This is a genomic window from Acuticoccus sediminis (genome assembly GCF_003258595.1).
Taxonomy (GTDB): Bacteria; Pseudomonadota; Alphaproteobacteria; order Rhizobiales; family Amorphaceae; genus Acuticoccus; species Acuticoccus sediminis.
The window spans coordinates 977,983-1,092,256 of sequence record NZ_QHHQ01000002.1 but is presented as its reverse complement, the minus strand read 5'-3'; the positions used below and the strand labels follow the sequence as shown (position 1 = coordinate 1,092,256).

The 114,274-nt window shown below is 70.4% G+C and carries 98 protein-coding genes (1 of these 98 cut by a window edge); 54 read left to right on the top strand and 44 right to left on the bottom strand.

The genetic code is table 11. The features are described from left to right. The 4 genes from DLJ53_RS12850 to DLJ53_RS12835 all read right to left on the bottom strand — a co-directional run. Positions 1-267: the 5' portion of an ABC transporter substrate-binding protein gene (locus DLJ53_RS12850; RefSeq protein ID WP_111345688.1), read on the bottom strand. It extends 741 nt beyond the left edge of the window; 267 of the gene's 1,008 nt are visible here — the first part of the coding sequence; its start codon is at positions 265-267; its stop codon lies beyond the left edge, outside the window. After that, positions 264-1,334 carry a LacI family DNA-binding transcriptional regulator gene (locus DLJ53_RS12845; RefSeq protein WP_111345686.1) on the bottom strand — a complete coding sequence of 357 codons (1,071 nt, stop codon included), beginning with the start codon at positions 1,332-1,334 and terminating at the stop codon, positions 264-266. The genes DLJ53_RS12850 and DLJ53_RS12845 overlap by 4 nt, the downstream gene beginning before the upstream one ends. A gap of 118 nt (positions 1,335-1,452) precedes the next feature. Beyond that, positions 1,453-2,703, bottom strand: coding sequence for a threonine/serine exporter family protein (locus DLJ53_RS12840; protein WP_146619943.1), 1,251 nt, complete (start codon positions 2,701-2,703; stop codon positions 1,453-1,455). Between the two features lie 344 nt (positions 2,704-3,047). Next, positions 3,048-3,953 carry a sulfotransferase domain-containing protein gene (locus DLJ53_RS12835; protein WP_111345682.1) on the bottom strand — a complete coding sequence of 302 codons (906 nt, stop codon included), beginning with the start codon at positions 3,951-3,953 and terminating at the stop codon, positions 3,048-3,050. Between the two features lie 263 nt (positions 3,954-4,216). Between DLJ53_RS12835 and DLJ53_RS12830 the strand changes: the two genes are divergently transcribed. The 5 genes from DLJ53_RS12830 (at position 4,217) to DLJ53_RS12810 (ending at position 11,929) form a co-directional block, all read left to right on the top strand. Beyond that, positions 4,217-5,968, top strand: coding sequence for a sensor histidine kinase (locus DLJ53_RS12830; RefSeq protein WP_162409170.1), 1,752 nt, complete (start codon positions 4,217-4,219; stop codon positions 5,966-5,968). Then, the gene (locus tag DLJ53_RS12825) at positions 5,965-6,735 is read left to right on the top strand and encodes a response regulator (RefSeq protein WP_111345678.1); all 771 of its coding nucleotides are present in this window, start codon (positions 5,965-5,967) and stop codon (positions 6,733-6,735) included. Before DLJ53_RS12830 ends, DLJ53_RS12825 begins: the two co-directional genes overlap by 4 nt. A gap of 389 nt (positions 6,736-7,124) precedes the next feature. Beyond that, positions 7,125-9,440 carry a sensor histidine kinase gene (locus tag DLJ53_RS12820; RefSeq protein WP_146619942.1) on the top strand — a complete coding sequence of 772 codons (2,316 nt, stop codon included), beginning with the start codon at positions 7,125-7,127 and terminating at the stop codon, positions 9,438-9,440. A 5-nt stretch (positions 9,441-9,445) separates the two neighbouring features. Then, positions 9,446-11,047 (top strand): ABC transporter substrate-binding protein, encoded by a 1,602-nt coding sequence (locus DLJ53_RS12815; RefSeq protein ID WP_111345674.1) that lies wholly within the window; start codon positions 9,446-9,448, stop codon positions 11,045-11,047. Positions 11,048-11,200: 153 nt separating this feature from the next. Next, positions 11,201-11,929: an adenylate/guanylate cyclase domain-containing protein gene (locus DLJ53_RS12810; RefSeq protein ID WP_162409169.1), complete on the top strand. Its 729-nt coding sequence runs from the start codon at positions 11,201-11,203 to the stop codon at positions 11,927-11,929. 53 nt (positions 11,930-11,982) lie between these two features. On the opposite strand, the gene DLJ53_RS12805 is transcribed toward DLJ53_RS12810, so the two are convergent. Together DLJ53_RS12805 and DLJ53_RS12800 are read right to left on the bottom strand one after the other, a co-directional pair. Continuing rightward, positions 11,983-13,269, bottom strand: coding sequence for a hemolysin family protein (locus DLJ53_RS12805; RefSeq protein ID WP_111346301.1), 1,287 nt, complete (start codon positions 13,267-13,269; stop codon positions 11,983-11,985). Further along, positions 13,259-14,284 carry a TerC family protein gene (locus DLJ53_RS12800; RefSeq protein WP_111345670.1) on the bottom strand — a complete coding sequence of 342 codons (1,026 nt, stop codon included), beginning with the start codon at positions 14,282-14,284 and terminating at the stop codon, positions 13,259-13,261. Before DLJ53_RS12800 ends, DLJ53_RS12805 begins: the two co-directional genes overlap by 11 nt. A gap of 530 nt (positions 14,285-14,814) precedes the next feature. Here DLJ53_RS12800 and DLJ53_RS12795 point away from each other — a divergent pair. Continuing rightward, entirely contained in the window at positions 14,815-16,050 is a 1,236-nt protein-coding gene (locus tag DLJ53_RS12795; RefSeq protein ID WP_202913121.1) for an AI-2E family transporter, read from the top strand. Between the two features lie 76 nt (positions 16,051-16,126). Here DLJ53_RS12795 and DLJ53_RS12790 read toward each other — a convergent pair whose 3' ends face one another. Then, the gene (locus tag DLJ53_RS12790) at positions 16,127-17,113 is read right to left on the bottom strand and encodes a GlxA family transcriptional regulator (RefSeq protein ID WP_244935061.1); all 987 of its coding nucleotides are present in this window, start codon (positions 17,111-17,113) and stop codon (positions 16,127-16,129) included. A gap of 116 nt (positions 17,114-17,229) precedes the next feature. On the opposite strand from DLJ53_RS12790, the gene DLJ53_RS12785 reads away from it, so the two are divergent. Both DLJ53_RS12785 and DLJ53_RS12780 read left to right on the top strand, forming a co-directional pair. Then, a complete protein-coding gene (locus DLJ53_RS12785; protein WP_111345666.1) occupies positions 17,230-17,877 on the top strand; it encodes a dihydrofolate reductase family protein in 648 nt (215 codons plus the stop codon). A 6-nt stretch (positions 17,878-17,883) separates the two neighbouring features. Then, positions 17,884-18,327: an SRPBCC family protein gene (locus DLJ53_RS12780; RefSeq protein WP_111345664.1), complete on the top strand. Its 444-nt coding sequence runs from the start codon at positions 17,884-17,886 to the stop codon at positions 18,325-18,327. Between the two features lie 62 nt (positions 18,328-18,389). Here the strand turns inward: DLJ53_RS12780 and DLJ53_RS12775 are convergent, their stop codons facing one another. Genes DLJ53_RS12775 through DLJ53_RS36380 form a run of 3 tightly spaced genes read right to left on the bottom strand, consistent with a single transcriptional unit; the run spans position 18,390 to position 19,764 of the window. Continuing rightward, positions 18,390-19,103 carry a nitrile hydratase subunit alpha gene (locus tag DLJ53_RS12775; RefSeq protein WP_111345662.1) on the bottom strand — a complete coding sequence of 238 codons (714 nt, stop codon included), beginning with the start codon at positions 19,101-19,103 and terminating at the stop codon, positions 18,390-18,392. Positions 19,104-19,106: 3 nt separating this feature from the next. Further along, positions 19,107-19,418 (bottom strand): SH3-like domain-containing protein, encoded by a 312-nt coding sequence (locus tag DLJ53_RS36385; RefSeq protein WP_111345660.1) that lies wholly within the window; start codon positions 19,416-19,418, stop codon positions 19,107-19,109. Continuing rightward, positions 19,411-19,764: an SH3-like domain-containing protein gene (locus DLJ53_RS36380; RefSeq protein WP_162409168.1), complete on the bottom strand. Its 354-nt coding sequence runs from the start codon at positions 19,762-19,764 to the stop codon at positions 19,411-19,413. The genes DLJ53_RS36385 and DLJ53_RS36380 overlap by 8 nt, the downstream gene beginning before the upstream one ends. 491 nt (positions 19,765-20,255) lie before the next feature. On the opposite strand from DLJ53_RS36380, the gene DLJ53_RS12760 reads away from it, so the two are divergent. Further along, positions 20,256-21,974 (top strand): hypothetical protein, encoded by a 1,719-nt coding sequence (locus DLJ53_RS12760; protein ID WP_111345656.1) that lies wholly within the window; start codon positions 20,256-20,258, stop codon positions 21,972-21,974. Positions 21,975-22,040: 66 nt separating this feature from the next. On the opposite strand, the gene DLJ53_RS12755 is transcribed toward DLJ53_RS12760, so the two are convergent. From DLJ53_RS12755 to acnA, 4 genes are read right to left on the bottom strand one after another with little or no spacing between them, the layout of a single operon-like run. Continuing rightward, positions 22,041-22,754, bottom strand: a complete 714-nt coding sequence (locus DLJ53_RS12755) for an isochorismatase family protein (RefSeq protein ID WP_111345654.1) — start codon at positions 22,752-22,754, stop codon at positions 22,041-22,043. Between the two features lie 29 nt (positions 22,755-22,783). Next, positions 22,784-24,148 carry a dihydroorotase gene (locus DLJ53_RS12750; protein ID WP_111345652.1) on the bottom strand — a complete coding sequence of 455 codons (1,365 nt, stop codon included), beginning with the start codon at positions 24,146-24,148 and terminating at the stop codon, positions 22,784-22,786. Beyond that, complete coding sequence (locus DLJ53_RS12745) at positions 24,145-24,549, bottom strand: nuclear transport factor 2-like protein (RefSeq protein WP_111345650.1); 405 nt, start codon at positions 24,547-24,549, stop codon at positions 24,145-24,147. The genes DLJ53_RS12750 and DLJ53_RS12745 overlap by 4 nt, the downstream gene beginning before the upstream one ends. Then, positions 24,546-27,281 carry an aconitate hydratase AcnA gene (gene acnA, locus DLJ53_RS12740; RefSeq protein ID WP_111345648.1) on the bottom strand — a complete coding sequence of 912 codons (2,736 nt, stop codon included), beginning with the start codon at positions 27,279-27,281 and terminating at the stop codon, positions 24,546-24,548. Before acnA ends, DLJ53_RS12745 begins: the two co-directional genes overlap by 4 nt. Positions 27,282-27,415: 134 nt before the next feature. Here acnA and DLJ53_RS12735 point away from each other — a divergent pair, with 134 nt between their 5' ends. Then, the gene (locus DLJ53_RS12735) at positions 27,416-28,096 is read left to right on the top strand and encodes a GntR family transcriptional regulator (RefSeq protein ID WP_111345646.1); all 681 of its coding nucleotides are present in this window, start codon (positions 27,416-27,418) and stop codon (positions 28,094-28,096) included. Next, complete coding sequence (locus tag DLJ53_RS12730) at positions 28,093-29,007, top strand: isocitrate lyase/PEP mutase family protein (protein WP_111345644.1); 915 nt, start codon at positions 28,093-28,095, stop codon at positions 29,005-29,007. The genes DLJ53_RS12735 and DLJ53_RS12730 overlap by 4 nt, the downstream gene beginning before the upstream one ends. Before the next feature lie 165 nt (positions 29,008-29,172). Here DLJ53_RS12730 and DLJ53_RS12725 read toward each other — a convergent pair whose 3' ends face one another. Both DLJ53_RS12725 and DLJ53_RS12720 read right to left on the bottom strand, forming a co-directional pair. Next, entirely contained in the window at positions 29,173-30,126 is a 954-nt protein-coding gene (locus DLJ53_RS12725; protein WP_111345642.1) for a tripartite tricarboxylate transporter substrate binding protein, read from the bottom strand. A gap of 28 nt (positions 30,127-30,154) precedes the next feature. Continuing rightward, positions 30,155-31,561: an FAD-dependent oxidoreductase gene (locus tag DLJ53_RS12720; protein WP_111345640.1), complete on the bottom strand. Its 1,407-nt coding sequence runs from the start codon at positions 31,559-31,561 to the stop codon at positions 30,155-30,157. 524 nt (positions 31,562-32,085) lie between these two features. Between DLJ53_RS12720 and DLJ53_RS12715 the strand changes: the two genes are divergently transcribed. Next, positions 32,086-32,529, top strand: coding sequence for a tripartite tricarboxylate transporter TctB family protein (locus tag DLJ53_RS12715; protein ID WP_111345638.1), 444 nt, complete (start codon positions 32,086-32,088; stop codon positions 32,527-32,529). Between the two features lie 3 nt (positions 32,530-32,532). Beyond that, positions 32,533-34,035: a tripartite tricarboxylate transporter permease gene (locus tag DLJ53_RS12710; RefSeq protein WP_111345636.1), complete on the top strand. Its 1,503-nt coding sequence runs from the start codon at positions 32,533-32,535 to the stop codon at positions 34,033-34,035. A 55-nt stretch (positions 34,036-34,090) separates the two neighbouring features. Here DLJ53_RS12710 and DLJ53_RS12705 read toward each other — a convergent pair whose 3' ends face one another. Then, positions 34,091-34,615, bottom strand: coding sequence for a hypothetical protein (locus DLJ53_RS12705; protein ID WP_111345634.1), 525 nt, complete (start codon positions 34,613-34,615; stop codon positions 34,091-34,093). A 195-nt stretch (positions 34,616-34,810) separates the two neighbouring features. After that, positions 34,811-35,908 carry a branched-chain amino acid aminotransferase gene (locus tag DLJ53_RS12700; RefSeq protein WP_111345632.1) on the bottom strand — a complete coding sequence of 366 codons (1,098 nt, stop codon included), beginning with the start codon at positions 35,906-35,908 and terminating at the stop codon, positions 34,811-34,813. A 159-nt stretch (positions 35,909-36,067) separates the two neighbouring features. Here DLJ53_RS12700 and DLJ53_RS12695 point away from each other — a divergent pair, with 159 nt between their 5' ends. Next, positions 36,068-36,529 (top strand): Lrp/AsnC family transcriptional regulator, encoded by a 462-nt coding sequence (locus tag DLJ53_RS12695; protein WP_111345630.1) that lies wholly within the window; start codon positions 36,068-36,070, stop codon positions 36,527-36,529. A 21-nt stretch (positions 36,530-36,550) separates the two neighbouring features. On the opposite strand, the gene DLJ53_RS12690 is transcribed toward DLJ53_RS12695, so the two are convergent. Then, complete coding sequence (locus tag DLJ53_RS12690) at positions 36,551-37,168, bottom strand: helix-turn-helix domain-containing protein (protein WP_162409167.1); 618 nt, start codon at positions 37,166-37,168, stop codon at positions 36,551-36,553. A gap of 226 nt (positions 37,169-37,394) precedes the next feature. Between DLJ53_RS12690 and DLJ53_RS12685 the strand changes: the two genes are divergently transcribed. Genes DLJ53_RS12685 through DLJ53_RS12660 form a run of 6 tightly spaced genes read left to right on the top strand, consistent with a single transcriptional unit; the run spans position 37,395 to position 45,404 of the window. Then, positions 37,395-39,410: a hydantoinase/oxoprolinase family protein gene (locus DLJ53_RS12685; RefSeq protein ID WP_111345626.1), complete on the top strand. Its 2,016-nt coding sequence runs from the start codon at positions 37,395-37,397 to the stop codon at positions 39,408-39,410. Continuing rightward, the gene (locus tag DLJ53_RS12680) at positions 39,410-41,080 is read left to right on the top strand and encodes a hydantoinase B/oxoprolinase family protein (protein WP_111345624.1); all 1,671 of its coding nucleotides are present in this window, start codon (positions 39,410-39,412) and stop codon (positions 41,078-41,080) included. The genes DLJ53_RS12685 and DLJ53_RS12680 overlap by 1 nt, the downstream gene beginning before the upstream one ends. After that, on the top strand, positions 41,080-42,360 hold the full coding sequence (locus DLJ53_RS12675; RefSeq protein ID WP_111345622.1) for an NAD(P)/FAD-dependent oxidoreductase: 1,281 nt from the start codon (positions 41,080-41,082) through the stop codon (positions 42,358-42,360). Before DLJ53_RS12680 ends, DLJ53_RS12675 begins: the two co-directional genes overlap by 1 nt. Positions 42,361-42,407: 47 nt before the next feature. Beyond that, positions 42,408-43,532 carry a C4-dicarboxylate TRAP transporter substrate-binding protein gene (locus DLJ53_RS12670; protein WP_111345620.1) on the top strand — a complete coding sequence of 375 codons (1,125 nt, stop codon included), beginning with the start codon at positions 42,408-42,410 and terminating at the stop codon, positions 43,530-43,532. 34 nt (positions 43,533-43,566) lie between these two features. Then, entirely contained in the window at positions 43,567-44,088 is a 522-nt protein-coding gene (locus DLJ53_RS12665) for a TRAP transporter small permease subunit (protein WP_111345618.1), read from the top strand. Between the two features lie 5 nt (positions 44,089-44,093). Continuing rightward, positions 44,094-45,404 carry a TRAP transporter large permease gene (locus tag DLJ53_RS12660; protein WP_111345616.1) on the top strand — a complete coding sequence of 437 codons (1,311 nt, stop codon included), beginning with the start codon at positions 44,094-44,096 and terminating at the stop codon, positions 45,402-45,404. A 300-nt stretch (positions 45,405-45,704) separates the two neighbouring features. Here the strand turns inward: DLJ53_RS12660 and DLJ53_RS12655 are convergent, their stop codons facing one another. Both DLJ53_RS12655 and DLJ53_RS12650 read right to left on the bottom strand, forming a co-directional pair. After that, a complete protein-coding gene (locus tag DLJ53_RS12655; protein ID WP_111345614.1) occupies positions 45,705-47,030 on the bottom strand; it encodes an LLM class flavin-dependent oxidoreductase in 1,326 nt (441 codons plus the stop codon). Next, the gene (locus DLJ53_RS12650) at positions 47,027-47,803 is read right to left on the bottom strand and encodes a class II aldolase/adducin family protein (RefSeq protein ID WP_111345612.1); all 777 of its coding nucleotides are present in this window, start codon (positions 47,801-47,803) and stop codon (positions 47,027-47,029) included. Before DLJ53_RS12650 ends, DLJ53_RS12655 begins: the two co-directional genes overlap by 4 nt. 276 nt (positions 47,804-48,079) lie before the next feature. Between DLJ53_RS12650 and DLJ53_RS12645 the strand changes: the two genes are divergently transcribed. Genes DLJ53_RS12645 through DLJ53_RS12625 form a run of 5 tightly spaced genes read left to right on the top strand, consistent with a single transcriptional unit; the run spans position 48,080 to position 53,087 of the window. After that, complete coding sequence (locus DLJ53_RS12645) at positions 48,080-48,856, top strand: SDR family oxidoreductase (protein ID WP_111345611.1); 777 nt, start codon at positions 48,080-48,082, stop codon at positions 48,854-48,856. Next, positions 48,856-49,986 carry a pyridoxal phosphate-dependent aminotransferase gene (locus DLJ53_RS12640; RefSeq protein WP_111345609.1) on the top strand — a complete coding sequence of 377 codons (1,131 nt, stop codon included), beginning with the start codon at positions 48,856-48,858 and terminating at the stop codon, positions 49,984-49,986. Before DLJ53_RS12645 ends, DLJ53_RS12640 begins: the two co-directional genes overlap by 1 nt. Positions 49,987-50,002: 16 nt before the next feature. Then, positions 50,003-50,878: an alpha/beta fold hydrolase gene (locus DLJ53_RS12635; RefSeq protein WP_111345608.1), complete on the top strand. Its 876-nt coding sequence runs from the start codon at positions 50,003-50,005 to the stop codon at positions 50,876-50,878. 35 nt (positions 50,879-50,913) lie between these two features. Next, positions 50,914-52,149: a hydantoinase/carbamoylase family amidase gene (locus DLJ53_RS12630; protein ID WP_111345606.1), complete on the top strand. Its 1,236-nt coding sequence runs from the start codon at positions 50,914-50,916 to the stop codon at positions 52,147-52,149. A gap of 11 nt (positions 52,150-52,160) precedes the next feature. Further along, positions 52,161-53,087, top strand: a complete 927-nt coding sequence (locus DLJ53_RS12625; protein ID WP_111345604.1) for a cupin domain-containing protein — start codon at positions 52,161-52,163, stop codon at positions 53,085-53,087. 350 nt (positions 53,088-53,437) lie between these two features. Here the strand turns inward: DLJ53_RS12625 and DLJ53_RS12620 are convergent, their stop codons facing one another. From DLJ53_RS12620 to DLJ53_RS12605, 4 genes are read right to left on the bottom strand one after another with little or no spacing between them, the layout of a single operon-like run. Continuing rightward, the gene (locus DLJ53_RS12620) at positions 53,438-54,235 is read right to left on the bottom strand and encodes an ABC transporter permease (RefSeq protein ID WP_111345602.1); all 798 of its coding nucleotides are present in this window, start codon (positions 54,233-54,235) and stop codon (positions 53,438-53,440) included. Positions 54,236-54,237: 2 nt separating this feature from the next. Continuing rightward, positions 54,238-55,032 carry an ABC transporter permease gene (locus DLJ53_RS12615; RefSeq protein ID WP_111345601.1) on the bottom strand — a complete coding sequence of 265 codons (795 nt, stop codon included), beginning with the start codon at positions 55,030-55,032 and terminating at the stop codon, positions 54,238-54,240. 5 nt (positions 55,033-55,037) lie between these two features. After that, positions 55,038-56,048, bottom strand: a complete 1,011-nt coding sequence (locus DLJ53_RS12610) for an ABC transporter substrate-binding protein (RefSeq protein ID WP_111345599.1) — start codon at positions 56,046-56,048, stop codon at positions 55,038-55,040. Between the two features lie 34 nt (positions 56,049-56,082). Next, on the bottom strand, positions 56,083-56,976 hold the full coding sequence (locus DLJ53_RS12605; protein WP_202913120.1) for an ABC transporter ATP-binding protein: 894 nt from the start codon (positions 56,974-56,976) through the stop codon (positions 56,083-56,085). Positions 56,977-57,272: 296 nt separating this feature from the next. On the opposite strand from DLJ53_RS12605, the gene DLJ53_RS12600 reads away from it, so the two are divergent. Then, positions 57,273-57,992 carry a GntR family transcriptional regulator gene (locus DLJ53_RS12600; protein ID WP_202913119.1) on the top strand — a complete coding sequence of 240 codons (720 nt, stop codon included), beginning with the start codon at positions 57,273-57,275 and terminating at the stop codon, positions 57,990-57,992. A gap of 37 nt (positions 57,993-58,029) precedes the next feature. On the opposite strand, the gene DLJ53_RS12595 is transcribed toward DLJ53_RS12600, so the two are convergent. Then, entirely contained in the window at positions 58,030-59,400 is a 1,371-nt protein-coding gene (locus DLJ53_RS12595) for an amidase (RefSeq protein WP_111345596.1), read from the bottom strand. A 580-nt stretch (positions 59,401-59,980) separates the two neighbouring features. On the opposite strand from DLJ53_RS12595, the gene dctP (DLJ53_RS35180) reads away from it, so the two are divergent. From dctP (DLJ53_RS35180) to DLJ53_RS12580, 3 genes are read left to right on the top strand one after another with little or no spacing between them, the layout of a single operon-like run. Next, positions 59,981-61,018, top strand: coding sequence for a TRAP transporter substrate-binding protein DctP (gene dctP, locus DLJ53_RS35180; RefSeq protein ID WP_162409166.1), 1,038 nt, complete (start codon positions 59,981-59,983; stop codon positions 61,016-61,018). Between the two features lie 55 nt (positions 61,019-61,073). Next, positions 61,074-61,598 (top strand): TRAP transporter small permease subunit, encoded by a 525-nt coding sequence (locus DLJ53_RS12585; protein WP_111345593.1) that lies wholly within the window; start codon positions 61,074-61,076, stop codon positions 61,596-61,598. Next, positions 61,595-62,905, top strand: a complete 1,311-nt coding sequence (locus DLJ53_RS12580) for a TRAP transporter large permease (RefSeq protein ID WP_111345591.1) — start codon at positions 61,595-61,597, stop codon at positions 62,903-62,905. Before DLJ53_RS12585 ends, DLJ53_RS12580 begins: the two co-directional genes overlap by 4 nt. On the opposite strand, the gene DLJ53_RS12575 is transcribed toward DLJ53_RS12580, so the two are convergent. Beyond that, positions 62,902-63,720 (bottom strand): IclR family transcriptional regulator, encoded by an 819-nt coding sequence (locus tag DLJ53_RS12575; protein ID WP_111345590.1) that lies wholly within the window; start codon positions 63,718-63,720, stop codon positions 62,902-62,904. The two genes, DLJ53_RS12580 and DLJ53_RS12575, sit on opposite strands and share 4 nt — an antisense overlap. Before the next feature lie 152 nt (positions 63,721-63,872). Between DLJ53_RS12575 and DLJ53_RS12570 the strand changes: the two genes are divergently transcribed. From DLJ53_RS12570 to DLJ53_RS12555, 4 genes are read left to right on the top strand one after another with little or no spacing between them, the layout of a single operon-like run. Beyond that, entirely contained in the window at positions 63,873-65,894 is a 2,022-nt protein-coding gene (locus DLJ53_RS12570) for a hydantoinase/oxoprolinase family protein (RefSeq protein WP_111346295.1), read from the top strand. 9 nt (positions 65,895-65,903) lie between these two features. Next, complete coding sequence (locus DLJ53_RS12565) at positions 65,904-67,568, top strand: hydantoinase B/oxoprolinase family protein (RefSeq protein ID WP_111345588.1); 1,665 nt, start codon at positions 65,904-65,906, stop codon at positions 67,566-67,568. Next, positions 67,565-68,902: an aspartate aminotransferase family protein gene (locus DLJ53_RS12560; RefSeq protein WP_111345586.1), complete on the top strand. Its 1,338-nt coding sequence runs from the start codon at positions 67,565-67,567 to the stop codon at positions 68,900-68,902. The genes DLJ53_RS12565 and DLJ53_RS12560 overlap by 4 nt, the downstream gene beginning before the upstream one ends. Then, entirely contained in the window at positions 68,899-70,206 is a 1,308-nt protein-coding gene (locus DLJ53_RS12555; protein ID WP_111345585.1) for an aspartate aminotransferase family protein, read from the top strand. Before DLJ53_RS12560 ends, DLJ53_RS12555 begins: the two co-directional genes overlap by 4 nt. 31 nt (positions 70,207-70,237) lie before the next feature. On the opposite strand, the gene DLJ53_RS12550 is transcribed toward DLJ53_RS12555, so the two are convergent. The 4 genes from DLJ53_RS12550 to DLJ53_RS12535 are packed head-to-tail and all read right to left on the bottom strand — an operon-like array spanning position 70,238 to position 74,185. Next, a complete protein-coding gene (locus tag DLJ53_RS12550) occupies positions 70,238-71,101 on the bottom strand; it encodes a TauD/TfdA dioxygenase family protein (RefSeq protein ID WP_111345583.1) in 864 nt (287 codons plus the stop codon). An 11-nt stretch (positions 71,102-71,112) separates the two neighbouring features. Next, the gene (locus DLJ53_RS12545) at positions 71,113-72,606 is read right to left on the bottom strand and encodes a tripartite tricarboxylate transporter permease (RefSeq protein WP_111345582.1); all 1,494 of its coding nucleotides are present in this window, start codon (positions 72,604-72,606) and stop codon (positions 71,113-71,115) included. A gap of 15 nt (positions 72,607-72,621) precedes the next feature. Further along, complete coding sequence (locus tag DLJ53_RS12540; RefSeq protein WP_111345580.1) at positions 72,622-73,173, bottom strand: tripartite tricarboxylate transporter TctB family protein; 552 nt, start codon at positions 73,171-73,173, stop codon at positions 72,622-72,624. A 19-nt stretch (positions 73,174-73,192) separates the two neighbouring features. Further along, positions 73,193-74,185 (bottom strand): Bug family tripartite tricarboxylate transporter substrate binding protein, encoded by a 993-nt coding sequence (locus tag DLJ53_RS12535; protein ID WP_111345578.1) that lies wholly within the window; start codon positions 74,183-74,185, stop codon positions 73,193-73,195. 172 nt (positions 74,186-74,357) lie between these two features. Between DLJ53_RS12535 and DLJ53_RS12530 the strand changes: the two genes are divergently transcribed. Beyond that, positions 74,358-75,743, top strand: coding sequence for an FAD/NAD(P)-binding protein (locus DLJ53_RS12530; RefSeq protein ID WP_162409164.1), 1,386 nt, complete (start codon positions 74,358-74,360; stop codon positions 75,741-75,743). Positions 75,744-75,752: 9 nt separating this feature from the next. Here DLJ53_RS12530 and DLJ53_RS12525 read toward each other — a convergent pair whose 3' ends face one another. After that, the gene (locus DLJ53_RS12525) at positions 75,753-76,958 is read right to left on the bottom strand and encodes an SMP-30/gluconolactonase/LRE family protein (protein ID WP_111345575.1); all 1,206 of its coding nucleotides are present in this window, start codon (positions 76,956-76,958) and stop codon (positions 75,753-75,755) included. A gap of 146 nt (positions 76,959-77,104) precedes the next feature. Beyond that, on the bottom strand, positions 77,105-78,136 hold the full coding sequence (locus tag DLJ53_RS12520) for a LacI family DNA-binding transcriptional regulator (protein WP_111345573.1): 1,032 nt from the start codon (positions 78,134-78,136) through the stop codon (positions 77,105-77,107). A gap of 173 nt (positions 78,137-78,309) precedes the next feature. Between DLJ53_RS12520 and DLJ53_RS12515 the strand changes: the two genes are divergently transcribed. The 5 genes from DLJ53_RS12515 (at position 78,310) to DLJ53_RS12495 (ending at position 82,953) form a co-directional block, all read left to right on the top strand. Continuing rightward, positions 78,310-79,689, top strand: coding sequence for an MFS transporter (locus DLJ53_RS12515; protein WP_162409162.1), 1,380 nt, complete (start codon positions 78,310-78,312; stop codon positions 79,687-79,689). A 113-nt stretch (positions 79,690-79,802) separates the two neighbouring features. Then, entirely contained in the window at positions 79,803-80,852 is a 1,050-nt protein-coding gene (locus tag DLJ53_RS12510) for an ABC transporter substrate-binding protein (protein WP_111345570.1), read from the top strand. A gap of 18 nt (positions 80,853-80,870) precedes the next feature. Further along, positions 80,871-81,680, top strand: coding sequence for an ABC transporter ATP-binding protein (locus tag DLJ53_RS12505; protein WP_111345568.1), 810 nt, complete (start codon positions 80,871-80,873; stop codon positions 81,678-81,680). Further along, positions 81,677-82,495, top strand: a complete 819-nt coding sequence (locus DLJ53_RS12500; RefSeq protein ID WP_111345567.1) for an ABC transporter permease — start codon at positions 81,677-81,679, stop codon at positions 82,493-82,495. The genes DLJ53_RS12505 and DLJ53_RS12500 overlap by 4 nt, the downstream gene beginning before the upstream one ends. A gap of 23 nt (positions 82,496-82,518) precedes the next feature. After that, a complete protein-coding gene (locus tag DLJ53_RS12495; protein ID WP_111345565.1) occupies positions 82,519-82,953 on the top strand; it encodes a RidA family protein in 435 nt (144 codons plus the stop codon). Between the two features lie 16 nt (positions 82,954-82,969). Here the strand turns inward: DLJ53_RS12495 and DLJ53_RS12490 are convergent, their stop codons facing one another. Beyond that, the gene (locus DLJ53_RS12490; protein ID WP_111345564.1) at positions 82,970-83,845 is read right to left on the bottom strand and encodes a DMT family transporter; all 876 of its coding nucleotides are present in this window, start codon (positions 83,843-83,845) and stop codon (positions 82,970-82,972) included. A gap of 154 nt (positions 83,846-83,999) precedes the next feature. On the opposite strand from DLJ53_RS12490, the gene DLJ53_RS12485 reads away from it, so the two are divergent. The 11 genes from DLJ53_RS12485 (at position 84,000) to DLJ53_RS12435 (ending at position 95,781) form a co-directional block, all read left to right on the top strand. Beyond that, the gene (locus DLJ53_RS12485) at positions 84,000-85,376 is read left to right on the top strand and encodes an aminotransferase-like domain-containing protein (RefSeq protein ID WP_111345562.1); all 1,377 of its coding nucleotides are present in this window, start codon (positions 84,000-84,002) and stop codon (positions 85,374-85,376) included. A gap of 110 nt (positions 85,377-85,486) precedes the next feature. Next, positions 85,487-86,515 (top strand): Bug family tripartite tricarboxylate transporter substrate binding protein, encoded by a 1,029-nt coding sequence (locus tag DLJ53_RS12480; protein ID WP_111345560.1) that lies wholly within the window; start codon positions 85,487-85,489, stop codon positions 86,513-86,515. A gap of 79 nt (positions 86,516-86,594) precedes the next feature. After that, entirely contained in the window at positions 86,595-88,121 is a 1,527-nt protein-coding gene (locus DLJ53_RS12475; protein ID WP_111345559.1) for a tripartite tricarboxylate transporter permease, read from the top strand. Then, the gene (locus tag DLJ53_RS12470) at positions 88,114-89,151 is read left to right on the top strand and encodes a Gfo/Idh/MocA family protein (protein ID WP_111345557.1); all 1,038 of its coding nucleotides are present in this window, start codon (positions 88,114-88,116) and stop codon (positions 89,149-89,151) included. Before DLJ53_RS12475 ends, DLJ53_RS12470 begins: the two co-directional genes overlap by 8 nt. Continuing rightward, complete coding sequence (locus DLJ53_RS12465; protein WP_162409160.1) at positions 89,148-89,663, top strand: tripartite tricarboxylate transporter TctB family protein; 516 nt, start codon at positions 89,148-89,150, stop codon at positions 89,661-89,663. Before DLJ53_RS12470 ends, DLJ53_RS12465 begins: the two co-directional genes overlap by 4 nt. Beyond that, the gene (locus DLJ53_RS12460) at positions 89,663-90,502 is read left to right on the top strand and encodes a sugar phosphate isomerase/epimerase family protein (RefSeq protein WP_111345554.1); all 840 of its coding nucleotides are present in this window, start codon (positions 89,663-89,665) and stop codon (positions 90,500-90,502) included. Before DLJ53_RS12465 ends, DLJ53_RS12460 begins: the two co-directional genes overlap by 1 nt. Beyond that, positions 90,499-91,977: an enolase-like domain-containing protein gene (locus DLJ53_RS12455; RefSeq protein WP_111345552.1), complete on the top strand. Its 1,479-nt coding sequence runs from the start codon at positions 90,499-90,501 to the stop codon at positions 91,975-91,977. The genes DLJ53_RS12460 and DLJ53_RS12455 overlap by 4 nt, the downstream gene beginning before the upstream one ends. Continuing rightward, positions 91,977-93,005, top strand: coding sequence for an NAD-dependent epimerase/dehydratase family protein (locus DLJ53_RS12450; RefSeq protein ID WP_111345550.1), 1,029 nt, complete (start codon positions 91,977-91,979; stop codon positions 93,003-93,005). The genes DLJ53_RS12455 and DLJ53_RS12450 overlap by 1 nt, the downstream gene beginning before the upstream one ends. Further along, complete coding sequence (locus DLJ53_RS12445) at positions 92,992-93,750, top strand: TetR/AcrR family transcriptional regulator (RefSeq protein ID WP_111345548.1); 759 nt, start codon at positions 92,992-92,994, stop codon at positions 93,748-93,750. The genes DLJ53_RS12450 and DLJ53_RS12445 overlap by 14 nt, the downstream gene beginning before the upstream one ends. Continuing rightward, positions 93,747-94,793: a dihydrodipicolinate synthase family protein gene (locus DLJ53_RS12440; RefSeq protein ID WP_111345546.1), complete on the top strand. Its 1,047-nt coding sequence runs from the start codon at positions 93,747-93,749 to the stop codon at positions 94,791-94,793. The genes DLJ53_RS12445 and DLJ53_RS12440 overlap by 4 nt, the downstream gene beginning before the upstream one ends. A 118-nt stretch (positions 94,794-94,911) precedes the next feature. Then, complete coding sequence (locus tag DLJ53_RS12435) at positions 94,912-95,781, top strand: alpha/beta hydrolase family protein (protein ID WP_404801150.1); 870 nt, start codon at positions 94,912-94,914, stop codon at positions 95,779-95,781. A gap of 6 nt (positions 95,782-95,787) precedes the next feature. On the opposite strand, the gene DLJ53_RS12430 is transcribed toward DLJ53_RS12435, so the two are convergent. Next, entirely contained in the window at positions 95,788-96,402 is a 615-nt protein-coding gene (locus tag DLJ53_RS12430; protein WP_111345544.1) for a TetR family transcriptional regulator, read from the bottom strand. A 129-nt stretch (positions 96,403-96,531) separates the two neighbouring features. Here DLJ53_RS12430 and DLJ53_RS12425 point away from each other — a divergent pair, with 129 nt between their 5' ends. Together DLJ53_RS12425 and DLJ53_RS12420 are read left to right on the top strand one after the other, a co-directional pair. Next, positions 96,532-97,809: an efflux RND transporter periplasmic adaptor subunit gene (locus DLJ53_RS12425; RefSeq protein WP_111345542.1), complete on the top strand. Its 1,278-nt coding sequence runs from the start codon at positions 96,532-96,534 to the stop codon at positions 97,807-97,809. Between the two features lie 7 nt (positions 97,810-97,816). Continuing rightward, positions 97,817-101,002 carry a multidrug efflux RND transporter permease subunit gene (locus DLJ53_RS12420; protein ID WP_111345541.1) on the top strand — a complete coding sequence of 1,062 codons (3,186 nt, stop codon included), beginning with the start codon at positions 97,817-97,819 and terminating at the stop codon, positions 101,000-101,002. A gap of 60 nt (positions 101,003-101,062) precedes the next feature. Here the strand turns inward: DLJ53_RS12420 and DLJ53_RS12415 are convergent, their stop codons facing one another. The 6 genes from DLJ53_RS12415 to DLJ53_RS12390 all read right to left on the bottom strand — a co-directional run bounded on the left by DLJ53_RS12415 (position 101,063) and on the right by DLJ53_RS12390 (position 107,202). Further along, entirely contained in the window at positions 101,063-101,773 is a 711-nt protein-coding gene (locus DLJ53_RS12415; RefSeq protein ID WP_111345539.1) for a TetR/AcrR family transcriptional regulator, read from the bottom strand. A gap of 209 nt (positions 101,774-101,982) precedes the next feature. After that, positions 101,983-102,783, bottom strand: a complete 801-nt coding sequence (locus DLJ53_RS12410; RefSeq protein WP_111345537.1) for an alpha/beta fold hydrolase — start codon at positions 102,781-102,783, stop codon at positions 101,983-101,985. A 99-nt stretch (positions 102,784-102,882) separates the two neighbouring features. Beyond that, a complete protein-coding gene (locus tag DLJ53_RS12405; protein ID WP_226575659.1) occupies positions 102,883-104,196 on the bottom strand; it encodes a TRAP transporter large permease in 1,314 nt (437 codons plus the stop codon). Then, positions 104,193-104,744, bottom strand: coding sequence for a TRAP transporter small permease subunit (locus tag DLJ53_RS12400; protein ID WP_111345534.1), 552 nt, complete (start codon positions 104,742-104,744; stop codon positions 104,193-104,195). The genes DLJ53_RS12405 and DLJ53_RS12400 overlap by 4 nt, the downstream gene beginning before the upstream one ends. Positions 104,745-104,845: 101 nt before the next feature. Further along, entirely contained in the window at positions 104,846-105,907 is a 1,062-nt protein-coding gene (gene dctP, locus DLJ53_RS12395; protein ID WP_111345533.1) for a TRAP transporter substrate-binding protein DctP, read from the bottom strand. Positions 105,908-106,545: 638 nt separating this feature from the next. Further along, positions 106,546-107,202: a TetR/AcrR family transcriptional regulator gene (locus DLJ53_RS12390; protein ID WP_202913117.1), complete on the bottom strand. Its 657-nt coding sequence runs from the start codon at positions 107,200-107,202 to the stop codon at positions 106,546-106,548. A gap of 238 nt (positions 107,203-107,440) precedes the next feature. On the opposite strand from DLJ53_RS12390, the gene DLJ53_RS12385 reads away from it, so the two are divergent. Continuing rightward, positions 107,441-108,772, top strand: a complete 1,332-nt coding sequence (locus DLJ53_RS12385; RefSeq protein ID WP_244935059.1) for an HlyD family secretion protein — start codon at positions 107,441-107,443, stop codon at positions 108,770-108,772. 12 nt (positions 108,773-108,784) lie between these two features. Beyond that, positions 108,785-110,389: a DHA2 family efflux MFS transporter permease subunit gene (locus DLJ53_RS12380; RefSeq protein WP_111345529.1), complete on the top strand. Its 1,605-nt coding sequence runs from the start codon at positions 108,785-108,787 to the stop codon at positions 110,387-110,389. Between the two features lie 113 nt (positions 110,390-110,502). On the opposite strand, the gene DLJ53_RS12375 is transcribed toward DLJ53_RS12380, so the two are convergent. The 3 genes from DLJ53_RS12375 to DLJ53_RS12365 all read right to left on the bottom strand — a co-directional run bounded on the left by DLJ53_RS12375 (position 110,503) and on the right by DLJ53_RS12365 (position 114,214). Continuing rightward, the gene (locus DLJ53_RS12375; protein ID WP_111345527.1) at positions 110,503-112,719 is read right to left on the bottom strand and encodes a xanthine dehydrogenase family protein molybdopterin-binding subunit; all 2,217 of its coding nucleotides are present in this window, start codon (positions 112,717-112,719) and stop codon (positions 110,503-110,505) included. A gap of 11 nt (positions 112,720-112,730) precedes the next feature. Beyond that, entirely contained in the window at positions 112,731-113,180 is a 450-nt protein-coding gene (locus DLJ53_RS12370) for a (2Fe-2S)-binding protein (RefSeq protein WP_111345525.1), read from the bottom strand. 89 nt (positions 113,181-113,269) lie between these two features. After that, a complete protein-coding gene (locus DLJ53_RS12365; protein ID WP_111345524.1) occupies positions 113,270-114,214 on the bottom strand; it encodes a GlxA family transcriptional regulator in 945 nt (314 codons plus the stop codon). Between the last annotated feature and the right edge of the window lie 60 nt (positions 114,215-114,274).

Below are 114,274 nucleotides of genomic sequence, written 5' to 3'. Positions count from 1 at the left end.
CTTGATGCCGGTCGTGACGCCGTAGTAGGCGACGTCGGCGACCGGGCTCTGCCGCTCGGCGACGAGCTGGGCGAAGGTCTGGCCGGAGTTCTTGTTGTCGAACGGCATGTCGATGCCGATCCCGGACTTGATCGCCGCCAGCATCGACGCCCAGTCGGCCCACTGCGGTGGGCAGTTGTAGCAGATCGCGTCCTGCGCCCTGGCGTCGGCGGGCTGGAACACGGCGAGCGCGAGGCCCGCTGCAAGAAGGGTCGCGGAAAGCTTCATGATATGGGGTTCCCGGTGAGGTCCTCGGCCGGCGCGGCTCGCAACGCGGCGGCCTCGTGGTTGCTCCGGGGGCTTGCGAGCGACCCGCCGGGGCGAAAGGTGTGCGGCATGATGACGGTCGCGGGTTCGCGCGCCCCGGTCATCAGCTCGAAGAGGAGGGAGACGGCCTGCCGGCCCATCGCGGCCGCCGGCTGCTCGATGGTCGCGAGCGACGGCGCGATCAGGCGGCCGATGTCGATGCCGTCGAAGCCGGCGACGGAGAGGTCGTCCGGCACGACGACGCCGAGGCCGCGCGCGGCCGCGATCACGCGGATCGCGAGAAGATCGTTGGAGCAGAGGAGGGCGGTCGGGCGCGGCGCCTCGTCGAGGACCGCGGCCACCGCCGCGGCGAAGTCGGCATCGCCGCCGAGGAAGGGGACCTCCACCGCCGGCAGCGGCGCCAGCCCCGCCGCCTCCATCGCGTCGCAGTATCCGCGGTAGCGGATGCGGGCGCGGTCGGACGAGCCGAAGGCGCCGGAGACGTAGCCGATCCGCGTATGCCCCAGGCGCAGCGCCTCGCAGGTGAGCTCGGCGGTCGCCTGGCGGTTGTCGACGGTGACCGCCGCCGTGCCTGCCTCCGCCGGCTGGTTGTAGAGGAGGACGAAGGGCACGTTCGATTCGGCGAGCCTCTCGCGCGCGGCGCTCGCGACCGGGTCGGTGACGGTCAGGAGCACGCCCTCGACACCGCGCGAGAACAGCGCGCGGACAGCCTCCGCGTCGCGGGCGGGGTCGTAGCTGGAGGTGGTAACGATGATGTCGAACCCGCGCTCGCGCGCCGCCTCCTCCAGCCCAGCGAGCGAGGAGGCGAACACCGGGTTGGTGATCGACGGGATGAGGACGCCGAGCGCGCGGGTCTGCTTGGTCTTGAGGCTGCGGCCGATGGTGTTGACCTCGTAGCCGAGGTCGGCGACGGCGGCCATGACGCGCTCGCGCATCCCGGCCGTGGTATGCGGCGAGCCGTTGAGGACGCGCGACACGGTCGAGATCGCGCACCCCGCCCGCTCCGCCACATCCTGGATGGTCGCCATCGAAGTCCCCGCGCGCCCTGTTGCAAACGTTTCCACGCCGCAATAGCGACCGTCTTTATCAGCCTGATGACAGCGCGAAGCAGCCCCGCCTTTTGTGTCGGTCGGGGCAGTCCGGCCGTCACATCTGCTTGCGGCCGAGCGAGGAGAGGACGAGGCCGACACCGACCGAGACGGTGAGGAACACGGTCGTGATCACCAGCGACAGCGTCTCCGCGACCAGCGCCGGCGAGGCGCGGGCGCCCTCGGCCATGATGTGGAGCCCGCCCGCCGCGGCGCGGAAGGCGAACGAGCCCGGGATCATCGCCACCGTGCCGGCGAAGGCGAAGGTCGTCCACGGCATCGCCAGCCAGCGACCGGACAGGCGGGCGAGGAGGCCGGCCACGAACGCCGCGACGAGCGTCCCGAGCGCGAGGTCGAGCCCGGCGCCGAGGAGTATGGTGCGCACGCCGTGGCTGACGCCGCCGCACAGGACGCACGCCAGCACCGCCCGCCCCGGCACGTTGAAGAGCATCGCGTAGCCGACCGACGCCAGCCCCGCGAAGGCGAAATCCTGCCACAGCGGGATCGAGAGGCTGGCGATCTCCACCGGCAGCGGATCGCCCACTGCCATCGCCGCGAGGATCAGCGCAAAGCCGATCGCCAGTACCGTGACGGTCGCCGTCACCAGACGGAAGAGGCCGACGCCGGTATGCCCCGCCGCGAGGTCACCGACGCCGTTGATGAGCGGCACGCCCGGGACGAGGATCATCCCGGCGGCCACGAGGCACATGATCGGCGACACGTCGGGCACTGCCCGCAGCATGAGCGCCCCGGCGAGGCCGCTGAGGAACGCGGTCGCGAAGGCGGCGACCACCGGGTGCGCGTGCCGTCCTGCGAAGTACCGGCGGAAAGCGGTGTTGAGGACGCCGGTCGCGAACGCGGCCGCGACGACCGGCCAGTCCCCGCCGAAGAGCCGTACCAGAGAGGCGGCTGTGCCGCCGACCGCGAGAGCGACCAGCCAGCCGGGATGCAAGCCGGCGGACTGCTCCAGCGCGTCGATCCGGCGGTCCGCCTCGGCGAAGTCGATCCGTCCGGCCGTCACCTCGGCGGCGATCTTCTCCAGCGCGTCGAAGCGGCCGACGTCGATGCCCATCCCGGCGATGGGCCGGCCGATCCGCGTGCGGTAGGTCTCCGAGGACGAGACGCTGAGGAGGAGGCGCTCGCCGTTGATGAAGAGCTCCGCGCCGACCCCGAGCCCTGCGGCGATCTCCTCGACACGCCGCCGCACATGCTCCGCGCTCGCCCCGTAGACGAGGAGGAGGCGCCCGGTGCGCAGGACGAAATGGCCGATGCCGTCGATATCGGCGGGAGGGCGGGTCTCGGCGGTCATCTCGGCGGGGCCTCGGGCGATGTCGATCCCGCGCACCCGGGCGGGCGCCGCAGGGGGCGCCGGCAGGCGTTCCCGCCCGCCGCGAGACCCGATCCGCAGGTTGGAATCATCCCGGCCAGCGTCGGCAAACCGGCGCCCCTGGTCAATGGCTCCGCGGGGGGCATCCGGCTGCCGTGTGCCGGCCCGTTGTCAGGCGCCGCACCACATGGCCGCCAGGGCTCGGCAAGTGTTCCGCAGCGTTGCGCTCGCGGCGGGGCGCGCAGCGTGACCGCCGCCCGTTCGGCGGACCGGCGCGAGCGGCACGCACGGGGGACGGGCGTGCCGCCACCCCGCGCGCGGCGGGTTCAGAGCTTGCCCGTCGCGAGCCACGCGGCGCACCGGGGGCCGAGGTTCTCGAGGGCGCGGCTCTCGTAGGCCTCGATGTCGGCCGGCGTGAGGACGTCGCGCCAGCGGCCGTTGGTGCCCTTGTGGATGAACGTCCTGGCGCCGCCGTCCCAGAGCGCGCCGCCGAGCGGGGCGCTCCGGTCGGCGTGGTCCTTCATGTACTCGAAGCTGCAATGCTCGAGGATCGCGGGCCAGCGCGTCTCGTCGATCGCGATGTCGAGGAACTCGGCGATGCGGCGGATCTGGCCGGGCATGTCGGCCTTCAGCTCGGCGAAGTGGACCAGGAGCACGTTGGGCAGGTCGCGCACGTCCCACCACGAGCGGATATTCTCCCAGAACGGCCAGAACGGATGCCCGTCACGCTCCAGCCAGTCGGTGAAATACTCGCGGATCGAGGCCGGCGGCGGCTCGATCGGCGGCCCGACGCGGCCGGGCGTGTCGTTCAGCGCGGCGTAGAAGGTCGCATTGGCGTTGGCGTGGTGATTGTACAGGCTGAACAGCACGTCCCGCCCGTCCCGGCCGATGTAGATGTACTTGGCCTTCGGCGAGAAGACGAGCGCGTCGACCGGCAGGTGCGTCTTCAGGAACCGGCGGTGCGTCTGGGCCTCCACGGCGGCGAGCTTGACCGCCTGCGGCGGCACGCGCAGGTCGAGCCAGGGCGACAGCTCGCCCACGTCGATGTCGGTGGCGCCGTTGAAGATGAGCTGGCCGATGATCTGCTGCGTCCAGGTCGTGCCCGACTTGGCGTAGGTGCCGATGATGATGTCGTCGTCGCGAAACCGGAAATTGTTCCAGATCGTTGAATCAAAGTGATGATTATGGAGTTCACGCTGCTTTCTCGGCGCGAGGGGCGATGACGCGTTCACAATCCGTCTCCCAATCCATGGTGATGGACACGGCAGGTAGGAGCGCACTGTTTCCGGCGGGTTTCGCGACACTTCGATCGCGTTTCTTCAATGAAACGTTCCTGTCACCCGGTGGACGGCGTGGTGCGGCGTTGTTGCAACCCGCACGGGCGCGGCGTAAATTGCGCCGCAGTTGAATAAGAGAACGCTGGTAAGGTTCGCACGGATCCAGGCAGGGCACCTCGCCCTGCCTCCGCTCGCTCGGTGTATAGATGTTGGGAAGCGTGGAACCCTCTCCGGTCGATGCCGACGATCAGTTCATCTCCATCATCGACAATCCGCCGGAGGACGTGCAGGCGGGGACGCCTCCGTGGAAGGTGGCGATCATCGATGACGACAGCGCCGTCCACGACGGCACGCGCTTCGCGCTGCAGAACTTCCGGCTGAACGGACGGGGACTCGAGTTCCACTCGGCGGCGTCGGCGGCGGCGGGCCGCGACCTGCTGCGCGACCAGCCGGACGTCGCCGTCATCCTCCTCGATGTCGTGATGGAGAGCGATGAGGCGGGGCTCGACCTCGTCGACTACGTGCGCCGCGAGCTCTCCAACGAGGCCGTGCGCATCATCCTGCGGACGGGCCAGCCGGGCCACGCGCCCGAGCAGCGGATCGTCGTCGACTACGACATCAACGACTACAAGGCCAAGACCGAGCTCACCGCCGAGAAGCTCTTCACCACCATGACGGCCGCACTGCGCAGCTACGAGCAGCTTCAGCGCCAGACGCGCATGCGCCAGGGCCTCGAGGTGATCGTCGGCGCCTCGGCGACGCTCCATCGCGCGCGCACCCTGCGCGAAATCGGCGAGACGGCGCTCCGCCAGATCGCGCGGCTCGTCGATTCGGGGCCCTCGGGCCTCTTCCTCGCCGACACGCAGGTGACCGGCGACCTCTCCGTCGTCGCCGGGGAGGGACGCTACCGGGGCATCGTCTCGACAGCGGCGCTCGAGGCGCGACACCCGTCGCTCGCGCGTGCGGTCGACGCGGCGCTGGTCGGGCGCGGGACCTTCTGCACCGACGGCGTGTGCGTCGGGCACGTGCCGATGAGCAACCGCAACGTGGTGATGGCGTTCGACCTCGACCACCAGCTCTGCGAGGCCGACGAGACGCTGATCGCCGTCTTCCTCGCGCGCCTCGCGACCGCGCTCGACAACGTCACCCTCTACGAGGCGCTCGAAGAGGCGAACGCGGTTCTGGAACAGAAGGTGATCGAGCGTTCGGCCGCGCTGACCGCCACGAACCAGCGGCTCGAGGCGCAGACGGCGGAGCTGCGCCGCGTCAACGCCTTCAAGAACGAGCTGCTCGGCATCGTCGCCCACGACCTCAAGAATCCGCTCTCGGTGATCCAGGGCCGGACGGAGATCCTCACCGAGATCCTCGGCGAGGCCGGCGACCGGGCGCACCATCAGCTCAGGGCGATCCGCAACAGCGCCGACCGCCTCGCCGCGATCATCGACGAGCGCCTCGCCGAGGTGCGCCGCGACGCGCCGGAGATGACCCTGCGGCCGCGCGACTTCGACGTCCTGGCCCTCGTCGAGCGGATCGCGGAGGCCAACAGCGCGCACGCCAGCCGCAAGCGCCAGACGCTCGCGATCTCGGGCGACACGGCGCTGATGGTCCACGCCGACGAGGACCGCATCGCCGACGCGGTCGACAACCTCCTCAGCAACGCCGTGAAGTACAGCCCCGTCGGCAGCACGGTCGGCGTATCGGTCGTGCGGGAGGGGCCGGAGGCGGTGGTCAGGGTGACCGACAGCGGTCCCGGCATCGCGGCGGCGGACCGCGCGCGCCTGTTCCACCCGTTCCAGCGCCTGTCGGCGAGCCCGACCCATGGCGAGAGCTCGACCGGGCTCGGCCTCTACAGCGCCAAGCGGATCGTCGACCTGCACGGTGGGCGGATCGGCCTCGAACGCAGCGTCGAGGGGGAGGGGGGCGGCAGCACCTTCTTCCTGTCCCTCCCGCTCGCCCCGGTACCGCGATGAACAGCGCCACTCTCAACCCGGCGACCGTGCCGGACAGCCAGGTCGACACCGCGACCGTCGTCGTCGTCGACGACGACGCGGCGACGCGCGCGATGCTCGCCGACTATCTCGAGGACAACGGCCTCAAGGTCGTGTGCTGCGACGGGGGACCGGCACTGCGGGCCATCCTCGCCACGACGCGGCCCTCGCTGGTGGTGCTCGACCTCAACATGCCGGGCGAGGACGGCCTCTCGCTGATCCGCTTCCTGAAGGCGACCGGCGACGTGCCGATCATCATGCTGACGGCCTCGGCGAGCCTCGTCGACCGCGTCGTCGGGCTGGAGCTCGGCGCGGACGACTACATCGCCAAGCCGTGCGAGCTGCGCGAGCTTCTCGCCCGCATCCGCTCCGTTCTGCGCCGCTCGGGCAGCATCCGGGAGGAGGGCGTCCCTCTGCCGGCGGCGCCGGCGACGCCGAACCGCACGGTGCGATTCGGCACGAAGAGCCTCGACCTCGACGCGCGCGTCCTCGTCGACGGCGAGGGGATCGAGCATGCGTTGACCGCCTCGGAGTTTCAGCTCCTCAAGGCGTTCGCCGAGCATCCGCGCCGCGTCCTGTCGCGCGAACGGCTCCTCGAACTCGCCCAGGCGCGCGACGCGGAGGCCTTCGACCGCGCGATCGACGTGCGCATCACCCGCATCCGCCGCAAGGTCGAGCCCGACCCGCGCCGGCCGCGCGTCATCAAGACGGTGCGCGGCGGCGGCTACGTCTTCACCCCCGAGGCGTGATTGTTTCGTCCCGCGGACCGGCGAAGAAACACGATTGCGATCGCGGGGCCCGATGACGGCACGGCGCTGAAACGGGCGATCACTATCCTGTCGGCAGACCCATTGCGTGTTGCGGACAGGGCATGCGCCGACAGGATACCGGAGCGATCTTCGAAGACACCATTCGGTGGCCGAGCCGACGGCACGGCCGCCGCACCGCCTGCGGCGGCAGCCCGGCCGTCGAGGAGGCGGCAGCCGTCGGACACCGCGGGCGCCGTCGCCGCGACGCGGCGGAGCGGCCGGCGCCTCCGCCGGACACCGCCGTCCGTTTGCCGGAGCCGCAGCTTTCCAGCTATGGATGCGACAGTGACGCCGCCGCGCCGGCGCGCGTCCTGATCCGGCGGCGCAATATGCGGATCAGTCACAGCATCTTCCTGGTCGGAGCGATCCCCATCGTCGTCGCGGTGGCGATCGCCGTGGCCGCGCTCGTGCTCCTCACCCAGGTCGAGCGCGCCCGCAACGGCGCCAGCCTCGCCGGTTCGATCTACCGCAACGCACTGACCGCCTCCCACGCCCGCGACGAGTACCTCGCCGCCCAGCCCGACGAGCGGGCCGCCAGCGCTCAGGCCTTCGCCGCCGCGACACACGCGGCCAAGGACGAATTCGACGCGCTCGGCGGCTTCGTCAGCGATCCGACCCACCTTCGCGCGGTGGACGACGCCGAGAATGCGCTCGAGCGGCTGACGCGCCTGATGGACCGGCTGATCGCCGTGACGGAGGCCAACGACGCGCGCGTCGCCGACATGGCCGAGCGCGCCGGGCGCCTCGTCGGCCTCGCAGACGAGGCGCGCCGGCGGCAGCACGTCTCGAACGCGGAGCTCGCGGCGACGCTCGGCCGCAACGACCAGCGGCTCCAGCTCACGCGCCGCGTGGTCGACGATGCGCACGCCCTCCGCACCGTCGCGAGCGACCTCGAGCGGCGACGCCTGGCGCCGGGCGCCGCCATCGCGACGCAGCGCATCCGGCTCGAATTCTCGCGCCTCTCACGCGCTGCGGCGCAGCTACAGTCGCGGCTCGACGAGGCCGGCGACGCGGAGGCGCGCAGCGAGCTTCAGTCGCTCGCGAACAGCTACGCCAGCACGGTGGAGGCGAGCCCCGCCGGCGACGCGGACGAGAAGAGCGCGCAGCAGCTCATCGACTGGATCGACACCCTCGCCAAGACCAACAAGACCGAGAGCGACTCGCTCCAGGCCGAGGTCGCCGAGCTCCTGACCTATTCCATCGAGGCGAGCGAGACCGACCAGGCGACGCAGAATATCGCCACCGAGATGCTGAAGGTCGCCGAGCAGACCGGCCGCGCCCTCGCCGCGCGCGACTTCGACGCGATCGCCTCCGCCATGTCGGCGAGCCGCAGCCTCTCCGAGCGCATCGCCACCCTGCCGATCTCCCCGCTCATACAGACCGAGATGCTGGACGATTCGACCGCCTGGCGGGCCGGCCTCGCCACCACGGCGGAGGACCTCAAGCAGCAGAGCGAGCTCGTCGGCGACATGGAGGCGGTCGGCAGCGCGATGCTGGAATCGGTCGGCTCGCTCAACGACCTCCTGATCGCCCACGCGCAGCGGATCTGGAGCCTCGCCCGCAACATCCTGATCGGCGCGGCCGTCCTCGGCCTCATCCTAGCCGCGGCGCTCGGCTTCGCCGTCGCCCGCTCCATCACCCGACCGCTCAGCCGGCTGCAGCAGGAGATGCTCGGCCTCGTCGACGGCACGCACAGCGGCGCGATCGCCGGCGCCGAGCGCCACGACGAGCTCGGCGACATGGCCCGCGCCACCACCCACTTCGTCACCGAGCTCACCCGGCGCGAGGCGGACATGCAGAGCGCAAAGGACGCCGCCCACGCCGCGCTGGCGGACCTGAAGCGGACCCAGGCCAACCTCATCCAGGCGGAAAAACTCGCCTCCCTCGGCCAGCTCGTCGCCGGCGTCGCGCACGAGATCAACACCCCGCTCGGCGTCGCCCTCACCACCGCGACGACGATGGGTCCGGAGGTCGAGCGTTTCCGCACCGCCGCCGAGAGCGGACGCCTGTCGCGCTCGGTTCTCGACAACTTCGTCGAGCGCATGGGGGAGGGGGCGCGTCTCGCGGCCAGCAACCTGCAGCGGGCGGCGAACCTCGTGCACAGCTTCAAGCAGGTGGCGGTCGACCAGGCGAGCGGCGACCGGCGCACCTTCCGCGTCGCGGAGTGGCTCGACGACCTCCTCGTCAGCCTGGGGCCCGTCCTGAAGAAGGCGGGGCACCGGGTCGTCGTGCGCTGCCCGGACGACATCGAGATCGATTCCTATCCCGGCGCGCTGGGCCAGGTGCTGACGAACCTCATCGTCAACGCGTTGTCGCACGCGTACCCGCCCGCGACGCACGGCACCCTGACGCTCGCCGTCACCGCTCCGGACGCGGCCGCGCTGCGCATCGCGTTCAGCGACGACGGGCGCGGGATCGCCCCGGAGCATCAGGCGCGGGTGTTCGACCCGTTCTTCACCACCGGGCGAAGCTCCGGCAACACCGGCCTCGGCCTCCACATCGTCTACAACCTCGTGACCGGACGCCTCGGCGGGCGCATCGCGCTGTCCAGCGAGGCGGGCGCCGGGACCACATTCGTCATCGACCTGCCGCGCCGGGCGCCGCTCGAGCGGGCCGAGCCCCAGTCCCCCAACCCCGCCAGGTGAGCCGTATGCCGCGCCTCGTCTCCCGCCTCGTCCTCTCGGCGCTCATCGCCGCCGCCTCGCCCCTCGCGGCATCCGCCAGCACGCTGGTGTTCTGCTCGGAGGGGATGCCGGAGACGATCAGCCCGCCCCTCGCGACGACGACCACCGGCATCAACGCCGGCCGGCAGATCTTCGACTACCTCATCGACGTGAAGCCCGGCACGACCGAGCTGATTCCCTCCCTCGCCCAGTCCTGGACGATCTCGGACGACGGGCTCGTCTATACCTTCAAGCTGCGCGAGGGCGTCGAATTCCACTCCTCGCGCATCTTCACGCCGACGCGGACGATGAACGCGGACGACGTCCTCTTCTCACTCAACCGCCAGCTCCAGCCGGACCACCCGTTCCACAATGTGCCGGGCGGGAGCTTCCCCTACTTCGACGACACGGGAATGTCCGACCTCCTGAAGTCGGTGGAGAAGGTGGACGACAATACCGTGCGCATGACGCTGACACGGCCGGACGCGACCTTCCTCGCCAACCTCGCCCTGCCGCTGAGCGCGATCATGTCGGCCGAGTACGCCGACGCGCTTCTCGCCCAGGGCCATCCGGAGCTTCTCGACCTGGAGCCCGTCGGCACCGGCTATTTCGCCTTCCTCGACCTCACGCCGGACGTCGCGATCCGTTACCGCGCGTTCGAGCAGCACTGGCGCGGTCCGCCGGCGGTCGACACGCTCGTCTTCTCGATCACCCCGAACGCCAGCGTGCGCCTGACGAAGCTGACGGTCGGCGAATGCCACGTGACCGCTTTCCCGGACCCGGCGGACGTCGAGACGATCATGACCAACCCCGACCTCGAGCTCCTCCAGCAGGAGGGCTACAACGTCGGCTATCTGGCGATGAACGTCACGAAGCCGCCGTTCGACGACGCAAGGGTCCGCCGCGCCGTCGCGATGGCGATCGACAAGAAGAGCATCATCGACGCGGTCTACCGCGGCAGCGGCGTCGCGGCGGTCAATCCGCTGCCGCCCGCCTCCTGGGCCTACAACGAGGAGATCGAGGACTATCCCTACGACCCCGACGCCGCCTGGGCGCTCCTCGCGGACGCGGGTCACGCGGAGGGGTTCGAGACGGACCTCTGGTACATCCCCGTCAGCCGGCCCTACAGCCCCAACGGCAAGCGCATCGCCGAGATGATCGCGGCCGATCTCGACCGGATCGGCATCCGCGTCCACCTCGTGACGAAGGAGTGGGGCGACTACAGGACCAGCCTGCAGGACGGCGAGCACACGATGGCGCTCTACGGCTGGACCGGCGACAACCCGGACCCGGACAACTTCCTCAACATCCTCCTCGGCTGCCGCTCGGCCATCAAGGGAGGCAACAACGTCGCCAAGTGGTGCGATCCGGATTACGACGCGCTCGTCACCGAGGCGACGCTGGTGACCGACATCGGCAAGCGCGCGGCGCTCTACCGCCAGGCACAGGTCATCGCGCACGACAAGGCGCCGTGGGTGCCGATCGCCCACTCGGTGGTGTTCATGGCAAAGCGGCGCAACGTGAAGGGCTACGTGATGGACCCGCTCGACCGGCACATCTTCGGCGAGGTGCGCCTCTCGGACGACTGATCCGGCCGCCCGCCGGCGCGGCCGGCCGCACATTGCGTGGCCTCGGCCCGACGTAACAATTGCGCCACCGTGACGTCGCCCGGCGGAAACACGGCGGCGCTATTCTCCTCCGGTTTCAATCGGCACCATTGAGAGTTCTGGCCGGAGGCCATGATGCAGCACGCCCTTTCCCCATGCTGTTCCGTTTCCGGGGCGCCCGGCGCGGCGCTCACCCAGCGTTGCGGGACGGACTGGTGGTCAACGCATCATCACCCGGGCGACAACGACAGCGCCCCATCGGACCCGGCCGACCCGTCCGCGATTGAGCTCACCAAGGACGTCGTGACGGTGCTCTTCACCGACCTCGAGGGATTCACGCGCCTCACCGAGGCGCTGCCGCTCGAGCGTACCGCTGCGATCCTCGGGCAGTACTACGACGCCCTCCTGTCGGTGGCGAAGGCGACGGGCGGGCGTGTCGACCGCTTCATCGGCGACGGCGCGATGCTCTACTGGTCGCGCACGCGCCACGGCCCGCCGCACGCCGACCGCGCCGTCGCCGCCGTGGGGCTGCTGCGTGAGGCGCTCGCCCGCCAGGAGCCGCACAAGGGCGACCGGATCGCAGCCGGCCTGCCGGTCCGCTTCGGGGTCCACACCGGGGAGGTGATGTTCGGGCAGATCGGCGCGGGCGACACGTCGCGGACCATGGTCGGCGACGTCGTCAACGTCGCGTTCCGCCTGCAGCAGGCGGCGAAGGCCCTCGCGCCGCGCCCGGTCGACGGTGGCCTCAGGGGTTACGTCTCGCGCGAGACGACGCGTCACCTCACCGCCGACCGGCCCACGGGGACGTTCCAGATCCTCGCGCTGCCCGGCCGCCGTCACGCCGCCCTGGCGCAGCGGATGTAGCGCTCCGGCCCCATGGGCCAGAGCCGGGACCGGCGCCCGCCCGGTGTACCGGGTCAGTCGCCCGCCGTGTCCGCGACGCGCGACACCAGCAGCTTGTCGATGCGCCGGCCGTCGAGGTCGACGATCTCGATCGTCCAGGACTTCCAGAGGAAGGTTTCGCCCACGTGCGGCAGGCGGCCCATCTCGTCGAGCACCAGCCCGGCCACCGTGGAATAGGCCCGCCCCGGGCCGATGGCGACGCCGAGATGGTCGGCGAACTCGTCCACCGGCATCCATCCCGCGACGAGGAGCGATCCGTCGGCGCGGGTGACCATCTTCTCCTCCGAGCCGTCGATCGCGCCGAAGTCGCCGGCGATCGCCTCGAGGATGTTCATCGGGGTGACGATCCCCTCGAAGTCGCCGTACTCGTCGTAGACCAGCACCATGTGGGCGGGCGAGGTTCGCAGCGTCTCGATGAGGTCGAGCGCGGGCATCCCGTCGCGCACCACCGGCGCCGGGACCAGCCGCGACCGCAGGTCCGCCGGCGGCCCGTCCCCGTCGAGGAGGTCGTGGGCTGCGAGGACGCCCGCTATGTCGTGGGCGCCGCCGTCCCGGACGGGAAGACGGGTCCGCCGGCTCTCGCGCGCCCGGTGTACGATCTCTTCGGGCGGGTCGGCGAGATCCAGCACGATCACCTCGTGGCGCGGGGTCATGAGGTCGCGCGCGCTGCGGTCCGCGACGCGCATGACGCCGGCGATCATCTGCGTCTCGGCATGCTCCATCACGCCGGCGCTGCGGGCCTCGCTCAGCACCTGCCGCACCTCCGCGTCGCTCACGTCAGGCTCCTTCGCGCCGGACTGGCCGACGAGCGCCAGCACCGCCTTGCCCGACCTGTCGAGCAGCCACACCAGCGGCGCGGCGCCGACGGCGATGGCCTGCATCAGCGGCGCGATGCGCGCCGCCACGGCCTCCGGCGCGCGCAGGGCGATCTGCTTGGGCACCAGCTCGCCGATGATCAGCGAGAGGTAGGTGATGACGACGACCACTCCGCCGACGCCCAGCGACTGCGCGAGGCTCTCCGGGACGCCCCACGCCATCAGCTGCTCGGCGAGCCGGGCGCCCAGCGTCGCGCCGGAGAAGGCGCCCGACAGGACGCCGACCAGCGTGATGCCGATCTGCACCGACGACAGGAAGCGGCCGGGCTCCTCGGAGAGACGCAGCGCCGCGGCCGCGCCGCCGCGCCCCTCGTCCGCCATCACCCTGAGCCGCGTCGGTCGCGACGAGACGATGGCGAGCTCGGACATGGCGAGCAGGCCGTTCAACAGCGTGAGGGCGAGGACGATGGAGAGCTCAAAGAGCACGCGGCGCCTCTCGTGTCGGCCGCGGCGCGGCCCCGCCGCCACCCGGCCGGTCGTCGCTGCGGGTGCGCAGCAACGAATAGGCGATACCGGCCGCCAGGATGGTGAACGTGATGCCGAGTGACCACATGGGCGGGAACTTGGGCCACCCCATCAGGTCGGCGATGAAGATCTTCGAGCCGATGAACACGAGCAGCACCGACAGCGCGTACTTGAGGTAGGCGAAGCGGCGCAGGATCGCCGACAACGCGAAGTAGAGCGCCCGCAGCCCGAGGATCGCGAAGATGTTCGAGGTGTAGACGATGTAGGGGTCGGACGTGATGGTGAAGACCGCCGGCACCGAGTCGACGGCGAACACCACGTCCGCCAGCTCGATCACGACGAGCGCCAGCAGCAGCGGCGTCGCATAGCGCACGAGCTTGCCCGTCGCGGGGTCGGGCTGCCGGGTGAAGAAGGCGTGGCCGTGGATCTCGTCGGTGACGCGCATGTTGCGCTTCAGGAAGCGCACGACCGGGTTGGCCGCGAGGTCCGGCTCCTCGTCATGCGGCTTCAGCATGCGGATGCCGGTGAAGATCAGGAAGACCGCGAAGACGTAGAGCACCCAGTGGTACTGCTCCACCAGCGTGGCGCCGAGTCCGATCATCACGCCGCGCAGCACGATCACGCCGAGGATGCCCCAGAACAGAACCCGGTGCTGGTAGGCGGGCGGAATCGCAAAGAAGCCGAAGATCAGCGCGATGACGAAGATGTTGTCGAGCGCCAGCGTCTTCTCCACCACGAACGCGGTGAGGTACTGGGCCGCCGCCTCGCCGTCCATCTGCCACCAGACGAAGGCCGCGAAGGCGACGCCGAAGGCGATGTACGCGGCGGAGAGCTTGAGGCTCTCGGCGACGCCGATCACGTGGTCGTTCCGGTTCAGGACGCCGAGGTCCAGAACGAGGAGCGTCGCGACCAGCGTCAGGAAGGCCGCCCACATCCAGAGCGGCTGGCCGAGAAAGTGTGTCAGGAGAACGTCCAAGTCAGACCTCACGGTTGCATCACGGCTCGAGGTCATCGGAACGATCACGGGGATCCGGGCATGACATCGAGGCGACTCGATGCGGTCCGACATCGCGTGGACGAAGATCCACGCCAGAGGGGCCCGGCCCGCGCGGCAGCAATTGGTGCGGCGCGCGTCCAATGCAAGATGGCGCGGTGAAATGGCGCTGGCGACGATTCGCCGGGAACCGGGCATCCGGGCCACAGCGTTGGAGGTCCGGCGGACGCACCGCCCTTCGGATCCGCCCGGCAACAGCGCGCTATGTCCGCGCGGCATATTGCCTTATTTAGGACGGTGCGGCTTCCGGTCCGCGTGGCCGGGCCTTGCGCCCGGCACGGGCGGCGGGCGGCTGCCATGCCGCCGGCGCGGGTGGGGACCCCTTGGGAACCGTCCGGGCCGGACGGCGTGACATCAGGCGGGATGGCTTCGATCGATGAGTTGGCCTTTGTCGTGGGTTCCCAGAGTGTCCGGGTCTCGGACGACCGCGGGCGGTATCGGAGAGCGAGCCCTTGAACGATCCGGGTAACAAATTGCAGACCGAGCGGCCGCTCTTCGGAGCTTCCACGCGGGGATCCGTCGCACCGTCGCTGACGGTCGCGCGCTGGCTCCTCCTCATCGTCATCGCGGCGGGCGTCTACTTCTTCCACGGCTTCCTCGTCCCGGTCCTCGCGGCGCTGGTGATCGCCTTCGCGACGTGGCCGCTCTATCGCCGCCTGCGGGCAGCCACGGGCGAGCGGCACAGCCTGTCCGCCGCCATCGCGCTCGGGCTGATCCTGGTCTTCCTCGTCGTCCCCATCGCCTTCGCGACCACGTACGCGATCGACGAGCTGCGGCTGTGGTGGTCGTGGGTGATGGAGATCAACAAGGACGGCGCGCCCACGCCGGTCTGGATCGCGCAGTTCCCGCTGATCGGCGATTGGGTGAACGACCAGTGGACCCAGCGGCTCGGGCATCCGGGCGGGGTCGGGGAGCTCATCCAGCTCATCAGCGGCGCCAACGTCGGCAACATCTACCGCAGCGTGCTGGCGGCGGGCGGCAGCCTGTTCGGGCTCATCCTCGCGGCCCTCTTCATGCTGATCACGCTGTTCTGCGTCTACCGCGACGGCGAGTCCTTCGCCGCCCAGGTCGACCGCCTCGGCGAGCGGATCCTGCCGATGCGCTGGGACCGCCTGTCGCGCACCGTTCCGGCGACCATCTCGGCGACGGTGACGGGCATGACGCTCATCGCCATCGGCGAGGGCATCGTGCTGGGCATCGCCTACTGGCTCGCGGGCGTTCCCTCGCCGGTGATGTTCGGCGCGATCACGGGCGTGATGGCCCTCGTCCCCGGCGGCGCGCCGCTCACCTTCACGCTGATCTCGATCTACCTGGTCTCGAGCGGATCGCAGATCGCGGGCATCGGCCTCTTCCTCTGGGGCACGATCGAGCTCTTCATCGTCGACAAGACGCTTCGGCCGCACCTTGTCGGCGGGCCGATCAAGCTGCCGTTTCTGCCCACCTTCTTCGGCCTCATCGGCGGGGTGAAGACGATGGGGATCCTAGGCCTCTTCCTCGGCCCCGTCCTGATGGCTCTCCTCGTGGCCATCTGGCGCGAGTGGGTGCGCGAGGCGGAGACGGGCCTCGCGCCCCGAAAGGTGGAGACCGGGCCCGCCCGGTGCCTGGACCGCGGCGTCGACCTTACCGTGCCGGAGAAGCCGGCCGGCGGCCTGCAGCCCCAGGGCACCGCCCGCACCGACGCGATCTGACGGGTCTGCGCCGCGCACCGGCCCGGGCGCCGCGGGGGCGAACCACGCGTCGGCGGCGGAACGGGGAGCGGTCCGCTCAGTGACCGGCCTGCATGTCGCGAAACAGCCTCGGCGACACGCCGTACCTGCGCTCGAAAACCTCGCTGAACCGTGCCGTGGGTGACAGGCCGACCTCGGCGGCGACCGTTTTCAGCGGCAACCCGCGCGACAGCAGCATGCGGGCGGCGTCGAGCCGGGCGGTCTCGACGAAGCGGGCCGGGGTCAAGCCGGTCGCTGCGAGGAAGCGACGGTGGAACGTGCGTTCGGTCTGGCCGACGCGGCTCGCCAGCGACGGCACGTCCAGCGGCGCGCCGAGATTCGTCTGGATCCAGCCGATCAGCTCGGCGAAGGGGCTGTCACCCTTCGTCTGCGCCCGCAGCACCGCGCTGAACTGCGACTGGAATCCCGGCCGCCGGGCATAGAGCACCAGCCGCTGCGCGACCTCGCCGGCGATCGACGGATCGAGATCGTGCGCGACCATCGCGAGCGCCATGTCGATCCCCGTGGTCACGCCCGCCGAGGTCCAGACCCGCCCGTCGACCACGTAGAGCGCGTCGGCGTCGACCTCGACCTGCGGGAAGGTCCGGGCGAACGGACCGGAGGCGTCCCAGTGGGTGGCGACGCGGCGGCCGTCGAGAAGCCCCAGCGCGGCGAGGACGAACCCGCCGCTGCACACCGAGCCGTACCGCTCCGCCGCCGCGGTGAGCCCCGGAAGGGCGGCGGCGAGGGCAGGGCAGGCGACCGCCGGCAGGAGCCATTCCCGCTCCGCGCCGACGACGAGCACCGTCCCCGCGCCCTCCGGATCGAACGCGTCGATCGCTCGGGTCTCGACCGCGATGCCGCAGCTGCTCTCGGTGGCGCCCCCTCCGGCCGACACGAGCTCGACCCGATAGAACGCCGGGCGCCCCTTGAGGCTCAGGGCCCGGTTGGCGCCGTTGAAGACCGCCGCAGGACCGGTCGCGTCCAGCAGCTCGAACCCGGGGTAGACGATGAACGCGATGCGGTGCATTGGCGGAAAATACAATCGCTTTGTCATTTCCGCCAAGGCGAAACCCCGCGTAGGGTCGCCGGCGTTCAGGGCGGCATGGTCCGCACCGCAGCCTCGGCCGCACCCCGGTCCGGCGGCAGAAGGAAACGCCGATGACCCGCCTGCGCGTGAACTGCTTTTCCGTCTCGCTCGACGGCTACGGAGCCGGTCCGCAGCAGAGCCCGGAAAACCCGCTGGGGAAGGGGGGAGAGGCACTGCACGACTGGTTCGTCCCCACCCGCGCCTTCCGGGCGATCCACGGCGCGGAGGACGGAACGACCGGCCCGGACAACGAGTTCGCCGCCCGGCAGACGAGGAATATCGGGGCGTGGATCATGGGCCGGAACATGTTCGGCCCGGTGCGCGGTCCATGGCCCGACGCGAGCTGGACCGGGTGGTGGGGCGACGACCCGCCGTTCCGCTGCCCCGTCTTCGTTCTGACGCACTACGAGCGTAGCCCGGTCGCCATGCCCGGCGGCACGGTCTTCCACTTCGTGACCGAGGGCATCGAAGCGGCGCTGGACCTTGCCGTCCGGGCCGCCGGCGAAAAGGACGTGCTCATCGGCGGAGGCGTTGCGACCATCAGGCAGTATCTCGGCGCCGGTCTCGTCGACGAGATGCACCTCGCGGTCTCGCCCGTCCTGCTCGGCTCGGGCGAGCACCTGCTCTCGGGCATCGACACCGTCGGCCTCGGCTATCGCTGCAGCGAGCACGTCACGACACAGAACGCGATGCACGCCGTTCTCATCAGGGAGGAATAATCAAGCATGCCCAGCACCGTGAAACTGCACCGGGTTCTCGCCACAAGTCCGGAGAAGGTCTACCGCGCGTTCGTCGAACCCGACGCGGCCGCGAGCTGGCTGCCGCCCAACGGCTTCCTGTGCACCGTGCACGAGCTGGACGCGACGGTGGGCGGCAAGCACCGGATGTCGTTCCGCAACTTCACGACCGGCCAGAGCCACGCCTTCGGCGGCATCTACAAGGAGCTCGTGCCCGGCGAACGGCTCGTCTACACGGACGCGTTCGACCATCCGAACCTGCCGGGCGAGATGACGGTCACCGTCACCCTGGCCGCCGTCTCCGTCGGCACGGAGATGCACATCGAGCAGCATGGGATCCCGGACGTGATTCCGCGGGAGGCCTGCTATCTCGGCTGGCAGGAAAGCCTCATCAAGCTTGCCAGGCTGGTCGAGCCGGACATCCCGCAGTAACCGCCGTCCGCCGGTCCCGAGCCGCGCCGCCGGTGTCCGGGCACCGGCGGTCGCCGGGCCGTTCAGACGGCCGTCTCGGCCACCTCCGGAACGGCCGTGCCGATCATGGTGTCGCGCGTGACGATCGCCTCCAGCGCCGGGAGGTCCCACCCCTCGGTGCCGTCGGGGCGCATCGGCAGGACGAGGTAGCGCAGGTCGGCGGTCGAATCGTGGACCCGTACCTCCGTCGTGCCGTCGAGGTGGACGCCGAACTCGGCGAGGACGGTGCGCGGCTCGCGCACGACGCGCGAACGGTATTCCGGTGCCTTGTACCATGCCGGCGGGATCCCCAGCAGCATTCGCGGGTAGCACGAGCACAGCGTGCAGACGACCACGTTGTGGACGCCCGGCGCGTTCTCGACGACGCGCAGCTCCGGCATGCCGGCGACGAACATCGTCTTGCCGGTCTCCTTCTCGATCGTGTCGAGCGGGTCCGCGACCAGGGCCTCGCGGAACGCCGGATCGGTCCAGGCGCGGGCGACGATCCGCGCCCCTAGCGCCGGGTTGCGGCTGTCCATGTTGTCGATCTGGCGGCTGATCATCTCGGCCGTCAGGATGCCCTTCTCGATGAGGAGCTCGCGCAGCGCCTGTTCGAGCAGTCGGGATTCGCGCGGCGCCGGCGGATCGTCGGACGCCGGAGCATGCGGGTCGTGGGCGTGGCCGTGCCCATGCCCATGCCCATGACCATGGCCGTGGGTGTGATCGTGGGCGTGTTCGTGGTCGTGATCGTCGTGCATCGGTCAGCCCTGTCGCGGCGTCGGCACGGAGGCCGGCTGCAGCCAGTGTTCGTAGAGGTCGGCGTAGAGGGTGTCGCCTGAGGCGGGGTAGCCCGGCCACAGCGCGGCCTGGCTGAACTGGACGCGGTAGAGGCGCCGCTTCGGCAGCCCCGGCTTGTGGTAGGCGAGGCGGGTTGGGTCCGGATAGATCCCGAGCTCGCAGTCGACCACGCCGGTCTTGCCGCGCAGGTAGTGCGGCGTGCGGCAGTGCGGCTCCGGCGGACCGCCGAGGACGTGGACGACGGTGCCCGGCGCGAGTGCGACCGCCTCAGTCATGCGACGCCCCGCCGGCGGCTTCGTCGGCCGCGAGCGCGGCGATCCTGGCGGCGAGCTCGTCGCGGTCGATCACGTCCTGCTCGATGAGGATGTCCCGCAGGGCGTTCAGCCATTTCACGTAGTAGTCGAGCGAAGTGTAGGCTTCGGGGCTGTTGGATTCGACAACGCGGCGCAGCGCGTCGATCCGGAAGGCGTCGATGGCGGGGCTGATCATCAGCATGACCATCGCGTCGACGCGCTTCTCGAAGAAGCTGACGGCGTGTTCGGCCCGGTCCACCGGCCCGCCCGGCAGACCTCCGATATCGTTGACCCGCTGCTCGGGAACGGGGTCCTGCGTCATGATCATGCTGTCCTCTCGCGCTCCATCCGCCGGCGCACCGGGGCCGAGCCTAACGTCACCGCACCGCCGTCGCCATGGACCGGCGGTGTCCGGAGCAAGTTTGGCCCACAGCCGGTGCCGGCGGCAAATTCCGTGCCGGACGGCCGCTCCGGCTGAGGAACCTTGTCCCCACGGTGAGACCGCCGGGGACACGGCCGCTCCGGCTGAGGAACCTTGTCCCCACGGTGAGACCGCCGGGGACAATGACAGGGTCCGAAGATCGCGCGTCGCGTCGTCCTCGCACCGTGGTTCCATAACTCTCATTATACGACCAGCCGGCGCACCGGCGGCAACGTCTACTGTGGGATGCTCCTTCAAACGACGGCGTAGAACAGCGTCAGATCAGACGTCTCCGGGACCGGCTCGCGCCTTTCCTCGAATGCACTTGCGGGCGTCATGACATTCTTGCGTTCGTGGTGCTAGGATCACGCTGGCGACACAGAAAAGACCAAAATCCAATGGCGACCACCTCGCTGATCCCGGCCCACTCCCCCTTCAATTACAACGTCGGCATCAACTACGAGAGCTGGCTCCTCTTCCCGCCGGGCGCGAACAACAACGCGCTGATCAAGGCCGACATCGACGCGATCACCGAGAACTTCAAGCTGATCAAGACGTTCCACGGGGCCGGCGTCGGCACGTCCGACATCATCATCGACCCGACGCAGGCGGCCGTCATCAAGGCGGTGGTCGCCAAGCCCGGCGTCGAGCTCGTCATGGGCACCAACGTCAGCGCGCTGGTCCAGACGAGCGACACCGGCAAGTTCAGCGCCGGACTGATGACGACCCGGCACTATACCGACACCTGGGTTCAGAAGCTGATCGAGGCGTTCGGCGGTGTCGCCAACGTCAACAAGAGCCTGAAGCTGATCTCGCTCGGCAACGAGATCGACCTGCATGGCCCGCCGCCGGGCTCGCCGCAGTTCAACACCTACATCAAATGGATCGAGCAGGCGTTCGACAACCTGTCGGCCTCCCTCAAGGCGAAGGGCCTCGCCTCGATCCCCGTCTCGACCACGATCGCCAACTACCCGAGCGTCGCGAGCGCCAACCGCGTCGCCTCCGAGATCGTCGCCTACATCGAGAACCACTGGTCGCCCAAGTGGAATGCCGGGCACGCCTTCACGCTGTTCAACCAGTACACCCTGGCGGTGAAGGGCCAGGGGGCGAAGAGCACCGACTTCGCCCCGGTGAAGACGTACTTCTCCAACGTGCAGAACCAGCTCGGGCCTGACCTCTCCGTCTTCGTCGGCGAGACCGGGTATTCCGATACCTATGGCGCCAACAACCAGAAGCTCGTCTACGAGCAGATCTTCCAGTGGCTGGAGGGGCAGCACGCATCAGGCGGCCGCACGGTCCCCCTGTTCGCCTTCGACGCGTTCGACCGGCCGGACCAGGCGGGCTACGAGGTCGGCTTCGGCATCTATTCCGGCGACGGCGTGACCGCGCCGACCGGGCTCAAGCCGGCGGTCCGCTCGCTCATCCCGGACTGGACGGACGACCCGATCAACGTCCACTCGCGCGGCAACAACAGCCTTTACGGCAGCGCTGCCGCCGACACGTTCCGCGCCCTCGCCGGCCACGACACGGTACTCTCGGCGGAGGGGCACGACCGTGTCCTTGCCGGCAACGGCAACGACCTCGTCGCCGGCGGCAGCGGTAACGACGAGATCCACGGCGGACGCGGCCACGACGAGATCGAGGGCGAGGACGGCAACGACGTGCTGCGCGGCAGCCACGGGAACGACACGCTCACCGGCGGCAACGGCAACGACAGCCTCTTCGGCGGCGCGGACGCGGACCGGCTGTCGGGGGGGCGCGGCGCCGACCGGCTGTCGGGCGGCGGCGACGACGACGTGCTGGACGGCGGCAACCGCGACGACGTCCTCTTCGGCCGCGCCGGCAACGATACGCTGATCGGCGGGCGGGGCGGCGACGTGATGGTCGGCGGCGAGGGCGACGACGTCTTCGCCCTCGAGAAGCTCCCCGGGACCGACGTCGTGCGCGATTTCGGCGGCGGCGACCACTTCGGCCTGACGGACGGTCTTACCTTCGCCGATCTCTCGTTCGACGAGACCGCCCGGGGAACGCAGATTTCAGCCGATGGCGAGGTCCTCGCCATTGTCCTCGACGTTGCCCCGACCGACCTGACCGCGGACGACTTCATCAGCCTCTGACGGATCCGCCGGGCCGCACCGGCGGGCGAACGATACCGCGCCCGAAGCGAAGCGGTCGGGCGGCGGTCAGCCCTCGCGGCGCTCGAGGCCGTCGAGGTAGGCGGCGACGTCGTCGGTCGGGATCACGTCGGCGTACTTGCAGTTGAGGTCGAAGAGGTTGATCGCGTGGCTCGCCTCGAAGCGGTCGAACGCGGTCTCCTCGGGAATCACGACCTTGAAGTTGAAGGAGTAGGCGTCGACCGTCGTGGCGCGCAGGCAGCCCGACGTCGTGCACCCGGTGAGGATCAGCGTGTCCACGTCGAGGAAGTTGAGGTGGCTCATGAAGATCGTGCCGAAGAAGGCCGACGGCTTGCGCTTGCCGATCAGGATGTCCTTCGCCTGCGGCGCGAGCGAGGCCACGGTCTGCGTCGCGTGGGTGCCTTCGATGGACGACTTCTCGGTGCCGCGGTGGTTCTTGCCGACCTGGACGCCGCTGTCGATCATGTCCGCGCGCCGCTCGGACTGGGTGTAGAAGACCGGCAGGTTCTTCTCGCGCGCGAGCTTCAGGAGCCGCTCGATGTGCGGCACCGCGTTCCAGCCCCGGGGGCCGCAGTGGGTGCGGTACTTCTTGATGCCTTCGACCTGGCTCTCGCCCGGCTCGTCGCCGGTGAAGTTGTACTGCACGTCGATGATGAAGAGCGCCGGACGCTTTCCGAAACCGCCGCGCTTGCCGTAGCCGGCGAGCTGATAGATCTCCTTGTCCTCGTCGGTCAGGAACTTGTCCCAGATGCGTTCGGTCATGTCGGTTCTCTGCTGAAGTTCGGACGGGCTCAGTTGGCCCGGAAGAGGTATTGGCCGCCGGCCCCGCCCTCGAGCGCCGGCGCCAGCGCGCCGTTCTCGGCGATGACGTTGCCGCGCAGCACCGTGTGGGTCACCGCGCCGCGGAAGCTCATCCCCTCGTAGGGGGAATAGTCGGAGTGGGACGGGAAATCGGTGTGGCCGACGGTGGTCGTCCCGTCTGGGTCGACGATCGCGAAGTCGGCGTCGTAGCCCGGGGCGATGCGGCCCTTGTCGGCGAGGTTGTACAGCGCGGCGACGTTGCGGCTGGTGGTCGCCGCCAGCGTCTCGATGGCGATCCCCCGCTTGTGGTAGCCCTCGCCCACCAGCACCGGCCAGATCTGCGCGATGCCGGGGAAACCGGCCGATGCGCGCCAGATGTCCGGTCCCTTGGTGGCGCGCTTGCGGGCCACGTGGTCCGAGCCGATCGTCTGGATCGATCCGTCGCGAACGCCCTCCCAGAGGCCGTCGACGTCCGCCTGGGAGCGGAGCGGCGGGTTCACCTTGCCGAGGTCGCCGATGTCGCTGTCGCGCGTCAGCGAGAGGTAGTGGACGCACGTCTCGACGTTGATCGGCGGGCGGTTCGGGTGGCGCATCCGCCGCACGAGGTCGAGGCTCTCCACCGCCGACATGTGGACGATGTTCACCGGGCAGCCGGCCTTCTCGCCGAAGAAGGCGACGCGGAAGACGTTCTCGGTCTCGAGGAAGCCGGGGCTCTGGTCGTCCCAGGCGCCGAGGTCCATGCGGCCCGCCGCCTTCACCGGCTCGCGGAACACCGGGATCACCTCGGTGTTCTCGCAGTGGACGCCGACGACGCCGCCCTTCACCTTCGCGCCCGCCTGGAGCGCCGCGAACAGCAGCGCGTCGTCCACCTCGGTGAAGCCCTTCGCCCGGCCGGTCTCGCCCTTGTACATCAGGTAGACCTTGAGCGACGTGACGCCGAACTTCGCCGCGAGCGCGGGAAACTCCTCCACATGGCGCCGCGCGGTGACGCCGAAGTGGAAGCCGAAGTCGATCACAGATCGGGAAAGGCCCTCCTCGCGCCACGGCCCGGTCGCGGCGTCGAGATCCTCGGAGCGCCAGAAGGTCATGAGGCCGGTCACGCCGCCGAGCGCTGCGGTGCGGCTCTCGGTGGTCCAGTCCGCCTCCTTGGCGCCGAAGCCGACGTGGGTGTGCGGGTCGATCGCGCCCGGCAGGACCCAGCGGTCGGTGCAGTCGATGACGCGGGCGCCCCCGGCCGCCTCGTCCGGCGCGAGAATCGCGGCGATCCGTCCGCCCTTCACGCCGACGCTGCCGCGCCGCACGCCCTCGCCGGGGAAGACGATCTCGCCGTTCTTCAGAACCAGATCGAAGCTCATGCCTCAGTCCCTCGTCCGAGCGCGAGCAGCCGTTCGCCCGCGTCGTTCCATACGTGTTGCTTGACGATGAGCCCGTCCTGGAGCTCGAACCAGTCGCAGAAGCGGATGCCCTCGAAGGGCGCTCCGTCCGGCCACTCGCCATAGAGGGTGCCGGTGATCATCACGTGGGCGCGCGGCCCGCTCTCCCAGGCGGTGCAGCCCGTGATGCGCTTCTTCACGATGCGGTACCGCCCTGAGGAGTTGGCGACGATCTCCTCGATGCGCGTGAACCGCCTGCCGCCGGGAAAGACGATGTCGAGATCGCCCGGGGCGACGAGGCGGCGGGCGGCGTCGAGGTCGCGCGCTTCCATCGCGCCGAGATAGTCGACCGCGAGGTTCGCGGCCCATTCGCACGAGCTCACCGGGCCACCCCCGTCCTGGCGCCGTCCGCTGCGAGCGCCGATTGCAGGATCGCGGCGAAGATGCCGCCTTCGCGCAGGAGGCCGCGCTCATGATGGCCGGCCACGTCGAGCCGCGCGCGGAAGACCGTGCGGCCGCCGTCCGCCGCCACCGCCTCCACGTCGACAGGAGAGCCCGTTCGCGTTGCCGCGTCGAGACCGGCGAAGCGGAACGTCTCGAACCCGGTCAGGCCCAGCGAGGCGACACTCTCGCCCGGCATGAAGACCAGCGGCAGGATGCCCATGCCGATGAGGTTCGCGCGGTGGATGCGCTCGAAGCTCTCCGCCAGGATCACCTTGACGCCGAGGAGCTTCGGCCCCTTCGCCGCCCAGTCGCGGCTCGACCCCATTCCGTAGTCCTTGCCGGCGAGGACGATCGCCGGCCGGCCCTCGCGGCGCAGCGCCTCCGCCGCGTCGTGGATCGTCAGCACCTCGCCGCCCGGGGCGAGGCGCGTGACGCCGCCCTCCACGCCGGGGACGAGCTGGTTCTTCATCCGCTGGTTGGCGAACGTGACGCGGGCCATGAACTCGTGATTGCCGCGGCGCTGGGTGACCGCGTTGAAGTCCCTCGGCGCGACGCCCTGGTCGATGAGGTACTGCCCCGCCTGCGTCTCCGGCAGGATCTCGCCGGACGGGGTGACGAAGTCCGTGGTCAGCGAGTCGCCAGCGACCACCAGCGCGCGCGCCTCCTCGATCACGTCGGCGAGCGCCCCGTCGGACAGCTCGATGAACGGCGGCCGGCGGATGTAGGTCGAGGCGGCGTCCCACGCGAAGGTCGGCCCGGCCGGGCTCTCCAGGCTGCGCCACAGCTCGGCGCCGTCGAAGAGGGTCGCGTAGCTCTTCACGAAGCGCTCGGGGCGCTGGCTCTGCCGCTCCAGCGCGGCGACCTCCTCGTTCGCGGGCCAGATGTCGGCCAGCATCACCGGCCGCCCTTCCGCGTCGGTCCCGAGCGGCTCGGTCGCGAGGTCGACGTCGACGCGCCCGGCAAGCGCGTAGGCGACCACCAGCGGCGGCGAGGCGAGGTAGGACGCGCGCGCCGACTTGTGGATTCGCCCCTCGAAGTTGCGGTTGCCGGAGAGGACGGCGGCGCACACGAGGTCCGCCCCGGCCACCGCCTCGGAGACACCGGGCGCGAGCGGGCCGGACTTGCCGGAACAGGTGGTGCAGCCGAAGCCGACGATCTGGAAGCCGAGCACGCCGAGCGGGTCCATCAGCCCGGCGTCGGTGAGGTAGTCCTCGACGAGGCGCGAGCCGGGCGCGAGCGAGGTCTTCACGTGCGCCGGCACCCGCAGCCCCCTCGCCACGGCGTTGCGCGCCAGCAGTCCCGCCGCCAGCATCACGGAGGGGTTCGAGGTGTTGGTGCAGGAGGTGATGGCCGCGATGAGGAGGCTGCCGTGGTGCAGCGTCGCCCTGCCCTCGCCGAGCGCGACGTCGGCGCTGCCCTCCAGCGCCTCGGGCGCCAGACCGAACCCCTGCGGGCCGACCGGTGCGGTCAGCGCCGTGCGGAAGCGGTTCGCCACCTCGTCCAGCGGGATCCGGTCCTGCGGACGCTTCGGGCCGGCGACGCTCGGCACGATCGCGCCGAGGTCGACGTCGACCGTCTCGCTGTACTCGGGCTCGGGATCGCCGGCGGAGGACCAGAGGCCCGTCGCGCGCGCGTATGCCTCGATCACGGCGACATGGTCGGCGGTGCGGCCGGACTGGGCGAGATACTCGACCGTGCGCGCGTCGATGGGGAAGAAGGCGGCGGTCGCGCCGTACTCGGGCGCCATGTTGGCGATGGTGGCGCGGTCCGGCACCGAGAGGCTCGCCGCCCCCGGCCCCGTGAACTCCACGAAAGCGCCGACGACGCCCACCTGACGCAGCCGTTCGGTGATCGTCAGCACGAGGTCGGTCGTCGTCGAGCCGGCGGGCAGCGCCCCCGTCAGCCGGACGCCGACGACGCGCGGAATGCGCACGAAGTACGGCAGGCCGAGCGCTGCCGACTCCCCGTCGATGCCCCCGACGCCCCAGGCCAGCATGCCGATGCCGCCGACCATCGTCGTGTGGCTGTCGCACCCGAGCACGAACTCGCTCGCCAGCACCTCGCCGCCCGCCGGCAGCGCCACAGGGGCCACGACGCGGGCGATGCTCTCCAGATGCACCTGGTGGATGATGCCCGAGCCGGGCGGCACGACGCTCAGCCGGTCGAACGCCTGCTCCGCCCACTTGAAGAAGGCGTACCGCTCGCGGTTGCGCCGGTACTCCTGGGCGATGTTGTGCTCGCGCGCGTCCGGCCGCGCGGCGACGTCGACGATCAGCGAGTGGTCCACCACCAGCGTGACAGGGACGGCGGGCTCGACGCCGCGCGGGTCGCGCCCCTTCGCCACGAGCGCGTCGCGCGCGGCGGCAAGGTCCATCAGCGCCGGCAGGCCGCTCGAGTCCGGCAGCATGACGCGGGCGGCCGACAGCGGCACGGCGATCTCGGGTGATGCCGCGGTCCAGTCGCGCACCGCCGCCATCTCGGCGGCGACGTCCGCCCCGGAGAGGGCCTGCAGGGCGAGGTTCTCGAGGACGACGGCGAGCACCCGCGGCAGGGCGGTCCCGCGGCCGACGAGAATGCGCGGCAGGTCCACGGCGGCGAAGCGGCCGGCGTCGCCCGCTCCGGCGGTCAGGAGAGGAATGGGGGCAGCGCCATGCGTGGTGCGTTCATCCATGTCGGTTGGATAGTTCTGGCCCGCAAAAGTGTCAACACTCTTGTCCAGGTGGCCCCTGTTGTGGCATTGCGCGATTTACAGGGCCCGCACGAGCCGCTAATTTTGATCAAAAGTGTCGACAGAATGGAGCGAGGATGTCCGGTCAGCAGCGAACCCTCGTCGACACCGTCTTCGAAGGAATTTTCCAACTGATCCTCAGCGGAGAAATTCCCATGGGTGGCATCGTCAACGAGGTCGCCCTGGCGGACCGCTTCAAGGTCAGCCGCGGACCCGTGCGCGAAGCCATCAAGGCGCTCGAGGGCCGAGGCCTCATCCTCAAGGAACCGTACTTCAAGGCCCGCGTCGTCGATCTCGACGGACAGGATATGGTCGAGATCTTCCAGCTGCGCGAGAGCGTCGAGGGAATGAGCGTCAAACTCGCCACCCAGGTGATGAGCGACGAGGCCCTCACCCGCCTCCTCTCCGACTTCGAGCGGGTCGGCGGCGATGGCAAGGTGCTCGACCTCCACGCTCGGATCGCGCGTGAATCGGGCAACCGGCGCATCCAGTCGCTGCTGTGCGACGAACTCTACTACCTCCTGAGGCTCTATCGCGCCCGGGCCGGGTCCACCCCGGGCCGGCACGACACCGCCTCGGTCGAGCACTGGCAGATCCTGCGCGCGATGAAGGCGCGCGACGCGGACCTCGCCGAGTCGCTCATGCGGGCGCACATCGCCCGTGCCACGGAGGCGCTCCAGCGCCTTCGGGACACCCCGTCCGCCGCCGCCTCCACCGGGGCGGGCGACGGCCGCCGAAGAAAGGATACTGAAGCGTGAAACCCACCCAGCGTCTGCGCGCGCTCCTTGCCGGCGACGAGATCCTCGTCTCCCCCGGCGTCTACGACGGCTACAGCGTGCGCCTCGTCGAAAAGATGGGCTTCAAGACCGCCTGCACCACCGGCGCGGGCCTCGCGAACGCGCGCATGGGTTTCGAGGACGTCGGCATCATGGGCCTGACGGACAATCTCGACGCCTGCCGGATGATCGCGGGCTGCGTCTCGATCCCGGTGATGGCGGATGCCGACACCGGCTACGGCAACCCGGCGACCGTGTGGCACACCACGCGGCGGTTCGAGGATGCCGGCGTCGCGGGCATCAACATCGAGGACCAGGTCAGTCCCAAGCGCTGCGGCCACATGGCCGGCAAGGACGTCATCGACATGCGCGAGATGGCGAAGAAGATCGAGGCGGCGTGCAACGCCCGCCGCGACGACGACTTCGTCATCCTCGCCCGCACCGACGCCATCGCCGTCGAGGGCCTCGAGGGCGCGCTCCGCCGCGCCAGGCTCTACGAGAAGGCCGGCGCGGATCTCATCTTCGCAGATGCCATCAAGGGCGAGGAGCAGATCAAGGCGCTGGTCGACGCGGTCGACATCCCCGTCTCGGTCAACATGGGCTTCGGGCTGCGCTCGCGGCCGACGACGCCGCTCATCCCGATCAAGCGCCTCGCCGAGCTCGGCGTGCGCCGCGTGACCCTGCCCCGCATGCTGCCCGCCGCCGCCCTCAAGGCGATGGAGACGGTGCTGGCGCTCCTCAAGGAAACGATCCCGACGGGCGACGTCGTGGACCGCCCCGACCTTCTCGCCTCGATCGACGACATCTGGGGCCTGATGGGGTTCGAGGAGTTCAAGGCGCTGGAGGCCGAGTTCAACGACATCGAGAGTGTCGACACCACGGTCGCGGGCTGACCCTTCCGGCCAGCCGCAAAACGAAACGGGCCGCGCTGTGCGCGGCCCGTTTTTGTTTGTCCGTCGTCCCGGGACCGGGTCCCGCCCGAGCCGGATCGTCCGGCGGGGCACATGGGTCGGGGATCAGGGCAGCGGCGCCCGCCGGGGGCGGGCGCCGGGCATGCGTTACTGGACGGAGAGCGTCGGCAGGAGGTCGGCGAAGAACGCGTCCTCCTTCTTGAGGACCTCGGCGAACTCGGCCGGGTCGGCATAGTCGACCGCGGTCAGGCCGCTCTTGGCGAAGGTCTGGAACGTCTCGCCGGCGGCAGCGGTCTCGGCGGCCGCGGCGATCCTGGCGACGACGTCCTCGGGCGTGCCGGCCGGCGCCCAGAGGCCCGTGTTGGGCGGCAGGGCGAGGTCGACGCCGCTCTCGACGAGCGTCGGGACGTCCGGCGCGACGGCGGTGCGCTCGGCGCTGAGCTGCGCGAGGGCGACGAGCTTGCCCGCCTCCGCCTGCGGCAGGATCGCCGAGGCGAAGCCGAGGACGAGGTCGACGTCTCCGGCGACGGTGGCCGCGACCGCCGGGGTCACGCCGTCGAACGGGATGTGGAAGAGCTCGACGCCGGCCGCGCGGGCGAAGGCCTCTGCGGCGATGTGGGTGGCGCCGCCGGTGCCGGCGGAGCCGTAGCTCACGGCGCCCGGGTTCGCCTTGGCGTACTCCACCAGCTCCTCCACCGTGGAGAACGGGGCGCCGGTGCGCGCGGCCATCATGTTGGGGCCGACCGCGACGCGGGCGACAGGCTCCAGCGAATCGAAGTCGTAGGGCAGCTCGCGCTGGTGCGGCGCGACGGTCTGCACCGAGGAGACCGCGAACAGCAGCGTGTAACCGTCCGGGTCGGCCTTGGCGACGGAGGCCGCGCCGACGGTGCCGCCCGCCCCCGGCTTGGTCTCGACGACCACCGGCTGGCCAAGCTCCTTGGACATGCCCTCGGCGAGGGTACGGGCCATCGTGTCGGTCGAGCCCGGGGAATAGGGCACGACGATCGTGATCGGGCGGGTCGGGAAGTCCTGCGCCATCGCCGGCGCAAGGCCGAGCGCCAGGACCGCCGCGGCGGCTAGCCCAGTGAGTTTCAGTTTCATCCGCAATCTCCAAGATGGAACATGTGGTTCATTCCGCGGCGCGCTTTGCGGCGGTGTCCCTGGCGGCGGCACGGCCGGCAATGTAGCCGAGGCCGAGCGCCGAAAGGAGGCCGTTGCCCGACACGTAGCCCCTGCCCCCGGCGCGCCCGCTGATCCCCGCCGCGGCCCCGCCGCCGGCGAAGAGGCCGGCGATCGCGCTGCCGTCGGGCCGCAGCACGCGGGCGTCGTCGTCGATCATCAGACCGCCCTGCGTATGGAAGAGGCCCGGGGTGATCTCCGTCGCGCGGAGCGGCGCGCCGAGCGGGCCGAAGCCCCACGCGGTCCGCCCGAAGGCGTCCTCGCCGCCCGCGGCCGCGTTCGCCGCATCGGCGAGCGTCGCGCCGAGCGCGTCGGCGTGGACGCCGATGGCGTCCGCGAGATCGGCCGCGTCGGCGCCGGCGGCGGCGTCGCCCATCTCGGCGATCTCCGCGAATTCGGGCTGGCCGCTGGCGACGTCCGCCTCGATCCGGGCGTCGTAGATCATGTAGAGCGGCGCATCGGCCGCGGCCTCGACGCCGGCGAAGGCGGAGTAGCCGAGCGTCTCGTCGCCGATGCGCCGGCCGTTGCGGTCGACGATGATCCCGCCGCGCTCGATCACCGTCCAGGTGACGAGGGCGCCGCTCCGGCGCGCGAGGCCGGCGTGGCCCTGATAGGCTCCGAGGTTGCCGGTGGCGGCCCCCAGCTCGAGACCCCAGGCGAGCGCCTCCCCCGTGCTGCCGGGCGCGCCGGCGTAGGTCGTGCCGCGCGCTTCCGGACAGTGGGCGGCGACGAGGTCTGGCGCGCCGCCGAAGCCGTTGGAGGCGAGGATCACCGCGCCCGCCCCGATCCGGCTCTCGCGCCCCTCGGCGTCGCGCGTCACGACGCCGACGACGCGGCCGCCGCGCAGGATCAGCGAGGTCGCGGGCTGGCCTAGCGCCACGGGGATGCCGCGCGCGCTCGCCTCGCGCTCGAGGTCGGCGACGAGGTCGGCGCCGCGCCGCGAGGGAGGCGCATGAAGGCGCGTGACGCTGTGGCCGACGTGGCGGTAGGTGCCGACGAGGGTCAGGGTGACATGGGCCTCGTCGATCAGCCACTCGACGAGCTCGGCCGAGGTCGCGGCGAGGCGGCGGGTCAGGTGCTCCGCCTCATGCGGGCCGCTGACCGCGAGGAGATCGGCGACGAACCGCTCCGGCCCGTCCTCGACCCCCGCCTCGGCCTGCAGGCGCGTGCCCGCGCCGGGGATCGAGCCGCTGGAAAGGAGGGTGTTGCCGGCGAGGCGGGTCAGTTTCTCCACGACGGCGACGCTCGCGCCACCCGCTTCGGCAGCGATCGCGGCGACGAGGCCGCAGCCGCCGGCACCGACGACGAGGACGTCGATCTCGATGTCGAACGCGTTCGAGGTTGGGTCGACCGTCATCGCCTGATCCGCTCATACACAGAAGTGTCAACACTACGCGTGTCCTGCGTGACGGATCAACACCTTCGTCACAATTCCCGCCGGGCGACCGCAAATTGTCAGCCTGTCCGCGTGCCATGCGTCCAAAATCCGGGCTGCGGCGACAGATGCGACGGCAGCGCATATGACAGCGCCGAGTCATGCGACGGCGTAGTGTTGACAGTTCTGTGCGTTCTTGTCATTCGGCACGATACGGTTCGGAGGCGTGCGGGATGAGCTCACCAATGGCGTCGCGGTCGGCTCCCGCCCCCTCCGGCGGGCACCGCGGGTGACGGCCCCGGCTCCGGTCATCGCCGGCATGCGCGGCGCCCCCGGCGTCGGGCGCACCGCCGCCTCCTCGCCCCGGGCACCTGCGCTCCTCCGGCCGGGCGCCGGCGCCGGGAAGGCGACCGGACAGCCGAGGGACGTAAGATGCGCCGGCAAACCGCGGGTCGGACCATGAGGCCCGCCGTACCGCGCCCGAGGCCACAGCAGGACGAGGAACAGTGAAGCGATACCGCAATTTCCAGGAGATCGGCGCCGGCCTCGTCATCGCGGCAGTCGGCGTGGCGGCGATGATCGTCGCGCGCGACTACCCGTTCGGGACGGTGGTGCGCATGGGACCGGGCTTCGTGCCGATCATGCTGGGCGCCCTCCTCGTGGTCCTCGGCCTCGGCGCCGCCTTCCTCGGCCGCGGCCTGCCGGCGGTCTCGCTGGACCTGCACCTGCGCCCGGCGGTCCTGATCCTCGGCGGCATCCTCGTCTGGGTGGTGCTGGTGGACTGGCTCGGCTTCGTCCCCGCCACCTTCGCCCTCGTCGCCATCTCGGCCCAGGCCGAACGCGACATCAAACTCCACGAGACCGCCGCGCTCGCCGCCGGACTGACCCTCGTGGGCTATGTCCTGTTCATCCGCGGCCTTCAGATCCCGATCGCCGCGTTCGGGAGCTGATTGATGGATCTCCTTTCCGGCCTCGCACTCGGGCTTCAGGTCGCGATCACGGGAGAGGCGCTCCTCTTCTGCCTGATAGGCGTCTCGGTCGGCATGTTCATCGGCGTGCTGCCCGGGATCGGCCCGCTCGCCGCCGTCGCCATGACGCTGCCGATCACCTACCACCTGCAGCCGATGAGCGCGCTCATCATGCTGGCGGGCATCTTCTACGGCGCCCAGTATGGCGGTTCGACCGCCTCGATCCTCCTCAACCTCCCCGGCACGTCGACGACCGCGGTCACCGCCCTCGACGGATACCCGATGGCCAAGCAGGGCCGCGCCGGCGTCGCCCTCTTCATCACGACGCTGACGTCCTTCTTCGGTGGCTGCTTCGCCATCGTGCTGGTGATGAGCTTCGCCCCGGCGCTCGGACAGATGGCGCTGAAATTCTCCTCGGCCGAGTACTTCTCCATCATGCTCCTCGGCCTCGTCGCCGCCGCGACGATGTCCCTCGGCTCGCCCATCAAGGGCCTCATCTCGGTGGTCGCCGGGCTGTTGCTCTCGACGGTGGGCATGGACCCGACCTCGGGACACATCCGCTACAGCTTCGGCGTGCTTGAGTTGCAGGACGGGCTCAACCTCGTCGCCATGGCGATGGGTCTCTTCGGCGTCGCCGAGCTCCTCAAGAACGCCGGCAAGCCGCGCGAGATGAAGCCGCAGAAGGTGCGCATGCGCGAGCTCATGCCCACCCGGCAGGACCTCCGCGAGTGCTGGCGCCCGGCGATTCGCGGCAGCTTCGTCGGCTCCTTCATCGGCATCCTGCCCGGCGCGGGACCGACGCTCGCCGCCTTCCTCGCCTACGCGGTCGAGAAGCGCGTCTCGCGCACGCCCGAGAAGTTCGGCACCGGGGCCATCGAGGGCATCTCCTCGCCCGAGGCGGCCAACAACGCCTCCACCCAGGCGGCCTTCATCCCGACCCTCGCCCTCGGCATCCCGGGCGACGCGGGCATGGCTGTGCTGCTCGGCGCCATGATGATCCACGGCATCACGCCGCGGCCGGAGTTCTTCACCACCAACGCCGACCTCTTCTGGGGCCTCGTCGTCAGCTTCTGGGTTGGCAACCTGATGCTGCTCGTCCTCAACATCCCGCTGATCGGCTTCTGGGTGCGGATCCTGACGATCCCGCAGCGGCTGCTCTTCCCGGGAATCCTGTTCTTCATCTGCATCGGCGTCTATTCGGTGAACAACAGCCCGTTCGACGTGATGACGGTGATCGTCTTCGGCGTCCTCGGCTACCTGATGAACGCCTTCGGCTACCCCACCGCGCCGATGCTGATGGGCTTCATCCTCGGCCCGATGCTGGAGCAGCACTTCCGCCGCGCGCTGCTCTTCTCGCGCGGCGATATCCTGACCTTCGTGGAGCGGCCGATCAGCGGCGCCTTCCTGCTGGTGACCGTCGTGCTGGTGGCGAGCCTCGCCCTCCCCATGCTGCGCGCCAAACGCAAGCTCGCCGCGCTCGAGGACTGAGCGCCCGAGCCCCGACGGCGGCGCCGTGGCACCAGCGCCACCGTCGGTGCCGGAGTCAGCGCCCGGCGGAGCTGGCGCCGCGTTCCGTCTCCGGCGGGGTGGGCGCGCCGGGGGAGCGTGGCGCGGGCGACGAGGGCTTCGCCGGCTGGCCCTTCCCCGGCTCGTAGCCGATGCAGCCCTTGACGACCTGCGCGCAGGCGGCGTCCTCCGCGCCCATGACGTCGTTGGCGCCGGCGTAGGCGACCTCGCTGACGCGCCCCCCGGCGAAACGCATCTGGGCCCGGCATTCCGTCGTGCTGTTCTGGGAGAAGCTCGGCCCGGGAATCGGCACCAGCAGCGTCTGCAGCGTCGGCAGCGTCACCGAGGTCCCGCCCGCCGAGCTGCGCTCGTAACTCCAGATCTCGACGTCGCCTTCCATGACCGTCTTGGTCGGGAAGCCGGCGCACATGCGCAGCTCCGCCTTGCTGAGACCGACGATGTCGACCCGCCCCTCCGCTGCGTCACGGGCATCGGCGATCGCGCAGCCCGCCAGCGGGGCCAGCACGGCGAAAAGGAACAGCGCACGAGATATAAAGCGCATGTCATCCGATCATCCTGAACTGTCAGTGGATTAGGCCAACGTGTGCCAGCCCATTCCGATCCGACAAAACTCTACGACCGGGTCTGCCACTCGCACCGGAACATGGCCTTCTCGTGGCCGAAAATGCGATATTTCGCAGACAGTTGCGCCGCACGGGGCACCGTCGCGGCCGCGACAGGACCCCGCAGCCGCCGATCAGAACAGCCGGTCGAGCCAGCCGTGCGGGTCCGGCGCGCGGCCGAACTGGATGTCCGTCAGCGCCGACTTGAGGCGCGCGGCGACCGGCCCCGGCCCGCCGTCGCCGATGGTGAACGCCTGCTCGCGGCCCTTCACCTCGCCGATGGAGGTGACGACGGCCGCCGTGCCGCAGGCGAACGCCTCGACGAGGCGCCCGCTGCGGGCGTCGGCCTGCCACTCGTCGATGCCGTAGCGCTCCTCGCGCACGGTGAGGCCCATGCCCCGCGCCAGCGTGATCAGCGAATCGCGGGTGATGCCGGGCAGGATCGTTCCGGTCAGCGGCGGCGTCTGCAGCGAGCCGTCCTCGAACACGAAGAAGACGTTCATGCCGCCGAGTTCCTCGACCCAGCGCCGCTCGACCGCGTCGAGGAACACCACCTGGTCACAGCCCTGCCGCTTGCCCTCGGCCTGCGCGACCAGCGCCGCGGCGTAGTTGCCGCCGCACTTCACAGCACCGGTCCCGCCGGGCGCGGCGCGGGTGTACGTGTCGGACACCCACAAGGTCACCGCCTTGTCGCCGGACTTGAAATAGGACGCGACCGGGTTGGCGAGCACGCAGTAAAGGTACTCCGATGCCGGATCGGGCACGAGGTCGGCGTCGACGCCGAACATGAAGGGGCGGATATAGAGCGAGGCGCCCTCCGCGCTCGGGATCCAGTCCCGGTCGGCGCGAACCAGGGCGCGCACCGATTCGACGAAGAGCTGCTCCGGCAGCGGTGCCATCGCCAGCCGCTCGGCCGAGCTCTGGAAGCGCCTCGCGTTGGCGTCCGGCCGGAAGAGCGTCGCGCCGCCGTCCGGCAGCCGGTAGGCCTTCAGGCCTTCGAAGATCTCGATCGCGTAGTGCAGCGTCTTGGTCGCCGGGTGCATGTCGAGGCCGGTGCGGGGGCCGATCTTCGCGTCGTGCCAACCGCGATCGGGCGTGTAGCGCATCGTCGCCATGTGGTCGGTGAAGACGCGGCCGAAACCGGGCGCGGCGATCAGGCCGGCGCGCTCGTCATGGCTGGCGCAGTCGGGATTCCTCTCGAGAAGGAATGCCCCCTCAGTATCCTGTTTCACGATGTAAGCCTTCGATATTCACCTGGGCATTCGGGAATGATCCGCCAATCGCCGCGGAATCTGATTGCGAAGATGCCCCTTGATGCACACTGTTCGGAATTTCGTGCCTCCGATATGTGGCACCTTAGCACGATGTGCCAAATCCCGCGTGGGCCGCAGATGGTGAAGCTCGACGACATCGACCGCAAGATCCTGCGGGAGCTGCAGAAGGACGGGCGGATCTCCAACCTGGAGCTGTCCGAAAAGGTCGGCCTGTCTCCCTCCCCGTGCCTGCGCCGGGTGCGGATGCTGGAGGACACGGGGCTGATCGAGCGCTATGTCGCCGTCGTCAATCCCGCCCGGGTCGGCCTCGGCCTCACCGTGTTCGCGCGGGTGTCGCTGATCTCCCAGGACGCCGCCTCGACGGACCACTTCGCCCGCTGCGTCATGTCCCTCCCGGAGGTGATCGAGTGCCACCTGATGGCCGGCGAATGCGATTTCCTGCTGCGAATCGTGACGCGCGACCTCGACGCCTACCGCGCCTTCCAGGTGGAGCATCTGACGCGCATCGAGGGCGTACGCAGCGTCAAGACGGACATCCCCATGCAGCGCATCAAGCTGACGTCCGAGCTGCCGGTCTGACGCCGCCCGCCCGCGCCCGGCTCAGCCGTCGGCGTCGCTGGCGAGTTTCGGCGCGGTGGACTGGGTGTTGACCCAGAGGATCTGCGCCTGGGTGTTGCCGCGGTTCTCGAACTGGTGCGGCAGGCTGCTGTCGAAGCCGAAGCTGTCGCCGGTGGCGAGGACGTAGACGCGGCCGTCCACTTCGAGGTTGAGGCTGCCGGCGACCACCACGCCCGCGTCGTGCCCCTCGTGGGTGTAGCTGCCGTGGCCGGAGGCGGAATTCGGCTCCATCGTCACCATCATGAGCTGGAGGCCGTTCACCGAGAGCGGCGTCAGCAGCGTCTTGGAGATGCCGCCGGCGGTGACGTTGAGCTTCGCCCCCTGCCCCTTCCGGACGACGACGCCGTCGCCCTCGTTCTTCTCCGACGTTTCGTCGAAGAACCACGAGAGGGGCACGCCCGCGGCGGCACCGATCTTCTGCAGGGTGCGCAGCGAGGGGCGCGACAGGCCGCGCTCGAGCTGGCTCAGCGTCCCCACCGACACGTCGGCACGGCGCGACAGGTCCTGCAGCGACAGTGCCTGACTGCGGCGAAGGTCGCGCAGCTTGAACCCCAAGCGATCCACATCCGTCGGGCCGTCCCTCTCGGCTCGATCCGTCATCCCTGCCCCTCTTCGGACCGTCGTCGACGATCTCAACCTTTCATAGTTCATGAAAGTGAAGGCAACAAGCGTTCACTTTTCTGAAGCACTGAACGGCCGCTCGCTCAACCACCCGAATCGATTGAACGTTCATCACGAGTGGGATCATAAAGTATGAAAATTGGGCTTGCATAGCCTCGTGTGAAGTGAAAATCTGCGGCCACTTCGTTCAGTACAGGAGCATGCGATGAGGGCCGGTGCAGAGGTCGGCGGAACGTTCACGGACCTCGTCGTCGTCGACGGGGACCGCGTCACGCTGCGAAAAGTGCCCAGCACGCCCCGTTCTCCGGACATCGGCGTGCTCGCCGCGCTGGACGAGACGGGCCTCGACCTCAACAGGGTGGACGATCTCGTCCACGGTTCGACGGTCGCCACCAACGCACTGCTCGAGCGCAAGGGCGCCAGCGTCGCCTTCGTCACCACGAAGGGCTTCCGGGACATCCTGTTCCTGCAGCGCCACGATCGCCGCAACATCTACGACCTGCGCTACGCCAAGCCCGCCCCTGTCGTCGCCCGGCGCGACTGCTTCGAGGTGGCCGAGCGGGTCGACGCCGCCGGCAACGTGATCGTCCCGCTCGACGCCGCGGCAGAGGCCGCCCGCCTCGCGCCGCTCATCGCCGCGGGCGGCTACCAGGCCGTGGCGATCTGCCTCCTCTCCTCCTACGCCAACGCCGAGCACGAGCGCGCGCTCGCTGCGCTGCTCGACGAGGCGCTGCCGGGCATGTTCGTCACCTGCTCGGCCGACGTCAGCCGCGAGTTCCGCGAGTTCGAGCGCGCCTCGACGGCGACGCTCGCAGCGTACGTCCAGCCTGTCATCGACGCCTACCTCGACCGCCTCGCCACCTCGCTCGCCGAGCGCGGCTTTGCCCGCCGCTTCTCGGTGATGCAGTCGAACGGCGGACGGCTGCCGGCCGAGGGGATGCGCCGCAACGCGATCGCCGCCCTCTTCAGCGGTCCCGCCGCCGGCGTCGTCGGCGCGATCCGCCAGGTCGGCCGCTCGAACGTGAAGGACATCGTCACCTTCGACATGGGCGGCACCTCGACCGACATCTGCCTCGTCGCCGACGGCCGCCCGGGCATCTCGCCCGACACCGAGCTCGACGGCCTTCCGGTGCGTACCCCGGTGCTCGACATCGCGACGGTCGGCGCGGGCGGCGGGAGTCTGGTGTGGATGGACGAGGGCGGGATGCTGCGCGTCGGCCCCCGCTCGGCCGGCGCCGAACCGGGGCCCGCCTGCTACGGCAAGGGCGGCACGCTCCCGACCATCACCGACGCCCACGTCATCCGCGGCACGATCCAGCCCGACGCCTTCCTCGGCGGCGCCATGAAGATCTACCGCGACAAGGCCGTCGAGGCGTTCGAGCCGATCGCCAGCGCGCTCGGCATGTCGGTCCCGACGGCGGCGGCGAGCGCGCTGCGCCTCGGCGTCGCCAACATCGTGCGCGCCATCCAGCTCGTCTCGACCGAGAAGGGCCACGACCCGCGCGACTACGCGCTCGTCCCCTTCGGCGGCGCCGGCCCGCTGCTGGCGGCGGAGATCGCCGAGGAGCTCGGCATGTCCGAGGTGGTGGTGCCGCCGAACCCCGGCGTCCTCTCCGCCTTCGGCCTCATCGCGTCGGACTTCTCCAAGATCTACGCCGAGACGCGCCGGTTCCGCGTCGACGGCGCCGCTCCGGACCTCGTGCGCGAGGCGTTCGCGGCAATGTCCGCCAAGGGTCGCTCGGAGTTCGAGGCGCTCGGCCTCGGCGGTGGCCTCGACTTCATCTTCACCGCCGACATGCGCTTCGTCGGCCAGGCGTTCGAGGTGCCGGTCGTCCTCGACATCGAGCGCCTCGCGACGATGGACGCAGCGGCGCTGAAGGACGCCTTCGCGGACGCGCACCAGCGCATCTACTACCACAGCGGCGGCCACAATCAGGCGATCGAGGTCGTCGGCTTCCGCCTCGAGGTGGACAAGCCCATCGACGCGATCCCGACCTTCATGGAGCGCGAGGTGGAGCGCCCCTCCGTCGCGGTCGCGCAGATGGCCGGCGAGAACGGCTCCTACGAGGCGCGCGTCCTCGGCGCCTCCAGGCTGCCCTACGACGAGGCCCACGCCGGGCCGCTCCTCATCGAGGGCTACTCCTCGACGATCCATGTGCCCGCCGGCTGGTCCGCCACGCGCGACGGCAACGACAACATCACCCTGCGCAAGGTGCAGTAATGGCCCTCAACCCGATCGACTACGCCGTCATCAGCCAAGGTATCCTGGCGGCCGCCCGCGAGATGGGGTCCAAGCTCGTCCGCTCGGCCTACTCCACCATCCTGCGCGAGGCGCGGGACGGGTCGGCCGCGATCCTCGACCGCATGGGCGAGACGGTCGCCCAGGCGGAGCTGATCCCGATGCAGCTCGGCACCATCGGCTCGATCTTCCAGGCCTGCGCGCGCGAGTACGACCTCGAGGCGGTCACCGAGGATGAGTTCTTCGTCATCAACGACCCCTATTCGGGCGGCCAGCACCTGCAGGACGTCTTCTTCTTCCATCCGATCTTCGCCGGCGGCCGGCGTGTCGGCTTCGCGGCGTCGGTGGCGCACCATCTCGACGTCGGCGGCGGCAGCCCCGGCCTCTCCGTCATGGCCCGCGACGTCCACTCCGAGGGGCTCATCATCCCGCCGACAAAGTTCTCCATGTCGCGCGACTGGAACGGCGGGGCGCTGGAACGGCTGCTGCGCGCCAATGTGCGCGCGCCGCTCCAGACGATGGGCGACTTCGAGGCGCAGATCGCCGCGAACGCCATCGGCGGGCAGCGCATCCGCGAGCTCTGCGCCAAGTACGGGACCGAGACGGTCGAGGCCGTGATGGCCGAGTTCCAGACCTACACCGAGCGGCGCACCCGGGCCGGCATCGCCGCCGTGCCCGACGGCGTCTACACCGGCGAGGACGCCATCGACGACGACGGCATCGGCACCGAGCCCGTCTACGTGCGCTCCAGGGTGACGGTGAAGGGTGATTCCATCACCGTCGACTACACCGGCACCGACCCGCAGGTGAGGACCAACCTCAACGCCCCGCTCGCCTCGGCGATCTCGGCGACGCTGTCGTGCGTGAAGAGCGCGCTGACCTCGCCCGACCTCCCGTTCAACGCCGGCCTGCTGCGCCCGGTCGAGGTGATCGTGCCCGAGGGAACCATCCTCAACCCGCGCTATCCCGCCCCTGTGCGGGCGCGCATGGAGGTCTGCTACCGCGCCTTCAACGCCACCATGAAGGCGCTCTCCAAGGCGGTCCCCGATCAGGTCATCGCCGGCGGGTTCGACACCACCACCGTCGCCTGCCTCTCCTGGCTCTCGCCGTCCGGCTACTCGGTCTACCTGGAGATCTTCGGCGGCGGCTACGGCGCATCCTCGACCGCCAACGGCTGCGACGCGGTCGACACCCCGCTCGCCAACTGCGCCAACACCCCGGTGGAGGCGATCGACCAGGACTACACGTTCTTCCGCGTCGAGGAGTACGCCCTCACCGTCGACAGCTACGGCCACGGCGAGCATCGCGGCGGCACCGGCTTCGTGAAGGCGTTCCGCATCCTGGAGACGGGCGCCACGGTCGCCCTCTACGCGGACCACTTCACCCGCCCGGCCGACCCGCTGTTCGGCGGCACGCCCGGGACGACGGGCGCCTGCGAGATCCATCGCGACGGCGAGGTGATCCCGCTCGGCTCGAAGGACATGCGTGAGCTCGTCGCGGGCGACCTCGTCGTCTTCCGCCTCGGCGGCGGCGCCGGGTACGGCTCTCCCGAGAAGCGCCGCGTCCCGGAGATCGAGGCGGACCTCGCCGACGGGCTCCTCACCGAGGACGCCGCCCGCTCGGCCTACCCGCAGCTTGCCGGCGTCCGCTGATGGGAACGAGCGCGGCCTCCTTCGAGCGCTCGCTGTGGTTCGCGCAGTGCGAGGAGCCGCGCCTGTCGGCCGCCCCGCTCGCGGGCGACGCCGAGGTCGACTGCTGCGTCGTCGGCGCCGGCTTCACGGGCCTTTCGACCGCGCTGCACCTCGCCGAGGCGGGGCGTGAGGTCACCGTCCTCGAGGCCGAGGAGGTCGGCTTCGGCGCCTCGGGCCGCAACGGCGGCCAGGTCATCCCCGGCCTCAAGGACGACCCGGACCAGCTCGAGGCGAAAGGGGGCGCCGCCCTCGTTGACTTCGCCGGGACCGCGGCGGACGTCGTCTTCGACCTCGTCGAGCGGCACGCGATCCGGTGCCAGCCCGAACGGAACGGCTGGATCCAGGCGGCCCACTCGGCCCGCGCCCTCCCCGCCGTCCAGGCGCGCGCGCGGCAGTGGGCGGCCCGCGGCGTCGCCGTCGAGATGCTTTCCCCCGCCGACATCGAGGCGCGGATCGGAACCGGAGCCTACCACGGCGGCTGGCGCGACCCGCGCGCCGGCCTCGTCCAGCCGCTCGCCTACGTCCGCGGCCTCGCGCGCGCCTTCGTCGCCGCCGGCGGGACGCTCCACGAGAAGACGCCCGTCACCGCCCTCCGCCGCGCCGGCGACCGCTGGAGCGTCTCGACCCCGGCGGGAACGGTGAGCGCGAGGACCGTCGTCGTCGCCACCAACGCCTACGGCAGCGGCCTGGTGCCGGGCCTCGCGCAGAGCATCCTGCAGGTGCAGAGCATGGTCGTCGCGACCGCGCCGCTGCCGCCGGCGCTGTCCGCCGGGGTGATGGCGAGCCGCGCCTGCCTGTCCGAGACGCGCAAGCTCGCCTTCTACATGCGCCTGTCGCCGGACGACCGGCTCGTCTTCGGCGGCCGCGGCGCGGTCGGCCCGGACCAGAAGGCGGCGCTCGGCGAGGCGCTCGTCGGCGGCATGAGGAGCCTCTTCCCCGCCGTGAAGGACGTGCCGGTCGACTACGTCTGGTCCGGCCACCTCGCGCTGACGATGGACCACCTGCCGCACGTCCACACCCCGGAGCCCGGCCTCTTCGCGGCGCAGGGCTACAACGGGCGCGGCATCGCCATGGCGAGCGCGACGGGACGCGCCCTCGCCGCCCACATCGCGCACGGAACGCCCCTGCCGCTTGTCCCCATCCCCATCGCCCCCGTCGCCTGGCACGCCATGCGCCGTCCGGTCATGAACCTCGGCGTGCGCTGGTACTGGGCGAGAGACAGGCTCGGCTTTCCCGGCTGAGCGTGACGAGACCACCCCGCGCCCCATCAACAGGAAGAGGCCCGATCATGAGACTCCTCACCAGCGCCATCGCCCTAGGCTTCCTCGGCATGGCGGCCGTGCCCGCCGCGGCGACCGAGATCACCGCCAGCGTGTGGTTCCCGAACACCCATCCGCTGACCAGGGACGGCTACCTCGCCCTCGCCGAGACGCTGAAGGAGAAGTCCGGCGGCGACCTCACGATGCAGGTCTACACCGGCGACGCGGTGCTGCCGCCGGCAGCGCACCTGTCGGGCCTGCGCGACGGCATCGTCGACATGACCTACCACGCCGGCACCTATACGCCGTCCGACCTCCCGGCCGACAACGTGCTCGCCGCGCTCGGCATCGGGTTGCGCGATTCCATGACGGTCGCCGGTGCGGTCGCGGACTTCTACATCAACGACCCGATGATGCAGGAGATGTTCGCCTCCCAGGGGATCGTCTTCCTCGGCAGCTACGCCTCGCCTTCCTACATCATGATGTGCCGCACGCCGGTGGTCTCGCTGGCCGACATCGCCGGCAAGAAGCTGCGCATGCCGAGCCCGGTCCACGCCGCCTGGGCCGCATCCGTGGACGCCGCCGCCGTGAACGTCCCCTCGTCGGAGATGTTCTCCGGCCTCGAGAAGGGCCAGCTCGACTGCGCCATCAACGCCGCCAACGACCTCAAGTCGCGCTCGCTGTGGGACGTCGCCAAGAACGTCACACTCCTCGACCTCGGCCCCTACTTCGCGGGCTGGGAGTACGCGATGAACAAGCCCGCGTGGGACGGTCTCGGCGAGAATGAGCGCCGGCTCCTCGTCGATACCATCGCCGACAACATCGTCGACATGACCGCCGCCTACCTCGCGTCCGTCGACGACGCGCTGGCCGAGGCGGACGCGCACGGCGTCACCGTCAGCGAGCCGGCCGAAGACTTGCAGGCGAGCCTCGACACGTTCGTGGCCGAGAAGGTGGAGCCGATGGCGCTCGACGTCGGCTCGCGGTTCAACCTGGAGGGCAGCGACGGCCTGCTGCAGCGCTTCAACGACACCTACGCCAAGTGGCAGGGCCTGATGGCGGACGTGGACGAGGGCGACCTCGACGCGGTGAAGGCGCTGTTCCACAAGGAGATCTACGACAAGCTCGACGTCGCCACCTACGGCGCGAACTGATCCTGGACGCAATGAGAGAGCGGGGGACCACGGCATGATCGAACGTTGGGCCGTACGGCTGGCGGGCCTCCTCGCCGCCCTCGCTCTCATCAGCCTCTTCCTGATGATGCTTCAGACGGTGGCCGACGTCCTGGCGAGCAACCTCTTCAATCGCCCGATCGCCGGCAACCTCGAGATCATCTCGGTCTACCACATGGTGTTCGTGGTGTTCCTGCCGCTCGCGTTCGTCGAGCACAAGCACGAGCACATCTCCGTCGACCTCCTCTACCGCGCGCTCCCGGTCCGCCTGCGGCAGGTGGTCCTCGTCCTCGGCTACCTCGTCTCGGCCGTCTTCTTCGCGATCCTCACGTACCAGACGTGGAACGACGCGGTGCGCTCCTTCAACATCGGCGAGATGATGATGGGCGCGGTCTACGTGACGATCTGGCCGGCCAAGTTCGCGCTGCCGCTCGGCTTCGCGGCGATCCTGCTGATGGTCCTGATCCACGCCTGGCGCGCGGCGACGGACCCCGACTTCGATCCGACGCCCGCCTCCCCCGAAGACAGCGCCGCGTAAACCTCATGGACAATCTCACCATCGGCTTCGTCGGCCTCGGCGCGGGCTTCCTGCTTCTCCTCCTGCGGGTGCAGATCGGCGTCGCGCTCGGCATCGTGTCGTTCTTCGGCATCGGCATGATGCTGAACATGCGCGCGGCGTGGGGAATCCTGACGGCGATCCCGTTCAACTTCGTCGGCGACTGGAATCTGACCGCGATCCCGATGTTCCTGCTGATGGGCTTCGTGGCGTCCGAGTCGGGCATCTCCGCCGGCCTCTTCCGAGCGATGCGGATCCTGCTCTCCTGGCTGCCGGGGGGGCTCGCGGTGGCGAGCGTCGGGGCCTGCGCGCTGCTGTCGGCGGCCTCCGGGTCCAGCGTCGCGACGGCGTCGGCGTTCGCGCGCATCGCGACGCCCGAGATGCTGCGCTACCGCTACCACCCGGGCCTCGCGACGGGCGTCATCGCGGCGGCCGGCACGCTCGGCTCGCTGATCCCGCCGTCGATCCTGATGGTGCTCTACGGCTACCTCGCCGAGGTCTCGATCGCGAAGCTCTTCATCGCCGGGTTCCTGCCAGGGCTGCTGTCTGCGGGCATGTTCGTCGGCATGATCGTCATCCGCTGCATGCGCAACCCGGACCTCGCGCCGAAGGTGGACGAGACCTTCACGCGGGCCGACCTCCTCGCCGCCCTCAAGGAGACGTGGGCGCTGCCGGCGATCATCGTCGGCGTCCTGACCGGCATCTTCGTGGGCGTCTTCAGCCCGACGGAGGCGGGGGCGGTCGGCGCCGCGCTGGCGATCCTGCTGGCGGCCGTGCGCGGCAGCCTCACGCTCGATTCGCTGCGCCGGAGCGGGCTGTCGACGCTGGCCTCGACCTCGGGCATCTTCATGGTGGTGATCGGCACGGCGCTGCTGGGCAAGTTCATGGCGCTCAGCGGCGTGCCGCGCTTCATCGCCGATGAGCTCCTGACGATGGGCTCCTCGGACCTCGCCGTCATCCTGATGGTGGCGGTCCTCTACCTGATCCTCGGCTGCTTCCTCGATTCCATCGGCATCATGCTCCTCACCATGCCGATCATCCTGCCGATCGCGCAGGAGAGCGGGATCGAGCTGATCTACTTCGGCGTGATCCTGGTGAAGCTCCTCGAGATCGGCCTGCTGACGCCGCCGGTGGGGCTCAACGTCTACATCATCAAGGGCGCGCTGGGGGACACGGTGCGGCTGACGACGATCTTCAAGGGGGTGACGTGGTTCATCGTCACCGACATGATCACGCTGGCGCTGATCATCGCCTTCCCCTGGCTCAGCACCTTCCTGCCGAGCCTCATCAACACCTGACCTCCACCTCCATGCCCGGCTTCACGGGCCCCCGCGCCGAAGGACCGTGTCGGGGTCAAGCGCGCGCCCGGAGCCCCGCGCAGCGCAGCGAGCATGGCGAGGACGGGCGCTTGACGCCGGCGCGGTCCGGCACAGCCTGTTCGCGGGGTTGAAGGCCGGGCGGCCGCCGAGGCGGCCGTCCGTCCTGCAACCCTGCCTGCCGGCGAGGCGGAGGGAGCGCGAGGGGGGAACTCCCCTCGCGCCGGCGGCTCCACCGGCACGGCGTCCGCGGCCATTCCCGGCGGCGCCGCAGAAAACCGCTCAGGCCCCCGCGAGCGTCTCGACGCTGCCGCCGACCGGGGGGACCTGAAGGCCGAGGGACTGGCGCAGGGTCGTCCCCTCATAGGCGGTGCGGAACAGGCCGCGGTCCTGGAGGCGCGGGACGACGAGCCGGGTGAAGTCGGTGAAGCCCTCCATGAACCAGGGCGGCATGACGTTGAAGCCGTCCGCCGCGCCGCTCTCGAACCAGTCCACCAGCGTGTCGGCGACCTGGTCGGCCGAGCCGCACAGGACCCAGTGGCCCCGCGCGGCGGCGACGAGGTTGGCGAGGTCCTTGAGGCGCATGTTCTCGCGCCGGGCCTTGCCCAGCATGGCGCTCGCGAACGCGTGGTAGGCGTCGTTCTCGCCGAGGCTCTCGGGGATCGGCCCGTCGATGTCGTCGCCGGAGAAATCGTGGTTGAAGCGCTCCCCGAGGATGCCGAGGGCGTCGCGCGCGCCGACGAAGCCCATCAGGGTGTCGAGCTTGTCGCGCGCCTCGGCCTCGGTCTCGGCGACGACGGGCATCACGCCGGGGAGGATCTTGAGGTCGGCCTCGGTGCGCCCGTGCTTCGGCAGGCGGGCCTTGAGGCCGCGATAGAAGGCGATCGCCTCGCCCTGGTCCTGGGTGACGGTGAACACGACGTCGGCGTGCCTGGCGGCGAGCTCCTGCCCCGCCTCGGATCCGCCGGCCTGGAGGATCACCGGCCGCCCCTGCGGCGCGCGGGTGATGTTGAGCGGCCCCTTCACCTTGAAGAAGGTCCCGTCATGGTCGATCGGGCGGATTTTCGCCGGGTCGAAGTAGGCGCCGGTGGCATGGTCGCGCACGACCGCGTCCGGGGCCCAGGCGTCCCACAACGCCTTCGCCACCTCGATGAACTCGGCGCTCATCTCGTAGCGGCGGGCGTGGTCCGGGTGGATCTTGCCGAAGTTCGCCGCGGCCTGCGGGTTGGACGTCGTCACCGAGTTCCACGCCGCCCGGCCGCCGGAGATGTGGTCGAGCGAGGCGAACGCGCGCGCCAGCGACCACGGATCGCCATAGGTGGTGGAGGCGGTGGCGCCGAGGCCGATGTGGGACGTCGTCATCGCCACCGCGGACAGGAGCGTGATCGGCTCAAGGCGCGAGGTGTAGGACGGGTGCGCGGTGGGGTCGGCGTTAAGGTTGTCGCCGATGAAGATGAGGTCGAAGAGCGCGCGCTCGGCCTCCCGGGCGATGGCGACCACCGCCGGCACGTCCTCGAACGAGGTGACGGCGCCGGGCATCCGCCAGCCGGCGATGTGGCTGCCGGTGCCGAGGAGGAAGAGGCCGAGGTGGAGGTGTCGTTCGCTCACGAGCGGTAATCCGGGTCGGTCCTGTCGAGCTCGAGCATCAGCGCCGGCCACTCGCGCTCGCCGGGGACGAGGATGTCGCCCTTCATCTCCCAGAACTGGCGGGCGGCCTTCTCGCAGGTCTCCGGCGAGGGCATCACGAGCGGGATGCCGGACGCGGTGGCCGCCTGCATCGCGAGCTGGATCTTCGCCGCGCGCTCGAAATAATAGAGCAGCATGAAGGCCTCGCCCGGGGTGCGGCCGACGGTCAGGATGCCGTGGTTGCGCATCAGCATGACCGGGTGCGTGCCGAGGTCGGCGACGAGGCGGGACTGCTCGTCGAGGTCGATGGCGACGCCCTCGTAGTCGTGGAACCCCTGCCGGTCGTAGAATCGCATCGCGAACTGGGACAGCGGCAGTAGCCCGTCCGGCTGGCCGGAGACGGCGGTCGAGGCGTCCGAGTGGGTGTGGAGGACGCAGTGCGCATCCTCGCGCGAATTATGGATCGCAGCGTGGATGACGAAGGCGGCGACGTTCACCTCGTAGGCGCTCTCGGACAGCTTCCTGCCGTTGGTGTCGATCTTGACGAGCGACGACGCGGTGATCTGCGAGAAGAGCATCCCGTAGGGGTTGATGAGGAAGGCTCCCGCCTCCCCCGGCACGCGCAGCGAGATATGGTTGTAGATGAGGTCATCGAGGCCGAGGCGCGCCACCATGCGGTAGGCGGCGGCGAGCTTGACGCGCGCGTCCCATTCGCTGGCGGACACGCCGGTGGGCGTGGGGGCGTTGGCTTGCATCGGTCAGACCTCCATGAGTCGTGCCGGGACCCCGGCGAACGCGACATCCGAATTCTTGTATAATGAGGGCTGGCCCGCGCGCACAGCCGACCGTCGGACAAAGTTTGAGCAAATCCGGCGCGAGGGCGCCGATCCACGCGTCATGCGGCGTATCTTTTGGGCGACGGCCTTGCCGCCGCTTGACGGCATCGGCCCCGCCCGCCCACGGTATTGGCGATCCGTTCGTCAATCTTGTATGTCGAGACGGAGAATTTGTATTCACAGGGGCAACGCCGGGTGCAACTCGAGTTGAACGGAAAGGTCGCTCTCATCACGGGCGCCTCGCAGGGGATCGGCCGCGCGTTGGCCTTGGTGCTGGCCGAGGAAGGGTGTCACCTCCACCTCGCCGCGCGCAACGGCGAGGCGCTGGCCGAGCTGAAGTCCGAGCTCGCCCCCTATGACGTTAACGTCACCATCCACCCGGCGGACCTTTCCACAACCGCCGCCATGGAAGAGCTCGCCGAAGCCTGCGGCGAGGTCGACATCCTGATGAACAATGCCGGCGACATTCCGGCCGGCTCCATCGAGGACGTCACCGACGAGGCGATCCGCAAGGGCTTCGACCTCAAGGTGTTCGGCTACATCACGCTGTCGCGCGAGTTCTGGAAGCGGCGCAAGGGCAAGGGCGGCGTCATCGTCAACGTGATCGGCAACTCCGGCGAGAACTGGGACGCAGCCTACTTCGCCGGATCCACGGGCAACGCCGCGCTGATGAGCTTCACCAAGGCGCTGGGCGGACGCAGCCTCGACCATGGCGTGCGCGTCGTCGGCGTCAATCCCGGCCCGGTCGACACCGCGCGCATGCTGAAGATCATGAAGCGCAAGGCGATCGACTTGCTGGGCGACGAGAGCCGCTGGGAAGAGCTCTACGCCAAATACCCCGGCGGGCGCCCGGCGACGGCGCGCGAGGTGGCCGATCTCTGCGCCTTCCTCGCCTCCCCCCGCGCGGCCTACATCACCGGCACGATCGTCACCATCGACGGCGGCATCGCCGCCCGCGGCTCGGTCATCTGATGGCCGACATCGAGACCCGCAACAGGTACTTCGACACCCTGGTGGCGACGCCGGGCCTCGCCTGGATGGGTCAGAACACCAACCATATCCCGGCGCACCCGGCGGTCACCGAGGCGATGCACGCCTCGATCGCGGCGCAGGAGTACAACGCCTACGCCCCGCCCCTCGGTTTCGAGGCGCTCCGCCAGGGGATCGTCGACGACCTCGGCATCCCCGGCATGAGCGCGCTGGTGACGGAAGGCGGCGTCAACGCGCTCTCCCTCATCGTGCGCGCCCGCTGCAAGCCGGGGACGACGCTCGTCACCACCGACCCGACCTGGAAGTGGCCGTGCCTCTTCGCCGAGCAGGCCGGCGCCGAGGTCATCAAGATCCCGATCTGGGACGCCGCGACCGACTACAAGCTGACGCCCGAGCAGCTCGCGGCCGCGGTCGACCACCGCTGCGCGATCGTCTACCTCGTCGACCCCAACAACCCGCTCGGCATCCGCTACACGCGCGAGGAGATCGAGGCGTTCGCAGCCGTCGCGCGCCAGTCCGGCGCCCTCCTCGTCCACGACTGCACCTATCGCGACTTCGCCGACGGCCACACACCTGCGCTCGCCGTCGCGCCCGAGGGCGCGGTCTGCTCCATGTCCTTCTCCAAGTGGCTCGGCCTCGCCGGGCTGCGCATCGGCGCGCTCGTCGGGAGCCCGACGCTGGTCGCCGAGTTCGCCGCCCTCTCCCCGGCCGTCCTCGGCGCGTCGGTGATCGCCCAGCGCGCCGCCCAGGCGGGCCTTTCGGTGAAGGCGGAGTGGATGGAGACGGTCCGCGGCATCGACCGCGCCAACAAGGCGGCGATTTCCGAGGCCGCGCTCGCCGTCGGCATGACGCTCCCGGTGCCACACTCGCACGGCAACTTCCTGGTGCTGGAGACGGCCGGGACCGGCGCCACGCCGGAGGCGATCGTCGAGGCGGCGCGCCGCGACGGCGTGATGATCCGCCAGGGCGCCTACCACACCGAGCGTTTCGGCGACCGCTTCATCAAGGTCTCCACCTCGGTGCCGGGCGAGTGGGCCGACCGCCTCGCGGCGGGCCTTGCCGCCTACGTGGAGACCGCGAGAGGCCTCAACGACGTGCCCGCCCTCTTCTGATGGATCGGATCCAGCCATGTACGTGACCGCACGCGACGGAACGAAGCTCTACGTGGAGGAGGCCGGCGCCGGCACCCCGATCCTCTTCATCCACGAGTTCGGCGGAAACTACGACGCGTGGGAGCCGCAGATGTCGTACTTCGCCCGGCGCCACCGCTGCATCACCTACGCCGCGCGCGGCTACGCTCCGTCCGACATCCCCGCCGACGTCGAGCGCTACTCCCAGGCGATCGCGGTGACCGACGCCATCGACGTGCTGAACGGCCTCGGCATCGAGAAGGCGCACATCGTCGGCCTCTCCATGGGCGGCTTCGCCACGGTCCACTTCGGCCTCGAGGCGCCGGAACGGGCGCTGTCGCTGACGGTGGCGGGCGCCGGCTACGGCTGCGAGAAGTCCACCGAGGAGTATTTCCGCGGCGTCTCGCTGAAGGTCGCGGAGAACTTCGCCGCCGATCCGGTGAACTTCGCGAAGATCTACGCCGAGGGCGCGAGCCGGGTGCAGTTCCAGAACAAGGACCCGCGCGGCTGGGCGGCATTCGCCGAGCGCCTCGCCCGGCACGACCCGGTCGGCGCCGCCAACACCATGCGCGGCGTCCAGGCCCGCCGCCCGTCCTTCTGGGACCTCGAAGACCGCCTCAAGATGATGGACGTGCCGACCCTCGTCGTCGTCGGCGACGAGGACGACCACTGCCTGCAGCCGGGCATCTTCCTGAAGCGGACCATCCCCGCCTGCGGCCTCGTGGTGATGCCGAAGACCGGCCACACGCTGAACCTCGAGGAGCCGGCCGCGTTCAACGCGCTCGTCGCCGAGTTCATCGCCGAGGCCGAGGCCGGCGCCTGGACCCGGCGCGATCCCCGCGCCGACCCCGCCCAGGTGATGAGAACGGACTGAGCGATGCAGGCGACGCGACGCACCGGATCCCCCCGATGACCCTCTCCATCGACGCCGACCGGCTGTGGTCGCGGCTCATGGCGCTTGGCGAGGACGGCGCCCGGCCGGAGGGCGGTGTGAACCGCCAGGCGCTCTCGGCCGAGGAGTTCGCGGCGTGGCGCCGGGTGATTGGCTGGGGCGCCGAGGCGGGCATGACGCCCGCGACCGACGCGGCGGGCAATCTCTTCCTGACGCTCGCCGGCGCCGATTCCGACGCCGCGCCCGTCCTCATCGGCAGCCACATCGACAGCCAGCCGACGGGCGGCCTCTTCGATGGCACGTTCGGCACGCTCGCCGCGCTGGAGGCCGCGACCGTTATCGCCGAGGCCGGGACCGTCCCGACGCGCCCGATCCGCGTCGTCGCCTGGATGAACGAGGAAGGGAGCCGCTTCGCCCCGGGGATGATGGGATCTGCCCTCTTCGCCGGCCGCCGCACCGAGGCGGCGACCTTCGCGGTCAGGGACGCGGACGGCGTCAGCGTCGGCGAGGCGCTCGCCGCGCTCCATGCCGCCTTCGCGGATGTCCCCCGCCTGCCGCTCGGCTTCCCGGTCCACGCCTACGTCGAGCCGCACATCGAGCAGGCCGAGGCGCTGGAGCAGGCCGGGAACGTCATCGGCGTCGTCACCGGCATCCAGGGCAAGGTCACCTTCGAGGTCACCGTCACCGGCCGCGAGCAGCACGCCGGAACGACGCCCATCGGCCAGCGCCGCGACGCGCTGCAGGCGTTCGTGCGGGTGGCCGCAGGGATGCAGGCGGCGGCGATGCGGGTCGGCGAGCCGGTCCGCTTCACCATCGGCCGCGTCGAGGTGACGCCGAACGCGCCGAGCGTCATCCCCGGACGCGTCGTCTTCCGCATCGACCTGCGCTACCCCGACAACGACACCCTCGGCGCGCTCGCGGCGGAGCTGGAAGCGATCGCCGCGCGCGAGGCGGAGCCGTGCGAGGTCCGGACGGTGCGGCTGGTGGACGAGCCGTCGAACGGCTTCGACCCGGCGCTGATGGCGGCGATCGAGCGGGCCGCGGAACGGCACGATGTCCCGGCGCAACGGCTGTTGTCGGCGGCGGGGCACGACGCGCGGCACATCGCGCCGCTGGCGCCGTCGGCGATGATTTTCATTCCCTGCCGCGGCGGCATCAGCCATCATCCGGACGAGTGGGCGGAGAAAGATCACGTCGCCGCCGGCGCGGCCGTACTTCTTGACGTCGTCGCCGAGGCGGCCGGCGTCCGCTGAGGAGAAGCCCTATGAAGCCGATCAACGACATGGCGGACCTGCCGGTCCAGCACCCCGAGGCGCCGGCGACGGCGGCCGAGGCGCGCGGCCGCTACTTCAACTCCGGCAACGCCTTCAACATCAAGCTTCCGCCCGTCCCGCCCAGGATCTTCACCGAGGAGGCGACGCGCGCCCTCGCCGCCGAGGCGACGGGGATCATCGACTGCGACCAGTCCGCCGCCCTCGGCAGCGAGGTCGCGGCGACGACGCCCTTCATGCTGGCGCGCTACGCGGTCGCGAAGGCCGGCGACACGCTCGAGCTGACGCTGAAGACGAGCGCCTCGATCTGGTACGTCATCAAGGGCGCGGGCGAGCTTTATTGCGGTGAGGCAACCGTCGTTGTCGGCGCGGGCGACGTGCTGCTCCTTCCGGGGAGCGTCGCGGCGGGCTTGACGGCGACGTCCGACTGCGTCCTCTGGGGCGTCGGCAACGACCCGCTGATGGCGTTCGAGGGCCTGACGGCGGACCTGGACGCCCCGGCCGCGGCGTTCGTCCACTACCCGGCGAAGGAGATCGCGCGGCAGCTCGACCTCGTGTATGCGTCGGACGCGAATACGAGTACGTCCGGTCACGCGCTGATCTTCTCGGCCGAGACGACGGAGCACTGCCGCAACATCTCGCCGATGCTGACGCTGTCGCTCAACACGCTGCGACCGCATGCCGTGCAGCCGCCGCACCGGCACAATTCCGCAGCGATCACCCTCGCGGTCGCGGGCGACCCGGCGTACACCACGGTGGACGGCGAGAAATGCCACTGGTCGCAGTGGGCGACGCTGGTGACGCCGCCGACGGCGGCGCACGGCCACCACAACGAGGGCGAGACGCGGGCCGAATTCCTGATCGTCCAGGACGGCGGGCTCTACTATCGCGGCCGCACGATGGGTCTCGTCAACCTCTGACGACGGACCGGGCGCCCGGGCGTCCGGACACCCCCCCGGCAGATCCCGAGGAGCGGGGCAGGGTCAAGTGTCCGCGCGGAGCCACGCGCAGGGCGACGCCCGAGCATGGCGAGCACGGACGCTTGACGCTGACCCGGTCCTCTTCAGGCTGGACAAAGGCATTGCAGGTCAGCCGGGCGTCTTCGCCCGTCTGTCCTGCAAGCCTGCCCATCGGCGAGATGGAGGGAGCGCGAGGGGGGAACTCCCCTCGCCCCGGCCGCGCCGCCGGCCGCGCCGACCGCGTGGTCACCCCATAGTCTCCACCACCTTGCCCGCCCCGGCCCCCGCCCCCGGGGCCGTTCACCGGCTCGTCAGGTCCAGAACACGACCTTGCGTTCGATGGCGCTGACGATGCCGAAGAAGGCGAGGCTGATCACCGACGCCGCGAAGATCGCCGCCCACACGCTGATGAAGTCCATGGTGAGGGTCGACTGGTAGATCGTCCAGCCGAGGCCGCCATGGGCGCCGAGCATCTCGGTGACGACGGCGACGATTATGGCGCGGACGGTGGAGATGCGCAGTCCCGCCATCGTGAGCGGCAGCGCCGTCGGAACCCGGAGGCGCCAGAAGACGCCGAAGGTGGAGGCACCGAAGGAGCGCATCAGCGCCACCTGCCGGGGATCGACCCGGTCGAGCCCCGCGACCGTCGACAGGAAGACGGTGAAGGAGACGGCGACGGCGACCATGACGATCTTCGAGGCCATGCCGATGCCGAACCACAGGAGCACGAGGGGCGACCAGGCGATGACCGGCACGGAGTTGATCGCCATGACCGTCGGCAGGACGATGCCGCGCGTTGCGGGGGCCATCGTCACGGTGACGGCGCAGGCGATGCCGATGAGCGCGCCGATGCCGAACCCGACGAGCGACTCGATCAGCGTGTAGGTCCCGGAGCTCACCAGGCGCGCGTAGTTGCGCAGGATGTAGGTGGCGACGTCGGTCGGCGGCGGGAGGATGTAGCGCGGCAGCTCGAAACCGCGGGCGGCGCCCTCCCATGCGGCGAGGATCAGGGCCGCGCCGAGCAACGCGCGGACCGCCGGCATCGGGTCGGCGAGGATCGCCGACGGCAGGGCGAGACGCCGGGCGGGGGCGCGGGCCCGCTCGGTCATGCTCATTGCTCCGACCCCCAGAAGACGATGCGCCGCTCGGCGAGGGCGACGAGGCCGTAGAGGGCGAGGCCGAGGACGGCGGAGAGGACGATGGCCGCCCAGAGGGCCGCGTAGTTCTCGTTGTACATCGCCTGCAGGAGGAGGACGCCGAGGCCGGTGACGTCGCCGAACCATTCGCCGACGATGGCGCCGACGAGGCTGAGCGCGGCGCCGAGGCGCAGGGCGACGAAGATCTGCGGCAGCGCGGTGGGCAGGAAGAGGCGCCGCAGGAGCTGGCCCTCGCTGGCGCCGAAGGAGCGCATCAGCGCGACCTGCTGCGGGTCGACGGCGCGGAATCCGATCAGGGTGTTCACGGTCACCGGGAAGAACGAGAGGTAGAAGGCGATGACGCCCTTGGCGAGCAGCGTGTTGCCGAACCAGAGCACGATGATCGAGCCGAAGGCGATCACCGGGATCGTCTGGGAGATGACGAAGAGCGGCAGGAACATCTCCCGCAGCGTGCGCGATCGGGAAAAGACGACGCCGGTCGCGACGCCGAAGATGCCGCCGGCGACGAAGCCGAGGAACGATTCCAGGAACGTTCGCCACACCGCGCCGGCATAGGTCGACGGCGCGCGGGCGATTTCCGCCGCGATGACGCTGGGGCGCGGGACGGTCGTCACCGGCAGGTCGAGGACGGAGACGAGGGCCTCGGCCGCGATGAGGAAGATGGCGACACCAACGACGGGACGGGCGAGCCTCAGGAGAGGCTCGCCCGCGCCAGCGCGGACCGAAAGGGTACCGGACGCGGCGGACATGATGCTCAGGGCAGCTTGTCTTCGGTCGGGATCGCGGCGAGCGGACCGCTGACGAAGGCGGCCTTCAGGTCCACCGGGGCGGGCAGCATGCCGCCTTCGACGAGGAGGTCGTGGGCCGACTGGATCTTGTCGTAGTCGATGTAGAAGAGGCCATTCTCGGGCACCGCGCCGGCGAGCATCAGCTTCTTGATCTCGGCGAGCTGGTAGACCTGGTGGTCGCGGTTGAGGGTCGGGGCCGCTTCCATGACGATGTCGACTGCCTCTTCCGGGTTCTGGAAGGCGTAGATCCAGCCCTTGATGGAGGCGCGCAGGAAGCCCTCGACCAGCTCGGGGTCGTCGGCGAGGGTCTCCTCGTTGACGATCAGGGTGTCACGCGGGAAGGAGACGCCGTAGTCCTCGGTGACGAAGGTGGTGATCTCCTCGGGCGGGATCGCCTGGTAGACGGTATAGAGCTCGTTGTAGCGGGTGGCGGTCGCGACGTCGCTCTGGCCCTCGATGAACGGGGTCATGGAGACCTGCTGCGGCTGCATGTTCACGTCCGCCGGGTCGATGCCCTCGGCCGTCAGCACGGCCTGCAGGACGTACTGCATGCCGGAGAACCAGGTGGTGACCGTCTTGCCCTTGAAGTCCTCGATGGTCTTCACCGGGCCGTCCTTCTTGGCGACGAAGACGGACGGGGTGATCTGGTGCGCGACGCCGATGGAGACGATCGGCAGGCCCTTGGAGCGGGCGGCCATGACGCTGTCGGTACCGCCGGAGAGGCCGAAGGTGTCCGCGCCGGAGGCGACGAGGCTCTCGGTGAGGAGGTTCGGGCCGCCCGGGTTGATGGTGAGGTCGATGCCCTCCTCCTTGTAGTAGCCCTTGGCCACCGCGACGTAGAAGCCGGCGAACTGGGCCTGGGCGAGCCACTTGAGGCGCAAGGTTGCGGAGGTCAGGTCCTGCGCGACGGCGGTCGCACTGAACCCGGCGCAGAGGGCGATCGCGGTGAGGGTCTTGAGGGCGAGGCGTCGATGCATCGCGGTCCCTTTCGTTTGGGAGGGGGCGGGAGGGTCAGGCGGCCTGGAAGGACTTCATGCTCTCCTCCTCGATGGCGTCGAGGAGGACCTTCTTGAGCCGGACGAATTCGGCCGAGGTGACGACGTCGGGCAGGCGCGGGCGCTCGAGGGTGACCGGCTGCTCGAGCTTCACGCGGCCGGGGCGCGCGGTCATGACGAGCACGCGGTCGCCGAGGAAGAGCGCCTCGTCGACGTCGTGGGTGATGAAGAGCACGGTGCGGCGGTGCTTCTGCCAGATGTCGAGGAGCCAGCGCTGCATCATGGTGCGGGTCAGGGCGTCGAGGGCGCCGAACGGCTCGTCGAGGAGCATCAGGTCACGCTTGAACATGAAGGTGCGCATCAGGGCGACGCGCTGGCGCATGCCGCCGGAGAGCTGGTTGGGATACTTCGTCTCGAACCCGGAGAGGCCGAATTCGGGCAGCATCTTCAACGCCTCGGCGCGTGCCTTCTTCTTGTTCTGACCCTCGATCTCGAGCGCGAGGATGGCGTTGTCGATGACATTGCGCCAGGGCAGCAGGAGGTCGCGCTGGGGCATGAAGGCGACCCGCCCGAGGAGCTCGGCGGCGTGGCATGAGCGGCCCTCGAAGCGCAGCGCCGAGCCGGCATCCGGCTCCTCGAGGCCGGCAAGGATGTTGAAGAGCGTGCTCTTGCCGCAGCCGGAGGGGCCGACGACCGTGACGAGCTCGCCCGGGCGGATCGTGAGGGAGAGGCCGTCGATGGCGACGGTCTCGCCGAACGTCTTGGAGGCGCTGGTAAGCTCGATGATCGGCTGCTCGTCGCCCGTCGTCGCGGCGGCCGCGGCACCTCCCGCGGCAGCGGACGGGGCCGCCGTGGCGCGGACGGGCTCAGCGACGGGTGCGCCGGAGCGCCATGCGGTTGCGATCATCATCTCCCCTTGCGGCCGTATCGCAGTCGGTCGGGCGGCGCGTCGGCCGCACGCTCACTGGCGCGCTGACCGGTCCGTCGGGGAGCGGCGAGCGGTGCGTCGAGCGTGCTTTAGTGGAGAGGCATGCCCAGTCTCTGGTCAAGCTCATATTGTGCGCATGATTGCCCGTATCGTATACATCAAAGACCAATATGCGTGCTTGCCAAGCGTGCGACGGCCGGACGAATGTGGCGACTCGCCTCTCCCATGTGCCGCGAACGCGGGGAGAGGTGCGACGGAGCGAGAGGAAAGGAGCGCCGATGTCCGACGTGGAAGCGGCCGATCGACAGAGCGACGGGCACGCCGGAGGACGGCCGGGCGGAGACGTGAACCGCACCACCCTGGCGCTGGACCTCTACCGGGAGCTGGAACGGGCGATCATCGCCGGCGAGATCCAGCCCGGTGAGCGGCTCGACGAGCAGGAGATCGCCCAGCGCTTCAACGTCTCGCGCACGCCGGTCCGCGAGGCGCTGCGGCTCCTTGGCGCCAGCGACCTCGTCGAGCTGCGCGGCCGGCAGGGCGTCATCGTGCGCAAGATCGGCGTCTCGGCGCTCATCGAGATGTTCCAGGTGATGGCCGAGCTTGAGGCGCTGTGCGCGTGCCTGGCGGCCCGTCGCTCCAGCGCGAAGCAGACCGAGGCGCTGCACGACATTCAGGCGCAGCTCGTCGCCAGCGCGGCCCGCTCGCCGGCCGACATCGAGGACTTCTACGCGATCAACCAGGAGTTCCACGAGGCGATCTACGATGCCTCGCGCAACGCCTACCTCGCCAACGAGACGCGCCAGCTCCGCAACCGGGTGGCGCCGTTCCGGCGGCGCGTGACCGCCCTCCCCGCGCGACTGGAAAAGACGGTCGTCGAGCACCAGGCGATCATCGACGCCATCGTCGCGCGTGACGCCGAGACGGCGCGGGTCGCGATGCGCGACCACGTGAGCCTCCTCGGCGACGACCTCATCGACCTGATCGCATCCTTCGACTGACCCGCGCCCGTGAGGCTGGCCTGCCGCGTGCGCCGTGTCAGAGCGCGGGGCGGCGCAGGTGCCAGCCGGTCCGCTCCTGGTAGGCGGCGGCGATGGCGAGGACGGACCCTTCGTCGAACGGGCGTCCGGCGAGCTGAAGGCCGAGCGGCATCCCGTCCGGCGCGAAGCCGCAGGGGACGGAGACCGCCGGCTGCCCCGTCACGTTGAACGGCGTCGTCATCACCATGCCCGTCAGGAGCAGCTCGTGCGGGGTCGGCTCGAGCCGGCCCGCGGGCTCGATCGTCGGCGTGGCGAGGACATCGACCGCGGCGAAGGCGGCGGCGGTGTCGCGGTCGAGCTCGCGGCGGCGCTGGCGGGCCCTCGCCAGATCGGCGTCGCCGACGAGGGCGCCGGCCATGGTGCGCCAGCGGAAGCTCGCGCCGTAGGCATCTGGATCGGCCGCGACCTCCGCGGCGTAGACGTCGTGGATCTCCCGCAGCGCGATCACTTCCTTGGCGTCGGTATAGTCGCGCAGCGGCGGGAGGGTGACGTCGACGACGCGGGCGCCTGCCCCGCGCAGCACCGCCAGCGCCGCCTCGAAGGCGTTCCGGACGACGGCGGAGACCGGCGCCTCCCGCTCGAACCAGCCGCGAGGGACGCCGACGGTGACGGCGGAGAGGTCGGCCGGCGGGACCGGTGCGAAGGGCGCGTCCGCGACGTCGGGGTCGCCACCATCCGGCCCGGCGATGGCGGCGAGCACGGCCGCGGCGTCGGCGGCCGAAAGGGCCAATGGGCCGACATGGTCGAGCGCGGCGCTGCAGGGGGCGACGCCGGAGCGGCCGACCCGTCCGTAGGTGGGCTTCAGTCCCGTGACGCCGCACGCGGAGGCCGGCAGGCGGATCGAGCCGCCGGTGTCGGTGCCGATGGCGAAGCTCGCGAACCCCGCCGCGACCGCCGCGGCGGCGCCTGAGGACGAGCCCTCGGCGTGGCGCTCCGGGTTCCATGGGTTTCGGGTGGGCGTGCCGAGCGCGTCCCAGGACGGGCCGCCGTAGGCGAACTCCCACGTCGCCGTCTTGCCGAGGAGGACCGCCCCCGCCGCCGTCAGGCGCGCCACCACGTGGGCGTCCCGTGCCGGGATGCGGGCAGCGCGACTGCGGGACTGGCAGGTTGTGAGGATGCCGGCCGTGTCGATGATGTCCTTCAGGACGTAGGGGACGCCGTGGAGCGGGCCGCGGTCGTCGCCGCGGGCGAGCGCCTGCGCCGCGCGCCGCGCGTCGGCGAGCGCCCGCTCGGGGGTGACGGTGACGAAGGCGCCGACGGCGCCGTCGTGCCGGGCGATGCGGTCGAGGCAGTCCGCGGCGACGGCTTCGGGCGACAGGTCGCCGCCGCGGTAGCGGCGACCGAGGGCGGCGATGGAAAGGTCGGTCATGTCCGGCCGGGGTAGCGGCCCGGGCGGAAGGGGGCCGGGTCCGGCGCAGCGGGCGTCGCCTGCAGGCGGTCCAGCAGCGGGGTCACGAAGCGCTGCATCGCCGCCCACTCCTCCGCTGTCACGGCCCTCGGTCGCTGCGGGGCGTCTTGCGGCGCGGGGGATCTATCGTCGGGCTGCGTCGTCATCGAGAGGTGCGGGGGTCCGGTCAGGGTGCGGATCGGCTGCGGCGCGCCGGTGCGCCGTCGGCGGGACCGCCACTCTGCCACGCCGCGGCATGCGAGGCATAGCCGCCATCCCTCTCGGCCTCACGCCCGGACGTCGGGCGGCAGCGGATGCGGTCACGCCTTGCACCAGCGCGGTGCGGCTGGCACGAAATTCGCCATGGGCTGTAGAAAGCCGCCGGTCCGCCAGATGCGGGCGGTGCACGGCAGCCCGAAGGAGAGTGCCCGGCAGCGGGCATCACCCATGCGCCTGGGGTGCGCCGGCCCCATGTGCACGCAACTTGACCATGCCCTTCAATCATGCACAATTTCGTTATTCGAGACGATATCTCGAAAAACGAGATTTGGAGACATCCCGGATGTTCAGACCCTTGCGCGCCTGGCGTCTTTTCGTCGCCGGCACAATGCTCGCCGCAAGCACGCAGTTGGCCGCCGCACAGGAATACACGTGGCGGATCCAGTCGAACCTGAACGCCGGCGACCCCGGCCAGGTCGCGCTGGAGGACGGTTTCGCGAACCTCGTCACCGAGATGTCCGGTGGCCGCATGGCCTTCGAGATCTATCCGGTCGGCGCCCTCTACCCCGTTTCCGACGGCCTCGAGGCGGTCGGCGCGGGTGTCACCGAGATGGCGCTCCTCACCGGCAGCTACTTCGTCGGCAAGATCGGCCCCATCGCCACGCTCGAGACCGGCGTTCCCGGCTCGCTGCGCACGCCGATGGAGCGGTACAACTTCTTCTACCGCCGCGGCTTCATCGACCTCTGCCGCGAGGCCTTCGCCCCCTTCGGCGTCTACTATCTCGGGCCGCAGTTCTCGTCCGAGTGGGACATCATGTCCAAGAAGCCGATCACCTCGCGCGAGGACTTCAACGGGCTGAAGATCCGCGCCTACGGCATCGAGGCGGAGATGTTCCAGGCGCTCGGCGCCTCGCCGGTCTTCATGGGCGGCGGCGAGATCTACACCGGCCTTGCCACCGGCGTCATCGACGCGGCGCGCTGGTCGAGCCCGGCGGGCCTCAAGAACGCCTCCTTCCAGGAGGTCGCCAAGTACGTCGTGCAGCCGTCCTTCATGCCGGTGCCGAACAACTTCTTCGCGGTGAACCAGGCGGCCTGGGACCAGCTCCCGGACGACCTGAAGGCCATCATGCAGGAGGCCGCGATCCGCTCCTCGCTCGAATACATCGCCACCGCCATGGACCGCGACGCGGCCGCGCTGGAGGAGATGAAGGCCGCCGGCGTCGAGGTGTCGGTCATCCCGCAGGAGGAGTTCGAGGCGATGGAGGGCGAGGCCCGCAAGTTCTGGCAGGCCTATGCGGAGAAGGACGACCTCTCCAAGCGCGGCGTCGAGATGCTGACGCAGTTCCTCACCGACCTCGGCCGCATGGACAAGCAGGACTGAGTCCGCCGGGGGCGGTCCTCTCCCCGCCCCCGCGACCGGTTCCGGAAGTGAGGACATGAGACTGCTCGACCGAGCGATCCGCCTCGTGGACGCCCTCATCGCCTTGCTCGGCCGATGCGCGGCGTTCACCGTCATCGGCATCATCGCCACCATCCTCATCGAAATGATCGCCCGCGGCGGCTTCTCCCGCTCGCAGCCGTGGGCGAACGACGTCACCGCATGGCTCCTCGCCGCGCTGATCTTCCTGGGCGGGCCGTGGGCGCTCGCGACCGGCAACTTCGTGCGGGTCGACGCGCTCTACGACCGGTTCAGCGCACGCACGCGTGCATGGATCGACACGGTGATCTCCACCGCCCTCTTCGCCCTCTTCTGCGGCACGCTGCTGAAGTTCGGCTGGACCTTCTTCGCGCGGGCCTACTCGGTCGGCGAGACGTCGGCGAACGGGAACTGGGGCGGCCCGGTGTGGGTCGCGAAGGGTCTCCTGCCGCTCGGCGCTGTGCTCCTCATCCTCGCCTGGATCTCGCACCTCTACCACGCGTGGCGGGGCGACCGGGACGAGACGCGCGAGGAGGGCCTGTGACCGATCCCGTCCTCACGACCTCGATCCTGTTCGGCGGGATGCTCGTCTTCCTGGGCATCGGCGTGCCGATCGCCTTTGCGCTCGGCGGCTTCTCCATCGCGCTCATCTACCTCTTCTGGAGCCCGATGGCGCTGTCGATGCTGCCGATCCGCGCGTTCGGCACGGCGACGTCCTTCGAGTACGTGGCGATCCCGCTCTTCATCTTCATGGCGGCGATGCTGCAGCGGGCGAAGATCGCGGACGACCTGTTCGACGCGATGCAGCGCTTCTTCGGCGGGCTGAGAGGCGGGCTCGCCATCGGCACCGTGCTCGTGTGCACCATCTTCGCCGCGATGGCCGGGGTCAGCGGCGCGGCGACCATCTCCATGGGCATGCTGGCGGTGCCGGCGATGCTGCAGCGCGGCTACGGCAAGGGCGTCGCGCTCGGCTCGGTGGCGGCCGGCGGCTCGCTCGGCATCCTGATCCCGCCATCGGTGACGATGATCGTCTACGGCATCGTCGCCAACACCTCGATCGGACGGATGTACGCCGGCGGCCTGCTGCCGGGGCTGCTCATCGCGTTCCTCTTCTGCATCTACCTCGTCACCCGCGGGCTCCTGAACCCGGAGGAGAGCGGCGGGATGGAGCTGAGGCGCTACACCTGGAAGGAGAAGCTGTCGGGCCTGACGGGCCTCGTCATCCCGCTCCTCCTCGTGGTGGCGGTGATGGGCTCGATCCTGACCGGCATCGCCAGCGTCTCCGAGGCGGCGGCGGTGGGCGCGGCGGGGGCGATCTTCGCGGCGGCGGTGCTGCGGCGCCTCACCTACGCGGCGCTGCGCGACAGCTGCTACGAGACGGTCAAGCTCTCGTGCATGATCTTCTGGATCATCATCGGCGCGACCGCCCTCTCCACCTTCTACACCGCGATGGGTGCGGCCCGCTTCCTCGAGGCGCTGGTGCTGGGGCTGGAGGTGAACCGATGGTTCATCCTCATCGGCATGCAGGTGATCCTGCTGTTCCTCGGGATGCTGCTCGACACGGTCGGCATCATCATGATCACCGCGCCGATCTTCGTTCCCATCATCATCAAGCTGGGCTTCGACCCGGTGTGGTTCGGCATCCTCTACATCGTCAACATGGAGATCGGCTTCCTGACGCCGCCGTTCGGCTACAACCTCTTCTATCTGAGGGGGGTGGCGCCACCGTCGGTGAAGATGACCGACATCTACGCGTCGGTCATTCCGTTCATCCTGCTGATGATGCTCGGGCTCGCGCTGTGCATGATCTTCCCGCAGATCATCCTCGTCCTGCCGAACCTGCTGTTCTAGCCCGCCGCGACGAGCGGGGGCTGGCGGCGCAGGCGCGCTTCGCCGAGCGAGCCGCCCTCGCTCGTCTCCAGCATGCGGGCGAAGCGGGCGGCGGCGGGACGCAGGAGGTCGGCCCAGGCCTCCGGCGTGCGCTCGGTGAGGCGCGACATCGGTCCCGTCACGCCGATGGAGTAGACGATGCCGCCGCGCGTCGTCGGCACCGGCGCCGCGTAGGCGCCGACGTTCTCGTCGATCTCGCGGATGCAGATGGCGAAGCCCGTGCGCCGCACCTCCTCGAGCTCGGCGCACACGGCCTCGGCGGACGTGTGGGTGAAGCGGGTCAGCGGAGCGAGCGGGGCGGCGAGATGGCGCGCGACCACCTCCGCCGGCTGGAAGGCGAGGATCGCCTTGGCGGACGCTGCGGCGTGCGCCGGTTGCTCCTCCCCCGGAAAGACGTGGATGCTGTGCCCCTGGTCGGGCACCGCGCGCGCGACGGAGGTGATCGCATCGAACCCGAGGCGCACGATGTAGCACGTCTCGTGCAGCTCGGCGGCGAGGTCGTCGACCACGAGCTGGGCGAAGGCGGTGACGTCCTCCTGGCTCTGGCCGAGCTGGAGAATGCGCCACATCCGCTCGCCGATGACGAAGGTCTTTCGCCAGGCGTCGTCGCTGGTGAGCGCGCCGGCGTCCATCAGGGCGCGGGTGAGGCGATGCACCGAGGCCTTGGGGAGCGCGGTGATCTCCGCGATCTCCCCGAGGTTGAGCCCGCGCGGCGAGGCGGCCACGAGTTCGAGGATCTGAAGGTAGCGTTCGATGGGGCCCGGTGCGCTCGTCAACGTGGCGTTCCTCTGTCGTTGGATCGATTGGCGTTTTCGTCCTCCGCGACCGTCCGGAACCCGGGCCGGCGCGTGTTGACAACACGTTCAACCGATCGTCAAATATCAATAATCGGAACAATATCTCGATTACCGAGATAATGCGAGGCTTCATGACGGTCAACGTCGGTGTCGATGTCGGCGGCACGTTTACGGATTTCCTGATGCTGGACTCGGCGGCCGCCACGTTCCGCACGGCCAAGGTCCCGACAACGGTGAACGACCGCTCGCAGGGCTTCCTGCAGGGGATCGAGGCGCTCGCCGTGGCTCCGGCGTCGATCGACTGGCTGGTCCACGGCACGACCGCCGGCACCAACGCGGTGCTCGAGCGCAAGAACGCCCCCGTCGGACTCATCACCACGAAGGGCTTCCGCGACACGCTGGAGCTCGGCCGCCGTACCCGTCCCAAGCCCTACGGCCTCTCCGGCAACTTCGAGCCGCTGATCCCCCGCCAGGACCGCCTCGAGGTGGACGAGCGGATCGACGCGGACGGCAACGTCGTCGTCCCGCTCGACGAGGCGGCGCTCAAGGGCGAGGTCGACGCGCTGCTGGCGGCGGGGATCGAGTCGGTCGTCATCCACTTCCTCCACTCGTACGTGAACGACGTCCACGAGAAGCGGGCGGCGGCGATCGTCCGCTCGATGTGGCCGAACGAGCACGTCGTCGCCGGACACGAGATCATCCGCGAGGTTCGCGAGTTCGAGCGGGCGTCGACCGCGGCGATCCACGCCGGGATCGGCCCCATCGTCTCGCGCTACATCAAGTCGGTCGCCGGCGAGCTGGCGGACCGCGGGTTCAAGAACGAGCTTCTCGTCATGCAGGCGAACGGGGGCATGCTCGCCTCCTCGCTGGTGGCGAGCCAGGCGGTGCAGACGGTGATGAGCGGGCCGGCCGCGGGCGTGCTTGCCGCCTCGGCGATCGCCGAGGGCGCGGGCGTTCCGAACATCATCACCGGCGACATGGGCGGCACCTCGTTCGACGTGGCGCTGGTGGTCGGCGGCGCGCCGGTCATCTCCTCCGAGAAGGACCTCGCCTACTCGGTGCCGATCCGCATCCCGATGATCGACATCCACACGGTCGGCGCGGGCGGCGGCTCGTTGGCGCGGGTCGACGCGGCCGGCATGCTGCGCGTCGGGCCGGAGAGCGCCGGGTCCTTCCCGGGGCCCATCGGCTACGGCCGCGGCGGCACCGAGCCGACGATCACCGACGCCAACTTCCACCTCGGCCGCCTCAACCCGGACGCGGTGACGGGGGCGGAAGGTTCCGCCCCGCTCCGGAAGGTGAGCGAGGCGCTGGAGGTGCTCGGCGCGCCGCTGGGCCTCGACGCGACGGGCGCGGCGGCGGCGATCGTCAAGATCGCGGTGGCCGAGCTCGCCGGGGCGATCCGCCTCGTCTCCATCGAGAAGGGTCACGACCCGCGCGACTTCGCCTACATGCCGTTCGGCGGCGCGGGACCGCTGCACGCGGTGGAGATCGCCCGCGAGCTGGGCATCCCGAAGATCGTGGTGCCGCGCTTCCCCGGCCTCACCTCGGCGCTCGGCTGCATCCTCGCGGACGTGCGCCACGACTTCGTCCAGACGGTCAACGCGCCGATGAAGACGCTCGATGTCTCGGCCGCCGACGCGATCCTCGCCGCCCAGGCCGAGGCGGGCCGTGACCTCCTCAAGCGGGAGAAGGTCGACGTCGCCGAGGTTAGGATCGTCCACGAGGCGGACCTCCTCTACAAGGGCCAGACCCACGTGCTGCGCGTTCCCATCGAGGGCGACACCTTCGACCGCGAGCAGGTCCTCGCCGCCTTCGCCGAGGCCTACTGGACGCGCTTCGAGCTCGCCTTCCCCGAGATGGTGCCGATGCTGATGAACCTGCGCACCACGATCGTCGGCGTGCGCGAGCGGGTGGACCTGACGCTCTTCGCGCCGGTCGGCGGCTCGATGGCCGAGGCCGAGCGGGGGACGCGCCGCGCCTTCTTCGACGGCGCGTGGCACGACGCGCGCGTCTACGCCCGCGAGCACCTGCCGGCGGACGCCGTCATCGAGGGGCCGGCCATCGTCGAGCAGTCCGACTCCACCCTGGTGCTCGACCCCGGCGCCCGCGCCACCGTCGACCGCCTCGGCAACCTCATCGTCGAACTCTGAGAGAGCGCCATGGACCAGATCTCACCCGCAACGGCCGGCGCCACGATCGACCCGGTCACCCTCACCGTCATCGAGAAGGGCCTGCAGCAGGTCTGCTCGGAGATGGACCTCGTCCACGAGAAGACGTCCTTCTCCCCCGTCATCTCTGAGGGGTTCGACCGCTCCAACGGCATCTACTCCAGGGAAGACGGACGCATGATCGCGCAGGGCGCGCTCGGCCTTCCGATCTTCCTCGGCGTCATGCAGGAGACGACGCGCTCGGTGATCGCCGACCGGAAGGACCTCGTCGACGGCGACGTCGTCCTGGTGAACGACCCGTACTTCGGCGGGACGCACCTCATGGACGTGAAGATGGTGCGGCCGTTCTACTACCGCGGCAAGCTGTGGTGCTACCTCACCAACACCGGCCACTGGCCCGATACGGGCGGCATGGTGCCGGGCGGCTTCAACTCCACCGCGACGGAGATCTACCAGGAAGGGCTGCGCCTTCCGCCCGTGCGCCTCGTGCGCGAGGGGGTGATGGACGACGACATCATCCGCATCGTCCTCGCCAACGTGCGCGTCAGCGAGGAGCGGATCGGCGACATCAAGGCCCAGATCGCGGCGCTGGCGACGGGGGTGAAGCGGCTGACCGCCCTCCTCGACCGCTACGGCCAGGAGACGGTCGAGGCGGCGATGGCCGAGCTCGAGGCGCGCGGCGAGCGGCTGATGCGCGCCCACCTCGAAGCGATCCCCGACGGCACCTACTCGGCGAGCGCCTTCATGGACTCCGACGGCGTGGTGGACGCGCCGGTCGAGGTCGCGCTCGACCTCACCGTCGCCGGCTCGGACGTGACCCTCGACTTCTCCCGGTCGAGCCCCCCATGCGACGGACCGATGAACTCGGTCTGGGCGTCGACGCTCTCGGCGGTCTACGTCGCGTTCAAGCACATCTTCCCGGACCTGCCGATGAACGCGGGCTGCTTCCGCCCGCTGAAGGTCGTCGGCGCGGACGGGACCTTCCTGAAGGCGCAGCACCCCCGGCCCGTCGCGGGATGCGCGGCGGAGACCTCGCAGCGCATCGTGGAATCGGTGTGCCTGGCGCTGTCGACGGCGATTCCGGACAAGCTGTTCGCGGCCGGCGCCGGGTCGAGCGGCAACCTCTCGCTGGGCGGCTACGATCCGGTGAAGGGCGAGAACTACATCATGTACACCTTCTCCGGCGGCGGCTACGGCGGCTGGTGGGCCGGCGACGGGCTGACCAACGGCTGCTCGTCCATCGGCATCTCCAAGAACCAGCCGGTGGAGGTGCTGGAGCAGCGCTACCCCCTCCTCTTCGAGCGCTACGCCCTGCGCGAGGGGTCGGCGGGCGCGGGCCGGTACCGCGGCGGGTTCGGCGTCGACTACCGCTTCCGCCTGCTGCGCGGGCAGGGCAAGGCCTCCTTCCTGATGGAGCACGGCCGCGTCGGTCCTCCGGGGATCCTCGGCGGCGAGACGGGCCTGCCGAACGAGATCCGCATCGGCCGGGGCGAGGCCGTGACGATCCCCGAGCACCTCTCCAAGGGCGAGGGCTACGTCTTGACCACCGGCGACTGGATCGAGGTGAAGACGCCGGGCGGCGGCGGCTACGGCGACAAGGCCGCGCGCGACCGGGCGGCGATCGAGGCGGACGCGGCCAAGGGGTACGGGCTGTGAGCCACGTCTTCCACCGCACGCCCGCCAGGACGCTGCCGCGGATCGTGGCGGCGCAGGGCCTCAGGATGACGGACGCGGACGGCAGGACCTACCTCGACGCGGTGTCGGGCGGGGCGGCGGTCTCCTCCATCGGCCACGGCGACCCGCGCATCACCGACGCGATCACGGCGCAGCTCGGTCAGGTCGCCTACGCGCACAACGGCTTCTTCACTTCGGACGCGGCCGAGGAGCTCGCCGACACGCTGATCGCCGGCGCGCCGGAGGGCCTGTCGCGCGTGATCTACTGCTCCGGCGGGTCGGAGGCGATCGAGAGCGCGCTGAAGCTCGCGCGGCAGACCTTCGTGGAGCGGGGGCAGCCCGGAAAGGGCAAGGTGATCGCCCGCCGCCAGTCCTATCATGGCGCCACGATGGGCGCCCTCTCCATCGGCGGCAACGTCCCCCGCAAGGCGCCCTACGCGCCGATGCTGTTCGACGCGCCGCTGATTGCGCCCTGCTACCCCTACCGCGACCAGGCGGAGGGCGAGACGCTGGAGGCCTACGCCATCCGCGCCGCCGACGCCCTCGAGGAGCAGATCCTCGCCGAGGGGCCGGAGACGGTGGCGGCGTTCGTGGCCGAGCCGGTGGTCGGGGCGACGCTCGGCTGCGTGCCGGCGGCGCCGGGCTACCTGAAGCGCATCCGCGAGATCTGCGACCGCTACGACGTGCTTCTCGTCTTCGACGAGGTGATGTGCGGCGGCGGGCGCACGGGCTTTGCCTTCGCTTGCCTCGAAGACGGGGGGTCGCCGGACATCCTGGTGATCGCCAAGGGGCTGGGCGGCGGCTACCAGCCGATCGGCGCGGTGCTGGCGTCGCAGGCGATCGTGGACACGATCGTCGACGGCAGCGGGTCGCTGAAGCAGGGCTTCACGTACATGGCCCACCCGGTCGCCTGCGCGGCGGCGCTCGCGGTGCAGAAGGTCATCGCCGAGGACGGCCTAGTGGAGGCGGCGGCGGCGCGGGGCGCGCAGCTGCGCGCCGGGCTCGACGCCGCGTTCGGCCAGCACCCGCATGTCGGCAACATTCGCGGTCGCGGTCTCTTCCAGGGGCTGGAGTTCGTCGCCGACCGGGAGACGAAGGCGCCGTTCGACCCCTCGCTCGCCTTCAACGCGCGGCTCAAGGCGAACGCCTTCGCGGACGGGCTGATGGTCTACCCGATGCCCGGCACCATCGACGGCATCAACGGGGACCACGTGGTCCTCGCCCCCGCCTTCGTTGCCACGGCGGCGGATATCGACGAGATCGTAGAGCGGCTCGCGGTCGCCATCGACCGCACGGTGCAGGAGATCAACGCATGAGGCACCTCCAGAGGCTCGCGGAGCTGCGCGACACCTACGTCGCCGCCCACCCGGAGAGCCGGCGCATCATGAGCGATGCGGCCGAGTTCATGCCCGGCGGCAACACCCGCTCCGTGCTCCACTTCGACCCCTTCCCGATGGTGATCGCCTCCGGCGACGGGGCGACGGTGACCGACGTCGACGGGCACACCTACATCGACTGCGCGGGCGAATTCTCCGCCGGCCTCTACGGCCACAACGACCCGGTCATCCGCGCGGCGCAGGAGAAGGCGCTTTCGGACGGCCTCGTCCTCGCCGCCCCCAACCGCTACGAGGCGGGGCTGGCGCGGGAGATGTGCGTCCGCTTCCCCTCGCTGGACCGGGTGCGCTTCTGCAATTCCGGCACCGAGGCGAACGTCTTCGCGCTGCTGACGGCGCGCAATTTCACCGGCCGTTCGCGCTTCATGTTCATGGAGGAAGGCTACCACGGCGGCGTCCTCACCTTCGGCGGCGGCAAGGCGAGCCGGATGAACGCGCCGTTCGACCATGTGCTGGCGCCCTTCAACGACATCGACGCCGCGCTCGCGACGATCCGCGCCAACAAGGACGAGCTCGCGGCGGTGATGCTGGAGCCGTTGCTGGGCGCGGGCGGCAACCTCCTCGCCGACAAGGCGTTCCTCGAGGCGGTTCGGGCGGAGACGCAGGCGCACGGCATCCTCCTCATCTTCGACGAGGTGAAGACCTCTCGGCTCGGGCGCTCCGGCCTTCAGGGCCACTTCGGCGTGACGCCGGACATGACGACGTTCGGGAAGTACATCGGCGGCGGCCTCTCCTTCGGCGCGTTCGGCGGACGCGAGGAGATCATGATGCTGTTCGATCCGTCGCGGCCGGACGCGCTCATGCACGCGGGCACCTTCAACAACAACGTCATGTCGATGGCCGGCGGACTCGCGGGCCTTTCCGAGGTGTTCACGGCGGACCGGGCCGACGCCTTCCTCGACATGACCGAAGCGACGCGGGCGAAGCTCGGCGAGGCGCTGGCGGCAAAGGGTGTGCCGGTGCGCCCCTCCGGCTTCGGCTCGATGATGAGCCTTCATATCGGCGAGCGGGAGCCGCGGCGCTGGAGCGAGACCGACAGCCGTGCGGGCACGCTGCGCAGCCTCGTCCACCTCGCCGCCCTCGAGGAAGGGCTCGTCACCACGCCGCGCGGGGACCTCTACCTGTCGCTGCCGATGACCGAGGCGATGCTCGACGACGTGGTGGCCATCATCAGCGGGGCGGTGGCGCGCGAGTTCCCGTACGTCGCGGGACAGATGGCGGCCTGAGCCGCCATCGACGGGGCGGGAGACGGCCGGCTCAGGCCGTGGTGCCGCGGATCTGCGTCCGGTACATCAGCCGGCGCTGATCGCCCGGGAACGGGTCGCGGCGGTGCATGGTCCAGCGGTTGTCCCACTGGACCAGGTCGCAGACCCGCCAGCGGTGGTGCCACGACGGCGTGAGCTCGGTGACGTGGTACCAGAGCTCGTCGAGCAGCGCCTCGCTGTCGGCGATGGGAAGATCCATCACGTAGGCGTAGCGACGCCGGCCGAGGAAGAGCGCCTTGCGGCCCGTCTCCGGGTCCACCTTCACCAGCGGATGGATCTCGCCCGGCGACACGGTGAGGTCGGTCGGGGCCACGTGGCCCTTGCGCAGCGCGCCGCCGCTGTTGGTGGTCGCGTCGTGCTTAAGGGACAGGTCCTCGATGAACGCCTTGAGGTCGTCCGGCAGCCGCTCGTAGGCCGCGAAGGCGGAGATGAAGCCGGTATTGCCGCCGTCCTTGGGGACCTCCACGCCGTAGAGGCAGCTTCCGAAGGGCGGCACCTTCTCGAAGTTCATGTCGGAGTGCCACTCGCTCTCGCCGGCGCCGAGCGCGCCGATGGGGCGTCCGTTCTCGATGATGTTGGAGATGAGGTAGATCTCCTCGTGACCCGGCAGGCACTGGCGGCCCCATTCGGACAGCGGCGCGGGGTCGAGCTCGCCGAACTGGCGGCTGTAGCGGACGAGATCGTCCGGCGCGAGGTCCTGGTCGCGGTAGACGAGGACGAGGTGGCGCGCGAGCGCGTCCTTCAGGATCTGGATCGTGCCGGGGTGGAGGCGCTGCGAGAGGTCGACGCCGGTGACGATGGCGCCGACGGTCTCACTGGCCGGTAGGATGCGGATGGCAAGGTCGAGCGTAGACATCTGTCTCTCCTTCATGAGGCTCGGCTGAGGGTGGCGGCGGCGCGCTGACTGCGGATGGCGTCGACCGTCCAGCCGAGGAACGAGATGGCGGCGAGCGCCAGGAAAGCGGCGGTGAGCGGGCGCTCCAGAAGGCGGAGCGGCTGGTAGTCCAGCATCTGCATGGCCTTCGAGAAGCTCGATTCCCCGATCCCGCCGAGGACGAGGCCCAGCACGAGGCCGGGGATCGAGTACCCGGTCCGGCGGATGAAGAGCCCGACGACGCCGGCGGCCGCCATCACCCACACGTCGAGGACGAGGTTGCGCAGCGCGTAGGCGCCGACGAGCGCCGTCACCAGGATCGCCGGGGCGAGGAGGTGGAACGGGATGCGCAGGATGTGGACGACAGTCTTCGTCTGGAGCCAGCCGAGGCCGAAGATCGCGACGTTGGCGAGCAGCATCCCCGCGAACAGGAGGCCGACGAGATCGGTCGAGGTGGCGAAGACCAGCGGGCCCGGAACGATGCCGTGGATCTGGAAGACGCTGAGCATCATCGCCGTCAGCGCCCCGCCCGGAAGGCCGAGCGCGAGGAGCGGGATCATCGCCGAGCCGGTGGCCGCGTTGTTGGCCGTCTCCGAGGCGACGACGCCGCGGATGTCGCCCTCGCCGATCCGCCCGCCGTCGAGGCGCGCGGCGGCGCTGTAGCTGAGGAAGGCCGCGAGCACGGCGCCGATCCCCGGCACGACGCCGGCGAGGAGGCCGATCCCGGCCGAACGCGTCGCCGTGGCGCGCATCGCCCACAGTTCGCGAAGGCGCGGCAGGCCGAGGCCGACGCGGGCCGTGCCCGGCCTGAGCGCCGCGCCGCCGATGAGCTGGGCGAGCACCTCCGACACCGCGAAGAGGCCGAGGAGCACCGGGATGAAGTGGATCCCGGCGAGGAGGTAGTAGGACCCGAAGTCGTACCGCCCGACCCCGTCCGCCGGGTCCGAGCCGATGGTTGCGATGAGGAGCCCCGCCCCGACCGAGAGCGCGCCCTTCAGGGGGCTCGCCGCACCGACGGTCATGGAGATGGCGAGACCGAAGAGGATGAGGGCGAAGACCTCGGGCGGGCCGAAGGCGCGGATCGCGAACCCCGCCACCAGCGGCGTCGCGGCGATCATCAGGATGCACGAGACGATGCCGCCGAGGGCCGAGTAGAGGACCGCCGCCCCCACCGCCCGGCTCGCCTCGCCCTTGAGGGTGAGCTTGTAGCCGTCGATGGCCGTGGGCGCGTTCTCCGGCGCGCCGGGGATGTTGAAGAGGATCGCCGTGATCGCCCCGCCGAACACGCCCGAGCAGTAGATGACGCCGTAGAGCATGATGGCGTGGGACGGCACCATCTGCGCGGTGAACGGCAGGAGCACCGCGCCGAGGGTGAGCATGTTGACGCCGGGGATCGCGCCGAAGAGGCAGCCGCCGAGCACCCCGGCGGCGAACAGCGCGAGGAGGTTCGGGTCCGAGAGGAGCTGTCCCAGTCCGTCGAGGATCATGGTGGGGCGTCCGGTTCAGCTGAGCAGGGAGACGATGGCGCCGTTGACGGCGTCGAACGGAGACAGCGTGCCGAGCGGCAGGGGAACGTAGAGGAGGCTCGTGAAGACCACGGCGACCGTCAGCGAGATCGCGAACGTCGCCAGCGCGACGACGCGCGGCCGGCTCTCGCCCGCGGTGAAGAGGAAGCCCGCCACGAAGAGCGGCATGGCGACGAAGAAGCCCACCGGCCCGATCGCTGCCGCGAAGGCCAGCGGGACGAGGACGATGGCGCCCGCCCGCAGCACCGTCTCGAGCCGCACGGGCCGCGGCCGGCGCAGCCGCCACCGGGGCATCGCGGGCCTCAGGTTGACGAGGGCAAGCGCGAACTGCAGGACGGCGGCGCCCGCGACCAGCAGGGCGATGGCGCGGGGCCAGGCGGCCGGGCCCCAGCGGTAGCTTGTCAGGGTGTCGTCGAAGGCGAAGCTGCCGGCGGTGAAGGCCGCGGCGATCGCGAGCCAGAGGGCGCACTCCGCCCCCTTCGCCGCCACCGTCGAACGGTGGAGTGACCCGAATCCGTGTTGTGTCATGGCTTTGTCCGGTCGCCGGTCAGTCGATCAGGCCGAGAGTCTTGTAGATCTCCCGGTAGGTCTCGGCGGAGGTGTTGATGAGCGCGCGGGCGCCGTCGGCGTCGCGGTAGCTGTCGATGACGTGCATGTAGCTCTCGGCGTTGAAGGCCTGGAAGGCGTCGGACCGGAAAGCCTCGTCGCAGACCGTGCCGAGGAAATCGCGCCGCTCCTCGGCGACGGCCGGATGCGTCCAGAACCCGCGGAAGCGCAGCAGCGGCTCGGCATCGAGGCCGGCCTCGGTAGCGGTCGGGACGTCCGCGAAGGCCTCGGGCCGATCCTCGAGGAAGGTCAGGACGGGCTTGAGCTGCCCGGCGTCGAGGTAGGCTGAGACGTCGCCCGGTTGCTCGAACAGGACGTCGACCTGGCCGCCGAGGACCGCGGCGTAACGCTCGGCCGGATTGTCGAAGGCGATCTGGCGCGTCTCGAAGTCGAGGGCGCGCTCCAGCATCGCCATGTTGACCCGCTCCATGGAGCCGAGGTTGCCGACGTTGGCGACCGTCACCGCGCCCGGGTGCGCCCTCGTATAGGCGAGCAGGCTGGCGAAGTCGGGGAAGCGTTCGTCGTCGGCGCGCACGTAGAGCTGGCTGAAGGTGATCTGCGTCAGGCAGATCGGCGCCCAATCCGCGGCCGGGTCCTCCCGCAGCTTGCCGGAGACGAAGTTGGTGACGGCGTCGTCGATGGATTCCAGCACCGTGTAGCCGTCCCTGGGGGCGGACATGAAGTCCGGTACCGCGGCCATGCCGCCGCCGCCGGGCTTGTTCACGACGACGAACGGGACGCCCGCGGCGCGTTCGGCCGCCGCGCCCCAGGCACGGGCGAGCTGGTCCGATCCGCCGCCGGCACCGTAGGGCACGACGAGGGTGATGGGCCGGTTGGGAAAGCCGTCAGCGGTCCGTGACACGTCGGCGACGGCAGGCAGGGAGGCGAGCGCAAGTGCGCTCACGGCAAAGCCGGTGGGGCGTAGTCGGTTCATGACTCGTCCTTTCTTCGCGGTCGCCCGCCGAGGGGCGGCACGGGGGCATGCTGATGCGGCCTGTCGCATATGTCAATATACTCTATCAGCTAGATCGAGATATCGGTGTATGCCATGCTGAGCCGGTCGCCGGCGCGCCCCGTGGGCCGCCTCGTCTTGAATGGAGAGGTTTATGAAGATCGCCATCGTCGGTGCTGGATTTACGGGGACGGCCCTCGCGATCGCTCTGCTGGATCGCGCCCCGGCGGGGACGACGCTCGTCCTCATCGAGCCGCGCGGGGTCTATGGACGCGGCCTCGCCTATTCCACCGACGACCCGCGCCATCTCCTCAACGTCGCGGCCGGGCGGATGAGCGTGCGGGCCGACCAGCCGGACCACCTGACCCGCTGGCTTGCCCGCCAGCCCGCCGCATCCGCCGCACCGTACGACGCCGACAGCTTCATCCCACGCGAGCTCTACGGCCGGTATCTGGGCGAATCGCTCGACCGTGCCGAGGCGACCGCCTGCGCAGGGCTGCGGCGGGTGCCGGACGAGGTGGTGGATGTCGACCGGCTCGGCTCGGGCTTCCGGCTCCGGCTGCGCCAGGGGGGCGCGCTTTCGGCGGACGCCGTCGCCATCTGTACCGGGCATCCCCGGTCGCTGGCGGGCACCGGCAGGCCATCCGGCGGCACGATATGGACCGACGACGCGGCATCGATCGGGCGGGACGACAGGGTGCTCCTCGTCGGGACCGGACTGACGATGGTCGACCGGGTCCTGACGCTGGTGGGGCGCGGGCACCGGGGGCCGATCACCGCCGTTTCCCGGCGCGGACGGCTTCACCTGCCGCATCTGCCGCAGCGCGCGCAGCCGGTCAGCGTCTCCGTCGCGGAGGCGCGGCCGCGACTGCTTCCGCTGCTGCGCGCCGTGCGCTCCGCGGTGAGGGCCGCCCAGTCGCGAGGCTGCGACTGGCGCGCGGTGCTCGACGGGCTGCGCCCGCATATCCAGCGCGTCTGGAACGGGCTCAGCACCGAGGAGAAGCGCCGCGCCATCCGCCACCTGCGCCCCTACTGGGATACGCACCGCCATCGCATGGCGCCGCAGGTGGCGGCGGAGATCGCGGCGCTGATCGCGACCGAGCGGCTCGAGGTGCTGGCGGCGAGGTACGAGAGCATCGAGCGCGGCGAGGCGGGCCTCGTGGTGCGCTACCGGCGGCGCGGGCGACGCGTGACGACGGTCCGCTCGTTCGACCATGTCATGGACTGCGCCGGCGTCGATCTCGACGTGACGCGCGAGCGGGGAACGCTGCCGGCCTCGCTCGTGGACGGCGGACTCGCCGCACCGGGCCCGCTCGGGCTGGGTCTCGACGTCGATCCTGCCGGCCGGTGCTTCAATGCGGCCGGCAGGGTGGAGCACGGGCTTTTCGCGCTCGGGCCGCTGGCGCGCGGGGTGCTGTGGGAGATCACCGCCGTCGGCGAGATCCGCCAGCAGTGCCTCGAGGCCGCCCATGCGCTGCTCGCGGCGAGGGCCGAGCGTCACGCCGGGGCGGTGATCGAAGCCGCCCCGGCGCCGCTCTGAGCGGACCCGTCAGGCGGGCGCGGAACCCTGGGTCGAGGTGTACACCGCATAGAGCGACTGGCTCGCGGCCATGAACAGGCGGTTGCGCTTCGGCCCGCCGAAGGTGAGGTTGCCGCAGATCTCCGGCAGGCGGATGCGTCCCAGCAGGTCGCCGTCCGCCGACCAGACCGTGGCGCCGGAGTAGCCGACGGCGCGTCCCGCGTTGGACGAGCACCAGACGTTGCCGTTGACGTCGCAGCGCACGCCGTCGGGGCCACACTTCACCCCGTCGATCATGAAGTCGGAGAACTCCTTGACGTTCGAGACGCTGCCGTCTTCGGCGATGTCGCCGACGAACACCTTGCCCTGACCGCCCGGCCCGGTATCGCCGGGACCCTTGCCGGTGGAGGCGATGTAGAGCTTCTTGCCGTCCGGCGACAGGCACAGGCCGTTCGGGTCGGGCACCTTGTCCTCGCCGACGACGCGGGTGATCTTGCCGTCCGGGGCGATCCGGTAGGTGGCGGTCTCCATCTCGCGCTTCTTCGTGCCGATTCCGGCGGGCTGGCCGACGCGGTTGTTGAGGAGGCCGTCGGGGTTGGACGGCCCGCCGGCCGCGTCTGGCGTGCCCTCGTAGAGCTGGCCGCCGTACGGCGGGTCGGTGAAGAAGTAGGACCCGTCCGGGTGGGCGACGACGTCGTTGGGGGAGTTGAGCGGCTTGCCCTCGAACGAATCGGCGAGGACCGTGATGGAGCCGTCGAGCTCGTAGCGCACGACGCGGCGCGTCAGGTGCTCGCAGGAGAGCTGCCGGCCCTGGAAGTCGAACGTATTGCCGTTGGAGTTGTTCGACGGCTGGCGGAAGACCGAGACGTGCCCGTCCTCGGACAGGTAGCGCATCTGCCGGTTGTTGGGGATGTCGGACCAGACGAGGAACTTGCCGACGGCGTTCCAGGCCGGGCCTTCGGCCCATAGCGACCCCGTCCACAGCCGCTGGATCGGCGCGTTGGGCTGCATCACGCCCCAGAAGCGGTCGTCGACGCCGATGATGTCCGGATCCCAGAAGTAGACGTTGGGCGGCGCGTCCGGCGCGAAGGAACGGGGCGGCTGGGTGATCGTGGTCGGCGGCGCGGCGGGGCCGGCCGATTCCTGGGCGATCGCCCGTCCGGCGAAGGCGACGGTCGCCGCGCCGGCCCCCAGTGCGCCGAGCGCCTGGCGCCGGCTCAAGGTCGTATCGTTCATGTCTGTCCTCCCTGCCGGTGCCGTTCTGTGCGGCACCGTGTCGCGATTGTGGGCAGGCAATGAGGCGATTGTCAGTCGCGCAGCAGTCTCCATAAGTTCGACCTTGGCATTATTCCGTGCCCGACAGGGCCGGCATGCGTCGATATTCAGGCTCCGGCGGCGGCGCGGGGGGCGGTCGAGCTTCGCACGATAAGGGTTGGTGCCATGACCGCGCGGCGCGACGGGCGGGCAGGATCGGCGATCAGCGCGAGGAGCTGGTCGGCGGCCTCGGCGCCCATGTGGTCGTGCGGGATTCGCACGGTGGTCAGCGGCGGGGCGATCCGGTCGGCGAACGGCATGTCGTTGTAGCCGGTGAGCGAGACGTCCTGCGGGCAGGAGATGCCGGCCTCGAACAGCGCCTGCCGCGCGCCGATGGCGAGCCAGTCGTTGGCGGCGAGCAGCGCCTCGGGCGGCGGTCCGTCGGCGAGCAGCGCCCGGGTGAGCCGGTAGCCTTCGCCTTCGGTGAAGGCGTTCGCCGTGGGCATCGCGGCGGGATCGGCGGCGATCCCGTGGCGGTCGGCGGCAGCGAGGAAGGCGGCGCGGCGCGTCACGCCCGTCGAGGTGTTCTGCGGACCGGCGAGATGGACGATGCGGCGATGGCCGAGCTCCACGAGGTGGGCGAAGGCCATGGCGATGCCTCGCTCGTCGTCGGCGACGACGGCGCTGAGGCCGCTGTCGGCGATCTCGCGGTTGAGGAGGACGGTGGGAACCTTCGCACCGAGGGCCGCGAGGTCGGCCGCCTCCGTCAGGTCGGCGGAGGCGATGACGAGGCCGTCGATGCGGCGGTCGAGGAAGGTGTCGATCGCCTGCCGGGCCTTTTCGGCGCGGAAGTCGGAGGTGGCGAGGAGTGCGCAGTAGCCGGCGAGGCTGAGGCGCCGCTCGATGCCCTGGAACATCGCCGGGAACATCGTGTTGGCGAGGTCCGGGACGATGACGCCGACGGTGCGGCTCGACTGGGTGCGCAGGCTCGCGGCGAGGGCGTTGCGGCTGTAGCCGAGCTCCTGCGCGGCGCGGCGCACGCGGCGGACCACCTCCTTCGACAGGCGCCCCTCGAGCTTGGGGTCGAGCGCGCGCGAGGCCGTGGACGGGTGCACGCCGGCCGCCTTGGCGATGTCGATGAGCCTGGGGCGTCGCGCCAACCGGGGTCCTCCGTTTGCTGCGGCCGGTCATGCCGCGATCCGCTCACAATGGACAAGGCGGCGAAGTTGCGCAATGGATTGCACAAACATGCCTGTTCGTCGTCGCGCGGCGCGACCCGTGCGCGCGGCATGCGCTGCCCCGCGGGGCGCCCTCCGGACCCGAGAGGACAGCGATGACATTGGAGACCCCTCGCCTCTCCTCAGGTGCGCGGTGGATGCCGGGCGGCAGCCCGGGCGCCTCGGCCCGACCCGAGTCGTCCCCACCCGGCGAGACGCCGGCGGCGGCGCCGCAGGGGGTGGCGGACGACCCGCAGCGCGCGGTCTACCGCCGCGTGTTCCTGCCCCTGTGGGGCGCCGCGGTCGGGCTTCAGGCGGGCTTTCTCGTCCACGACGTCAGCGCCGCCTGGGTGATCACCGCAGCCGGCGGGGCCGCGAGCCTCGTCGCGCTGGCACAGACCGCGGCGACCGCACCGTTCTTCCTTCTGGCGCTGCCGGGCGGCACGCTCGCCGACCTCTACGGGCGGGCGCGCATCATCATGATCGTCGCGGCGGTGCTGTCGGTCGTCTCGGCCACGCTGGCCGGGGTGGCCGCGGCGGGGTTCGCGGGGCCGATGCTGGTGCTGGCCGTCAGTCTCGCGAACGGGTGCGGCAACGCCCTCACCACCCCCGCCTGGCAGGCGATGACGCCGGAGCTGATCCGCGGCGAGCGGCTCCCCGGCGCACTCGCCCTCAACAGCCTCGGGATCAACATCGCCCGGTCGATCGGCCCGGTGACGGCGGGGTTCGTGCTGGCCTGGGCGGGACCGCCGGCGGCGTTCGCACTCAACGCGGCGTTCTTCGCCGCCGTCGCCGCGACGTTCGGCGCCGTGGGCCTCAGGGCGAGCGCCCGCCCGGCGGCCAGCGAAGGGTTCTGGCCGGCGCTGGCGGGCGGCGCGCGGTACGTCGCCAGCGAGCGACCGCTGCAGGTCGTGGCGCTGAAGGCGACGACCTTCTTCTTCTTCGCGGCGAGCTTCTGGGCGCTGGCGCCGGTGGTCGTGGCCGAGCGGCTCGACGGCAACGGCGGGATGCTCGGACTGATGGTGGGGTCCGCCGGCGTCGGCGCGGTCACGGGATGGCGCATCCTCGGCGCCTTGCGGCGACGGCTCGACCTCGACGGGCTGATGCGCCTTGCCGGACTGGTCGCGGCGGCGGCGCTCTGCCTCGTGCCGCTCGCCGGCCACCCCGCCGTCTTCGCGGGGCTGCAGGCGGCGCTGGGGTTCGCATGGCTGATCGCGTTCTCGTCGATCCACCTCGCCGCGCAGCTGCGTCTGCCGACGTGGGTCCGGGGCCGCGGCACGGCGCTCTACCTCATCGCGATCTTCGGCTCGATGGCGACGGGCAGCGCGCTCGCCGGCCTCGTCACGGACGCCGCCGGCCTCACGGTCGCCTACCTCGTCGCCGGCGTCGGCCTCCTCGTCGCGACCCTGGTCGCCCGCCAGCTGAAGATCGCGGTGACGACGGCATCGCCAACGAACGCGGCACCCGCTGAACAGAAACGCGACGGCGACAGGTAAAACTGCGCGAATTATTTGCATCGGCACTGAAGCGCTTGCCAGCCGGTGGCGAAGTCGTATCGTCGACAAGTTGGCAAACGATTGCCAGAAATCGCGAGCAAGGTGAGGCGCTGATGTCCCTGAACCGTCGACAGTTCGTTGCTGCCTCGGCCGGCAGCGCCCTCGCCCTCACGAGCTTCACCCGGCGCGCCCGCGCCCAGTCCGGCACGCTGCGCATCGGCGTCGTGCCGTTCATCTCCTCCGGGCCGTTCTTCATCGCGATGGCGAAGGGCTACTTCGACGCCGTCGACATCAAGGTCGAGCCGCAGACCTTCATGGACGGCGCGCTCGCGGTGCCCGCCCTCGTCGCCGGCGAGCTCGACGCCACGGTCGCCACCATCAACGCCGGCCTCATCAACGCCGTGTCGAAGGGCGCGAACTACAAGCTCGTCCTCGACCGGGGCAGCGAGATGGTCGGCCTCGGCTCGATGACGATCGTCGCCTCCAACAAGATGTACGAGGCGGGCCTGACCTCAATCGACAAGTTCGACATGCTGGAGGGGGCCAAGTTCACCATCCAGGCGCCCGGCGGCATCGACCAGTACCTGCTCGCCCGCGGGCTGCAGAACGCCGGCCTCGACCCGACGAAGGCCGCCTTCCGCGCCGGCCTCACCTACCCCGACATCGTCAAGAGCCTCGGCACCGGCCTCACCGACGTGGCGCAGATCCCCGTGCCGCTCGCCTTCCTCGCGGAGAAGAACGAGGTCGGCAAGATCATCGGCGCCGGCTACGAGATCGACCCCGGCGCCCAGCTCGGCTGCTTCGCCATGCCCGAGGCCTTCCTCGACGAGGACCGCGAGACGGCAGTGCGCTACGCGATGGCGCACATCCAGGCCGCGCGCGAATTCGTGGCCGCCGCCGAATCGAAGGACCCCGAGGTGATCGCCATCATCTCCGAGGCGACCAAGGTTCCCGCCCCGCTCGTGGAACGTGCCGCCCCGCGCTGGACCGGCTACGACAAGGACGGCATGCCGAACGTGAAGTCGTGCATGGACCAGGCCGCCTTCTGGGTCGACACGATGAAGCTGATCTCCGGCCCGGTGCCGACCGAGGAGGCGCTCTTCGACCTCTCCGTCGCCGAGGAGGCCGCGGCGCGCCTCGCCAAAGAGAACCCCTTCCTCTGAGCCGATAGAGCACCCGCGGTGGCCGCCCGCACCGACATCCGCTGCGAGAACCTGTCGCTGACCTTCCCCTCGCGGTCGGGCGGCTCGACGCTCGCCCTGGACGCCCTCACCTGCCGCTTCGAGGCCGGCAAGGTCTCCGCGATCATCGGCCCTTCCGGCTGCGGCAAGAGCACCATGCTGCAGGTCGTGCGCGGGCTCCTCGGCGCGACGTCGGGAGAGGTCCGCTTCGTCAACCGCCAGACCGGGCACTCGGTACTGCCGCCGGCGATGGCCACCGTCTGGCAGAGCTTCAACCTCTTCCCCTGGCTGACGCTGATCGACAACGTCGCCTTCGGCCTCGAGGTCGCGGGCGTGCCGCGGCGGGAGCGCCGGGCGCGGGCGGAAGCGGCGCTCGCCCGGGTCAACCTCTCCGGCTTCGAGCACAAGCACCCGGGCCAGCTCTCCGGCGGCATGCGCCAGCGCGTCGGCATCGCCCGCGCCCTCGTCATGGAGCCCGAGATCCTCCTCCTCGACGAGCCGTTCGGCGCGCTCGACGCGCAGACCCGGCTGGTTCTGCAGGAGGAGGTCGGCGGCATCGTCCAGGCGACGGGCGCCAGCGCGATCCTCGTCACCCACTCGATCGAGGAGGCGATCCTCCTCGGCGACACGATCTTCGTCATGACCGCGCGTCCGGGCCGCATCGCGCGGGAGATCAATGTGGAGCTGCCGCGCCCCAGGACCATGGCGCAGCTCTCCGAACCCGAATTCGTCGCCCTCTTCGCGGAGATCTACGAGCTTCTCAAGTCCGAGGTGCTGAAGGCGATGGCGAGCGAGCGGGAGGCGGCATGAGCGACAGCGCCGCCCTGACGCCCGCCGCCGGGACGCAAACCCGGCCCGCCCGCTGGCGCGCCCTCGCCGGCGACCGGCGCGTGATCGGCTGGGGCTTCCTCCTCACCATCCTGGTCGTCTGGGAGCTCGCGGTCGTGCTGCGGGACATCTCCCCGCTGTACCTGCCGAAGCCGACACGCATCATCGCCGTGCTCGTAAACGAGTTCGCCACGCGCGACCTCGGCGCGGACCTCGCGCGCACGCTCTACCGGATCTTCGCCGGCTTCTTCATCGCCCTCGGCGCGGGCATCCTGCTCGGCGTCTTCATGGCCGTCTCCAAGACGGTGGACGCGATGGCCGACATCCTCATCGCCGCGCTCTACCCGCTGCCGAAGGTGACGCTGATCCCGCTGCTCATCATCTGGCTCGGCACCGGCGGGCCGTTCATGCTGACGATCTCGTTCCTCGGCGCCTTCTTCCCCATCGTGATCAACACGGTGATGGGCGTGCGCCAGTGCGACAAGGGGCTGATCCTCGCCGCGCGCGACCTCAACGCGAAGACCTCGACGATCATCCGCCGCGTGCTCATCCCCAGCGCGGTTCCGTCCATCTTCGCCGGCATCCGCATCGGCCTCGGCGTGTCGATCATCCTGGTGGTGGCGGCGGAGATGGTGGTGGCGCGCGACGGGCTCGGAGCGCGCCTCTTCCTGGCGGGCCAGCTTCTGGAGACCGAGGTGGTGTTCGCCGTGCTCATCGTGCTGGCGCTCCTCGGCATCGTCATCACCAAGGGGCTCGACCTGGTCGACGCCCGCCTCAGCCTCTGGCGCGCCAACTAGCCTCAACTCCAAGGAAAGACCCCATGTCCGACAGCGTGACGCTGAAGCCGATCCACCCGGAGCCGGAGAAGGCCTGGATGATGCCCTACGCGCCGGCGGTCCACATCGTCGGGGCGTGCAACCTCATGTACATCTCCGGCGCGACCGCGTCGGACCTCTACCATCACCACCCGCACATCGATTCCGAGCACCAGCACTCGTGCGACATCACTGTGCAGACCGAGCGCGCGATGGCGGCGATCAAATCGATCCTCGACACGGTGGGCGCGACCTGGACCGACGTCGTGAAGATCACGAAGTACCTGACCGACATGCGCGACGCCGACGGCATGCACCGCACGATGAACCCCTACTTCGGAGACTGGCGGCCGGCGAGCACGATGATCTGCATCAACCAGCTCTCCTCGCCCGGCGCGCGGGTGGAGCTCGACATGATCGTGGCCGTGCCGGCGAAGTGATCCGGCGGGGCGCCGCTCAGCGGGGCGCCGGCCGCGCGGCGAAGCGCTTCGCGCCCGCGACGCACAGGACCACCGCGAGGGTCACCGCGACCATCGACCAGGCGACCGGCTCGCCGAGGATCGCCGCGGCGAGGGCGAGGCCGAAGAAGGGCTGGAGAAGCTGGAGCTGGCCGACGCCGGCGATCCCGCCCAGTGCCAGCCCGCGATACCAGAACACGAACCCGATCAGCATGCTGAAGACCGAGACGTATGCGAGGCCCATCCATGCCGGGCCGGCCATCGTCCACTCCGCCGGCAGGGTCGCGAGAGCGAGGACGCCCATCACCGGCATCGCCAGCACCAGCGCCCAGGAGATGACCTGCCAGCCGCCGAGCCGGCGCGACAGGGCCGCGCCCTCCGCGTAGCCGAGACCGCACGCGAGGATCGCCGCCAGCATCAGGAGGTCGCCGGTGAGGTCGCCGCCCTCGCTGCGGGCGAGCGCGAAGCCGACGACGGTGAGGCTGCCGAGCACCGAGAAGAGCCAGAAGGCCGGCTGCGGCCGCTCCCCGCCCCGCATCACGCCGAAGAGCGCGGTGGCGAGCGGCAGGAGCCCGACGAACACCACCGAGTGCGCGGCGGTGATATGCTGCAGCGCGAGCGCGGTGAGCAGCGGGAACCCGACGACGACGCCGAACGCCACGATGGCGAGCGAGACGAGGTCGCCGCGCCGCGGGCGTGCCTGGTGCAACGCCCACAGGCACAGCGCGCCGAGGAGCGCGGCGATGACCGCCCGGATCGAGGTGAGGAAGAGCGGCGAGAAGTCCGCCACCGCCACCCGCGTCGCCGGCAGCGACCCGCTGAAGATCAGCATCCCCAGGAACCCGCTGCCCCACCCTGCCGTCGCTGTACTCATACCGCCTCCTGTCCGTGCGAGGCTGGTAGCGACAGGCCGATGGCTTCGCCAGCGACAATCCAATACAATATCGCTAAACTGTACTGGTTCAAGAACCCATACAAAAGAGGGAACCGTGCCGAACGAACGCCCGGGAACGCGTACCGCGCAGGTGATGGACGCCGTGCGCGCGAAGATCGCCGGGCGCACGCTCACGACCGGCGACCGGCTGCCGTCAATCCGTGCCTTCGCAGCGGCGATGGGGGTCTCGCCGTCGACCGTCGTGGACGCCTACGACCGGCTCGCGGCCGAAGGGGTGATCCACGCCCGGCAGGGCTCCGGCTTCTATGTGGCGACGGCCCCGCCGCCGCTGGCGCTCGGCGAGATCGGCCCGCGGCTCGACCGCACGATCGACCCCTTCTGGGTCTCGCGCCAGTCGCTCGACACGGGCGAGGATGTCGCCAAGCCCGGCTGCGGATGGCTGCCGGCGGACTGGATGCCGACGGCCTCGCTCCGCCGGGCCACCCGGCGCCTCGCCAAGGCCGACGACACGCTCCTCACCGAATACGGCGCGACGCGCGGCGCGCTCGGCCTGCGCCGCCTCCTCGCGCGCCAGTTCGCCGGCGAGGGGCTGGAGATCGGCCCCGACCAGATCCTTCTGACCGGCTCCGGCACGCAGGCCATCGACCTCGTCTGCCGCTTCCTGCTGCGCCCCGGCGACACCGTGCTCGTCGACGACCCGTGCTATTTCAACTTCCGGGCGCTGCTGCGGGCGCACCAGGTCGACGTCGTCGGTGTCCCCTACACGCCGTACGGGCCGGACACGGAACGCTTCGCCGAGGCCGCCGCCGCGCACCGCCCGCGCCTCTACGTGACCAACTCGGCGCTCCACAATCCGACCGGGGCGACGCTCGCGCCGCAGGTCGCGCACCGCGTCCTCAACATCGCCGCCGCGCACGACATGACGATCGTCGAGGACGACATCTTCGCCGACTTCGAGCCGGAGCCGTCGCCGCGCCTCGCGACCCTCGACGGCCTGTCTCGCGTCGTCCGGATCGGCAGCTTCTCCAAGACGCTGTCGGCCTCGATCCGCTGCGGCTACATCGCGAGCGGCGCGGACTGGATCGACGCGCTGATCGACCTCCAGGTCGCGACCCACTTCAGCGGGGTGAGCCCGGTGGCGGCCGAACTCGTCCACGCAGCCCTGAGCGACGGCGGCTATCGCAAGCACATCGACATGCTCCGCCGCCGCCTCGCCCGCGCAAGGGGCGATACGGCCGCACGCCTGAAGCCCCTCGGCATCGTCCCCTGGCTGATGCCGCGCGGCGGGTTCTACCTCTGGTGCCGCTTGCCCGAGGGATGCGACGCCGCCGCGCTGGCGGGACGGGCGCTGCGGGACGGGGTCGTGCTCGCGCCCGGCGACGTCTTCAGCGTCTCGCGGACGGCGGCGGGCTACATGCGCTTCAACGTTGCGCAGATGGCCGCGCCCGCCGTCTACCCCGCACTCGGGCGCGGCCTCGCCGACGCGATGCACACCTTGCCAACATTTTGAGCCGCCGACGCAATTGACAACGTCGTCACTGAGTTCCTTAATTATCTAACCGGCCAGTCAATAAAGGTGCGAGTTCGAGCTGGTCTGCGCATCCGAAGGGGAATTCCGTGATGACAAGATTGAGCACCGCCGCCGCGCTCGCGGCTCTCCTGATCGCGCCCGCCGGCGCCCTGCTGGTCGCGCCCTCCGGCGCGCTGGCCGAGGACTGGTCCCCGGCCGAACCGGTCACCATCATCGTGCCGTGGTCGGCCGGCGGCTCGACCGACACGGTCACGCGCGTCATCGCCAAGGAGCTGACCGACGCGATCGGGCAGAACTTCGTCATCGTGAACCAGCCCGGCGCGTCGGGTTCGGTCGGCACCCGTTCGGTCTGGGAAGCGCCGCACGACGGCATGACGATGGCCGCCGGCGCCGCCGCCGACCTCGGCGCCTACCCGGTGTTCGGCAGCCTCGACGCCACGATCGCCGACTGGCGGCTCTATCTCGACGTCGCGAACCCGGCGATGATCTCCGTCCCCGCAGACAGCGAATGGGAAGACTTCGGAGCCTTCCTCGAGGCGCTCACGACGGCCGAGTCGCCGATGACGGTCTCCTCCGGCGGCCTCTCCTCGGCGACGGCGATCACCATGCAGGCGCTCGAGAAGGTCGCCGACGTGAAGTACCGCCAGATCGTCTACGAGGGCGGCAACCCGGCGGTGATCTCCACCGTCGCCGGTGAGACCGACTTCACCGCGCAGAACGCGACCGAGCAGGTCGACATGGTCCGCGCCGGCAGGCTGCGTCCGCTCGCCGTCGTCGCCTCCAGCCCGCTCGAGCTCGCCGGCTACGGCTCGGTCCCGGCCATCACCGACTGGCTGCCGGAGATCGCGACCGCGCCGAACTACTTCGGCATCTTCGTCCCTGCCGACGCGCCGAAGGAGGTCCTCGACACCATGGACAAGGTGTGGGCCGAGAAGATCGCCAACTCCGAGGCGCTGAAGACCTTCGCGGCCGAGCGCGCCGCCCTCTTCGCGCCGAGCTACGGCGAGGAGGCGCACAAGGCGGCTATGCCGTTCCTCTCGATCAACGCCTGGCAGCAGTTCAACAGCGGCGCGGCGCCGAACGAGCCGACCCAGTTCGGCATCCCCAAGCCCGAATAACCGCCCGCCAGATCCGACGGCAGGGCCCGGCTCGGCGCCGGGCCCACGCCTCCGCCCCTCCCGCCCACCGGCCTTCGCGATGCACGGACTGACACAGCTCCTCACGGCCGTCGCCGACATCGGCTTCTCGGCGCAGATCTTCGTCGTCGTCTGGGCGACCCTCCTCGGCATCGTCGTCGGGATGATCCCGGGGCTGACGGCGACCCTCGGCGTGGCGCTCGTCACCACGCTCACCTTCTCGATGGACTCCGACACCGCGATCCTCGTCCTGATCTGCGTCTACATCGGCGCGATCTACGGCGGCGGCCGCTCGGCGATCCTGCTCAACATTCCCGGGACGCCGGCGAACGCCGCGTCCGCGCTCGACGGCTTCCCGCTGGCGACGCAGGGCCGCGCGGGCGAGGCGATGGCGGTCGCCACCACGGCCTCGTTCCTCGGCAGCCTCGTCGGCATGGTGGGGCTCGCGGTCATCGCGCCCTGGCTCGCCGAGTTCGCGCTCGACTTCACCTCGTTCGAATTCTTCTGGCTCTCGATCTTCGGCATCGTCCTGTGCGGCCAGCTCACCTCCTTCGACGACGGGCTGAAGGGCTGGATCTCCGGCTTCTTCGGCATCCTCGTCGCAATGGTCGGGCAGGAGAGCGTTCACGCCTACTCGCGCTTCTCCTACGGCATCCAGGACCTCGAAGGCGGCTTCGGGCTGCTGCCGGTGCTGGTCGGCGCGTTCGGCTGCGCCGAGGTCTTCTCGGTGATGCGCCAGCCGGCCACCCGCCTCGTCGAGGCGAAGGTGACGGGCGTCCTGCGCGCCGCCGCAGGCTCGATCCGCTACGCACGCACCTGGCTGCGGTCCGGCGCCATCGGCACCTTCATGGGCGTCATCCCCGGTGTCGGCGAGGACATGGGGGCGTGGGTCTCCTACGCCGCCGCGCGCCGCGCCTCGCGCCGGAAGGAAGAGTTCGGCCGCGGCTCTGTCGAGGGCCTCCTCGCCGCGGAGACGGGCAACAACGCCGCGGTCCCCGGCGCCCTCGTCCCCGTCCTGACGCTCGCGATCCCCGGTTCGGCGCCCGCGGCGGTGCTCCTCGCGGCGATGGTGATCCACGGCCTGCGCCCCGGCCCGCTGATCATGATCACGCAGGCGGACTTCTTCTATTCCGTCGTCGCGATGGTGTTCTGGGCGAGCTGCGCCATGCTGGTGCTCGGCCTGCTGCTGACGCGCCCTCTCCTGTTCGTCCTCCGGGTGCGGCGGGAGTGGCTCATGGGGATGATCTTCGTCCTCTGCACCGTCGGCTCGTTCGCCATCGCCGGGCGCATCTTCGACGTCTACGTGATGATCGGCTTCGGCCTCCTCGGCTTCCTGATGCGCGAGACGGGCTTTCCGGTGGCGCCGATGATCCTCGGCGTGGTGCTCGGCCCGATCCTCGACAACAACCTGAGGCGCAGCCTGTCGCTGACCGAGGGCGACCTCCTGCCGTTCGTGACCCGCCCGATCAGCGCGGTGATCGCCCTGATGGTGCTCGCGGTCGTCGTCCTCGGCCTGCCGCCGGTGCAGCGGCGCCTCGCCGCGCTCGGCGAACGGGTGTCCTTCCGGAAGGCGCGCTCCGATGGGTGAGACACGCGTCCTCGTCTGCGGCTACGGCATCTTCGGCCGCCTCCACGCGGCCGCCTGGCGCGAGGTGGCCGGGGTCCGCCTGTTGGTCGCCGACCCGGCCGGCGCCGGCCGCGAGCGGGCGCTGGCGGAGGGCGTCGCGGCCGGCGATATCGCCGCCACGGCCGCCGACCTCATCGCCCGTGCCGACATCGTCGACGTCGTCGCCCCGCCGGACGAGCACCTCCCCCTCGCCCTCGCGGCGCTCGCCGCCGGCAGGCCGGTTCTCCTCGAAAAGCCCGCCGTGCGGTCCGTCGCGGAGGCGCAATTGCTGGCGGCGCGCCTCGGGAACGTGCCGCTCCAGGTCGGCCATGTCCTGCGCGCCCACCCGCTGACGCGCCGGGCGACGGCGATCCTGCGTGCGGGCGGCATCGGCCGCCTCGTCGCGATGGAGGGCGACTTCCGCGGATGGAAACGGATGCGGGCCGACTCCTCCATCATCGAGAACGACGGCGTCCACTTCCTGGACCTGATGCGCCATTTCGCCGGCGCCCCGGCGGCGGCCGTCGACGCGCGCGCGATGCACCGGCTGGGCGGCGCGCGGGCGGACGACATCCGCATCGACCTCGCCTATCCCGGCGGGGTCGCTGGCGAACTGCGGCTCGGCGTCGTCGCGGGCGGGGAGACGGAAGACCCGTTCCTCCCCGGCGCGGTGACGGACAAGCGGCTCCGGCTGGTCGGCGACGGCGGCGTCCTCGTGATCGACTTCAACCGCAACCGCCTGACCCACGGCACAGCGCGCTACGACGCCTCGCCCGGAGGATGGACGCCGACGGTTACGTCGCTCACCGAGGAGCAGGCGCTCGGCGCGACGCCGGTGCGCCTCCTCGCGGACAGCTTCCGTGTCTTCCTCGACGCGATCGCGGGGCGCGGCGCGGTCCTGTGCGACGCGCAGGAGGGCGCCGTGGAGATGGCCGGGCTGCTCACCGCGATCGACCGCGCGCTCGCGCGGCCGGCCAACCCCTTCATCCCCGTCCGCGAGAACGCCGCATGACGCGCCGCACGAACACGACCGACCTCGTCGCCGGGATCGTCGCCACGCTCATCGGTACCGGCGCCCTCGCCGGAGCGCTGGCGATGCCCCGTTTCACCGAGCGCGGCGCCAGCCCGTTCACGATGCCCGGCCTGACACCGGCGATCATCGGCGCCATCGTGACGGCCCTCGGCCTCCTTCTGATGCTTCGCGCCTGGCGTGGCGGGACCGCCGACAGCGGCGCCGAGCCGACGATCACGCGCTGGGACGCGTCCTCGGCGCGGCGGATGCTGTTCACCGTCTTCGTCGTCGTCCTCTACGGAGTCGGCCTGTTCGGGCGGCTGCCGTTCGTGCCGGTGACGGCGCTCTTCATCTTCCTCTTCACCGTCGGCAGCGAGCTCCTCAACGAGGAGCGCAGGCTCTCCCTCCCCGCGCTCGTCGTGCGCGCGCTAATCCTCGCGCTCGCCGGCGCGTTCCTGGTGCGGTTCGTGTTCACCGACATCTTCCTCGTCCACCTGCCGGGGGCGCTCTGATGAAGATTTCCCTCTGCAACGAGGTGCTGCGCGAGCGTCCCTTCGCCGAACAGTGCGCCCTCGCCGCCGCCCTCGGCTACGACGGGCTGGAGGTCGCGCCGTTCACCCTGTCGGACGATCCGGCCCGGATCCCCGCCGCGGAGCGCGCGCGGCTGAAGCGCCTCGCCGCCGACGCCGGCGTACCCGTTACCGGGCTCCACTGGCTCCTCTCGGCGCCCGCCGGCCTCTCGATCACCAATGGCGGCGCGGACGTCGTCGCGCGGACGCGCGCGCACATCCTTTCGATGGTGGAGCTTTGCGCCGATCTCGGCGGCACCGTCCTCGTGCACGGCTCGCCGGGACAGCGGCAGCTCGCCGACGCGCCGTCCCCGGAGGCGGGCCGCATGGTCGCGGCCGACCATTTCGCCAGCGCCGGGGATGCGGCGGAACGTGCCGGCGTCCTCTACCTCGTCGAGCCATTGGCACCATCGCTGACGGACTACATCAACACCATCGAGGAGGCCGCGCGGGTGGTGGAGTCCGTCGCATCGCCGGGTCTCGCCACGATGCTGGACTGCGCGGCGGTCGCGGGCGGGGAGTGCGAAAGCGCCGCGATCCTCGCCGAACGCTGGCTGCCGAGCGGCGTGCTGCGGCACATCCACCTCAACGACCGCGCGCTCGGCGGACCGGGACAGGGGGAGGACCGGTTCATGCCGCTGCTCGCCGCGCTCGCCCGAGGCGGCTACGACGGCATCGCCGCCATCGAGCCGTTCATCTACAGCCCGGACGGGCCGACGTGCGCCGCCCGCTCCATCGGCTACGTGCGCGGGCTCATCGAGACACTCGGAGACGCGTCATGACGCCACCCAAGATCAAGGTCCGCGACGGGCGCATCGGCATCGTCAACGCCTTCGCGCGCACGCCCTTCCGCTTCGGCGTGGTGACGCTGGAGGCCGCGGCGAGCGCGACGCTGGCGCTCGACGTCACCGTCGACGGCGTCACCGCCACCGGGTACGCGTCCGACCTCCTCGCGTACAAATGGTTCGACAAGCGGCCCGAGAAGACCCCGGCGGACAACGTCGCCGACCTCCTCTGGGCGATCGACGAAGCGCTGGCCGTGGCCCGCGACCTCCCTGCCGCGACGCTATTCGACCTCTGGCGGGACATCGACCGGACGGTGGACCGGAGGGGGCCGGAGGTGGGCTTCAACCGCCTCGGCGCCTCGTTCGGCGTCTCGATGGTCGAGCGGGCGATGATCGACGCGCTCGGCCGCGCCGCCGGCCGGCCGTTCTTCGACCTCGTCACCGGCAATGCGCTGGGGCTCCGCCCCGGCGACGTCTTCCCCGAGCTCGCCGCGATGCAGGTGGCGCAGGCCCTTCCGGACCGCCCCCTCAGCCGCCTCGCACTGCGGCACACCGTCGGCCTCGTCGACCCGCTCGACGGCGACGAGGCCGGCGCCGGGACCGGCGACGTGCTCCCCGGAACCCTCGCCGACTACATCGCCGAGGACGGGCTGCGCTACCTGAAGATCAAGGTCGGCGGCGACATGGCGGCGGACCTCGACCGCCTCGCCCGCATCGCCGCGCTGATCGAGGCCGCCCCGCACCCCATCGCGGTGACGCTCGACGGGAACGAGCAGTACAGGAGCCTCGACGCGTTCGCCGCCCTGTGCGAGGCGATGCGAACCCGGCCGGACATCGCGCCGCTGCACGAGGCGATCCTCTTCGTCGAGCAGCCGCTGGAACGCTCCGTGGCGCTCGCCGGTCTGCTCGACCCGGCCGCGCTCGCCGTCGTCGGCAAGCCCCTCCTGATCGACGAGGCGGACGGGTGGACGGCGGCCTACAGCGAGGCGATCGGCCTCGGCTACCGCGGCGTCAGCCACAAGAACTGCAAGGGCGTGATCCGCTCGCTGCTCAACCAGTCCCTCGCCTGGCACCGCAACGGCGGCAGTCGCGAGGGCGAGCACTTCCTCTCGGCGGAGGATCTGACCTGCCTGCCCGTGGTCTCCCTGCAGGCGGACCTCGCCGTGGTCGCCGCCCTCGGCATCGGCCACGTGGAGCGCAACGGGCACCACTATTTCCACGGCCTCGACCACCTGCCGGCGGGCGAGGCCGACGCGGCGCTCGCCGCCCACCCGGGCCTCTACCGCAGGGACGGCGGCAGCGTCTTCCTGGCGATCGAGGACGGCGGTCTCGACGTCTCCTCGCTGCAGGTCCCGGGCCTCGGGTTCACGCCCCTTCCCGACCTTGCCACCCGCACGGCCCCGGCCGACTGGTCATTCGACAGCCTGACACGACACGTGCCCGCCGACGCGGCACGACGGAGCGAACCCTGATGTCCGACACATTTCCCGACGCGATCCATACCGAGGACGACCTCGAGGAGCTGCTGTCGCGCCCGAGCGAGGCGCTGATCAGGACGCTGGCGGGGCTCTCCGGCGACATCTCCATTCTGGGCGTCGGCGGGAAGATGGGCCCGACGCTCGCCCGCATGGCCAAGCGCGCGGCGCCGGACAAGCGCGTGATCGGCGTCGCCCGCTTCTCCGAGCCGGACGTGCGCGAGAAGCTCGAGGCGCGGGGCATCGAGACGGTGGCCGCCGATCTCCTCGACGCCAGCGCCGTCGCCGGTCTCGAGAAGACGGAGAACGTCGTCTTCATGGCCGGCCGCAAGTTCGGCTCCAGCGGCGACGAATCGCTGACATGGGCGATGAACGTCCACGTCCCGGCGATCGTCGCCGAGGCGTACCGCGAGTCCCGCATCGCCCTCTTCTCGACCGCCTGCGTCTACCCGTTCTACGACATCACCCGTCAGGGGGCGCGCGAGGACGAGGTGCTCACCCCTCCGGGCGAGTACGCCAACTCCTGCGTCGGCCGTGAGCGGATGTTCGAGCACTTCGCCAAGCGCTACGGCACGCGCGTGTCGATCCTGCGCCTCTCCTACGCCATCGACATGCGCTACGGCGTGCTGCACGACGTGGGGCGCGCGGTGATGGAGGGCCGTCCGGTGCCGGTCGACAGCGGCCACTGCAACGTGATCTGGCAGGGCGACGCGAGCGACATCGCGCTGCAGAGCCTCGCCCATGCCGCCAATCCGCCGTTCGTCCTCAACCTCTCGGGGCCGGAGCTCGCCAACGTGCGCAACATCGCGCTGCGCTTCGGCGAGCACTTCGGCGAGACGCCGACCTTCGAGGGGAGCGAGCAATCCTCGGCCTGGATCGTCGACACGAGCCTGCAGCAGCGCCTCTTCGGCTACCCGCGCGTGCCGCTTCCACGTCTCGTCGACTGGACCGCGACCTGGCTCGGCGCGGGCGGCCGCTCGCTCGGCAAGCCGACGCACTTCGAGGTCCGCGATGGGACATACTGACGGCGCGCCGGAACCGCCGGCCCCGCGCCGGCGCCGCGGCCCCCAGCGGGACGCGGTCGCGACCCAGGCGCGCATCCTCGAGGCCGCACGGCAGGAGTTCGCCGAGAACGGCCTCCAGGGCGCCCGCATGGAGGCGATCGCGAGCCGGGCCGGCTGCAACAAGGCGCTGATCCACCACTACTTCCAGAGCAAGGACGCCCTCTTCGCGATCGTCCTCGAGAAGAACTACGAGGCGATCCGCACCGCCGAGCGCAACCTGCAGCTCACCTCGCGCGAGCCGCACGAGGCGATGCGCGAGCTCGTCGGCTTCTCCTTCGACTACGTGAGCGAGCATCCCGAATTCATTTCGCTCATCAACGAGGAGAACCTGCACGGCGGCGTCCACGTCGCCCACTCCGGGACGGCGCGCGAGCTGAACAGCCCCCTCGTCGCCACCATCGAGGAGGTGCTGGAGCGCGGCGTCGCGGAGGGGATCTTCCGCGCCGGCGTCGATCCGGTGCAGCTCTACATCACCATCGCCAGCATCTCGTATTTCTTCATCGCCAACCGCGCGACGCTGACGGCCATCTTCGACCTGCCGAAGACCGACGACGTCCTCGCCGCACGGCGGGCGCACGCCATCGACGTCGTGCTCGGCTACCTGCGTCCCGACCCGGTCGCGGCGCTGCCCGGCTCCCCGGTCGAGGCCGTCACCCCCGCCCCGAAGCGCGCCACCGCGAAGCGCACACGGAAACCCGCCCCATGAAGATCGCCGACCTGCCCGAGGCCCCGCTCGCCGCGCTCCGCCGCGGCGGGGTGATCCCGGCCCATCCGCTCGCCCTCGACGCCGACCGCCGGCTCGACCCGCGCCGCCAGCGCGCCCTGTCGCGCTACTACCTCGACGCGGGGTCCATCGGCCTCGCCGTCGCGGTTCACACGACGCAGTTCGAGATCCGCCATCACGGCCTGCTGGAGCCGGTCCTGACGCTCGCCGCCGAGGAGGCGGCCGCGCATCCCTCCTCGCCCTTCCTCGTCGCCGGTGCCATCGGTGAGACCGCGCAGGCCATGCGCGAGGCGGAGCTGGCCCGGTCGCTCGGCTACCACGCCGTCCTCCTCGGCCTCGCCGGACACGGCAGCGACGAGGACGCGCTCATCGCCCACTGCGCGGCCGTCGCCGAGGTGATGCCGATCGTCGGCTTCTACCTGCAGACCGCGGTCGGCGGGCCGGTGCTTCCCTACAGGTTCTGGCGCCGCTTCGCCGAGCTGGACAACGTCGTCGCCATCAAGATCGCGCCGTTCCACCGCTACCGCACGCTCGACGTGGCGCGCGCCGTGGTGGACGCGCGGGCGGACGAGCGCATCACGCTCTACACCGGCAACGACGACCACATCGTCGGCGACCTCCTCACCCGCTTCACCTTCATGCGCGACGGTGCGCCGGTCAGCGTTCGCATCAAGGGCGGCCTCCTCGGCCACTGGGCGGTGTGGACGCGCCGGGCGGTGGAGCTTCTCGAGGCGGTGCAGGCCGACGGCGGCACGGGCGCGGCGAGCGACTGGCTGGAGCGCGACGCCCGCACGACGGAGGCCAACGCGGTGCTGTTCGACGTCGCCAACGACTTCCGCGGCTGCATCGCCGGCATCCACGAGGTGCTGCGCCGGCAGGGCCTTCTCGAAGGCATCTGGTGCCTCGACCCGGAGGAGACCATGGGGCCGGGCCAGGTCGAGGAGCTCGACCGGATCTGCCGTGACTATCCGGACCTCACCGACGACGCCTTCGTGCGCGAGAACCTCGCCCGCTGGCTCGCCTGACCGCGTTGCGCCGGTGCCGCGCACCGGCGCCGATCGCGACCGATCGCACCGTCATAATCGATGCTGCCCGATGTTCTGCGCGGCCAATCCGCATTAGAACGGGCACATGAATGGATATTTGAAGCGACTTCTACTGGCGCTCGTCCTGGCCACGGTCACGGCCGGGACCGCGAGCGCGCAGCGGCTTCCGTCCCATAAGGACAACCTGTTCGCCTACCCCGGGGTCCTGTCGACCGAGGCCGGCGGCGCCTACCGCGTCGTCGACTACGACGAGATGCGCGACATCAACGGGCGCGACGAGGTGCCGGAGCGGCGGGTCAAGTCGCGCTACGTGTCGACCGGGGTGCGGCGCTCGCAGGCCGACCTCGTCGCCGATACGGCGGCGGGCCGGGTGCGCTACATCGCCGTCGGCCGCCGGCAGAACGCCAGCATCATCGTGGTCTACCTCCACGGGCAGGGCGGCAGCCGGCGCCAGGGCGTCGACGACTTCACCTTCGGCGGCAACTTCAACCGCATCAAGAACCTCGCGGTGTCGGCCGGCGGCGTCTACCTCTCGCCCGACTTCGCCGACTTCGGGGCGACGGGCGCGGCCCAGGTCGCGGGGCTCATCAACGAGTACGCGGCCGCCTCGCCGCGCGCGCCGGTCTTCGTTGCCTGCGGGTCGATGGGCGGGGCGCTGTGCTGGCGGCTGGCGAAGGACCCGGCGGTCGCCTCCCGGCTCGGCGGGCTCCTGCTCCTCGGCTCGCTGTGGGACGACGGCTTCTTCTCGAGCGCGGCCTACCAGCGGCGCGTGCCGGTGTTCCTCGGCCAGGGGAGCCGCGACAAGGTCTTCCCGGTGGAGCGGATGGAAGGCTTCTTCCGGTCGATCCGTTCCCGCTCGCCGGGCTACCCGGTAAAGATGGTGCGCTTCGAGACCGGCAGCCACGGCACGCCGATCCGCATGACGGACTGGCGCGAGACCATCAACTGGATGCTGTCGGCCCGCTGAGCGCGGTCAACCCGCCCGGCTGACCGGGCGGCCCCCTCCCCGGCAAAGCGCCGCGGCCTCGATGGCGAGGGCCGCGCGCACCACTGCCTGACGGCCCGTGCGCCCGTCGCACCGGCCGTACACCTCGTTGAGCACATCGAGGCCGAGCGACAGCGCCATCAGCCGCTGGGCAACCGGCGCCTCGTCGAGCGTGGCCGGGAGTTCGCCCGCCTCCTTCACGCGCTTCAGGGCGTCGACGATCGCCACGTTCCATTCGTCGAGCGCCTCGCGCACCGCCTCCCCCACGATCTCGCTCATCCGCGCGGCCGCCAACGCGTCGCGCCATAGCCGCTCGGCCATCGCATGCTCCTCGCTGGCGCAGCCGGCGAGGAGGCCGAGGAGGTTGTCCATCGGCGGCATGCTCCGAAGCGTGCGCGTCAGTTCCGGGAGCATGCGGCGAGATGCCTCGCGGAAGGCTTCGGCGCGGAGATCGTCCACCGAAGCGAAGTGGTGATGGATCTGCCCCGGCGACGCGCCGACGGCGGCGGCGACCGCGCGAACCGTCGCGGCCCCCAGCCCCTTGTCCCACACGAGCGCCACGGCCGCGTTCACGATCGCCGCGCGCCGTTCGCTCTTTGCCATGTAGCTCACGGTTCTCACTCCTACCCGCAATGCAGATACCGCATAGCGCACCAACTGGACATGCGTCCAACTTGGACATATGTCCAGATCTTCCGCTTTGGGCCTTCTCCTGCGCCGACCGGTGAATTTATGACGCGTATCCTGATATCCGCCGCGCTCCTGGGCACGGCGGCCCTGATTTCCGCCTGCAGTCCCGAGGGCGGCGAGAGCGCCGCCTCACCCGCCGCCGAGCGGCCGCCGGCGGAGGTCGGAACGATCGAGGTCGTGCCGGAGGACCTGCAGGTCGTGTCGGAGCTGCCCGGACGGATCAACGCGACCCGCATCGCCGAGGTGCGGCCGCGCGTCGGCGGCATCATCCTCGAGCGCGTCTTCGAGCAGGGAACGACCGTCGCCGCCGGGGACGTCCTCTTCCGCATCGACCCGGTGACCTACGACGTCGCCGTGCTGGCGGCTCAGGCGAGCGTGGAGCGGGCGGAGGCGACCCGGCTCGAAGCGCAGCAGAACGAGGAACGCGTCACGACCCTCCTCGAACGCAACGTGTCGAGCCAGGCCGAGGTCGACCGCGCGAAGGCGTCGCGCCTTCAGGCCGACGCCGACGTCGCCGTGGCGAAGGCGGAGCTGCGCGCCGCCCAGATCGACCTCGGCTTCACCAACGTGACGGCGCCCATCTCGGGCCGGATCGGCCGCGCCAACATCACCGAGGGCGCGCTCGTCTCCGCCGCGGGCTCCGAGGTGCTGACGACGATCCAGGCCCTCGACCCCGTCTATGCCGACATCCTGCAGCCCGTGTCGGAGCTGCTGGCGCTCCGGCGCGCGGTGGAAAGCGGCGCGCTGCGCGAGCTGGAACCCGGCGTCGCGGAGGTCCGCCTCTACCTCGACGACGGCACGCCCTACCCCCACCCCGGCCGTCTCCTCTTTTCGGAGGCGACCGTGGAACGGACGAGCGGACAGGTGACGCTCAGGGCCGAATTCCCGAACCCGGACGACGTGTTGCTGCCGGGCATGTATGTGCGCGTCGCCGTCGAGCAGGCGCAGCAGAACGACGCGATCGCGGTGCCGAGCCAGGCCGTCCAGCGCGACGCCTCGGGGGCGGCCCAGCTCTACCTCGTCTCCGGCGAGAACACGGCGGAGATCCGCAGCGTGCGTCTCGGCCGGGCGATCGGCAACCGCATGGTCGTCGAGGACGGCCTCGCCACGGGCGACAACGTGATCGTCGACGGCGTGCAGAAGATCGGCCCCGGCGCCCCGGTGAAGCCGGTCGCATGGACGGACCCGTCCGCCGGGCCCCGCGAGCAGGCGGACGCCGGTACCGCGGACACCTCGCCGGACGGCGCGCGGGAGCTGCAGGACGCCTCCGCCGCGGACGCACCGGCGACCCCCGCCGACACCGACACCGTCGCGAACTGAGGCTCCGATGGCGCGCTTCTTCATCGACAATCCCGTCCTCGCCTGGGTCATCGCGATCTTCATCGTGATGGCGGGCGCCCTCTCGCTGCCGAACATTCCGATCTCGCAGTACCCGAACGTCGCCCCGCCGCAGGTCTCGATCCAGACGACCTTCCCCGGCGCCTCGCCGGAAGACCTCTACCGTCAGGTCACGCAGCCCATCGAGGAGGAACTCAACGGCATCGAAGGGCTCCTCTATTTCGAGTCCACCTCGGACGCGACCGGCGCGGTGTCGATCACCGTGACGTTCGAGTCCGGCACCGACGTCGCGCAGGCCGTCGTCGATACGCAGAACCGGCTGAAGCGCGTGGAGTCCTCGCTGCCGCAGCAGGTCCAGCAGCAGGGCGTCACCGTCGAGGAGGCGAGCACGAGCTTCCTCATGGTCGTGGCCCTGACGGCGACGCCCGAGTCGGGGCTCGACGAAGTCGGCCTCGGCGACTACGCCGCGCGCAGCGTGCTGAACGAGATTCGCCGCGTGCCGGGAGTCGGCCGTGCGCAGCTCTTCGCCGCCGAGCGGGCGATGCGCGTCTGGGTCGACCCGGACAGGCTCGTCGGCCTCGGCCTCTCCCTGACCGACGTGACCGATGCGATCACCGAGCAGAACGCGCAGGTCGCCGCCGGCTCCGTGGGCGCGAGCCCGAACCCCGTCAGCCAGCAGACGCAGGCGACGCTCCTCGTCACCGGCCAGCTCTCGACGCCGGAGGAGTTCGGCTCGATCGTCCTGCGCGCCGAGGACAACGGTGCCCTGGTGCGCCTCTCCGACGTGGCGCGGGTCGAGATCGACGCCGAGACGTTCAACTTCAACACCTACCTCAACGGTCAGCCCGTCGCCTCCATCGGCGTCCAGCTCTCGCCGACGGGCAACGCGCTCGACACGGCCGAAGGCGTGCGCGAGACGATGGACCGGCTGGAGCCGCTCTTCCCCGCGGGCGTCTCCTACGAAGTCCCCTACGACACGACCCCGTTCGTCGACGCCTCCATCGAGAAGGTGCTGCACACGCTGATGGAGGCGGTGGTGCTCGTCTTCGTCGTGATGTTCGTGTTCCTGCAGAACTTCCGCTACACGATCATCCCGACGCTGGTGGTCCCGATCGCGCTCGCGGGCACGATGGCGGTGATGCTACCGGCGGGCTTCTCCATCAACGTCCTCACCATGTTTGCGATGGTCCTTGCCATCGGCATCCTCGTCGACGACGCGATCGTCGTGGTGGAGAACGTCGAGCGGATCATGTCCGAGGAGGGCCTCTCCCCGAAGGAGGCCTCCAAGAAGGCGATGGGGCAGATCTCCGGCGCCATCATCGGCATCACGCTCGCGCTGATGGCGGTGTTCGTCCCCCTCGCCTTCTTCCCCGGCTCGGTGGGCATCATCTACCAGCAGTTCTCGCTGACGATGGTGGTGTCGATCTTCTTCTCCGCCTTCCTCGCCCTGTCGCTGACGCCGGCGCTGTGCGCCACCCTCCTGAAGCCGATTCCCAAGGGACATTCGCACTCCAAGGGCGGCGTCTTCGGCTGGTTCAACCGCAACTTCGACCGCGCCTCGCACGGCTACGCGGGGCTGGTCGGCGGCCTGATCCGGCGCGCCGGACGGCTGATGGTGGTCTACCTCGCCCTCTTGGTCGGTCTCGGCTACGTCTACCTGCAGATCCCGTCCGCCTTCCTGCCGCAGGAGGACCAGGGCTTCCTGCTCGCCGACGTCCAGGCTCCTCCGGGCGCCACGTCCAACCGGTTGCGCGAGGTGACGAAGAGCGCCGAGGACTTTGCCCTCTCGCTCGACGGGGTGGACAGCATCCTCATCATCCAGGGCTACTCGTTCTCGGGCCAGGGGCCGAACTCGGGTCTCGCCTTCGTCACGCTGAAGGACTGGGCCGAGCGCGGCGAGGACGAGAGCGCCGCGGCGCTGTCCGGCACCCTCTCCGGGATGCTCGCCTCGATCCGCGACGCGATCGCCTACGCGCTGTCGCCGCCGCCGATCCAGGGCCTCGGGTCGAGCTCGGGCTTCGCCTTCCGCCTGCAGGACCGCGCCAACCTCGGTGACGCGCGCCTGCGCGAGGGGGCGCAGCAGCTGATGGCGGCCGCGCAGGCGAGCCCGGTCATCGGTCAGGTCTACACGGAAGGACTGCCGCCCGGGCCGCAGCTCCGCCTCAACGTCGACCGCGCCAAGGCGAACGCGTTCGGCGTCGGCTTCGGGGAGATCAACCGGACGGTCTCGGCCGCCCTCGGCTCGTCCTACGTCAACGACTTCCCGAACCAGGGGCGCATGCAGCGCGTCATCGTCCAGGCCGAGGCGCGCTCGCGCATGACGGTAGAGGACGTCATGACACTCAACGTGCGCAACACGCAGGGCGGCATGGTGCCGTTGTCCGCCTTCGCGACCGCCGAATGGGCGTACGGGCCGACCCAGCTCGTCGGCTACAACGGCTATCCCTCGATGCGCATCGGCGGCTCGGCGGCGCCGGGCTACTCGTCCGGCGACGCGATCGCCGAGATGGAGCGCCTTGCCGGCGAGCTGCCGTCGGGCTTCGCGTTCGAGTGGACGGGCCAGTCGCTGCAGGAGATCCAGTCCGGCTCGCAGGCGCCGTTCCTGATCGGCCTGTCGGTGGTGTTCGTTTTCCTCTGCCTTGCCGGGCTCTACGGGAGCTGGTCGATCCCCCTCGCGGTAATGCTCATCGTGCCGATGGGGGCGATCGGCTCGGTCGCGGCGGTGGTGCTGTCGGGGCTCTCCAACGACGTCTACTTCACCGTCGGCCTCATCACGATCGTCGGCCTGTCCGCCAAGAACGCGATCCTCATCGTGGAGGTGGCGAAGGACCTGATGATGGAGGGCCAGTCGCTGCGCGAGGCGACGATCACCGCCTGCCGCCTGCGCTTCCGTCCGATCCTCATGACCTCGCTCGCGTTCACCATGGGCGTGATCCCGATGGCGATCGCGACGGGCGCCAGCGCGGCGAGCCAGAACGCCATCGGCATCAACGTGGTCGGCGGGATGATCTCGGCGACGGTGCTTGGCCTGCTCTTCGCGCCGGTCTTCTTCGCCTTCGTCATGCGCCTCGCCGGCGGCGAGAAGACGTTCGCCGCCAGGCGCGCCGAAGCCGAAGCCGAGGCGGGAGGCCCCGCCCTGCCGCACGACGAAGGCACCGCCCCGGCCGCGTCCTGACGCCTCGCCACGGGCGGATCCGACGCCCGTGGTCCGCCGGCCGCCCGCTTCAGTACTGCGTCAGCGGGCGGCCGGCTGTTCCTTCAGGCCGTAGGCGTGCTCGAGGATGCGCGCGAAGGAGCGGTAGAGCATCTCCAGCCGCTCGAAGCTCCCGCCGTCGAGGGTGATCGCACCGGCGCTGTCGGCGATCGCGACGAGCTGGAGGGCAACGTCCCGGCGCGGCACCGTCGGCTCGAACTCCCCGTTCGCGACGGCATCGTCGATCGCCTTGATGATGAAGCGCTCCAGCGTGATGCCGAAGCCGACCAGTGCCTCCCGCGCGGCGGGGCCGATATGGTCGCGGTCGCCGCGCATGCGGCCGATGAGGCTCCACGGGTTGGAATCGGTCAGCGTCGGATTGAAGGTCAGGTAGCGGGACTTGTTGGCCTCCATCATGCCGATGATCTTCACGGCGAACGGAGCCTTGCGGTCCCAGTTGCGCTCCCAGTCGCTGAGGAGCTGGGTGATGTACTTCACCACAACCGTGTCGGCGAGCGTCTGCTTGTTGCCGTAGTGGTAGTGGATGGCGGCGCGGGTGGTGTGCAGGGCGTCGGCCACGTCCTTGAAGCGGAAGCCCTGGTACCCGTTGCGCACCAGGAGCTCGACCGAGACCTCCTCGATCATCGCCCTGACGGCGGCCGTGTCGCGCCGACCGACGGTCAGCGCCGCCGGTGGGTCCGGATCGGCCCCGGACGGCCGAGCGGCGGGCGCCGCCTCAGCGAGCCGCGGCACGACGGAGCCGCATGGCGGCCGCCTCCCCCGGAGAGAGGCGGCGACGGATCGGGGCGGCCATCGGCGCCGCCGTGGCGACGCCGCATCGGCGGATGATGTTCGGCACGGGCGTTCCTCGTCCTTGTTGGTGCCGGCCGTCCCGGCGTCCGCCGCGAAAGATCGCTGCGGACGCCGGGACGGCCTGTATTTTCAGCGTGTACGCCGCGCGGTCACGCGGTTTCGGCGAGGAGGTCGCGCACGATCTGCGTGAACTCCGCGCCGCGCGTCTGCGGGAAGAAGTGTCCCCCGCCCGGCAGCATGGCGAGACCGGCTCCCGGAAGCGCCGCCGCGAGGGCGCGCTGCAGGAACGCGGGGACGACGGCGTCGTCCTCGGCGCCGATGACGCGCGTCGGCACGGCGATGCGCTCCACGTCGGCGCGACCGTCGAAGGCGAGCAGCGCGTCGATCCGCTCGCGTACCACCGCCTGCGCGGCCGGATCGCGCGGCGCCTTGGCAACCGCCGCCTCGTGCACCTCGAAATGCGTCTCCAGCCACTCGGGCGGATAGGCGAAGAGCGCGGCGGTCGACGCATAGATGGCCGGGTCCTGCGCGAGCATCGACAGGCGGGCAGCGAAAAGCGCCGACATGTAGCGGTTCGGCGCCAGCCACGTACCGCTGAGCCCCAGCGCGCCGACGTGCACCTTGTGGCGGATCGCCAGCGACTGCGCGATGGCGCCGCCGGTGGAATGGCCCACCACCGTCGCCGTCGCGATCTCCGCCGTATCGAGGAGCGCGGCGACATCGTCGGCGAGCTGCGCGATCGTGACGGGCACCGTGCCACGGGAGGAGCCGCCGATGCCGCGCTGGTCGAAGGTGATGACCTCGGCCACATCCTTCAGCGCCTCGACGGTGCCGTTCCAGAACGCGGCCGTGCCGCCGAGACCGCTGATGAGGAGGAGCGGCGCGCCGCTCCCCTCGCGGCGCGCCTTGAGGATCGCCCCGTCGGGCGTCGCAACGTCGAATGTCGTCATTGCAGCGGGACGGGAACGTTCGCGTCGTCCACGGTTTCAGTCGTCACATCGTATCTCCTTGTCGTCCCGGTGTCGGCGCGGCCGCGCCGGAGGCTCTCATTACCCGTAGATGACCTTCGGCATCCATGTGGCGAGGGCCGGGAAGAGAAGGAGCAGCCCCAGCACCACGAGCTGGCAGCAGATGAACGGGATCACGCCCCAGTACATCTGCTTGAGCTTCATCTCCGGCGGCGCGATGGCCCGCAGGTAGAAGATCGAGGGTGCCATCGGCGGGGTGAGGTAGCTCGTCTGCAGCGTCACCAGGAAGACGATCGAGAACCACAGCGGGTCGATGCCGTAGGTCCGGATGATCGGCGCGGAGATCGTCATCATGATGAGCACGATCGAGATGAGGTCCACCGCGAAGCCGAGGATGAACGTGATGAGGAGGATCACGGCGATCACCGACCACGCCTCCAGCCCGAACGCGTCGAGCATGCCCTTCACCGCCGTCATCCCGCCCGAGGCGAAGAAGACGCCGGAGAACATCGAGCCGGCGAGCACGATGGCGAGGATCATCGCCGTCAGCGACACCGTCTGGATCGACGCGTCGAAGATCAGCTTGAGCGAGAAGCGGCCGTAGAAGATCGCCAGCAGCACCACGCCGAAGGAGCCGCAGGCGGCCGCCTCGGTGGGCGTCGCGAGCCCGGTGAAGAGCGTGCCGAGGACGGTCGCGATCAGGAAGGCCGGCGGCACCAGCGCGAAGGCTGTGAAGCCGAGCTTCTGGCCGAGTGTGCGCGGGTCAGGCTCCGGGTCGGCGGGAGCAAGGTCCGGCTTCAGCGTGCAGGCGATGACGATGTAGAGCATGAACATGCCCGCCATCATCAGGCCCGGCACGAGGATGCCGGCGAGGAGGTCGCCCACGGGCAGCGTCACGATCGGCGCCAGCACGACGACCGGGATCGACGGCGGAATCACCGTGCCGAGCGAGCCGCCCGAGCAGATGGTGCCGGCGATCAGCGAGTTGTTGTAGCCGCGCTTCAGCATTCCGGGGATGGCGAGCATCCCGACGAGCGTCTCCGTCGCGCCGACGACGCCGGAGGCTGCCGCGAAGATCGTGCACATCATCAGCGCGGCGATGGCGAGCCCGCCCGGCAGGCGGCGCGTCCACATGTAGAGCGCGTCGAAGAGGCGTTCGGCGATGCCGGCCCGCTCCAGCACCGCGCCCATGAAGATGAAGAGCGGGATCGCGCCGAGGACGTAGTTGGAGGCGACCTCGTGGACGCGCTGGGCGAACTGGAGGACGAGGATGTCGCCGAAGCGGTAGAGCCCGAAGCCGAGGGCCACCAGCATCATCGAGAAGGCGATCGGGAAACCGACGATGATCAGCAGGATCAGCGCCGGCAGCATCAGGAGGACAGCATCGCCCATCATACGGTGCCGGCCCCTTCGGCGATCTCTCCGGGGTGGTGTCCGGGCGGCGGGATCTCGCGGCCGAGGAGGACGGCGACGTTGCGCAGGATCTTGGCTGCGACCTGAAGCGTGAAGAGCGCGAAGCCGACGACGGCGACGCTGAAGTACGGCCAGAGCGGCGGGTTCCAGGCCGAGAGGCCGGTTCCCTCGCCGGTGCGGTGCACCCGCAGCACATCCTTGAAGAGCGCGTAGGTCAGCCAGCCGAGAAGGGCGATCAGCGCGACGTAGCCGACGAGGTCGATGACCGCGATCGCGCGCCGGGGCAGGCGGGCGTGGATGAAGTCGACCTTGACGTGGGCGTCGTTGCGCAGGGCATAGGCGAGGCCGAGCAGGAAGATCGCGCCCATCATCATGTAGCTGAGCTCGAACGCCCATTGGGTGGGCGCGTCGAACAGGTAGCGGCTGAGCACCTCGTAGACCATCGCGAGGACGAGGGGCGTGAGGAGGATCGCCGCCACCCGTCCCGCCCAGAGCGAGAGGGTTTCGATCGTGGCGATGACGGCGCGCATGGACATCCTTCCGTCAGGAACGCAGGAGGAGATCGGCCGGCGGGGGGGCGCCGGCCGTCACGAACGTTGCACCCGCACGCGAGGCGCGGGCGCGGCCGCGCTCAGTAGCGCGAGCCCGGGGCGAAGCGGAATTCGCTGAGGCCCGAGATGGATTTGAGGAACGAGGACTGGTCCTCGTAGACCTTCTTGAACCATTCGTTGGCGGCGGCCTGCTCGCTCGCCCACTCGCTCGACGCCTCGGCCACGGCCGTCACGAGGCTGTCGTCGACGACGATCATCTCGGCAGGGGAGTCCTTCTTCATCGTCTCGTAGGCGGCGATGTCCATCTTGGCGTAGCCGAGATAGGTCTCGAGCATCGTCATCTTGCCGGCGAGCTCCATGAGCTTCTGGTCGTTCTCCGGGATCTTCGCCCAGACGGCCTTGTTGACGATGCAGTCATGCACCGCGCCCGGGGAGTGCAGGCCCGGCATCATCATGTACGGCGCGATCTTGTCGAAGCCTTCCTGCATGTTGCCGCCGGGGCCGCCCCACTCGATGGCGTCCACGACCTTGCGCTCCAGCGCGGAGAAGACTTCCGAGCCCGGCAGGACGACGGTGGAGACGCCGAGCTTCGGTGCGATCTCGGCCCAGGCGGACGAGGTGCGCAGCTTCAGGCCCTTGAGGTCCTCGGGGGTGCGCACGGGACGGTGGGCGTGCATGAAGATCTCGGTCTCGGTCACGCCGCAGGGGATCGCCACCACGTCGAAGACGTCGTCGCGCCACTCCTTCCACAGCTCCAGCCCGTTCCCGTTGTAGAGCCACATCATGTACTCTTCGGGGTTCGGGCCGCCGGGCCAGCCGCCGAAGAGGGCGCTGGTGCGGTCCACGGACCAGTCGTAGCCGCCCCAGGCGTGGCCCATGTCGGCGATGCCCATCTGCACCGTCTCGGTGACCTTGAGGGCGGGGCCGAGGGTGCCGGCGGGGAACACGTTGATCTTCACGCGGCCGCCGGTGACCTGCTCGACGATCTCGGCGTAGCGGTTGGCGCCGATCTCGAGCCAGTGGCCTCCGGACCAGGGCGTCGCCATCGAAAGCTCGATGGTGTCCTGCGCCTGAGCGGCGTGCGGGGCGGCGACGAGAGCGGTGAGGACCGCGGCCGCGGCACCCATCTTCTTCAATTGCATTTATACGTCCCTTTGGAGCGAGGTTCGACGAGGGGGCGGGGTGGATTGCGCGGTCGAGTGGTGGATCGAAACGCGCGTATTCAGGCGCAGAGCGCGCGTGGTGCGATGGGGCTGCGTGTCGCAACGCTCAAGGAATCAGCGGCGCTGGCCTGCGACGAGGTCATCCTGCACATCCCGTAATCATGCACTACATTTGCGCTTACTGACATGTTTGTAAGCTCATTCGGCAACCGAGTTCCTGTCAACCGATTTTGCAAAAGTTGCACATTTCCAGAAAATCCTGACACACGGCCAATGCCGTCCGAGACGCAGGAACGGATGGTTGGAGCAGGATCGGGTCATCGGGTGTCGCGGCCGGTCGGGGTCGGGCCGCCGGACAGGCTCGGCGCAGCCGCGAACAGCGGTCGTCCGGCCGTCCCCGCCGAAGAATGCGGACGGCAGTTGCTGGCTGCGAGACGGCCTCGACCGGCCGGTCCGGACCGGTCAGGCCCGATGAACCGTCCCGCGCGGAGGCGCCGGCACGCACCCCGGGAAGGCGGCATCAGCCGCGCACGTCATCGGCGCCGTCACGGGGTCCGGGCGGTATCGCGGCGTGCAATTCGTGCGGGGAGACGCTCGTGCCGCGTCCCGCTGCGCCGTCAGACGCAGTCGGGGGCGTAGGCGCGCAGGAAGACGCGGACGCCGCTCTCCACCGTGGCGCGGATCTCGGCGTCGGTCGGCCGCTCGGCCAGCCCGAAGAGGAGCCGCTTGGTGATGCTGCCCTGGCACAGCGTCAGGAAGTGCGTCGCGGCCATCGTGGTGTCCTCGCCGACCTTCATCAGGCGGCCGCGCGCCACCTGGCCGTCGAAGTAGGTCGCAAGCTGCTCGATGCCGAAGCACGGTCCCATCTCGAAGAACATCCGCCCGACCTCGGGCAGCTTCTCCGCCGCGCCGATCACCATGCGGATCAGCGCGATGTGGTCCGGGTCCGCCATCAGCTTCACGAACCGCTCGCCGAGCTGCAGCAGGACCTCCTTCGGGTCGGCGTCGTGATCCTCGATCTTGAAGATCTGCTCGGCGGCGTCCTTCCGGTCGAGCTGGACGAGGGCCTCGAACAGCTCCTCCTTGCTGCGGAAGTAGACGTAGAGCGTGCCCTTCGACACCTTCGCGGCGGCGGCGATCTTGTCCATGCTCGCGCCGTCGAATCCGGCCGCCCGGAATACCCGGCGTGCGCCGTCGAGGATATCCTTCCGCTTGCCCGTGTCGGGAGCGGGGTCGGTCTTCGCGAGTTCGATCGGCCGTTCGAGCTTGTTCATCGTCATCTCATGGCGCGGACACACGCGCACGTCGAGTGTGAATGCATCCTCGCGAAACGTCTATATGGTGCTTATGATTGACTAAACGGTTCGGTCAACATAACTGTGCTCATTGACCGCACCGTTCGGTCAATGTCTCTGACGAGAGTACGGCCCCGACATGCAGCTCAGCAGCGAACATGAGACCGCCGAAGCGGCCCCCGACTCCGTGGCGACGAGATCGGCTCATCAACTGAGCGTGGCGGGAGGCCGCAGCGCCGCCCCGGCCACGGCCGAGGTCGAGCAGCGCGAGATCGCCCGGCAGGGCAGCCACCCCGCGCCCGCCGCCGCGACCGAGCCACCCGCCGCCGCACCGGAGAAACCGCGCCGCTCGCGGAAGCGGTCGATCCTCTTCGTCATCCTCGCGGTCGCCGCCAGCGCGGGCGGATACCTCGGCTACGACTGGTGGACGGTCGGGCGCTTCGAGCTTTCGACCGACGACGCCTACCTCGCCGCGGACATGTCGATCCTCGCCGCCAAGGTCTCGGGATACGTCACCTCCGTCGAGGTGACGGACAACCAGGCCGTCCGGCAGGGCGACGTGATCGCGCGGATCGACGACGTCGACTACCGCCTCGCCGTGCGGGCCGCGCAGGACCGGATCACCGTCCAGAAGGCCGCGATCGAACGCATGGGCGTCCAGATCGACGCGGCCCGGACGAGCATCGACGAGGCGGACGCGAACGTCGCCAGCGCCGAGGCCGAGCTCACCCTGACCGACGCGGAGCTCGACCGGAAGTCCAGGCTGATGAAGACCGACTACGCGAGCCGCCAGTCGCTCGACATCGCCCGCGCCGACCACGAGAAGGCCGTCGCTGCGCTTGCCGCCTCCAAGGCGGCGAAGGCCGCCGCCGAGGCGAACGTCTCCGTTCTCGAGGCGGAGCGCACCGAGGCGGAGGCGAGCCTCTCCAGCCTGCAGACCGCGCTCGCACAGGCCGAGCGGGACCTCTCCTTCACCGTCGTGCGTGCGCCGATCGACGGCGTGATCGGCAACAAGGCGGTGGAAGTGGGCGAGCTGGTGCAGTCGGGCACGCGCCTCGCCGCCGTCGTGCCCCTCGCCTCGGTCTACGTCGACGCCAACTTCAAGGAGACGCAGCTCGAGGACATGGAGGTCGGCCAGACCGCGGAGGTCACCGTCGACGCGTTCCCGGGCCGGGTCTTCGAAGGCCAGGTGGAGAGCATCTCTCCCGCCTCCGGCGCCCTCTTCAGCCTGCTCCCGCCCGAGAACGCGACCGGCAACTTCACCAAGATCGTGCAGCGCCTGCCGGTCCGCGTCGCCCTCTCGCACGAGGCGCTCGACGGCGGCGCGCTTCGCCCCGGCATGTCGGCCGTCGTGACCGTCGACATGCGCACCGGCCCCGCCACCGCGCAGGCCCATGCGTCGCAAGCGGCCCCGGCCGGTGCTGCGGCCGCGAGCGAACTCGGCTCGGCCCCCGAGGCGACGCCGGCGGACACCGGGACGCCGCCCGACACGGCGGCCGCCGCCGACGCCGCGCCGCATACCGGCCGGCGCCCGCACCGCACGCACTGAGGCGACAACGCCATGAGCACCACGACGGCCGTGAGAGGCGGACCCAGCGCCCCCTCCCCCGCTGCGCCCGCGGCGCCGGTGGCCGGCGTCGAGGGCCGGCGGATGTTCGCCTTCATCGCGATGGTGTTCGGGATGTTCATGGCGATCCTCGACATCCAGATCGTCTCCGCCTCGCTCTCGGAGATCCAGGCCGGACTGTCCGCGTCGGCGGACGAGATCTCATGGGTGCAGACCGCCTACCTCATCGCCGAGGTGGTGATGATCCCGCTGTCGGGCTTCCTGTCGCGTGCGCTCTCCACGCGCTGGCTCTTCGCGGCCTCCTGCGCCGGGTTCACGGTGATGAGCTTCATGTGCGCGACGGCGACGTCCATCGAGCAGATGATCGTCTACCGCGCGCTCCAGGGCTTCATCGGCGGCGGCATGATCCCCACGGTCTTCGCGGCGGCCTACTCGGTGTTCCCGCGCGAGAAGCAGCCGGTGGTGGCGCCCATCATCGGCCTCGTCGCGACGCTCGCGCCCACCATCGGCCCGACCATCGGCGGCTACCTCACCGAACTCTTCTCCTGGCACTGGCTGTTCCTCATCAACATCGTGCCGGGCATCTTCGTGACCATCGCCGTCGTCGCGCTGGTCGACTTCGACGAGCCGAACCTCGCCCTCCTCGACCGGTTCGACTGGGCGGGGCTCGCCTTCATGGCGGGCTTCCTCGGGAGCCTCGAGTACGTGCTCGAGGAAGGCACCCGCAAGGACTGGTTCGAGGACGCCGGCATCACCTTCTTCGCCGTCGTCTCCGCCCTGTCGGCGATCGGGTTCTTCTGGAGGGCCTTCACCGCGCGCGAGCCGGTGGTCGACCTCAAGGCCTTCGGCAACAGGAATTTCGCGACCGGCTCGGCCTTCTCATTCGCGATGGGCATCGGCCTCTACGGCCTCACCTACCTTTATCCGGTCTACCTCGCCCGCGTGCGCGACTACTCGGCGCTGATGATCGGCGAGACGATGTTCGTCTCCGGCCTCGCGATGTTCGTCACCGCGCCCATCGCCGGCCGCCTGTCGGCGAAGATCGACCCGCGCCTGATGATCGCCATCGGCTTCCTCGGCTTCGGCCTCGGCACGTGGAAGGCGTCGGCGATCACCGTCGACTGGGATTTCTGGGAGCTGCTCTGGCCGCAGATCCTGCGCGGCGTCTCGCTGATGCTGTGCATGGTGCCCATCACCAACGTCTCGCTGGGCACCATGCCGCCGGCGGCGCTGAAGAACGCGTCGGGGCTCTTCAACGTCACCCGCAACCTCGGCGGCGCGGTCGGCCTCGCGATCATCAACACCGTCATCTCCAACCGCACCGACCTTCACCTCGAGCGCCTGTCGGAGAGCGTCGTGTGGGGACGCGAGCCGGTGGACGAGATGCTGGCGACCATCACCGCGGGCCTCTCGTCCCTCGGGTCGGACGCCAGCACCGCCGCGCTCGCCCAGCTCAAGCAGATCGTCCAGGGGCAGGCGACCGTCATGGCCTTCGCCGACGTCTTCGTGCTGCTGACGGTGCTCTTCGTCGTCCTCAGCTTCGCGACGCCGCTGATGCGCCGCCCGAGCCAGCCGGGCGGAGGCGGCGGGGGCCACTAGAGGTCGTCCCGGCGATGTCCGTCGGCCGGCGCCGGCAGCGCGGCGCCGTGAGGGGCGACGTCATCCGCGTCCCCTTCGCGAGGCTTTGCGTTCGATCAGCGTGGGTCCGGTCCCTAGGCGCCCGAAAGCGACGTGTCGGCGAGCGGGAGATGCCGGACGCGCGTCCCGGTCAGCGCCGCGACTGCGTTGACGACGGCCCCCGGGACGCCGGGCAGGCCCGGTTCTCCGACACCACCCATCGGCGCGCCGCTCTCGACGATGGAGACATGGACCTCCGGCATCATCTCCCGCCGCAGCACCTGATAGGTATCGTAGTTCGCGTCGCGCCGGACGCCGTTCTCGTAGACCGCCTGCTCGACCAGCGTCTGCGACAGCCCGAGCGCCACGGCGGACTCGACCTGCGCCTTGACGATCGCGGGATTCACGACGCTGCCCGGGTCGAACGCGACCCAGACGTTGTGCACCTTCGTCGTCCCGTCCTCGATCGACACCTCGGCGATGGTCGCGGTCTCGGAGCCGAAGGGCGATGCCATCGCGATACCACGTGCCCGCTTCGTCCCGCCGACGTCGTAGGGGCCGCGCCTCCAGCCGCCTGAGATCTTCGCGACCTCGTCGAGCAGCGTCAGGTGCCGCGGACTGTGCTCGAGCAGAGTCCGGCGCAGGTCGAACGGGTCCTTGCCGCCGGCATCGGCGATCTCGTCGAGAAAGCCCTCGTAGAAGTAGTCGTTCATCGAGTGGCCGACGGAGCGCCAGAACGCGATGTTCACCGGGTGGCCGACCTTGACGTACTCCATCGCCCGGTTCGGCACGGCGTAGGGCTTCTCGGTGATGCCCTCCACGGCCGACGGGTCCGGATCCATGCCCCAGTAACGCCCGAGCGGGCCTTCGCCGATGGTGCGGGTGGATATGGCGGTCGGCATGCCCCTGTCGTCGACGGCCGCCCTGAAGCGGGTGAACGACAGCGGGCGCAGGGCGTCCATCCTGAACTCTTCCTCGCGCGACCAGACGACCTTCACCGGCCGGCCGGTCGCCTTGGCGAGCACGATCGCCTGCGGGAGCGGATTGCCGGAGCCGTACGTGAAGTGCCGGCCGAAGAAGCCGCCGAGGATCGGCGAGTGGATCCGCACCTTGTCGGGCGCAAGACCAGCCGTCTCGGCCGAGACCTTCTGGAACAGTTCGGGCATCTGGTTGGGAAGCCAGACGTCGAGCGTCCCGTCGTCGTTGAAGCGGGCGATGGCGGACGGCGGCTCGAGCTGAGCGTGCGACAGGTACGGCGCGTGATAGTCGGCCTCGACCGTCTTCGCTGCGGCGGCGAAGGCGGCGTCGACGTCGCCCTCGGCCTCGACGGTGGCGCCCGACGCCGTCGAGGCGGTCAGCGTGGCCAGCATCGCGTCCGACGAGAAGTCGGCGGCGACCGTCGCGATCCCGGTCGGCTCGGGATCGCTCCAGGTCACGTCGAGCGCCTCGACGGCCTGACGCGCCCGCCACCACGAGTTCGCCGTCACCGCCACGGCGCCCGTAAGGGTGTGGACGGAGTGGACGCCCGGCATCGCCGCCACGTCAGCCTCGTTGTTCAGCGCCTTCGGCTCAGTCCCGTAGTGCGGCGCGTGGGCGACGGCGGCGAAAAGCATCCCGTCGACGGTCAGGTCGATGGTGTACTTGGCCCGGCCCCGCGACTTGTCGGCAACGTCAATGCGCGGGGTCGGCTTGCCGATCCAGCGGAAGGTCGCGGGATCGCGCAACGCGATGTCCTCGCGCGGCTTCAGGGCCAGCGCGTCGGACGCCACGTCGCCGTACGGCACCGTCCGGCCCGATCGCTCGTGGATGACCGTTCCGTCGCGCGTCGAAAGCTCCTCCTCCTGCACCTCGAGCCTGGCGGCCGCGGCGCGGATCATCATGTCCCGCGCCGTCGCACCCAGGCGGCGCATGACGGGATAGCTGGAACGGGTGGAGAAGCTGCCGCCGGTCAGCCGCATGCCGTTGACGACCGCGTAATCCGGCCCCGGGGGCGCGCATTCGACCTCGATGCGGGCGGGGTCGACGTCGAGCTCCTCGCCGATGGTCTGCGCCATCCCGGTGGCGATCCCCTGCCCGCCCTCGACGAACGGGGAGAGCAGGCGGACGGTGTTGTCCGGGCGGATCTCGATGAAGGCGGCGACCTTGGTGCCGGGGGCGCCGGCGATGGCGGCGGCGCCGTCCGCCGCGCCCGCCGCCTCCGCGAGGACGCGGGTCGGAAGCGCCGCGCCGAGGACGAAGGCACCGGACCCTGCGAGGAAGCCGCGGCGGGAGAGACCGGCCGCAACGGGGCCGAGGAAGGAAGCGGTCGGCATCGTAGCGCTCCTCACGCTTTCGCAGCCTGCCGCACGGCGGCGGCGATGGCGTTGTAGGTGCCGCAGCGGCAGATGTTGGACATGCCGTAGAGGATGTCGTCGTCCGTCGGCTCGGGCGTCTCCTTCAGGAGAGCGGTCGCCGCCATCACCTGGCCGGACTGGCAGTAGCCGCACTGCGGCACCTGTCCCTCGATCCACGCGGCGACGACGCGCTTGCCGACGTCGTCCGCCTCGATCGCCTCGATCGTGACGACCTCGGAGGTGCCGACGGCCTCCACCGGGAGCTGGCAGGAGCGCATGGCCGATCCGTCTAGGAGGACGGTGCAGGCGCCGCACTGGGCGATGCCGCAGCCGTACTTGGTGCCGGTCATGTCGAGCGTGTCGCGCAGGACGAAGAGAAGCGGGGTCCCCTCCTCGACATCGACCTCGCGCGGCTCGCCGTTGATCTTAAGGGTGAACATGGTGGTTGCCTCTGTTCGTATGGCACACGGTGGCCTCGGCGCGCGTGGCGCCGAACGACCGGGGTACTGGCGGTCCTGAACGTCCGGGCTCAGGCAGCCGCGAGGTCGCGGGATATCCGTCTGAGATCCTGGGGTGGCCGGCCGTGGACGCGCATGAACGCCCGGCGCATGCGCTCGCGGTCGGCAAATCCGGTTTCGGCGGCGATTGTGTCGAGCGAATGGCGCGAGGCGATGATCATCGCGTGCGCCGCCTCCACTCTCAGCCGCTCGACCACCTTGGCCGGCGACTGCCCCATCGCGGCGGAGAAGGCGCGACTGAACTGGCGGGGGGAGAGATGCGCCACGTCCGCGAGCTGCGTCACGGAGAGCGGCGCCTTGAGGTTCGCCTTGGCGTAGGCGAGCACGGCCTCGATCCGGTCGGCCTTGGGCTGCAGGGCGAGGAGGTTGGAGACCTGCGTCCCGCCGCCGGGCCGGCGACGCTCCATCACCATCCTCTCGGCGACCGCGCGGGCCGCCGCCTCGCCGAGATCGGCCTCCACGAAGGCGAGCACCATGTCGATGCCCGCGGTCATCCCGGCGGCTGTCCAGATCCTGCCGTCGTTCACATAGAGCCGGTCCCGCAGCAGGCGGATCCGCGGGTAGGCCCGCTCCAGCCGCGGGAGATGGCGCCAGTGGGTCGTCGCGCGGCGACCGTCGAGCAGACCGACCTCGGCGAGAATGAAGGCGCCGGTGCAGAACGAGCCCACGCGCCGCGCATCGTGGGCGAGCCGCTTGACCTGTGCGACGAGCGCCTGCGAGCGGCACTCGGTGCCGGCGAACGCGCCGACCACGAGCGTGTCGTACGTCGCCGCACCGATCGGCCGCGTCTCCACGCAGAAGCCGGCGGCGGTCTCGACCAGACCCCCGGTCTCGGACAGCAGCTCGATGCCGTAGGCCGGGACATCGGTCAGCGTATTGGCCGTCTGCAGCACCGTCATCGCGGCGAGCGACATGAGCTGCATCGGCGGCACGGCAACGAGACCTACGGTGATCATGGCAACCCTCGATCCGGTAGCGACACCCGAAGTGAAGCCGATTTATCCGGGTTCCACTGC

Coding starts and splice junctions, on each gene's coding strand:
- DLJ53_RS12810 (WP_162409169.1), top strand. CDS start 11,201: ATGCAGCACGCCCTTTCCCCATGCTGTTCCGTTTCCGGGGCGCCCGGC.
- DLJ53_RS12440 (WP_111345546.1), top strand. CDS start 93,747: ATGAAGATCGCCGACCTGCCCGAGGCCCCGCTCGCCGCGCTCCGCCGC.
- DLJ53_RS12370 (WP_111345525.1), bottom strand. CDS start 113,180: ATGTTCACCCTTAAGATCAACGGCGAGCCGCGCGAGGTCGATGTCGAG.
- DLJ53_RS12615 (WP_111345601.1), bottom strand. CDS start 55,032: ATGTCCGCCGCGTCCGGTACCCTTTCGGTCCGCGCTGGCGCGGGCGAG.
- DLJ53_RS12640 (WP_111345609.1), top strand. CDS start 48,856: ATGGCCGACATCGAGACCCGCAACAGGTACTTCGACACCCTGGTGGCG.
- DLJ53_RS12840 (WP_146619943.1), bottom strand. CDS start 2,703: ATGACCGCCGAGACCCGCCCTCCCGCCGATATCGACGGCATCGGCCAT.
- DLJ53_RS12685 (WP_111345626.1), top strand. CDS start 37,395: ATGAGGGCCGGTGCAGAGGTCGGCGGAACGTTCACGGACCTCGTCGTC.
- DLJ53_RS12500 (WP_111345567.1), top strand. CDS start 81,677: ATGAGCGACAGCGCCGCCCTGACGCCCGCCGCCGGGACGCAAACCCGG.
- DLJ53_RS12480 (WP_111345560.1), top strand. CDS start 85,487: ATGACAAGATTGAGCACCGCCGCCGCGCTCGCGGCTCTCCTGATCGCG.
- DLJ53_RS12485 (WP_111345562.1), top strand. CDS start 84,000: ATGGACGCCGTGCGCGCGAAGATCGCCGGGCGCACGCTCACGACCGGC.
- DLJ53_RS12755 (WP_111345654.1), bottom strand. CDS start 22,754: ATGACCGAACGCATCTGGGACAAGTTCCTGACCGACGAGGACAAGGAG.
- DLJ53_RS12380 (WP_111345529.1), top strand. CDS start 108,785: ATGAGCACCACGACGGCCGTGAGAGGCGGACCCAGCGCCCCCTCCCCC.
- DLJ53_RS12515 (WP_162409162.1), top strand. CDS start 78,310: ATGACATTGGAGACCCCTCGCCTCTCCTCAGGTGCGCGGTGGATGCCG.
- DLJ53_RS12565 (WP_111345588.1), top strand. CDS start 65,904: ATGGACCAGATCTCACCCGCAACGGCCGGCGCCACGATCGACCCGGTC.
- dctP (WP_162409166.1), top strand. CDS start 59,981: ATGTTCAGACCCTTGCGCGCCTGGCGTCTTTTCGTCGCCGGCACAATG.
- DLJ53_RS12680 (WP_111345624.1), top strand. CDS start 39,410: ATGGCCCTCAACCCGATCGACTACGCCGTCATCAGCCAAGGTATCCTG.
- DLJ53_RS12845 (WP_111345686.1), bottom strand. CDS start 1,334: ATGGCGACCATCCAGGATGTGGCGGAGCGGGCGGGGTGCGCGATCTCG.
- DLJ53_RS12430 (WP_111345544.1), bottom strand. CDS start 96,402: ATGGCAAAGAGCGAACGGCGCGCGGCGATCGTGAACGCGGCCGTGGCG.
- DLJ53_RS12425 (WP_111345542.1), top strand. CDS start 96,532: ATGACGCGTATCCTGATATCCGCCGCGCTCCTGGGCACGGCGGCCCTG.
- DLJ53_RS12535 (WP_111345578.1), bottom strand. CDS start 74,185: ATGAACCGACTACGCCCCACCGGCTTTGCCGTGAGCGCACTTGCGCTC.
- DLJ53_RS12750 (WP_111345652.1), bottom strand. CDS start 24,148: ATGAGCTTCGATCTGGTTCTGAAGAACGGCGAGATCGTCTTCCCCGGC.
- DLJ53_RS12475 (WP_111345559.1), top strand. CDS start 86,595: ATGCACGGACTGACACAGCTCCTCACGGCCGTCGCCGACATCGGCTTC.
- DLJ53_RS12705 (WP_111345634.1), bottom strand. CDS start 34,615: ATGCGCTTTATATCTCGTGCGCTGTTCCTTTTCGCCGTGCTGGCCCCG.
- DLJ53_RS12635 (WP_111345608.1), top strand. CDS start 50,003: ATGTACGTGACCGCACGCGACGGAACGAAGCTCTACGTGGAGGAGGCC.
- DLJ53_RS12595 (WP_111345596.1), bottom strand. CDS start 59,400: ATGACCGACCTTTCCATCGCCGCCCTCGGTCGCCGCTACCGCGGCGGC.
- DLJ53_RS12720 (WP_111345640.1), bottom strand. CDS start 31,561: ATGACGGTCGACCCAACCTCGAACGCGTTCGACATCGAGATCGACGTC.
- DLJ53_RS12400 (WP_111345534.1), bottom strand. CDS start 104,744: ATGCGCGCCGTCATCGCCACGATCGAAACCCTCTCGCTCTGGGCGGGA.
- DLJ53_RS12630 (WP_111345606.1), top strand. CDS start 50,914: ATGACCCTCTCCATCGACGCCGACCGGCTGTGGTCGCGGCTCATGGCG.
- DLJ53_RS12525 (WP_111345575.1), bottom strand. CDS start 76,958: ATGAACGATACGACCTTGAGCCGGCGCCAGGCGCTCGGCGCACTGGGG.
- DLJ53_RS12675 (WP_111345622.1), top strand. CDS start 41,080: ATGGGAACGAGCGCGGCCTCCTTCGAGCGCTCGCTGTGGTTCGCGCAG.
- DLJ53_RS12470 (WP_111345557.1), top strand. CDS start 88,114: ATGGGTGAGACACGCGTCCTCGTCTGCGGCTACGGCATCTTCGGCCGC.
- DLJ53_RS12600 (WP_202913119.1), top strand. CDS start 57,273: ATGTCCGACGTGGAAGCGGCCGATCGACAGAGCGACGGGCACGCCGGA.
- DLJ53_RS12690 (WP_162409167.1), bottom strand. CDS start 37,168: ATGACGGATCGAGCCGAGAGGGACGGCCCGACGGATGTGGATCGCTTG.
- DLJ53_RS12760 (WP_111345656.1), top strand. CDS start 20,256: ATGGCGACCACCTCGCTGATCCCGGCCCACTCCCCCTTCAATTACAAC.
- DLJ53_RS36385 (WP_111345660.1), bottom strand. CDS start 19,418: ATGACTGAGGCGGTCGCACTCGCGCCGGGCACCGTCGTCCACGTCCTC.
- DLJ53_RS12465 (WP_162409160.1), top strand. CDS start 89,148: ATGACGCGCCGCACGAACACGACCGACCTCGTCGCCGGGATCGTCGCC.
- DLJ53_RS12555 (WP_111345585.1), top strand. CDS start 68,899: ATGAGGCACCTCCAGAGGCTCGCGGAGCTGCGCGACACCTACGTCGCC.
- DLJ53_RS12540 (WP_111345580.1), bottom strand. CDS start 73,173: ATGACACAACACGGATTCGGGTCACTCCACCGTTCGACGGTGGCGGCG.
- DLJ53_RS12815 (WP_111345674.1), top strand. CDS start 9,446: ATGCCGCGCCTCGTCTCCCGCCTCGTCCTCTCGGCGCTCATCGCCGCC.
- DLJ53_RS12820 (WP_146619942.1), top strand. CDS start 7,125: ATGCGGATCAGTCACAGCATCTTCCTGGTCGGAGCGATCCCCATCGTC.
- DLJ53_RS12530 (WP_162409164.1), top strand. CDS start 74,358: ATGAAGATCGCCATCGTCGGTGCTGGATTTACGGGGACGGCCCTCGCG.
- DLJ53_RS12510 (WP_111345570.1), top strand. CDS start 79,803: ATGTCCCTGAACCGTCGACAGTTCGTTGCTGCCTCGGCCGGCAGCGCC.
- DLJ53_RS12375 (WP_111345527.1), bottom strand. CDS start 112,719: ATGCCGACCGCTTCCTTCCTCGGCCCCGTTGCGGCCGGTCTCTCCCGC.
- DLJ53_RS12585 (WP_111345593.1), top strand. CDS start 61,074: ATGAGACTGCTCGACCGAGCGATCCGCCTCGTGGACGCCCTCATCGCC.
- DLJ53_RS12390 (WP_202913117.1), bottom strand. CDS start 107,202: ATGAACAAGCTCGAACGGCCGATCGAACTCGCGAAGACCGACCCCGCT.
- DLJ53_RS12650 (WP_111345612.1), bottom strand. CDS start 47,803: ATGCAAGCCAACGCCCCCACGCCCACCGGCGTGTCCGCCAGCGAATGG.
- DLJ53_RS12785 (WP_111345666.1), top strand. CDS start 17,230: ATGACCCGCCTGCGCGTGAACTGCTTTTCCGTCTCGCTCGACGGCTAC.
- DLJ53_RS12455 (WP_111345552.1), top strand. CDS start 90,499: ATGACGCCACCCAAGATCAAGGTCCGCGACGGGCGCATCGGCATCGTC.
- DLJ53_RS12625 (WP_111345604.1), top strand. CDS start 52,161: ATGAAGCCGATCAACGACATGGCGGACCTGCCGGTCCAGCACCCCGAG.
- DLJ53_RS12450 (WP_111345550.1), top strand. CDS start 91,977: ATGTCCGACACATTTCCCGACGCGATCCATACCGAGGACGACCTCGAG.
- DLJ53_RS12695 (WP_111345630.1), top strand. CDS start 36,068: ATGGTGAAGCTCGACGACATCGACCGCAAGATCCTGCGGGAGCTGCAG.
- DLJ53_RS12725 (WP_111345642.1), bottom strand. CDS start 30,126: ATGAAACTGAAACTCACTGGGCTAGCCGCCGCGGCGGTCCTGGCGCTC.
- DLJ53_RS12660 (WP_111345616.1), top strand. CDS start 44,094: ATGGACAATCTCACCATCGGCTTCGTCGGCCTCGGCGCGGGCTTCCTG.
- DLJ53_RS12490 (WP_111345564.1), bottom strand. CDS start 83,845: ATGAGTACAGCGACGGCAGGGTGGGGCAGCGGGTTCCTGGGGATGCTG.
- dctP (WP_111345533.1), bottom strand. CDS start 105,907: ATGCAATTGAAGAAGATGGGTGCCGCGGCCGCGGTCCTCACCGCTCTC.
- DLJ53_RS12405 (WP_226575659.1), bottom strand. CDS start 104,196: ATGATGGGCGATGCTGTCCTCCTGATGCTGCCGGCGCTGATCCTGCTG.
- DLJ53_RS12605 (WP_202913120.1), bottom strand. CDS start 56,976: ATGATGATCGCAACCGCATGGCGCTCCGGCGCACCCGTCGCTGAGCCC.
- DLJ53_RS36380 (WP_162409168.1), bottom strand. CDS start 19,764: ATGATCATGACGCAGGACCCCGTTCCCGAGCAGCGGGTCAACGATATC.
- DLJ53_RS12610 (WP_111345599.1), bottom strand. CDS start 56,048: ATGCATCGACGCCTCGCCCTCAAGACCCTCACCGCGATCGCCCTCTGC.
- DLJ53_RS12460 (WP_111345554.1), top strand. CDS start 89,663: ATGAAGATTTCCCTCTGCAACGAGGTGCTGCGCGAGCGTCCCTTCGCC.
- DLJ53_RS12775 (WP_111345662.1), bottom strand. CDS start 19,103: ATGCACGACGATCACGACCACGAACACGCCCACGATCACACCCACGGC.
- DLJ53_RS12735 (WP_111345646.1), top strand. CDS start 27,416: ATGTCCGGTCAGCAGCGAACCCTCGTCGACACCGTCTTCGAAGGAATT.
- DLJ53_RS12545 (WP_111345582.1), bottom strand. CDS start 72,606: ATGATCCTCGACGGACTGGGACAGCTCCTCTCGGACCCGAACCTCCTC.
- DLJ53_RS12410 (WP_111345537.1), bottom strand. CDS start 102,783: ATGACGACATTCGACGTTGCGACGCCCGACGGGGCGATCCTCAAGGCG.
- DLJ53_RS12365 (WP_111345524.1), bottom strand. CDS start 114,214: ATGATCACCGTAGGTCTCGTTGCCGTGCCGCCGATGCAGCTCATGTCG.
- acnA (WP_111345648.1), bottom strand. CDS start 27,281: ATGGATGAACGCACCACGCATGGCGCTGCCCCCATTCCTCTCCTGACC.
- DLJ53_RS12670 (WP_111345620.1), top strand. CDS start 42,408: ATGAGACTCCTCACCAGCGCCATCGCCCTAGGCTTCCTCGGCATGGCG.
- DLJ53_RS12710 (WP_111345636.1), top strand. CDS start 32,533: ATGGATCTCCTTTCCGGCCTCGCACTCGGGCTTCAGGTCGCGATCACG.
- DLJ53_RS12825 (WP_111345678.1), top strand. CDS start 5,965: ATGAACAGCGCCACTCTCAACCCGGCGACCGTGCCGGACAGCCAGGTC.
- DLJ53_RS12420 (WP_111345541.1), top strand. CDS start 97,817: ATGGCGCGCTTCTTCATCGACAATCCCGTCCTCGCCTGGGTCATCGCG.
- DLJ53_RS12665 (WP_111345618.1), top strand. CDS start 43,567: ATGATCGAACGTTGGGCCGTACGGCTGGCGGGCCTCCTCGCCGCCCTC.
- DLJ53_RS12550 (WP_111345583.1), bottom strand. CDS start 71,101: ATGTCTACGCTCGACCTTGCCATCCGCATCCTACCGGCCAGTGAGACC.
- DLJ53_RS12445 (WP_111345548.1), top strand. CDS start 92,992: ATGGGACATACTGACGGCGCGCCGGAACCGCCGGCCCCGCGCCGGCGC.
- DLJ53_RS12570 (WP_111346295.1), top strand. CDS start 63,873: ATGACGGTCAACGTCGGTGTCGATGTCGGCGGCACGTTTACGGATTTC.
- DLJ53_RS12620 (WP_111345602.1), bottom strand. CDS start 54,235: ATGACCGAGCGGGCCCGCGCCCCCGCCCGGCGTCTCGCCCTGCCGTCG.
- DLJ53_RS12495 (WP_111345565.1), top strand. CDS start 82,519: ATGTCCGACAGCGTGACGCTGAAGCCGATCCACCCGGAGCCGGAGAAG.
- DLJ53_RS12780 (WP_111345664.1), top strand. CDS start 17,884: ATGCCCAGCACCGTGAAACTGCACCGGGTTCTCGCCACAAGTCCGGAG.